The sequence below is a fragment of the Phreatobacter sp. genome (assembly GCF_022843985.1).
Lineage (GTDB): Bacteria > Pseudomonadota > Alphaproteobacteria > Rhizobiales > Phreatobacteraceae > Phreatobacter.
Genome location: NZ_JALHMP010000003.1, coordinates 1 through 111,549 on the forward strand (window position 1 = coordinate 1; position 111,549 = coordinate 111,549).

A 111,549-nucleotide genomic window follows, 5' to 3' on the forward strand; every position below is an offset into this window, starting at 1 on the left:
GAAGATCAAACGAAAGCGAAGCTGCCATGCCTGCTGGCCTCCGCCCAGCAGGAAGCTTGAATCACTTCGCGGCCGATTTGGAAATCCCTCTCGATTCAACCAGGACGATTCCGGCTCTAGAGAGCAGCAAAACCCCTTGAGCAGGGTATGTGGTCCAATGATTTTGGTCTCGGCTCGTAACCCTTGATCCCCATACTGCACGCATTCGTTAACGCGGTCTTTCCACTAACGGAACGCTAACGAGTTCCTTCGTATTGTCGGCAACCGTCCCTCCGCCCCTCCGGTCGCCCTCCGCGCATGTCGTCCCAGCGTCTTCCCAGCGTCCAGCGATTGATTGGCCTCGCGCGGTCGAACGGCATCGACGTCCGGCCGACCCTGCTGCGCATCATCGTCGACCAGTTCGTCGCCGAGACGCGCCACAGCGCCGCCGAAGTGACGCGGTTCGGCGAGCTGGTGGTGAACCTGCTGCCCAAGGCGAGCGAGGCCGACCGTCTTCTGGTCGCCGAGAAGCTCGCCCGCCACCGCCAGACCCCCGCTGTCGTGGCGCGGCGCCTGGCCGCGGATACCGGCGCGGTGGCGCGCCCGCTCCTGACGCATGGCCGGGCCCTGTCGGATGACGATCTTTTCCTCGCGGTCCGGTCGGGCGATCCGCTCAAGGCGCTGGCCGTGGCGGAGCGCGAGGATATCGGGCTCGCCGCGCTGGTGGCGCTGGAGGACATGGACGACCCCGCCGTCAAGGCGGCGCTCGCCGCCCGTATCGGGCGCTCCCCCGTGTCCAGCACCGAGCCGCTGATGGCACCCCCCGCCAATATCGGTCGCCGCTTCCTTGCCGCCACGCCGGCCCAGCGCGAGACGATGCTGGCCGAACTCGCCCTGTCGCAGCCGGCGCTGCCGCCGGGCCTCGGCCCCCGTGGATCGACGCAGGGCCAGGGCCAGGAGATCGAGGTCGCGGCCCTGTCCCGCCGCGCGGGCGCCCTCGCCGAGGCGATCGGCCGGAGCTTCGGCCTCGACCGTATCATGGCCGGTCGCATCGCCGAGGATGCCGGCGGCGAACCCCTGGTGGTGGCGGCGCGGGCCCTTGATCTCGGCCGCGAGGCAACGGCCCGTATCCTGCTTTTCGCCCACGAGGCCATCGGCACGTCGGTCGACCGGATCGCCGCGCTGTCGACCCTCTACGATGCCGTCCCGCGCGGCGTCGCGGTCACGCTGGTGCGCGCCTGGCAGGAGGCCTCACCCCTCGCCCCGCCGGTCCGGACGATCCGGCACCAGCCGGTTTTCGCGTCCGACGCCACCGACCGGCCGGGCGCGCGCCAGGCCGCGAGCCCCGCGCCCCGTCAGGCAGCACGATCGCCGGCGGCGCGTCCGGCGGCATCACGGCTGCCGAAAGGCTCCTGAGAACCGTCAGGGCCGGGCCAGTTCGACGAAGGCGCGCCCGTCGCGGTCCTCGATATCGATGATCCACAGGTCGGGGTCGAACTTCGTCTCGCGCGCCAGTTTCTCGCTGACCCTGGACTCCTCGACGAAGGTGTCCGGCCAGGCCGGGACGAAGAGGCGGTCGACTGGCCGGCCGTCATCGAAGGCCGATTGCGGCGCCTGCAGATAGAGCGCGACGAGGCGGTCGGCAGCCCGCGAGACGGTGACGGCGATGGCGCCCGCCTCGGCATTGCCCCGGCGGCGGAGCGTGGCGAAGCCGCCTTCCAGGCCGACGCGCCGCATGAAGGCGGAGACCCAGAAGTCGGAGGTGACCCGCATCAGCGGCGGACGCCGGAACTCTCGGCGGCGATGAGGTCGCCGATGGAGCGCTCGCGGGGCGCGGGAGCGGGCCGGGGCGCCGGCACGGCGCGCGGATCACGCGACAGGAGATCGGCTATGTTCTGCGGACCCTGGGGCGCGGCCGGCGCCGGCCGGACCGCGGAGGCTGCCGGTGCAGATGCCGGCGCGCCACGGCGCAGGCGGGCCAGCAGCGCTTCCGAGGCCTCGCCGGTGACGGCGAGGCGCGCCTCGGTCTCGTAGCGGCGGATGGCCGCCTCGGTCTTGGGGCCGGAACGGCCGTCGACCGTGCCGTCATAGAGACGGCGGCGCTGCAACTCGCGCTGCACGTCGGCGATGATGTCGGCGCGGGTGCGCGGCGCAGCGGCGACGGGACCAGGGGCCGGCGCGGCCCCCTCGCTCGGCCGCGGCGTGATGCTCGCGGTCTGCTGCACGTCGGTCGTCCGGGCCGCGACAGGCGGCGGCGCCGGCTGGATCACCGCGGCGGCGAAGAGCGGGGCCGGATGGGGGCCGGACTGGCGGACGAGGGCATTGGCGACGATGCCCACGGCGACGATGCCGAGCAACGCCAGCGCGAGCCGGTCGCCGGGGCTGCGGCCGATGATCTGCCGCCAGACCGAGGGGCGCGGCGCCGCATCGTCCAGATCGTCGGCGGCGCGTCCGCGGCGGGGACGCAGATCCTCGTCGTCATAGGTCGCGTCACGCAATTTTCCGTCCCTCCTGGGGCTTGTCGATCGCCGGCACCGGGGCGGCCAGCGGCAGGGGCGCCACCTGTCCATGCGCCTCGCAGTCCATCGGCATCCGCAAGGTGACGCGGGTTCCACGGCCGACCTGCGAGGTGATCTCGAGGCGACCCCCGTGCAGTTCGGCCAGGCCCTTCACGACGGACAGGCCGAGGCCGGTGCCGTCATAGGGCCGGTCGTAGCTCGAGCGCGCCTGGAAGAAGGGGCTGCCGAGCCGCGGCAAATCCTTGGCGGCAATGCCGATGCCGGTGTCGGTGACCGAGAGCGACAGCCAGCCGCCGTCGCGGCGCAGGCCGATGGTCACCGAGCCGCCCGGCTTGGTGAACTTGATGGCGTTGGACACGAGGTTGAGCAGGATCTGCCGGTAGGCGCGCTTGTCGCCCACCACCTCCTCGACGGCCTCGGGAAGGTCGGCGGTGAGCGCCACGCCGGCCCCGCTGGCCTTGAGGTCCATCATCTGGACGCATTGCTTCACCAGCGGCGGCAGGGCGAAGGGCTCGGGCGTGATCTCGAAATGGCCGCTCTCGATCTTCGACATGTCGAGGATCGAATTGACGAGATTGAGAAGGTGCTCGCCTGAATCGCGGATCAATGTTGCATATTCGTGACGGCGCGCCTGGTCGAGGCGCATGGCCTCCTCGTGCATCAGCATCTCGGAAAAGCCGTTGATGGCATTGAGCGGCGTGCGCAGTTCGTGGCTGACATTGGCGAGGAAAAGGCCGCGGGCCTCGTTGGCGCGGTCGGCTTCTTCGCGGGCGGCATCGACGGCGCTCTCGTGCTGCTTGCGCTCGGAGACGTCACGCAGGACCGAGACGACCTGCTGGCCATCGCCGGATCCGGAGAGCGGGCGGCTGCGCATCTCCATCCAGATGAAGGCGGGCTGGCCGTCGATCGTGTCCTCGCGGCGGAGCCGGAACTCGGCAGCGGCCTCGATATGGCGCGAGGCGGCAATCGACAGGGCGTTGAGATAGGCCGGGCGGTCGGCGACATGGACGCGGTCGAACAGGCTCTGGCCATGCAGGGCATAGGACGGCACCCCGACGACGCGCTCGGCGGCGGGCGAGGCGAAAACGACGGCGCCATTGCGGCTGTGGCAGGTGATCAGATCGGTCATGTTCTCGGCGAGAAGCCGGTAACGCTGTTCGCCGACCGAGTGGACCTCCTCGCCGGCCCGGCTGACCATGACGGCCGACAGGGCGAGGCTCAAAGCATAGATCACGGCGGCAGCGACCGAGGCGAAGCCGGCCACGGCGAGATGGGTGCTGCCGAGGGTCGTCGGCATCAGCGCGCCGGTCAGTTGCAGGGCACCGATGACGCCGACGGCGGCAACCACCATGGCGGCGGCGCTGGTGACGACGCGGCGGGAGCCCGACAGCACGGCCTCGGCCGGGACCAGTGCGAACCAGATGACGATGAAGGAGGCGAGACCGCCGGACAGCACGGCAATGACCGAGACGATGCCGGTCAGGGCAGCGGCGGAGAAAAGGTGCGCCTGCTGATACGCACCCGTGCGGGACAGGAAAGTGGCGATGGCGATGGGCAGGACCAGCCAGCCGAAGGCAATGGTCTCGACCAGGCCCGGCACGCCCTGGAAGGCGAGGAAGAGCGGCAGCGCCGAAAGAGCGATGAGGCCCGGAATCAGGCGCGTCGCAATAAAGGCCCGGTGGCGGGCGAAGACGACGGGATCCACCGTCGCGGCCGGATGTACCAGACCGTCGAGATAGGATCTCACCGAACCGATCAACGCGCTTTCACGCAACGCACTCACCCCGACCCGCGGCGTCCGCCGTTCTCAGTGACCGGAGGATCGCAGCCCGGCGTGAAGGAAAAGCTAAGTCGGCGCGGCGGACGGCAAGGCGGTTGCGCCCCCCGGCCGTTTCGTCGGCCATGGTGAAGAAAGGCTTGCGGTGGCGCGGCCGGCACGGTCCCGACAATTTGCGTCAACCTTAACCCGGATTCAGCCCGGTTTCCGACGGATTCACCCTCTCCGCCAAGGCCCTGTTCACAGGTCGACCCCATGATCGTCAGGACCGGAGCGGTGCCCTCGAGGCGACAACGACCGCCCGGATACAGGGCTCCAACGACCGGAAACGGCGTCATGTCATTCCTCTTCAAGGCCGCCTTCTGGCTCGGCCTCGTCTTCTTTGTCCTGCCGCCGTCGGCGCCGCTGCCGCCGTCGGCCGGCGGCGACCTGCCGACGGGAGGCCAGGTGGCCAGCGCGGTGATCCGCGGCGCCGTCCAACTGTGCCGCGACCATGCCGACAGCTGCGCCCGCGGCGTCGGCGCCGTCACCGAGACGGTGCAGCGCGAGGTGGTCGGCGCGGCCGTGCCCGCCGCGCGCGACACGCTGGTGCCGGCGGACCTGCAGGTGCCGTTCGGCGGTCTTGCGATCCCCCCGGGTTCGGCACCGAGACAGGCGCCCCTGCCGCCGCGGCGGCCCGCCTGACGAGGCGGCGCTTTGTTTCGGCGCCGCATCGCCCTATATCCCCGGCATGAGCCAGCTTGCCGCGCCTGCCATCGACGAGATCAAAGAAGCCTTCGCCCTGATCGACGACTGGGAGGAGCGCTACCGCTACCTGATCGAGATCGGCAAGGCCTTGCCGCCGCTTGCCGCCGACGAGCGCAATGAAGCCAACAGGGTCAAGGGCTGCGCCAGCAATGTCTGGCTGGTCACCCATGTCGCCGATCGCGGCCCCGACGCCGTGATGACCTTCGCCGGCGAGAGCGACGCCCATATCGTCAAGGGGCTGGTGGCCCTGACGCTCGCCTTCTATTCCGGCCGCCCGGCCCGCGCAGTCGCCACCGACGACGCCTTCGACCTGTTCCGCTCCTTCGGCCTCGAACAGCACCTGACGCCGCAGCGCTCCAACGGCGTGCGGGCGATGATCGACCGCATCCGCCGCGACGCTGCCGAAGCGCTTGTGGCCTGATCAGAGAGCGAAGGCCGGGCCGAGCCCCGCCAGATCGCTGAGGGTCGCGACCGGATCGGCACCGGGATATTCGTTCGGCATGGCGGTGCGGTTGACCCAGACGGGCACGAAACCGAAGCGGGCGGCGCCCGCCACGTCCCAGCGGTTGGACGAGACGAAGACGACATCGCCGGGATCGCCAAGGCCGAGCACGCCCTGCGCATGGGCATAGACGGCGGGGACCGGCTTGTAGGCGCCGACCGGCGCCACAGTCACCACGGCATCGATCAGCGGTCCGATCCCCGCCGCGGCGATGGCCTTTTCGACCATGGCCTGGGTGCCATTGGTGAAGATGGCGGTGGTCTTGCCGGCCGCTTTCAGCCGTTCGAGCGCCGGGGCGACATCCGGATAGGCGGCCAGGGTCTCGTAGGCGGCGAGCAGCGCCTGCCGGAGGGCGGGATCGGCAACGCCGTGGCGGGCGAGCGCGAAGTCGAGGCCGCGGGTGGTCAGGGTCCAGAAGTCCTCGAAGCCCCCCATCAGCGTGGTGATCCAGGAATATTCGAGCTGCTTGGCCCGCCACAGCTGGGAAACGGGTTCGGCGAGAGGTCCCAGCGGTGCCCCGGCGCGCTGGACGGCGGCATGGACGTCGAACAGCGTGCCATAGGCATCGAACATGAACGTGTCGGCGGGCATGGCGGTCTCTCCCCGGGTTCCTAGCCCAACCCTCGCATCGCCGCGCGGCTGGGATCACCACAATTCATGATGACGCGGCGCGCCGCCACGCTAAATTCCGCCTCCCCGCGGAAGGAGATGCGCGATGACCAGCTGGTCGAAAACCTGGACCTATGTCGACGGCGACTGGCTGGAGGGCAATCCGCCGCTGACCGGTCCGCGCAGCCACGCCTTCTGGCTCGGCTCCTCGGTGTTCGACGGCGCCCGCATCTTCGACGGCCAGATGCCGGACATGGACCTGCACGCGGCCCGGCTCAACCGCTCGGCGGTGGCGCTCGGCCTGAACGCGACCATGACGGTGGAGAGCATCGTCGGTCTGACGCGCGACGGCGCGAAGAAGTTCGACGGATCGGTGCCGCTCTATGTCAAGCCGATGTACTGGGCCGAGGGCGAGGGCGGCAACGCCATCCTCCCTGACGCGGAGACGACGCGGTTCTGCCTGTGCATCTTCGAGGCGCCCATGGGGGTGCCGACCGGCATGGCCATCACCCTGTCGAAATTCCGCCGGCCGACCATCGAGAACGCCCCGACCGATGCGAAGGCGGGGTGCCTCTATCCGAATAACGGGCGGGCGCTGCGCGAGGCCAAGTCCCGTGGCTTCGACAATTGCCTGGTCATGGACATGGTCGGCAATGTCGCGGAAACGGCGACGTCCAACATCTTCATGGCGAAGGACGGGGTGGTCTACACGCCCATCCCGAACGGCACGTTCCTGAACGGCATCACCCGGCAGCGGACCATCGCGCTCCTGCGCGAGGCCGGCGTCACCGTGGTGGAACAGAGCCTGCGCTATGCCGATTTCGAGACCGCGGATGAGATCTTCTCGTCAGGCAATTATTCCAAGGTGGTGCCGGTGACGAAGATCGACGACCGGGCGCTGCAGCCTGGCCCGCTCGGCCGCAAGGCGCGCGACCTCTATTTCGCCTATGCGGCCGCCGGCCCGCGCCTGTGAAGGCGGGCCACCGGGGGCCGCTGCTGCCGGCCAGAGACCCCCGCGCAGGGGTCACCCCCCGACATGGGCGCGGAAATCCTTGAGCGAGGCGAAGCGGGTCGTGCCCTCGGCGAGATCCGCCTCGATGCTGCCGTCGCCGTAGAGCCGGAAGGCAATGCCGGCGATCACCCCTTCGCGCAGCAGGGGCGGCATGGGCGGCAACGGCGCCGCGAGCACCGGCTCCTGGCGCGGCGCGGGCTTGGCCTGCGGCTCGAAAATGTCCTTCAGGTCATCCATCAGCGAGGTCGCGGGATCGACCGCCGGTGCCTTCGGTGCCAGGAGGTCGTTGAGCTCGGGGAAGTCGCGCGCAAGGGCTGCCATGGCGTCGTCACCGGGGGCGGCGGTGGCGGCGGGATCCGGGCGGATGGGCTCCAGCCGCGGGGGCTCGGACCGTCGGGACGGTTCGACGACCGGCGGTGGCACCGGTACCACGGGCGGCGGCGCGACGACCGGCGGCGGCGCGGTCCCCAGAGCCGCTTCGGCGAGCGAGGCCTGCAGGGCCCGCTCGAGTTCCTCCTCGATGGACAGCGGCGCCGGTTCCGGCCTTGCCGGCTCGGGCTCGGACTCGGCGGGAGGCGGCGGGGCAAGGTCGGGGGCCGCGACGGGACGGGAAATGGTCTCGCGCAGCCGGGCCATGAAATCATCGGCATCGGGGATGGTGACGAGGTCCGGCGCGGCCGGAACCGGCTCGCGGGGCGGGTCGAGATCGCGCAGCGTCTCGAAGGCCTTTTCGAGCGCGACGGGCTCGGGCTCGGCCCGGTGCAGGGCCGAAGCAATGGGCTCGGGCTCGGCGGGGGCGCGCGCATCGCCGGCCGAGGCGCCGAGAAGAAGGCGTTCGAGCGAGACCATCGGGTCGGCCGGCCCATCGCCGGGAACCGGCGTCGGCGGAGCAAGATCGGCCTCCGCGGCCTTCACCTCGGCCAGCATGTCCTCGACCGCATGGACGAGATCGGGATCGGGCTCGGCGGGTGCAAAGGCCTTTTCATCGCCCTCCCAGGGCCGGTCATCGCCGGGAAAAGCCTTGTCGTCGTCACTGGCGAAAGCCTTGTCGTCACCGGCCAACCGCTTGTCGTCGCCGCTCTCTTCGGCGGCGGGTGGCGCGATGGCAGGTTCAGGAGCCTTTTCCGCACTGCGTGCCTCGGCGGGGGCGGAGGCTGCGAGGCCGGCGGCGAGACCCGCCGCGGCCAGAGGCGCCTTTGCGGCCAGGGGCGGCAGGCCGAAGCTCTGCCGCGACGGCGGCGGCGCGATCGCCGGAGAGGCGGCTGGAGCGGCGGGCGGAGGGGGCGGCGGCGGCGCCATGAGCGCCTCCTCCAGGCGGCCGAGGACAACGGGCGCCATGGCGGGGGCGGGAGCCTCGGCCGTTGTCGGTGCCGGCATGGCCACCTCCGGCGGCCCGGAGGACGGCGCCGGCACGGCCGGCGCCGCGATCGCGTCATTCACGGCGGTACCGACGGGAAGACCGATGCGCAGGGCATCGAGCTTGCCGGCGAGGATCGCGAGTTGCCCCAAGACGGCAGCCAGGCCGAACAGGATGATTCCCGCGGCGGCGATGACCGCGCCGACGATCATCACGGTATTGCCGAGGCTGAGCAGGGCCGGATTGGTGCCCCAGTAGAGCGTCGCCGCCCCGATCAGCGCCAGCGCCGCGGCCGCCACCTTCAGCACGAGGGCCATGGATCGTCCTTTCACCCACGCGGGACTTGCCGCCCGCTCCCGGCTACCGTTGAGCCGTCAAAAAACGACCTATCCAAGGCAAGTCGTCAGATTCTCGCAACTACATCAAGCGATGACCGCGCGGCAATTGCCGGGGCGGGCCCCACGGCTTATGTGAAGGGGGTTGTTTCGTGTGCGATCGCCCGCCGCACCGCCTGACCGTGGGCGCCCCCTTCTGGAGACGTGATCATGGCTTTCACCCTCGACGATCTTCCCTACGCCTACGATGCCCTGCAGCCCTACATGTCGAAGGAGACGCTTGAGTATCACCACGACAAGCACCATCAGGCCTATGTCACCAACGGCAACAACCTGATCAAGGGCACCGAGTTCGAGGGCAAGAGCCTTGAGGAGATCGTCAAGGGCTCCTTCGGCAAGCATGCCGGCATTTTCAACAATGCCGGCCAGCACTACAACCATATTCATTTCTGGAAGTGGATGAAGCCGAATGGCGGCGGCAAGATTCCGGGCGGCCTGGAAAAGGCGCTGATCGATTCGTTCGGTTCGGTCGAGAAGGCCAAGGAGGACTTCATCCAGGGCGGCATCACGCAGTTCGGCTCGGGCTGGTCCTGGCTGACCGTCCAGGGCGGCAAGATCGTCGTCACCAAGACGCCGAACGGCGAGAGCCCGCTGGTCCATGGCGGCCTGCCGATCCTCGGCGTCGACGTCTGGGAGCATTCCTACTACATCGACTACCGCAACCGCCGTCCCGACTATCTCAAGGCCTTCGTCGAGCACATGGTCAACTGGGACTATGTGGACGAGATGTTCCAGAAGGCCACCGCCTGAGACAGTCGGACCTGCTGATTTTCGGAGAACCCCGGCCTTTGCGCCGGGGTTTTTCGTCGGGGACAGTGGCGCACCAGACCGGCGCGGAAACCTCCACCGTCATGGCCGGGCTTGTCCCGGCCATCCACGAATTCTCCAAGGACGGTGGTCAAGTCGTGGATGCCCGGCACAAGGCCGGGCATGACGCGGCGAGGGCGGCTCACGTTTTGACGTCCCCTCACCCTCACGCGATTTCCGTCACGATCTTGCGCCTCACCGCATCGGCGAAGGAGCGGTTCTCGTCCGCCACCTCGACAAAGGCGCCGGGGCCGCCGATCACCGCCTCGCGGTAATAGTCCGGCAGCGGCTGGCCGATGCGCGCCGGCACCGATCCGCCCGGCCTGAGGATCGCCAGCGCATTGACCGTGATGCCCTTGGCCACTGCGTCGTCGCGCGCCGCCTCCACCGCCCGGCCACCGATATTCGGCCCGTCGCCGGAGACGTCGATGACGCGCTTCAGCCCGCGATAGGGGCCGGTCGCGATAAGGTTGACCGAAAAGTCGATGGCCGCCGAGATCGAATTGTAGCCACGCGCCGCACGCGGGCGGGCGACAAGCTCGGCGGCGAAGGCCCTGGCGCTGGCCTCGTCGCGGATCAGGGTCCAGTCGACGATGACATGCTGCGAGCTGGGTCCGCCCCATTCGGCGTAGATCACGGCGATGGCGCCGTGAATGCCCCGGCCGATGACCGAGAGGACCTCGGGAGAGGCGAGCGCCTGGCCGTAGCCCTCGCGCTGCAGCCGGAGTTCGTCATTGTCGATGGAACCGGAGCCGTCTGCGGCGAGCACCAGCAGGACGTCGACCGAAACCGGGCGCTGGGCGTGGGCGAAGCGGGCGGCGGCCGCCGCGGCCGCCAGACCGAGCGCCAGGCGCCGGGACAATCGGTGTGTTCGCGAATAGGCCATGCGTCTTCCCCGTCCCCATGCCTGACGGTGCCATGTTCCAGCGCGCCGTCGGCTATGACCATCCACATCATCGTGACCGGCAGAGGCTTCGTATAGGGTGCGGCTCCGCCAACGCGGCGCAGCGCCTGCGCCCAGAGCCCCGGGACCCCATGGCCCTTCTCGTCCTCCTGTCCGTCGGCATGCTGGTCGTCGGCTTCGGCGCCTTCGGGGTGATCGGGGTCATCACGCCGATCAGCCGCGACCTCGCCCTGACGCCGGTGGGCGCCGGCTGGATCGTCAGTGCCTATGCCCTGGCCTATGCGATCGGCTCGCCGCTCGGCGCCTCGATCACCGGGCGGCTCGACCGGCGTGCGGTGCTGGTCATCGGCATGGGCCTGATCGCGGCCGGTGCCCTGCTGACGGCGGTGGCGGCCAGCCCGGCGGTTCTCTATGCCGGGCGCATCCTGCTCGCCTTCGGGGCCGGGCTCTATTCCCCCGCCGCCGCCGGGGTCGCCATGATGGCGGTGCCGACGGCCCAGCGCGGCCGGGCGCTCGCCGCCGTCTATACCGGGCTCACCGTTTCGCAGGTGATCGGCGTCCCCACGGCGGGCATGATCGGTTTCACCATCGGCTGGCCCTGGCTCTTCATCGGAATCGCCCTGGTGGCGGTGATCATGGCCGCGGCGCTGTGGCTGCGGGTGCCGGCGCGGATCGCCATCGCGCCGGCCACCCTCGGCGATCTCGCCCGCGCCATGACCGATCCCAGGCTGGCAATCGCCGTGCTGGTGACGGTGACGGTGATGGGCGCGGCCTGGATCCCCTACACGTTCCTGTCGCCGATCATCGAGGAGAAGACCGGCGGTGGTGCCGGCATCGTCGCCACGCTGCTGGTGGTCTACGGCGTCGGCTCCGTCGCCGGCAACGCGCTCGGCGGCTTTCTGGTCGACCGCATCGGCGCCAACCGCACCCTGCTGATCGCGGCAACGGGACCGCTCCCCTTCATGGCGGCGCTGACCTTCATCGCCTGGGAGCCCTGGCTCGGCGGCATCATCCTGTTCCTGTGGGGCATGCTCGGCTGGACCATCGGCGTGTCGCAGCAGGCGCGGCTGGTGGCCCTCGACCCGGCGCGCATGCAGGTGCTGCTTTCACTTAACGCCGCCTGCATCTATGGCGGCGCGGCCCTGGGCGCGAGCCTCGCCGGGCTCGCCAAGAGCCTCGGCGGGATCCCGGGGCTCGGCATGGCGGCGGTCGGGCTCGGCCTTGTCGGCGTCGCCCATCTCGCCCTGTCGCTGAAGCTCGGCGGACGGCGCGACTACTGACGGGGCGCCGCGGGAGCGCCGGTCACCGCCACCGCGAAGGCGTAGGACCGCGCCACTTCCGCCAGCCGGTCGAATCGGCCGGCAGCGCCGCCGTGCCCCGCATCCATGTTGGTGACAAGGAGCACCGGATGGGCGTCGGTCTTGGTGGCGCGCAGCCGCGCCACCCATTTCGCCGGTTCCCAATAGGTGACGCGCGGGTCGGAGACACCGGCCAGCGCCAGGATCGGCGGATAGGCCTGCGCCGCGACATTGTCATAGGGCGAATAGGCCAGCATGCGCCGGAAAGCCTCCGGGTCGGCGATCGGATTGCCCCATTCGCGCCATTCCGGCGGCGTGAGCGGCAGGGTGTCGTCGAGCATGGTGGCGACGACGTCGACAAACGGCACTTCGGCGAGGATCCCGGCAAAGAGGTCGGGGCGCATATTGGCCACCGCCCCCATCAGCATGCCGCCGGCCGACCCACCCTGGGCGACGATGCGGCCCTTGGCGGTGAAACCCGCGGCGATGAGGTGCTCGGCGCAGGCGATGAAGTCGGTGAAGGTGTTGGTCTTGAACTCGCGCTTGCCGGTCCGGTACCAGCGATAGCCCTTCTCCATGCCGCCGCGCACATGGGCGATGGCATAGACGAAGCCGCGATCGACCAGCGACAGCCGGGCCGTCGAGAAGGAGGCCGGCATGGAGGCGCCGTAGGAGCCGTAGCCGTAGAGCAGGACCGGGGCGCTGCCGTCGAGCGGCGTGTCCTTGCGGTAGACCAGCGAGACGGGAACGGTCTCGCCATCGGCGGCGGGCGCCAGCAGGCGGCGGGTGACGTAATCCGCGGCGTCATGGCCGGAGGGCACCTCCTGGCGCTTGCGCAGCACACGGCTGCGGGTGCGCATGTCGTAGTCCCAGGTCTCGTTCGGCGTCGTCATCGAGGAATAGACGAAGCGCAAGGTGTCGGTGTCGAATTCGTAGCCGGGCATGACGCCGAGGGAATAGGCCTCCTCGTCGAAGGCGATGGCATGTTCCTCTGATGTCATCAGGTTGCGGATGACGATCCGCGGCAGGGCATTCTCGCGCTCCAGCCGGATCAGCCAGTCCCGCAGCACATGGGCCGAGAGGACGAGGATGCCCGGCCGGTGCGGTACCACTTCCGTCCAGTTCTCCCGCGCCGGGGCCGCCAGCGGCACGGCGACGATGCGATAATCCTCGGCGGAATCGTTGGTGCGGATGAACAGGGTCTTCTCGCCGCGCCAGGACGGGTGGTAGTCCGGATAGGACTTCACCTCGTCGATGCGCGGCAGGATGCGCCAGGGCGCGGCGTCGGGCCGGGTGAGGTCGAGGGCGAAGGTCTCGGTCGAATCGCTCTGGGCGCAGGAGATCAGCGCGAGGCCGCCGGCGGTCGCCTCGCCCATGCCGACGAAAACGGTGGTGTCCGTCTCCTCGAAGACGAGACGGTCGGCGGCCTGGTCCTCGCCGAGGCCATGCCGGAAGATTCGCAGCGGCCGGTGGTTGTCATCGAGGCGGATGTAATAGAGGGCGGAGGCGTCGGCGCTCCAGACGGCATCGCCGCCGGTCTCCTCAAGATGGTCGGCCTGATCGGCGCCGGTGGCGAGATCGCGGACCTTGAGGTTGAAGAATTCGGAGCCCTTGTCGTCGTAACTCCAGGCGAGGAGACGGTGGTCGGGGCTGTGGGTGGCACCGCCAAGGTCGAAGAAGGCGCGGCCCTCCGCGAGGGCGTCACCGTCGAGCATGATCTCCTCGCCCGCCTCGCTGCCCCGCGGCCGGCGGCAGACGATCGGATGCTGCCCGCCCTCGCGATAGCGGTCGTAATAGTCGAAGGGTCCGTCGGGCGATGGAACACCGGAATCGTCCTCCTTGATCCGCCCGCGCATCTCCCGGACCATGGCTTCGATCAGCGGCTGGACCGGGGCGAGCACCGCCTCGGCATAACCGTTCTCGGCGATCAGATGCGCCGTGATGGGCGCCGGAAGCACAGAGGGATCACGCAGGGCCTCCTGCCAGTTGGCGGCGCGCAGCCAGCCGTAATCATCGTGCAGCGTGACACCGTGGACAGTGCGCAGGCTCGCCTGGCGGACGGCAGAGGGGGCGGGGGCGGCTTGGGCGTCGAGGGTCATCAGGTCACCGGTGCAGGGCGGAATGGCGGGCAGCGCGGCAGAACCCGCCACGCTCGGGCAGTATTAACAACATGTTCACTTGTATGGCAGAGCTGACCTATCGGCACCATGATGTATCGAAGGCCGGAACACCCTCCACCACACAGCGTGATTCGAACAGGCTGACGGGTTGCATACGCGTCAAGATTGCGTGCTTTGCGACCAGAATTGGTCAGGCTCTGCGATTCTGTTCAGCGCCGCTGCGCACTACATGCACTTTTTTACTTGAATCGCACCCGCAGGGCCTTGCAACCCAAGCTCAGCGGCAGTATCTGCCAATGATAGACATGCGCTCGGGACGACAGGGTTTTGCGCCACCGCCTCCGGACCGTGTCTAACAAGCAAATGAGCGCAACGCTCCGGGCCGCGACGATGATCTTCAACGTCGCCAGTCAGAGGAATTCGTGACCATGGCCGACTCGTCGAGTGCCAACAACTACATCGAGCTCGCCGCCGATATCGTCTCGGCCTATGTGAGCAACAATTCGGTGTCCGCCGCCGATCTTCCGAACCTGATCAACAGCGTCCACAACGCCCTGGTGAACGTGACGACTGGCAAGGTCGAGGTTCCGGCCGAGCCGCTGAAGCCGGTGATCCCGATCAAGAAGTCGATCACGCCGGACTACATCATCTGCCTCGAGGACGGGAAGAAATTCAAGTCACTGAAGCGCCACCTGCGCACCCAGTACAACCTGTCGCCCGAGGATTATCGCGAGAAGTGGGGCCTGCCGGCCGACTACCCGATGGTGGCTCCGAACTATGCCGCCGCGCGCTCGCAGCTCGCCAAGCAGATGGGTCTGGGTCAGCAGCGCCGCCGCAAGGGCCGCTGAACCGCGTTCCGGCTTTGACAACCGCGCCGTCCGGCCCCCCGGGCGGCGCTTTTTTGTGTCCGATGCCATGCCGGAGCAGCGCGATGGCCCGCAGCAGCGCGGCGTGACGGCGCAGGTCGTAGCCCGCACCGGCCGCCCTGCCTCGCGCCCGCTCGCGGCGCAACTGCCCTTCAAGCCGCCGCAGCCGCACGAGATCCTGCCCTTCCGCCGGGACCAGGCCGGCGAGCGTCCCGGTCTGGCCCAAGGCCATGGCCGCGATGCGGTCGGGCTCCGCATGCCAGCTGCGGATGCGTCCGCGTTTCCTGATCGTTCCGGCCATCGCCACCTCCCCTTGCGCGATGGGAGAATGACCGGGAGCCAAAAGATGGGGACAACTTTTCCGCGTATTTACTATATCTTGGGTTGCACCGACTGCGCAAGTCGCTGATCGCGCTACACTTTCATCAAGGCCGTCAGCCTGCTGACATGTGAAGGAATAAAAACTTATTACCCTGAGCATCGTGGCATTTAAGGATTCCAGTCCTTTTCAAGGAGGCCCGTCCATGATGCTGTCCCCTCACCCGTTGCGGCCTCAGGGGCTTGCCAGACCCCGCGACGCCGGGATCGACGTCGCTGCCGCCCTCGCGGCCTGGGTCGCCGGTGTCGACCGCGGCGCGCTGTTCGGCGCGAGCCGCGGCGGCGCCCAGGTCGCGGCGGCGCGCCAGCTCGCGATTTATCTCGCCCATGTCGTTCTCGGCCATGATCTGACGCGGTTGTCGGCCGCTTTCGGCCGCGACCGCGCCACGCTCCGCCATGCGCTGAGGCGGATCGAGGACGAGCGCGACGATCCCATATTCGACCGACAGCTAATCGGCCTCGAGACGATCCTGCTGCCGCTCAGGCACGAGGGCGGGCCGTGCGGGAGCGGGCCGCGATGAGCCGGGAGCCACCGATAACCGCCATGGACGACGACCGCTTCCGCCGGGCTCGTCAGGTGCGCCGGATCATCGAGACGCCCGCGGGCCCGGTCGAGATCGACCTCGCCGAGAGCCCGCTGCGCTGGCTCGCCAGCCGCCGGGATGCCAGCGGCCAGCCCTTCCTGTCACCGGCCGAGATCGAGGCGGGCGAGCGCTTCCGCCTCGACTTCACGCTCGCCGGCCTGTCGCCGAAGCTCGGCATCACCTGGGCCGCCCCGGTCAGCGGCGGGGCGGCGGCGGGCGCCGGCCGCGACTATGCCGACATCGTCATCGCGGCAAAGCAGCGCCTCGACCGGGCCCGCGAAGCCGTCGGCCCTGATTTCGCGGCGCTGCTGATGGATGTCTGCGGCTTCCTCAAGGGCGTCGAGGCGGTCGAGCACGACCGCGGATGGCCACAGCGGACCGGCAAGATCGTGCTCAAACTGGCCCTCGGCGCGCTGGCGCGTGCCTATGGCCTCGACGACATGGCCCGGGGGCCGGTCCGGTCCCGCGGCATCCGCGCGTGGAGACCGCCGGCCGAACAGGCGGGGTGACGGCTCAGGCGGCGAGCGCGTCGAGAATGCGGACCCAGGACCGGATGCCCTTGTGGAACGAGGTCAGGTCGTATTTCTCGTTCGGCGAATGGACCCGGTCATCTTCCAGGCCGAAGCCGACGAGCAGCGAATCGAGGCCGAGATCGTCCTTGAAGGCGCCGACGATGGGGATAGACCCCCCGGAGCCGATGGTGACCGCCTTGCGGCCCCATTCGGCGGTCAGCGCGGCGCGGGCCTTGCCGAGCACCGGCATGTCCCAGGGCAGCGCCAGGGCCGGGCTGCCGCGGGAGCCGAAGAACTCGGCGCGGCAATCGGCGGGGAGCTGGGCGCGGACATGGGCGCGGAAGGCCTCGCGGACCTTGACCGGGTCCTGCTTGCCGACGAGACGCATCGTCACCTTGGCCCAGGCTTCCGACGGGATGACGGTCTTGGAGCCCTCGCCGGTATAGCCGCCCCAGATGCCGTTGACGTCGCAGGTCGGGCGCGACGAGATCATCTCGATGAGCAGGCGGTCCCGCTCGCCGATCGGCTGCTTCAGGCCGATGGGGCCGAGAAAATCCTCCGCCGTCAGGCCGAGGCCCTTCCAGTCGGCGAGAATGTCGGCGGGAAGGTCCTCGACGCCGTCATAGAAGCCGGGGATGGCGATGCGGCCGTCGGCACCGTGGATGGCGGCGATGACCTTCGACAGCATGTGGATCGGATTGGCGGCGGCGCCGCCATAGACACCCGAATGCAGGTCGCGATTGGCGGCGACGACCTTGAACTCCTCCGACACGATGCCGCGCAGCGAGGTGGTGATGGCCGGGGTGCTCCGGTCCCACATGCCGGTGTCGCAGACAAGGGCGACATCGGCGGCGAGTTCCGCCTTGTTGGCCCTGACAAAGTCGAAGAGATGCTTCGAGCCGCATTCCTCCTCGCCCTCGATCAGCATGGTGACGCCGACGGGCAAGGTGCCGGTGACCGCCTTCCAGGCGCGGCAGGCCTCGACGAAGGTCATGACCTGGCCCTTGTCGTCGCTGGCCCCGCGGGCGACGATCCGCTTCGAGCCGTCGGGCGCGGTGGCGATGCGCGGCTCGAAGGGCGGCGTCTCCCACAGGTCGAGCGGATCGACCGGCTGGACATCGTAATGGCCGTAGAAAAGGGCATGCGGCCCGGCGCCGCCGGGGCTCTTTGCCACCACCGCCGGATGGCCTCCGGTCGCCCGCGCCGAAGCCGCGAAGCCGAGGCTGCTGAGATCCTGCACGAGCCAGTCAGCGGCAGCGGCGCAGTTCCCGGCAAAGGCGCTGTCGGTGGAGATCGACGGAATGCGCAACAGGGCGAACAGCCGCTCAAGGCTCTGGTCGAGGCCGGAATCGACGGCGGCGAGGACCTGATCGACGGGGCGGGATGTCATGGCGTGGCGTCCGGTGTTCGAGCGAGGGGCCGGACGCTAGCAATCCCGCCGGTGATTGCAAACGCAGCAGGCTGCGGGCCTGCCATCCGTGGCGCGAGAGGTGGTCAGGCGTGTTCGCGGGCAGCGCTCCGCGCCCGCCCGCTGCGGCGAACGCGCTGCATCAGGGCTCCGACCCGGCGATAGACCAGCCGGGGAGCGACGTCTGCCGACATGGCGGCCGCATAGCCCAGTGCCATCGCCGCCCTTCCGACGGCGCGGGTAAAGGACGGGATCAGCAGCAGGCAGGGGATTCCGGCCTTCAACGCCGCGTCCGGCGGACGCAGGAGGCCAGAGCCCGGGGCGGCCTGCGGATCCCGGACCGGGACCGGAACCGGCGCCGCCACCGAGACGACGACGACATCGACCCTGCCGGCTGCGATATGGTCAGACAGGTCGCGCGGATCGGTGAGCGCGACGGCATGGACCATGCCGAGACGCTTCAGATTGTCCGCCGCCATCGCGGGGTCGACACCGTCGAGGCGCAGCACGACGACCCTGGCGTCGTGAATCTGTTTCGTTCCAGCCATCACACCATTCCCGATGCCGGCCGGACCGAGCGTGCCACGGCACCTTGCCCGATCGTCAGGCAAAGGCCGCGGGGGCTCGGTCAGCAGCCCCGGGGAATGGGATAATGTTACCGCCTTGCGGAGCCTCTACGAATTTAGCTGCAATTGAGGCGATCTTGATCTTTGCGCGATCAGCGGCGCCCGAAGCCGCCGAGAACGCCGCGCATGATGGCCCGGCCGATCTGCGTGCCGACGGTGCGGGCAAGCGAACTCGAGGCATTCTTGATGATCACCTCGGTGGTCGACATGGGGGCGCGGCCGCGGCCCTTGCCGGCCGGCGCGCTGCCGCCGCCGAGGATCGACCCGAGGATGCCCCCGAGCCCGCCGCTGTCGGCCTGCTGGGACTGCTCGGCTTCATCGAGTTTCTGACGGGCGCGCTTCTGCAGGATCTCGTAGGCCGACTCGCTGTCGATCGTTTCGTCGTACTTCCCGCGGAACGGGCTCTTGGCGATGATCTGCCGGCGCTCCTGCTCGGAGACCGGGCCGATCCGCGCCACCGGTGGCGAGACCAGCGTGCGCTCGACGATGGAGGGCACGCCGTTGCCCTCGAGGGTCGAGACCAGGGCCTCGCCCTTGCCGAGCTGGGTGATGACCTCTTCGGTGTCGAGCTTCGGATTCTGCCGGAAGGTGGTGGCGGCGGCCTTGACCGCCCGCTGGTCGCGCGGCGTGAAGGCGCGCAGCGCATGCTGGACGCGGTTGCCGAGCTGGGCGAGGACCGTTTCCGGCACGTCGAGCGGGTTCTGGGTGACGAAATAGACCCCGACGCCCTTGGACCGGATGAGGCGGACCACCTGTTCGATCTTCTCGACCAGGGCCTTGGGCGCGTCCTTGAACAGGAGATGCGCCTCGTCGAAGAAGAAGACGAGTTTCGGCTTGTCGACATCGCCGACCTCGGGCAGTTCCTCGAACAGTTCCGACAGCAGCCACAACAGGAAGGTGGCGTAGAGCTGGGGGCTGGCCATCAGCTTGTCGGCGGCGAGGAGATTGATGGTGCCGCGCCCGTCGCGGTCGGTACGCATCAGGTCCTTCAGCGCCAGCGCCGGCTCGCCGAAGAATTTCGACCCGCCCTGGTTCTCCAGCGTCAGCAACTGGCGCTGGATGGCGCCGACGGAGGCGGCCGAGACATTGCCATAGGCGGCGCGCAGCTCGTTCTGCAGTTCCTTGTTCGAGCCCAGTTCCTGCAGCAGCGCGCGCAGGTCCTTCAGATCGAGGAGGGCGAGGCCGTTATTGTCGGCATAGTGGAAGAGGATGTTGATGACGCCTTCCTGGGTCTCGTTGAGATCCATCAGGCGGGAGAGCAGCAACGGACCCATCTCGGCGACGGTGGCACGGATCGGGTGGCCCTGCTCGCCGAACAGGTCCCAGAAGACCACGGGGAACTGATCGGCCTGCCAGTCCATGCCGACCTGCTTGGCACGCTCAAGGATGAAAGGCTTCTCCTCGCCCATCGCCGCGACACCGGACAGATCGCCCTTGATGTCGGCAGCGAAGACCGGCACGCCGGCATTGGAGAATCCTTCGGCCAGCACCTGCAGCGACACCGTCTTGCCGGTGCCCGTGGCGCCGGTGATGAGGCCGTGGCGGTTTCCGAACCTCAGCGCCAGCCATTCCTGTTTGGTGCTCTTGCCGAGGAGAAGGGCGTCGTCGGCCATGACCTGATCCTGAATCTGTAACCCTGCGTTAGCCCCGTTCTAGCAATGCCGCCCGGTCGTCGCCAAGCGCGATCAGGAGTCGCGGCCACCGCCACCGATCTTGACCTGGATCAAGGCCCGGATCGCGCCGGCCACGCAATCTTCCATCCACGACGTGATCGGGAGGTTTCGATGACTGCAACCCTGTATCTCGGCCTGGTTCTGGCCGTCTTCGGCGGCTTCGGTGCCACGCTCGCCTGGCTGGACTATAGCGGCAGGGCCGCGAGCGCGCCGCTTCCGGGCCCCGGCGAGTAAGCGCCGGCCCGTGACCGCAAGCAGGAGAACGGGACGCCGCCCCGGCGGCGCCCCTCGATCCCGCAGCGGTCAGCCGCGCGCCCAGAGTTGCGACACAAAGGTTCCCGCCTTCTTCTCGATGGCAGCGGCGGCGTCGAGGCAGACGTCCTCGCGGTAGCGCGACGTGATGAGCTGGACGCCGATCGGCTTGCCGTCGATGAGGCCGACCGGAACGACGGCGGCTGGCAGGCCGAGCACGTTGATCGCCGACATGAAGCGCAGATCGTTCCAGAACATCTTGCGCGCGCGTTCCGTGCCCTCCAGATCGGCGTTGTGGGCCGGCGTCTGCCGCACCGACAGCGGCGACAGGATCACCGGGTAGTCTTCGAGGAAGAGCATCCAGTTGCGCAACACGCGCGAGCGGCGGGCGATGGCCTTCATGTATCCCTCGCGGTCCAGAACGGTGCTGGTGGTCTTCATGGCCTCGATGGCAGTGATGAAATCGGGGCTGCCATGCTGGCGCATGGTCGCCTCCTGCAGCACCGTCAGTTCGGTGAAGATCAGGTCGGACCAGAGTTTCCAGGTGCCGTCGAGGTCGGGAAGCGCGACCTCGTTCACGTCATAGCCTGAATCGGCGAGGTGATCGGCGGCCCGGCGCACCAGAGTGACAACCTCGGTGTCGGCGTTCATGTCATGTGGGATCTTGGCGAAGGCGACCTTGATCGGCCCCTTGAGTTTCGGTCCCTCGAGCGGCGCCGGCACCCACCAGGGGTCGCGGGGGTCGCGCTGGGCCATCACCGCGAGGCCAAGGCGCACGTCGGCGACCGACCGGGCGATCGGCCCCTGGGACGACATGAACTGCGCCATGAGCGGGCGCTCGTCGCCGTTCATCTGGGTCGGGTTGAAGGCGGGGATGCGGCCCTGCGTCGGCTTGATGGTGGCGACGCCGTTGCAGAAGGCCGGCCAGCGCAGCGAACCGCCAATATCATTGCCATGGGCGATGGCGCCGATGCCGGCGGCGACCGCCGATCCCGCGCCGCCCGAGGAGCCGCCGCAGGTGATGGCCGGATCCCAGGGATTGCGGGTGAGGCCGTGCAGCGGGTTGTCGGTGAAGCCGCGCATGGAGAATTCGGGCGTGTTGGTGAGGCCGACGATCACGGCGCCGGCCTTGCGCAGATTGGCGGTGACGGCGGAATCGTCGGGGGCGATATTGTCCTTGAAGGCCACCACGCCGTTGGAATTGGCCTGTCCCTTGACGTCGAGGTTGATCTTGATGGTGATCGGCACGCCGTGGAGCGGGCCGACGGCCTCGCCCCTGGCCAGGGCCTTGTCGGCGGCCCTGGCGGCCTTGAGCGCGTCCTTGGACAGGTCGACGACGACGGCGTTGAGCGCGGGGTTGACCGCGTTCATGCGGGCGATGGACGCCTTGACGGCCTCCTCCGACGACACCTTGCGGGATTTGATCGCCCGGGCGGTCTCGACCGCCCCCCACTGCCAGATCGGTGCCTTGGCCACTGTCGCTGTCCCCCTCGTGATGAGGGGGCGATGGTGCGCAAGGTTTTGCCCGGGGGGAAGCCCCCGCAAACGGGAGCGGGTCATGCGCCGTCTGCCCCCTCATGCAGTCCGCGGGGGAGAGGTGAAGGAGCGCCCATCTGCCGATCTCGCGCAAAGGCCGCGGCCTCAAATCCCCAGCACGCCGGCGATCTCCTCCACCGCCACCATGGGCGCGAGGCGGCCGCTCGCGACGTCCGCCTCGAGCGCCGGGAGACGGGCCTTCAGGATGGGATCGCGCTTCAGCCGCTCGGCGAGGCGCTCGTGCAGCATGGTCCACATCCACTTGACGCCCTGGGCGCGGCGTTTGGCGGCGAAGTCGCCGGACGCCTCGGTCTTCGTGCGGAATGCGAGAATCTGCTCCCACAGCGCGTCGAGCCCCTGATTGGCGAGGCCGGAGATCATCAGGACGGGCGGCGACCAGACGCGCGACTTCGGCGCCATGATGTGCAGGGCCGCCCGGTATTCCGCCGCCGCCGCCTTGGCGCGCAGCGCCCCGTCGCCGTCGGCCTTGTTGACGGCGATGATGTCGGCGAGTTCGAGGATGCCCTTCTTGATGCCCTGCAATTCGTCGCCGGCGCCGGGCAGCATCAGCACGAGGAACAGGTCGGTCATGTCGGCGACCGCCGTCTCCGACTGGCCGACACCGACCGTCTCGACGAGGATCACGTCGAAGCCGGCAGCCTCGCAGAGCAGCATGGTCTCGCGCGTCTTGGCGGCGACACCGCCGAGCGTGCCTGACGACGGCGAAGGCCTCACATAGGCGTTCTCGTCGTTGACGAGGCGGGCCATGCGCGTCTTGTCGCCGAGGATCGAGCCGCCGGTGCGCGAGGACGAGGGGTCCACCGCGAGCACGGCCACCCGGTGGCCCGCGGCGGTGAGATTGGCGCCGAACGTGTCGATCGTGGTGGACTTGCCGGCGCCGGGCACGCCGGTGATGCCGATGCGGATCGCCCGCCCCGTCTCGGGCAGCAATATCTGGACGAGCCGGCGTGCCACCGCCTGATGCTCGGCCTTTGTGGACTCCACCAGCGTGATGGCGCGGGCGAGCACGGCGCGGTCGCCGGCACGGATGGCCGTGGCAAGCTCGGCGGGATCGGGAAGGGCACGCATGGCGGCGTGGTATCAAAGCCACGCCCGGGAGGCGAGCGATTCGACGGTGGCCGGTGCCTTCCTCCCGCCCCATTGCGGCCATCTGCGCTTTCTAAGCGTCTCGGATCGCGTGGCTCCGCTCCCGCTTGTCACCCTTTTCGTCCTTTGCGGCACCGCCCGCCCCCACCGCCGAGCCTCATCCCGCATGCCCGAGCCGTCGACCACCCCCGTCGCCGCCCCGTTCCCCGCCTTTCGCCTCGCAGGCGTCGTTGTCGTGGCGCTGGCCCTCGGCGGCTGCGTCGGCACGGGGCTGACCGGTGTCACCGGCTCCCTCGGCGGGCTGACGGCGCCGGCCGCGCCGCCGACCAGTACCTCCGTCTTTGTCGCATCAACCCGCCCCGCCTTTGCCGGCGACACGCTTGGTGCCCCCTCCGCCGAGCGCGCGCGGTTCTACCGGCAGGCGGTGAGCATGCCGCCGGGCCGGGCCACCGGCACCATTCCGCGACCCCAGATCACACCCGAGAGCCCGCGGCGCCATGCGGTCCTCACCGATCGCGAGGCGCTGACGCCGGAGGCCTTCCGCCGGCAGGTGGCGGCGTCGGTGAACGGCAAGGCTCAGGACCAGCGCGATGTCCTGGTCTATGTCCACGGTTTCAACACCGATTATGACGAGGCGGCCTTCCGGATCGTGCAGGTCGCGGCCGATGGCGGCTTCCGCGGCACGCAAGTCCTGTTCACCTGGCCGAGCTATCGCCGTGTCCTCGCCTATGGCGGCGACCGGGAGGTGGCGACCGCCTCACGCGATGCGCTCGACCGGCTGCTGACCGATCTCGGCCGCACGCCCGGCGTCGCCCGCATCCACATTCTCGCCCATTCCATGGGCGCCTTCCTGACCATGGAGGCGTTGCGGCAGGCCTCCATCGCCGGCAATGGCGACCTGAGCGGAAGGCTCGGCGAGGTGATCCTGGCGGCACCCGACCTCGACGTCGAGGTCTTCCGCCAGCAGATGGCCCGCATCTCGCGTCCCTCGCGCGTCTCGCTTTTCGTGCAGTCGGACGACCGGGCCCTGGCGGTGTCGTCGACGGTCGCCTGGGACCGCCAGCGCGTCGGCGCGCTGGACGTGCGCAATGCCGAGCATCGCCGCGTCATATCGGGGCTCGGCGTCCGGGTCTTCACCATGAGCGCGACGGGCTGGACCGACCTCGTCCGCCACGGCACCTTCGCCGAGGCGCCGGAGATCGTCCGATTGATCGGCGGCAAGATCAGCCAGCAGCCGGTGATCGAGGATTTGCTGCCGCAGGTCGCCGAGGCCCCGCCCCTCCCCGCCGAACTCAGGCCGCCGCAGGAGCAGAGGCCGATGGCCGACCAGCCCGAGGCGGCGCGGGCCGTGACCGCGGAGCCCCTGCCGGCCGCAGGCGGCACCGGCGGCGCTGCGCCGGCTCTTATCGACTGAAGCCAGGCGCCGCTCCGGGCCGCGTCAGGCCCGCGTCCCCCTCAGGAAGGGTCGGGCGGCCTGCAGCGCGGTGTCGCAGCTGGGCGCGACCCTGATCAACACCGTTTCGGCGTTCTCGCTGCCCATCCACAGGCCAAAGGCGGTCGACACCGCCCAGACCGGATCCGAGGTGACGCGATCGACGGCGGCGGGCGCGGCCTCGCGCGTGCAGGTGACGACCTGCTGGACGATGGCCGGGGGCGCCTGGGCGCTGGCCAACTGGGCGGTGATCGCCTGCTCGACAGGCTGGAGGAGGAAGAACGAGACGAGGGACATCAGGAAACTGGTCATGGCAATGGGCTCCGGGTGCCGGGACGGCCGGCGTGGCAAAGGGAATCAGTCGGTGCAATGGGTCTGGACGAGCGCCTGGCGGTGGAAGGCGGCGAGCGTCTGGCGCACCGTGCCTTCGGTCATCACCAGCCCGGCCCCGTCGAAGTCGCGCAGCAGTGCCGCAACGATGTCGGCATCGCCCGGAACCTCGAAATCCGCGCGGTGCATGCTGGCGGCATAGCGCGCGAGATCCGCACCGGTCAGGCCGAGAAGGTGGCCCGCCCAGAGCCCGGTCAGGACGTTGCGGCGGGCGATGACATGGTCACGGGTATCTGCGTCCAGGCACCAGTCCAGCAGCGGCCCGGTCTCGCCACGCCTCTGCCGGCTCGGGCTGGTCGCCATGGCCGTCCGGGCGGCATCCGCCGTGATCCCCGCGGGACGGATGGCGGGCCGTCCCGCGCCCGCCGGGGCGGCGTCGACGGGCGTGCCCGGGTGGTTGGCTGCAGAGCCATGCAGGTGGGACGCGGCTTGGCCACGCATCGGGCAGTCCTCCGGGCCGGCAAACGATGTCGATGAACGGTCCGACATCGCGAGAGCGCCGGCCAGGCGCTCGCCAGAGGGGCCCGGACCACGGGACGAGCCGGGATTTGGGGTTTCGCCATGCCGGGGAAAAGGGCGCGCGACAAGCTGGCGCAGGCAGCCGCTGGCGCCGGTCGTGGCTAGAAGAGCACGCCGATGATGATCCGGAGCGCGGCGATCAGGGCGGCGAGCGCGGTGAACAGCGCTGCGCGGGAATTGAGGATCTGCGTGCGGTTCAGCGTCGTGACGATGCGGTTCATGTCGGCCGCATCGAGCTCCTCGTTGCGGCTGATGCGGCGGACGCGCTGGCGGCTGGCGATCCACCAGAACCAGGCCGACAGGCAGGCAGCCGATGCGATGAGGAGGTCGAGTACGACGTTGAGCGTGGTCAGCATGGCGATGACGGTGGCAATCGGGCGACAGGTTGTCGCCGATCACCGACCGCCGCACCAGCCGCTTTTCGCCGCAGCGGCGGGCGTCACACCGCCGCGGGCCTGGCCTTGGACCAGGGTCCCATGCGCCAGAGCATGATCAGCCAGATGGCGATGGTCGCGACGCCAAGGATGCCGGCGATGGGCCGGGCGAAGAAGGCGAGGAACGACCCGTCGGACTTGATCATCGAGGTGATGAAGTTCTGCTCGAACATCTCGCCCAGAACCAGGCCAAGGATGACCGGCGCGATGGGAAAGCCATTCTCCTCCAGCATGAAGGCGAAGATGCCGAGGACCAGCATGATGATGATGCCGTAGACCGAATTGGTCATGGCATAGGAACCGACGACGCAGAAGATCAGGATCATCGGCAGCAGGATGTTCTTCGGCACCCGCAGCACCTGTTTGGCCGATTTGATGATCGCCCAGCCGAGCGGCAGCATCAGGAGGTTGGCGAGGACGAAAATCATGAACACCGCATAGATGAGCTGCGGGTTCTGCAGGAACACGGTGGGGCCCGGATTCATGCCCTTCATATAGAGGACGCCGATAACGATGGCGGTGATGGAATCGCCGGGAATGCCGAAGACGAGGGCGGGGATCCAGGCTGCGGCAATGGCGGAATTGTTGGCTGCGCCGGCATCGACGATGCCCTCGACATGGCCGGTACCAAATTTCTGCGGCTCCTTCGAGAAGCGCTTGGAGACGGCGTAGGAGACCCAGGCGGCGATGTCGGCGCCCGCGCCCGGCAGGGCGCCGATGACGACGCCGATGCCCGATCCACGCAGGAAATTGACCCAGTAGCGGCGCAGCACGCCGCCGACACCCTTGAAGACGTTGCCGACCTGCTGGAGCACCACCTCGCCGGAGCCCTGCATGCTGGTGACGCCGCGCAGCAGTTCGGAAATGGCGAACATGCCGATCATCGCCGGGATGAAGCTGACCCCCTGCATCAGTTCCACCGTGCCGAAGGTGAAGCGGGGAAAGCCCGCCGCCGGATCGATGCCGATGGTGCCGAGGCCGAGGCCGAGGAAGAGCGAGGCGAAGCCTTTCAGCGGATCGTTGGTGGCGAGGAACACCGCGCAGGTGAGCCCGAGGGCGGCGAGCCAGAAATATTCGAAGCTCGAGAAGGCCAGGGCGAATTCGGCGAGGGCGGGCGCGGCAAGCACCAGGATGGCGACGCCGATGAGACCGCCGAGAACCGAGGTGACGAGATTGGTGCCGAGGTTGAGGTCGAGCTGCCCCTTCCGGCCCATCAGGTAGCTCTCGTCCGTATAGGCAGCAGAGGCGGGCGTGCCGGGCATCCGCAGCATCGCGGCGGGAATGTCGCCGGCGAAGATCGCCATGGCGGTGGCGGTGACGATGGCACCCAGCGCCGGCACCGGGTCCATGAAGAAAGTCACCGGGATGAGCAGCGCCGTCGCCATGGTGGCGGTGAGCCCGGGCATGGCGCCGACGAACATGCCGAACAGGCCGGAGGCGATGATGATGAGGATGACGTCCCAGCGGAACACCAGAGCGAAGGCCTGGAGGAGGATGTCGACGGTCATCGGGGGCTCCTCACAGGATCCAGTCCATCAGGCCGCGCGGCAGGGGCACGCGCATCATGCTGGCAAAGAACCAGTTGATGCCGAAGGCCGCCACCAGCGCGGTGACGACGGCGACCGGCACGCGGACCTTGAACCAGAGAAAGAGGACGAGAAGGACGACGAGGGTCAGCGGGACGAAACCGACCGTGTCGAGCAGGAAGATGTAGGCGAGGGCCGCGAGGATGACGAGCAGGGCGGAGACGATGTTGGCGGGATCACGCGCCCAGGACGGCACTACGGCCAGGGGCTCGCCCGCCCGCCAGGCCGTGAAGCCGCGGATGACCATCACCAGGCCGCAGAGGATCAGGAGACCCGCGAGCAGGCGCGGAAAGACGGCCGGACCATAGTTCTGGCCGGGAAACTCCGGAAAGCGCAGCGTCAGGATGATGACGATGACGGCGACGACGATGAGGATCGCCCCGCTGACGAGATCGTTGAACCGCACGGGGGATGCCCTCGCCTCCGAGATGGACGGAGCGGCCCCGGCGGGGGCCGCTCCGCAGGAAGGATCAGGCCGAGCGGGCGAGACCGGCGGCCTTCATGGCGACGCCCATGGAGGCGTTGCCGTCGGCCATGAACTTGGCGAAGCCGGCCGCATCAGCCCATTTCACGCCGAAGCCGCGGGCCGCCATGAAGTCGCGGAACTCCTTGGACTCGTTGATCTTCTTCAGCACGCTCGTATAGCGCTCGGCGATCGGGGCCGGCAGGTTCTTCGGCGCGGCAATGCCGCGCCAGGCGCCGACCGTATAGTCGACACCGATCGCCTCCTTCAGCGTCGGCACATCGGCGAACTGCGGGTTCCGCGCCGCCGCCATGATGGCGAGCGACTTGGCGCGGCCGGCATCCAGCATGGCCTTGGCCTCGGGGACCGAGCAGGTGACGATGTCGATGCCGCCGGCGGCGAGATCCTGCATCGCGGGAGCGGCGCCGTTCGAGGGCACCCACGGCACGGCGCTGGCCGGCAGGCCCATGGCGCCAAGCCAGCCGACGAGGGCGAGGTGCCAGATGCCGCCCTGGCCGGTGCCGGAGGCCTTCAGCCTGCCCGGATTGGCCTTGATGGCATCGGCGAGGGCCTTGAGATCCTTGTAGGGGCTGGAGGCTGAGACCTGCACGCCCGGCGGGTCCTCGTTCATCAGGGCGAGGGGCGTGTAGCTGTCGGGGTTGAGCTGGGTCAGGCCCTGCCAGTGCATCATGGTGATTTCCACCGTGATCATGCCGATCGTGTAGCCGTCGGCAGCACCGGTCGCGATGGCCGAATGGCCGACGACGCCAGAGCCGCCGGTGCGGTTGACGACGTTCACCGGCTGGCCGAATTCCTTCTCCATCAGCGAGCCGACGATGCGGGCCGTGGCGTCCGTACCGCCGCCGGCGCCCCAGGGCACGACGAGCGTGATGGGACGGACGGGGAACGTCTGGGCGATTGCCGGTGCGGCAAGCTGCGAGGCGAGGCCAACGCCGGCGGCGGTGACCATGAGGTGGCGGCGCGTGAAATCAGTCATGGTGATCCTCCCTTGATCGATGAGGCCGGTTGATCCGGCTCGTATCTGGTATGGCAGGCTGCACCGGAATGGCGAGCAGTTCAACCGTTTCGGTCGGTCGATATGGCCGCGGCAGGGGAGGGTTGCGGTCCGCCGTGCACCGGCGGTCGTCCCTACTCCGCCGCCTGCACGTAGCCGAGCTTGGCGTTGAGCTTGTCCATCAGGTCGATGGCGGCGTCCGCAATGGGCGTTCCCGGCGGGAAGATGGAGGAGGCGCCGGCGGCATAGAGCGCATCGAAGTCCTGCGGCGGGATGACGCCGCCCACCACGATCATGATGTCGTCGCGGCCCTGCTTTTCCAGCTCCGCCCTGAGCTCCGGCACCAGCGTCAGGTGGCCGGCGGCGAGCGAGGAGACGCCGACGCAGTGGACGTCGTTCTCGATCGCCTGCTTGGCGGCCTCGGCGGGCGTGGCGAAGAGCGGTCCGATATCGACGTCGAAGCCGAGATCGGCAAAGGCGGAGGCGATGACCTTCTGGCCGCGGTCATGGCCGTCCTGGCCGACCTTGGCGACGAGGATGCGGGGGCGGCGGCCCTCATTCTCGGCAAAGGCCTCGACCAGCGCCTGAACCTTCGAGACATTCTCGTTCATGGCGCCGACCTCGCGCTTGTAGACGCCGGAAATGGCCTTGATCTCGGCCTTGTGGCGGCCGAACACCTTCTCCATCGCATCCGACATCTCGCCGACCGTGGCCTTGGCGCGGGCGGCATTGATGGCGAGGGCGAGGAGGTTGCCGTTGCCGGCGGCGCCGGCGGTGAGCGCATCCAGCGCCGCCTGCACCTCGGCCGGATTGCGCTCGGCCCGCAGGCGCTTGAGCTTGTCGATCTGCGAGGCCCGCACAGCGGAATTGTCGACCTTCAGCACGTCGATGGGCTTCTCGCCGTCGGGGCGGAACTTGTTGACGCCGATCACCGACTGGACGCCGGAATCGATGCGCGCCTGGGTCTTGGCGGCGGCCTCCTCGATGCGCAGCTTGGGGATGCCGGCATCGATGGCCTTGGCCATGCCGCCGAGGGCCTCGACCTCCTGGATATGCTCGAAGGCTTTCGCGGCGAGATCGGCGGTCAGGCGCTCGACATAGAGCGAGCCGCCCCAGGGATCGATGATGCGGGTCGTGCCGCTCTCCTGCTGCAGGAAGAGCTGGGTGTTGCGGGCGATACGTGCGGAGAAGTCGGTGGGCAGGGCCAAGGCCTCGTCGAGGGCGTTGGTGTGCAGCGACTGGGTATGGCCCTGCGTCGCGGCCATGGCCTCGATCTGGGTACGCACGACATTGTTGAAGACGTCCTGCGCGGTCAGCGACCAGCCGGAGGTCTGGCTGTGGGTGCGCAGGGCCAGCGACTTGTCGCTCTGCGGGTCGAACGGCTTGACGAGTTTGGCCCAGAGCAGGCGGGCGGCGCGCAGCTTCGCCACCTCCATGAAGAAATTCATGCCGATGGCCCAGAAGAAGGACAGGCGCGGCGCGAACTGATCCACCGTCATGCCGGCGGCGATGCCGGCGCGGATATATTCGACACCGTCGGCGAGGGTGTAGGCGAGCTCGAGGTCCTGCGTCGCCCCGGCTTCCTGCATGTGATAGCCGGAGATCGAGATGGAATTGTATTTCGGCATCTCCTTCGCCGTGTGGGCGAAGATGTCGGAGATGATCCGCATCGAGGGCTTGGGCGGATAGATATAGGTGTTGCGGACCATGAACTCCTTGAGGATGTCGTTCTGGATGGTCCCGGAAAGCTTGGCCTGCGGCACGCCCTGCTCTTCCGCCGCGGCGATGTAGAGCGCGAGGATCGGCAGCACCGCACCGTTCATGGTCATCGACACGCTCATCTGGTCCAGCGGAATGCCGGAGAACAGGGTGCGCATGTCGTAGATGGAATCGATGGCGACACCCGCCATGCCGACATCGCCGGACACCCGCGGATGGTCGCTGTCGTAGCCGCGGTGGGTGGCAAGGTCGAAGGCGACCGACAGGCCCTTCTGGCCGGCGGCGAGATTGCGCCGGTAGAAGGCGTTGGAATCCTCGGCCGTGGAGAAGCCGGCATATTGCCGGATCGTCCAGGGCTGGTTGACGTACATGGTCGGATAGGGCCCGCGCAGGAACGGCTTGATGCCCGGAAAGGTATCGAGGAAATCGATGCCGGCGAGGTCGGCCTCGGAATGGACCGGGCGCACCGCGATCTCCTCCGGCGTCAGCCAGCTGGCGCCGCCGGTGGCCGGGGCCGCGGCGTCGGCGAAGGCGATGGTCGTGAAGTCGGGGATGCGGGTCATGGCATTATCCTCACGCATCCAGCGCCGCGCGCGCGGCCTTCAGGACGGCCAGCACGTCGCCGCCAGTATAGACGAAACCGTCGACGCCCGCAGCCTTGAGGCGGTCCTCCATGTCGCCGGGACGGCCGGCGAGCCAGAGCTGGCGGGCACCGGCCGCCTTGAGCGCCGATGCGACCTCCACCGCTTCAGTGGCATAGAGGTCATCAGAGGAACACAGGCAGGCGATGGCTGCGCCGCTCTCTGCGAAGGCGGCGAGCAGGGCGCCGGCATCGGCAAAAGGTTCGGGGATCGGCGCGTCGAAACCGCCGGCCTCGAAGAGGTTGCGGGCGAAGGCGGCGCGCGCCGTGAAGGCGGCGACGGGTCCGATGACGGCGAGGAAGACTTTCGGCCGCGTGCCGGTTTCTGCGGCGATGGCATCGAGGTCGGCGCGCAGGACCTCGAAGGGGGCGGCGAGGCGGATGGGCGCCAGCCGGTCGACGAAGACCGTGTCGCTCTTCGCCCGCGACAGCGCCGCGCGGATGACCCCGCCGGCGAAGGCCTCGACCTGCGCCGCGAAGCGCTCGCCCCGGCCGGCCTCGGGCAGGTCGACGAGGGCGGCACCGCGCCGCGTCTCGCGCGCCGGTGGGGTCAGCACCTCCGGCACGGCCTCGTGGACATTCGGGAACTCGGACGCGCCGGTCAGCGGCTCGCGCCGTTTCGCGACCGCAATGGCCCGTTCGGCACGGATCCCGGCGACGGCGGCCTGCACGGTCCCGGCGGAGAGAGCAGCGACGATCCCCCCTTCCCTCTCCCACGCCTGGAACAGCGCCCAGGCGCGCTGGCAGAGTTCGTCGGTCAGTGCCTCGATCCCGCCGGCGCCGGCCGCGGCATCGGCGACGCGGTGCAGATTGGATTCCTCGATCAGGATCAGCTGGGTGTTGCGGGCGATCCGGCGGGCGAAACCGTCCGGCAGGCCGATAGCGGCCGTCCAGGGTTCGACCACGACATGATCGGCGCCGCCGATGCCCGCGGCGAAGACGGCCGTCGTCGTGCGCAGCCAGTTCACGGCCGGATCGACCTTGGTCACCATGCGCCAGGCCGTTTCGGCATGGAGGTCGAGATGGGTAGGGATCAGGCCGGCAGCCGTCTGCAGCCGCGCCCAGAGCTTGCGCATGGCGCGCAGCTTGGCGGTGGTGAGGAACTGGTCGGCATCGGCGGACAGAACGACGGAGATGGCCTGAAGGGCCTCGGCGAGCGGCAGGCCGGCGGCCTCCAGCATGCGCCAGTACTGGACGGCGGTGCCGAGAACATAGGCGAGTTCCTGGGCCTCCGACCCACCGGCGTCGTGGATGACGCGGCCATCGGCCGCTAGCTGCGTTCCGGCAAAGCCGCGCGCGCGCAGGCCAAGCACGGCATCGCTCGCCTTGGCGGCGGCGCCCTCCCAGCTCTCCAGCGTGCCGCGGCGGGCGAAGGCGCCGATCGGATCGATGCCGAAGGCGATGGCGAGGCTCTTCGGGTCGCGCCCGTCACGCTCCACCATGGCCGCCAGCATGGCCGCGACATGACCGGCCGAGGTGCCTGCGTCGATCCGGACGGGAATGAGGTCGAGCATCACGCCGGCGAGCAGCGCGTCGAGGTCGGCGAGGCCGTCGATCACCATGGCGTCGCCGCGGCGGTCGCCGATGGCGCCGCGCGTGACCACGACGAGGCCGGAGGCGCCGCCCGCGAGGTCTTCCAGCGCCTGCACATTAGCGACCGCGGGATCGGGGTGGTCGGCACGCTGGGTAATGGTCCAGGGGAGGCCGGGCGCGCGGCCGGCGAGCGGCGCCGCGCCGGCCTTGCGCGGATAGAGCGGCTGGATCGCGATCCCGTCGGCGGTACGGCCGACCAGGACCTTGTCGAAGGGCTTGCCCTTGAGCACCGCGTCGACGGCGGCGCGCCACTGCGCCTCGGTGGCGGGCCGAAACTCGGCGGCGAGCGCGAGCGGGGTGGCGGGCGGGGTCGGTGCTGTCGTCATGGCGCTTCGATGCCACGAAGGCGCGCCGGCTGGAAGGCGTCCTTTGGGCGGAGCGATGCCACGGATAGGTCCCAAACCCGTTCCGGCGCGCCGCCTTTACCCAGCCTTAACCATGATCGCCGCAGAACTGCAGGCGAACCAACAGGCGCGAGCGGGGTTTGCATGAAGGTCGTGATCCTGGCCGGTGGCGGCGGCACGCGCATGTCGGCCGACGGGGACCTGGCGCCGAAGCCGATGCTCGACATCGGCGGCCGTCCCATCCTCTGGCACATCATGCGGTCGTTCTGCCTGCAGGGCTTCGACGATTTCGTCGTCGCGGCGGGACAGCAGGGGGAGAAGATCAAGCGCTTCTTCCTCGACGAGGTGGACACGGCCGGCGACATCGCCATCGATGCCGGTCGGCGCGAGATCGCCCGCACCGGCGGCGCGGACGACCACTGGCGGGTGCGCATCGTCGATACCGGACTGCATACGGAAACGGGCGAGCGGGTGATGCGTCTGCGCGAACTCATCGGCCGCGAGCCGTTCATCGTGACCTATGGCGACAGCGTCTCGGACGTCGACGTCCATGCCGTGATGGCGCAGCATCGCCGCCGCGGCCATCTGGTCACCGTCACGGCCGTGCGGCCGCCCTCACGCTTCGGCGGCATCCGCTTCGACGGCGACAAGGTGGCGGGTTTCGTCGAGAAGCCGCAGATCGGCGAGGGCTGGATCAATGGCGGCTTCGCCGTCTTCGATCCCGCCGCCTTCGACCACCCGGCCCTCGCCGCCCGCGGCGCGACGCTCAACGGCCTGTTCGAGACCCTCGCCAACGAGCGCCGCCTTGGCGCCTACCGGCACGAGGGCTTCTGGCTCGCCGCCGACACGCTGCGGGCGCTGAAGCTGCTCGAGGGCCTGTGGGACAGCGGCGAGGCGCCCTGGATCCGTCCGGCCACGGCCCATGCCGCCGCGGCGCAGGGGAGCGCGTGATGAAGGTCGTCGACTGCCCCCGCGCCCGCCTCTACGACGTCGTCGCCGGAGCCTTCGCGACGCTCGGCCGCCAGCCGGCCATGATCGAGCTCGGCGTCCACAAGGGCGACAATGCCACCCGGCTGATGGAGGTCCTGGGCACCCGCCATGCCGTGCTGGTCGATGCCTGGAGCGCCGAAGCGCTCGCGACCTATTCGCACTTCGACAAGCTCCCGCCCTGGATTCTGCCGCTGACCGCCTTCGAGCGCTATTTCGGCGGCAGCCTCTCGGACCAGGCGACCTTCGACCGCACCTATGAGGTCGCCCGCCAGCGCTTCGAAGGACGCGGGGACGTCGAGATCATCCGCGACGACACGGTCCCGGCCTTCGCCCGCATCCGCGACCGCCATGGCGACGGCGCCTTCGACTTCATCTATGTCGACGCCAACCACCAGTACGAATACGTGCTGCGCGACCTGCTCTACTACCAGCACCTGCTCGCCGCCGACGGCGTCATGATGCTGAATGACTGCTGCCACAGCCAGAAGGGCATGAACCAGAATCTCGGCGTGCTCGAAGCGGTGGGCAACTTCATGAAACGCGCCGACTTCGTCCCCGTCGCCCTGACCAGCACCGACATGAGCGACCTCCTCATCGCCCGCCGCGGATCGGCCATGGTGGGGGCTCTCGATGCAGCGCTCGACGCCACCGATATCTCCTTCGTCGAGGTCATGCCGCAGATGCTGGCGGCGGCGCATATCCGGGTCAGCCCGCAGGGGCGCGCGCGCGTCAGCTTCGCCTAGGCGCGGTCAGGCAGGCGGGTGACGCCCGCCGTGTCGATGCGGGCTGCAAGATCGGCGACGCCAAGACCGCCGACCACCCAGTCCGGCGCGATTTCAGCCAGCGGCACCAGGACGAAGGCGCGGTCCGTCATGCGCGGATGCGGCAGATGCAGGTCCGGTTCGTCGAGGACCACGTCATCATAGGCGAGGATGTCGATATCGACCGGGCGCGGGCCCCAGCGCCGTCCGGAGGCGCGATCGCGGCCGAGGGAGGCCTCCACCGCCAGCGCCCGCTTCAGCAGCGCGCGCGGCGACAAATCCGTCGCGACCTTGAGGCAGAGATTGACGAAGGCCGGCTGGTCGGTGACGCCCCAGGGCGGTGTCCGGTAATCGGCCGAACGGGCGAGGAGCCGCACGTCGGCGCCGTCGCAGAAGGCCGCGACCGCACGATCGAGCGTGGCGCGGACATCGCCGACATTGCCGCCGAGGCCGATCAGCGCCTGCGACATCAGGCGGGGCGCCGGCGCGTCATCACCACGCCGACATCGTCGAAGATGGCGGCGATCGGCGCATGCGGCTTGTGCACGGTGACGGTCACCGCCGTGATCGGCGGGAAAGCGGACAGAATCGCATCGGCGACCGCCCCGGCGGCGGCTTCGAGCAGCTTGAAGTTGCGCGCCTTGAAGGTGCGGACGGTGACGGCGGCGACATCGGCATAGGAGACGGTGTCGGCGAGATGGTCGCTCGCCGCCGCGGCCGACAGATCGAGCGCCAGATCGAGGTCGATGACGAAGCGCTGGCCGACCTCGCTCTCATGCGACAGAAGGCCGTGATGAGCATGGACCAGCAGGCCCGTGAGAAAGATGCGGTCGCTCATGCGGCCTTCCTGATGGCGGCCGCCACCTTCAGCGCCTGGACGGTCTCGCGGACGTCATGGGCGCGGATGATGGCGGCTCCCGCCTGCATGGCGAGAAGATGGGCGGCGAGCGATCCGCCGATGCGCTCGTCGACGCTGGAGGGGTCGATGAGGTCGATGAAGCGCTTGCGCGAGGCGCCGACCAGCATGGGCAGGCCGAGGGCCCCCAGCCGGTCGAGCCTGGCCAGGGTCTCGATGCTCTGCTGCGGCGTCTTGCCGAAACCGATGCCGGGATCGATGGCGATGCGGTCGCGACCGATGCCGGCGGCCTCGGCGATGGCGACGGAGCGGGCGAGGAAGGCGAGGACATCCGCGATGATGTCGAGGTCGGGATCGGCCGCGTCGCGGTTGTGCATGACGATGACGGGGACGCCGCGCGCGGCCACCAGCGGCGCCATGGCGGGGTCGCGCTGCAGGCCCCAGACGTCATTGACGATGACAGCGCCCTGATCGAGGGCCCAGCGGGCGACATCGGCCTTGATCGTGTCGATGGAGACCGGCAGGCCGAGCCTGACGACCTCGGGCAGGACCGGGGCGAGCCGGGCGATCTCCGCGTCGCGGTCCACTGGTTGCGCGCCGCCATAAGGCCGGGTGGATTCGGCGCCGATGTCGAGGATGTCGGCGCCGGCGGCCGCCATGCGCTCGGCATGGCGGATCGCGACGAGGGGGTCGAAGAACCGCCCCGCGTCGGAGAAGGAATCCGGCGTGACGTTGAGGACGCCCATCACCGCCGGGCGGTCTTCCTTGAGGAAACGGCCGAGCGGCCCGCCGTGCGGGAGGGGATCTGGATGATGCGATGGCGCCATGGCGCCTGCCTTGGACGCCAAGCCCCCCGCCCTGTCAATACCGGGCCGGCGCTTCGCTGCCCCTCCTGCCCGTTGGCATAGGGCCTGACGCGGAGCGTGATGCGATGACCGACGGGCGAGGCCGGCCGCGCCCATACCCCTCCCCGCCGGGGAGAGGTGAAACGGCGGGCGGCGAGCGACCCAAAGCTCAGACGAACTGCGACAGGCCCGGCGTGCCGGCGACGATCTGGCCCATCACGTCCTCGCCGGCCTTCTCGCGGCCGAAGGCCATCAGTTCCTTGCCGACGGTCGAGATCTGGCCCATGTCGAGGCCGGCGCCCATCAGATTGGCGCCGAGGCCCATGATGCCGCCGCCCATCAGGCCGCCGACCATGCCCATCAGGCCCCCGCCCCCCTCGCCCTCGCCCTGGGCGATCAGCGCCTCGGCACCCGGTAGCGCGGCCAGCATCTGCTGGACCTGGGCCTGCGGTCCTTCCTTCTGGAGGAAGCCGAGGATCATGCCGACGGCCTTGGTGGCGAGCCCTTCGTCGATGCCGGCAGCGGCCGCGACGCGGTTGATGAGCTCCTGAATCATGATGGTCTCCCGGCTTCGACGGCTTCGGCTGGCATGCCCCGTCGATCGCGGCGCACTATGGCCAAGCGGCAGGCGGGGGGCAAGCGCCGGTCATGGTTTCGCCGGCCCGCCGCCTGTGCTTTGCTGCGGCGAGACTCAAGCCCGAGGAGATGCCCCATGACCGCGGTTCAAGCCCTGAAGCCGGCCGCCGCCTATGACCGTTCCAGCGTCGAGGCGGTGATCCAGCTCTATTTCGACGGGCTCTACGAGAGCGACGTCGGCAAGCTCAGTGCCGCTTTCCATCCGACTGCCGACCTGCGCTGGCAGGACAAGGGCGAGTTGCAGGTGCTGACCGTGCCAGACTGGATGGAGCGGGTCGCCAAGCGCGCTTCGGCGCAATCGCAGGGCCAGGCGCGCCACGACTTCATCGTGACGATGGACCGCGCCGACGAGGCCACCGCCTTCGTCAAGGTTCATTGCGCCCTGCCGCCGCGCTTCTTCACCGATTATCTGGTGCTGCTGAAGCTCACCGACGGCTGGCGGATCGTGTCGAAGGCCTATCGCTACGACGTGCGGGAGTGACGGGCGGCCGTTCCCTGCCCATCCGGACCTGAACGGCGAAGGGGACCTTGCGGGTCCCCTTTTTCGTGATCGGGTCTGACGGGGGCCCTGCATCTGGCAGCTGCGAGCTTCAAGGCGCGCGGCCGACCATCGCGGGCGCCCCATCCGCCTCAGCACATATTGGGCTGGGCGGCGCAGGCGACGCGCGCCCGCGCGAGATTCTCGCGCAGCTTTTCCAGGCCGACGGCGCCGACGACGACCTCGTCGCCCACCACATAGGTCGGCGTGCCGTTGATGCGCAGCGTTTCGGCGAGGCGCATGTTCTCGGCCAGCGTGTCGCGCACCTGCGGAGACTGCATGTCACGCTGCAGGCGGGCCATATCGGCGCCGACCTCGCGGGCGACCTCGAGGGCGCGGGCGCCATTGGCCTGGCCACGGCCACCGAGCAGCTTCTGGTGGAATTCGAGATATTTCGGCGGGGTGATCTGCATCTTCAGGGCGACGGCGACCTGGGCGGCCTCCATCGAGCCCTGGCCGAGAACGGGGAAGTCCTTCAGGACGATGCGCAGGCGGGGATCCGAGCGCAGCAGTTCCAGGGTCTCCGCCAGCGCCCTTTTGCAGAAGCCGCAATTGTAGTCGAAGAACTCGACCAGGGTGACGTCGCCCTGGGGATTGCCGAGCACGACCTGGTTCGGCGCGCGATAAAGCGCCTGGCGGTTGGCGGAGAAGGCGGCGGCGCGGGCGCGGTCCTCGGCCTGGGCCTGGCGCTTCTCCAGTTCCACCAGCGCTTCCTGCAGGACCTCGGGGTTCTTCAAGAGGTAGTCGCGGATGATCGATTCGATGCGGGCGCGCTCGTCGGCGGTCGGTGGCGCGGACTGGGCGAGGACCGGACCGACCACCGCAAGAAGGGCCACGAAGGCCGGCGCGATCAGGCGCTTGAACATGACAGGGATCCTCAGTTGCGCACGGGGCGCTGATTATAGATGTCCTCGGCGATCAGCCAGCCGGGCGAACCGGTCGGGAGCGAGCCCTGGGCGCGGCGGGCGAGGCCGCGCGCCGTCTGGAGATCACCGGAATAGTAGGAGGCCTGCGCCGCCGCCAGGTCGGCCTGGCCGCGATCGTTCTTGCGGCCATAGGCGATGGCGAGCTGGCGGTAGCCGTCGCCGGCCTCCGGCTCGCGCTGGAGGGCAAGCCGCAGCTCGCGGATGGCCTCGTCGAGCACGGCATTGTTGCCGGAGGCGACGAGGGCGTGGCCGAGCATGATGCGGATGAGGCCGGCATTGGGAGCCAGCGAGACGGCGCGGCGCAGCGGCCCCATGGCGGCGGCGGGCTGTCCGGTCTCCAGCAGGATCTGCCCCTTGATCTCGTGGAAATGGGGGTTGTTGGGCTGGGCACGGATCAGTTCGTCCGCCATGGCGACGGCGCGGGCACGGTCGCCGAAGCGGAACATCTGGATGGTGCGGGCATAGCGGGCCGGCAGCGACGTGTCGGAGGGCGGATAGCGCCGGGTGATGGCATCGGACCGGTCGAGGAAGCCGGCGAGCTTGGCCCGCGCCAGCTGGTGGCGGGCGTTCAGCGCCGGCGGATCGGGCTTGTCGTAATGGGGGCTCGCCCGCGCCAGCGGCTCGATGATGGCGATGCGGTCGGCCGGCATGGGATGGCTGATCGTATAGGGATCGACATGCCGGGCGATGAACATCGTGTCGTTGTGCAGGCGGCGGAACGTCTCAACCATGCCCTTGGCCGATTGTCCGGTGGCGTTGAGATAGGTGATGGCGGCGCGGTCGGCGGCCGCTTCCTCGCCGCGCTGGTAGGACAGCAGCGAGCGCATGCCGATCTGCGTCCCGGCGGTGAGAACACCCGGCGCCGCCTCGCCGACGCCGGAGCGACCGCTGGCGGCTCCGGCCGCGGCGCCCGCCACACCGACGATCATGCCAAGGGCGGCGATGATCTGGGCGCGCTCCACCGCCTCGCGCAGCCGGGCAAGATGGCCGCCGGCAATATGGCCGGTCTCGTGGGCGATGACGCCGATCAGTTCGTTCGGGGTGCGCGAATCGAGGATGGCGCCGGCATTGATGAAGATGCGCCGGCCATTGGCGACGAAGGCGTTGAAGCTACGGTTGTTGACGATGATGACATTGGTCTGGCTGCCGCCGACGCCGGCGGCACGGAACAGCGGCCGGGCATAGTCACGCAGCAGGTTCTCGATCTCCGTGTCGCGGATGATCGGCAGGCCGCCGGGCATCTGGGCATGGGCCGCGGGCATGGCCGCCATCAGGCCGGCGAGGGCGACAGCCACGGCACGGATCGGAAACTTGAACGACATCATCGCTCGGAACCCTAAGGAGCAGGCCGTTGGGGGTCAATTCGGGGGCCGGTCACAACAGGGAGAGAGCGGTGACCCGGCCCGCCCCGTGTGATAGGCGCTTGGCGGTCCTCTTGCATGGCCAAGGGGGCGAAACCATGACGCAGAAGCCGGCCGGGATGACATGACCATGACGCGCGAGGGCCTTGCCCGCCAGATCCTCACCCCCACCCGGCGTGGCTCCGTCGCGCCCTTCCTGGTCATGGATGTCATGACGGCGGCGGCGAAGGCCGAGGCGGCGGGCCAGAACGTCATCCATATGGAGGTCGGCCAGCCGGCAGCACCGACGCCGGTGAGCATTCGCAAGGCGGCGGCCGACGCGCTGACGGGCGGCCAGATCGGCTACACTCTGGCGCTCGGCATTCCCGAGCTCCGGCAGCGCATCGCCCGCCATTATGCCGAAGCGCACGGCGTCGAGGTGCCGATCGGCCGGATCGCCGTGACGATGGGCTCCTCCTCGGCCTTCATCCTGAGCTTCCTCGCGCTGTTCGAGGCCGGCGCGCGGGTGGCCATCGCCAGCCCCGGCTACCCCGCCTACAAGAACATTCTGGAGGCGCTCGGCTGCGAGGTGGTGTTCATCGAAACGACGGCGGCGACGCGCTATGCGGTGACACCGGACATGCTGGCCGCCGAACATGCGAAGAAGAGGCTCGACGGCATCCTCATCGCCAGCCCGGCCAATCCCACCGGCACGATGATGACGCCGGAGGCCCTGAAGGCGCTGGTGGAGGCCGCGCAGGCGATGGGCATCCGCTTCATCTCCGACGAGATCTACCACGGGCTGTCCTACGAGATGCCCTGCCACACGGCGCTGGAGACGAGCGAGGACGTCATCGTCATCAACTCCTTCTCGAAATATTACTGCATGACCGGCTGGCGCATCGGCTGGATGATCGTGCCGGAGAGCCTCGCCCGCTCGGTCGAATGCCTGGCGCAGAACCTGTTCATCTCGGCGCCGCAGCTCAGTCAGGTGGCCGCCCTCGCGGCATTCGAGGCGACGGCGGAACTGGAGGTGATCAAGGCCGGCTATGCCGCCAACCGGCGGGTGCTGCTGGACGGCCTGCCGAAGGCCGGGCTTGACCGGCTGCTGCCGGTGGACGGCGCCTTCTACGTCTATGCGGACGTCTCGCGCTACACCAATGACAGCCTCGATTTCGCCCGGCGGATGCTGGCCGAGACGGGGATCGCCGCGACGCCGGGGCCGGATTTCGACCCCTATGGCGGGCTGCAGGCCATCCGTTTCTCCTTCGCCGGCTCGACGGCGGACATGGAGGAGGCGGTGAAGCGGCTGGGGGCTTGGTTGCGGTAGTGCGACCGCATCGACGCTGCGAACTGAGCGCGCATCACCACGCCGTCATGCCCGGGCTCGTCCCGGGCATCCACGACTTGACCACCGCCCTTCGAGGAATTCGTGGATGCCCGGGACGAGCCCGGGCATGACGGAACCTGTAACGCTATCGACCGGAACGGTCTGGCAGTCCGAAGACCCTTGCCCGATGCAGGGCAGATGAGGTCGAGTGAGGCGCTGCAGTGAGACCCGCCACTATGACCACGCTCCTCGTCACCGGCTTCGGCCCCTTCCCCGGCTGGGAGCGCAACCCGACGCCCGCCATGGTGGCGGCCGTGACCACGCAGCACCTTGCGGGCGTGAAGATCGTCGGCCACGTCTTCAACACGGTCTATGCCGAGGTCGCCCGCGACCTGCCGGCGCTCATCGCCAGGCACCGTCCCGACGCCGTGCTGCTCTTCGGCCTTGCCGGCCGCACCGGCCATGTCCGCATCGAGAAGCATGCCCACAATGTCACGACACGACGGGTGCCGGACGCCTCCGGCGCCTTCCATCCCACCTCCGACATTCGGGCCGACGCGCCGTGGCGCTTGCCGACCACCTTCGCCACCGGCCCGCTGGCGACACGGCTGAAGCGCGCCGGCCTCGATGCCCGCCCCTCGCCCTCGGCCGGCGAATATCTCTGCAACTTCTCCTACTGGCTGGCGCTGGAGGCCGTCGCGCAGGGCCGGACGCAGCGCGCGCTCTTCGTCCATGTGCCGCTGCCGCTCAAGGCCGGCCGCTCGGCCAGAGGTGCCTTCTCCCGTCGAATGACGGCCGACGACCTTGCCGCTGTGGCGCGGACGGCGGCGCTGGCGATCACCGGCCGTCCCGCCTGTTTGGCGAAGCCAGTGCGCAGGCTGCGGGCCCAGCCGGAGCGGCCTTAGGGCCATCCCGTTCCGGCACAGGTCGCTCCGGCACGGTGCTTGCGCTGATCTCCGCAACACCCGGAGTGCCCCATGCTCGCCCGCCGTTCATTCCTCTTCGCTGCCGCTGCCACCCTCGCCCTGCCGGCTTCTGTCCACGCAGCGACGCTCGACGCGGCGTCCCTCGGCCTCAAGCCCGGCGCAGCGGAAGACCAGACCCGCATCCTGCAGCGCGCCGTGGAAATGGCCGCCGGCTCGCGGATGCCGCTGCGCCTCGCCCCCGGCGCCTACAAGGTCGGCGAGATCCGGCTTCCCGCCAACACCCAGATCCTCGGCGTGCGCGGTGCCACCCGCCTGGTGTTCCAGGGCGGGACGGCCTGTCTCTCGGCCCAGCGGGCCGACATGGTGACGCTGTCCGGCCTCGTCATCGAGGGCAACGGCAAGCCCCTGCCGGAGAAGCGCGGCCTGATCGTGCTCGAGCACGGCCGCGGTGTCCGCGTCGAGGATTGCGAGATCGCCGGTTCGAGCCACCACGGCATCGTCCTCGAGGGGATCGACGGACTGGTGCGCGGCAACACCGTCTCCGGCGTCGCCAAGGCTGCCATCGTGGCGCTCGACAGCCGCGGCCTGACCCTGGCGCAGAACACCATCCGCTCGGCCGCCAATAACGGCATCCTCGTCTGGCGCACCATCGCCGGCGACGACGGCACCATCGTCGAGGGCAACCGCATTGAGGAGATCGGTGCGCGCGACGGCGGATCGGGCCAGAACGGCAATGCCATCAACGTCTTCCGCGCCGGCAACGTCACCGTCACCGGCAACCGCATCCGCGGCGCGGCGTTCTCGGCCGTGCGGGCCAACGGCGCGGCGAATGTCGCTGTCACCGGCAACAACTGCGCCGCCCTCGGCGAGGTCGCCGTCTATATCGAATTCGGCTTCGAGGGCGCGGTGGTCGCCAACAACATCATCGACGGTGCCGCTCTCGGCATCGTCGCCACCAATTTCAACCATGGCGGCCGGCTCGCCAACATCCATGGCAACATCATCCGCAACCTCGTCAACCGGCGCCCCGCCGGAACCGATCCGCATGACCCCGCAGGCATCGGCATCTCGGCCGAGGCCGATGCCGCCATCTCCGCCAATGTCATCGAGGGGGCCCCCACCGCCGGCATCCAGCTCGGCTGGGGCCAGTACATGCGCGACCTGTCGGTCACTGCCAATGTCATCAAGGGTGCGCCGGTGGGCATTGCCGTCTCGGTCGTGCCCGGCGCGGGACAGGCGCTGATCGCCGACAATCTCGTGCAGGGCGCCCGGATCGGCGCCGTGGTCGGCATGGAATGGAAGCGGCCGGTGACCGGCGACATGGCCCGCGAGGGCGTCGGCCGCTTCGCCCAGCTCAGCGTCTCCGGCAACCGGGTGCGCTAAGCCGCGTCATCTGCGCCGCCATTCCGCGTGAACCGTGACCGGTCCGGAGAGGTCCTCGCGGTTGATGCGGTAGCTGAGGTCGTAGAGACCGCCGTCGCCGATCTCCAGGACGGCCGCGCACCGGACCTCCAGCAGGTCGGCGGAGAGCTCGCGCCGGTCGGTAATGCGCACGTTCTGGATGTTCTTCTCCCGCAGGATGCGGTGGAGGGCCTCACTGGTCCCGGTTGTGGTGCATCCGGGCAACCGCGTGTCGAAGAGGGTGATAACGCCGGCAATAGCGGCGACCAGCGCCAGCAGCGCGGCGACATAGGCGAGAAGCTTCCCGCCCCGGCCTGCTGTCACCGTCCCGGCGGCGGGCCCATCGGTCATTCGCTTGTGACCTTCGCTCAAGTGCGCTCCCGTCTGTCCCGCGCGCCAGCTCCCGGCGGCGGGCGCGCCGGACCGCTTGGGCCGGACAGCACGTTAACACCACGTTAACCGGATCAGTCCACGGTCTCTGACCAAGCTTGTCCTGTCCGGAGGCGTCGATGCGCGCGCTGGCCCGTTTCATCGCGGTTCCCACCCTCCTCGGCCTCCTCGCGTTTCCCGCCGGAGCCGCCGAAGCCTGTCCGCCGTCCGACCTCGAGCGCTTCACGGCGGAGGCGATGGTCGCCGATGCCGATCTTCGCCAAAGCGCGGGCGAAGCCCTCCAGGCCTGCGCCAGCTTCGCGCTCGACCAGTATCGCAATGTCGGCGAGATCGAGGAGCGCATCCTCGTCCATATCGCTGCGCTCGCCGGCCGCACCTCCTATGCGACCTATGCCGCCGACGAGATCCCCCATGCATCACCGGCCCTGATCGCCCTGCTCGGCGTGGCGTTCCGTCCGCTCTATCCGCACCTGCGCTCGCTCTCCGAGGAGGAGAATACGGCGGCCCTGAGGACCATCGTCTTTCATCTGCTGTCACAGACGGGCCCGCTTGCGACCGGATCGGTCGCCAGGCCCGCGCCAGCGACCGGAGCACGGCCATGACGCCCGAGGAGACCGCGCTGCCCCGTCTGGTCGCACCGCCCCTGTCGCCGGCCGGCAGTTTCGACGCCGATGTGGCCGATCTGCACGAGGTCGAGTGGCTCCGGCCCGAGCCGATCGTCCGCAAGGACTGATCCTCCCGGGCTGGACCGCGGGAATCCGGCGCCGGCACGGTCCGGCCGCGACCGCCGTGACGGCGAAGAGGGATGGAGGCTGATGATCAGGGGTTCCGCCGTCCCGCGCACCGGAGCGCTCGTCGCCATCGACCCCTCCGCCCATGTCCATGCGTCGGCCCAGATCTACGGAAGGGTGACCCTCGCCGCCGGGACCTCCGTCTGGCCCAACGCGGTCATCCGCGCCGAAATGTACGAGGTGGTGATCGGCGAGCGCTCGAACATCCAGGATTTCGCGATGGTCCATGTCGGCAGCGTCAGCGGCACCTTCATCGGGCGCGACTGCTCGATCACCCACCATGTCACGCTGCACGGCTGCACGATCGGCGACAATGTGCTGGTCGGGATCGGTGCCACCATCATGGACGGCTGCGTGATCGGCGCCAATTCGATCATTGCCGGTGGCTCCTTCCTGAAGGAAAACACGGTGATCCCGCCCAACTCCGTCGTTGCCGGCGTGCCGGCGGTGCTGAAAGCGAACCGCGACTGCGGTGACGCCAACCGCTTCAACGCCTGGCTCTACACGCAGAACGCCGAGGCCTATGCCCGCGGCGAGCATCGCTGCTGGGACGCGATCGATCTCGACGCCGCCGCCGCGCGTTTCGGCATCACCCGCAGGGCCTAGCGCACGATCCGCCGCTCGATGCGGAACCGCATCTCGATGCCCGGACTCGTGCCCTGGCGGCGGTCCGGCGTCAGCCAGTGGCTGTAGCGGGCGGTGGCGGGCGGGTCACCGGGCAGGTCGAGGCTGAAGCGGGCGATCTCCCGGCCGCCGCGCGCGAGGATGATGGCGCGCATGCCGGAGGGCTCCACAAGCGGCAGGACGGCGTCGGCGGTCGTGACGTCGTAGGCGTCGACCCGCCATTCAAGCCCCTCGGCGGGTACATGGCTCCGGCCAGCCTCGCCGGTGAGGGCGAGGTCGCGCCAGCCGAGGCCGTCGAGGCGCAACTGGACGATCAGAAAGGGCTGGACCGGCGGCGGCGGGGTGGTCACGGCGAAGGCGACATAGCCGAGGGCGACGGAAAAGAAGGCGACAGCCGCGACAGCCGCCGCGGCGAGGCGGAGCATGGCGCCCGACCGCGCGAGGCGCGACAGCATCAGCCAGAGCCCGAGGGCGCCGCCGGCGGCACCGCCGATCCCGCCCATGGCCACGGCGAAGGCCGAACGGTCCGCCGACCGGCCGAGATCGAGCCAGTCGGCGAAGGCGAGTGCGCCCGTCCGGCTGGCGAAACCCGACAGCAGGGCACCCGCCAGGGCGGCGCCGACGACGGCGGCGAGGCCCAGGGCAAGGCCATGCCCGGCGGTAACCGAGGACGTTGCAGGAGGGGGAAGCGGACTGTGCTCGGACATGGCTCGACTGACGCGCCGCGAAGGCGGCTTGCGTGTCAGTCGTGCCGGACAGCCAGAAGGTTCAAACGGCCAAGCGCCGGCCGCCCCGCCTCACTTCTCGACGAAGGCCTTCTCGATGACGAAATGGCCGGGACCGGAAATGGCGCCCTCGTCGAAGCCGCGGGCGACCAGCATGTCGACCATGTCCTTGAGGAAGGCCGGCGAGCCGCAGATCATGACCCGGTCATTGGCCTTGTCGAGCGGCGGCAGCCCGAACTCCGCCTGCAACTTGCCGCTGTCGAGGAGCTCGGTGATGCGGCCGTTGTGGATATAGGGCTCGCGCGTCACCGTGGGATAGTATTTCAGCTTCTCGCGCACCAGTTCGCCGATCAGCTCGTCGTCCGGCAGTTCCTTCGACACGTAGTCGCCATAGGCCTGTTCGGCGATGAAGCGGGTGCCGTGGATCAGCACGACATTCTCGAACCGGTCGTAGACCTCGGGGTCCTTGACGACGCTGATGAAGGGGGCGAGGCCGGTGCCGGTGCCACAGAGATAGAGGTTCTTGCCGGGCAGCAGGGCATCCTGCACCAGGGTGCCGACCGGCTTGCGCCCGACCAGGATCTGGTCGCCGACCTTGATGTTCTGCAGGTGCGAGGTCAGCGGACCGTCGGGGACCTTGATGGAGAAGAATTCCAGATTGTCCTCATAGTTGGAGGACACGATGGAATAGGCGCGCAGCAGGGGTCGGCCGTTGATTTCCAGGCCGATCATGGTGAACTGGCCGTTGACGAACCGAAAAGCCGGGTCGCGCGTCGTCTTGAAGGAAAACAGGCGATCCGTGTAGTGGCGCACGTCGATGACGCGCTCGGAGTTCAGGTTCGACATGGCAGAGCCCGGGGTGACTGGCGCCAGAGACAGTTTCGTTCGTACACGAATGATACCGCATTGCACCAACTAGACAAGAGCATGCACCGGGGCAAAAACGAAATCGCGGGGCTGGATCAAACGGCCGCTGCGCCGTCTGGCCACCGGACCGATGGACGGGGCCTTGCCCGCCGACCGGCGATGCCTATGCTGACCGCCCCTGACATCCGGACCCGTCATGCCCCCCGATATCCTCTGTTTCGGCGAAGCCCTTGGTGAGTTCAATCAGACCATCCCGCGCGAGCCAAACTATCTGTTCGGCTTCGGCGGCGACACGTCGAACTGCGCCATCGCGGCGGCGCGGTCGGGGGCGAGCGTCGGCGTGATCGGCGCCGTCGGTGACGACACGTTCGGCCAGGCCTTCCTCGACCTGTGGCGGGCCGAGGGCATCGACATCAGCGCGATGCGCATGCCGCCGCAGAGCGAGACCGGCCTCTATTTCATCACCCACGGGCCGGATGGCCATGAATTCGCCTATCGCCGCGCCGGCTCGGCGGCCGCGCGCTTCACCTCAGCCGACCTGCCGGTCCCGGCGGTCCGTGCCGCGAAGATCCTGCATGTCTCCGGCATCTCGCAGGCGATCTCCCCCTCGGCCAGCGCCGCCGTGCGGATGGCCATCGCCGAGGCACGTGCGGCCGGTGTGACGGTGTCCTATGACACCAATCTGCGGCTGCGGCTCTGGCCGCTGGAGCGGGCGCGTGAGGTGACCAACGAGGCCATGCGGCTCGCCGACATCGCCCTGCCCGGCCTCGACGACGCGCGCCAGCTCACCGGCCGCGACACGCCCGACGCCATCGCCGATTTCTATCTCGAAGGGGGCTCAAAGATCGTGGCGCTGACCCTCGGGCGGGACGGTGCGCTGATCGCCACGGCTGGTGAGCGCCGGGTCATCCCCTCGATCCGGGTTGGAGCCGTCGATGCGACCGGGGCGGGCGACTGTTTCGACGGCGCCTTCCTCGCCGAATGGCTGGCGACCGGCGACCCCTTCCAGGCCGGCCGCTATGCCTGCGCGGCGGCGGCGCTGTCCACCACCGGCTATGGCGCGGTGGCGCCCCTGCCGCGCCGTGCGGCGGTGCTGGCGGCGCTGGCGTCGGCGGGCTGAAACGACAACACCCGGCGGAAGGCCCCGCCGGGTGTAGCTGCAGGCCGAAGCGGCAAGAACGACTACTGGCTGACGCCGCTGGCGCGGATCGGGCCCGCCCACTTCTCGATCTCGCTCCGCACGAGCTGGCCGAGATAGGCCGGGCCGCGGCGCTCCGGCGTCGCCAGGATGGCGCCGAGGCCCTCGAGGCGCTGCCTCACCGCCGGCGTGTCCATCGCCTCGACGGTGACGGCGCGCAGGCGCTCGACGATGGCGGGCGGCGTGTCCTTGTGGAAGAAGAATGCGTTCCACGTATAGGCCTCGAAACCCTGGAGGCCCTGCTGCTGGGCCGTCGGCAGGTCGGGGAAGACTGTCGCGCGGTTGGCGGTGAGGGTCGCCAGCGCCTTCACCGAGCCGCCCTGGATATGCGGCATGGCGGTGGAGGAGATCTCGCACATGTAGTCGACGCGGCCGCCGACCAGATCCTGGATGGCAGGAGCAGAGCCGCGATAGGGCACGTGGGTGACGTCGTTGGCGCCGATGACGGAGTTCAGGTAGAGGCAGCCCAAATGCACGGCCGAACCGGCGCCGGCGGAGGCAAACTGCAGCTTGGCCTGGTTGGCCTTAACGTGGGCGATGAACTCCTGGAGGTTGTTGGCCGGGAAATCCTTGCGCGTGATGAGGATCAGCGGCACCTCGGCGATCAGGGTGACCGGCGCGAAATCGGTGGCGGCGTTGTAGAGCGGCTGCTTGTAGAGCGTCTGGTTCACCGCATGGGTGCCGACCGTGCCGAGCACGAAGCTGTAGCCGTCGGGCGAGCCGCGCGAGACGCGTGCCGTCCCGGTCATACCGCCGGCGCCGCCGACATTCTCCACCACCACCTGCTGGCCGAGGATCTGCGACATGCGCTCGGCCATGATGCGGCCGAGCACGTCGGTCGGGCCACCGGCGGCAAAGGGGATGATCATCGTCACCGGGCGCGCCGGCCAGGTCTGGGCGTGGACCGCGGGCGCGGCACCGAGCAGCGAGGCGGCGGCGACAAGGGCAAGCAGGGCTCGTCGGGAGGTCGGTTTCATGCATGGACTCCTCTGGAAGCGGCGGATCATGGCCAAAAGGTGCGGGTTGTCCAGCCCCGAATGCAGGCAGCGGCACACCGCCGCAATCAGCGCGGGCCCTTCCGGATCACCGGAGCCGGAACATGGGCGCCATGACGGCAGGGACTGGCAATTGCCCGCCCAGGCTCTATGGTCCGCCACCTTTTCGACCGGAGAGACCCATGACCACCACCCGCATCGCCATTGCCGGCCTCGGCGCCATCGGACGCACGCTCGCTGCACGGATCGCGGGCGGAACGATCCCGGGCACCAGCCTCGCCTGCGTCGCCGCCCGGGATGAGGCCAAGGCCAAGGCCTGGCTCGCCGAGCAGGGCATCAAGGTGCCCGTCGTGCCGCTAGCCGATTTTCCGACCCATGCGGACCTCGCGGTCGAATGCGCCCCTGCCTCGGTGATCGAGGAGATCTGCGCGCCGATGCTGAAAGCGGGCAAGAAGGTGATGGTGCTGTCCTGCGGCGCGCTGCTGCCGCGGCCCCACCTGATGGACATGGCGAAGACCCATGGCGGCCAGATCATCGTGCCGACCGGCGCCCTGCTCGGCCTCGACGCCGTCACCGCCGCGGCCGAGGGCACGATCCATTCGGTGCGGATGATCACGCGCAAGCCGCCGAAGGGCCTGGTCGGCGCCCCCTATCTTGTCGAGAAAGGCCTCGACATGGACGCGGTCAAGGAGCCGACGCTGATCTTCTCGGGGTCCGCCCGCGACGCCGCCAGGGGCTTCCCGGCCAATGTCAATGTCGCCGTGGCGCTGTCGCTGGCCGGTATCGGACCGGACCGCACGACGATCGACATCTGGGCCGACCCGACGGTGACCCGCAACTGCCACGCCATAGAGGTCGATTCGGATTCGGCGAAGCTGACCCTTGCCATCGAGAACATCCCGTCCGACAACCCGAAGACCGGCCGGATCACCGCGCTGTCGGTCATCGCAGCCCTGCGCAAGCTGAACGCGCCGGTCCGCGTCGGCACATGACGGCGGCATTCGGCCGCCCCCCACGGGACGGCGGCCGAGCCCGCTTGCAACCCTCCGATCAGGCGCTAGTCTCTGACATAACCGGCAGACAAAGCCGGACGAGCGGACCCGTTAGCAAGGGCCGCCACAGGAAACCGTCTCGAGGGAACCCCATGCGCAAAACCATACTCGCCGGCCTGGCCGTGCTCTCTGTCATAGGCTTCGGCGCGCCGGCCGAAGCCCAGACCTGGCCGACCAGACCGATCACCTTCATGGTGCCCTTCCCCGCCGGTGGCGGCACCGACGCCTTCGCCCGTCCGCTCGCCGCCCAGCTTGAGAGGCAGCTCGGCCAGGGTGTCATCATCGAGAACCGCGCCGGGGCCGGCGGTACGGCCGGCGCGCTGGTCGCCTCGCGGGCCGCGCCCGACGGCTATTCGTTCTTCGTCGGTGCCGCCCACCACTCCATCGCGCCGTCGCTCTATCCCCGGCTCGAGTACAATATCGAGACCGATTTCATTCCGATCGCGGTCATCGCCCAGCCGCCGCAGATCATCGTGGTCAATCCGCGGCGCGTGCAGGCGACGACGCTGGCCGAGCTGATCGCCCTGGCGCGGTCGAAGCCGGACGACCTCATCTATGGCTCGGCCGGCATCGGCACGACGCACCATCTGGCGGGCGAGCTTTTCAAGATCCTGACCCAGACCAAGATCCGCCACGTGCCCTATCGTGGTGCGGGACCGGCCATGGCCGATCTCGTCGCCGGCCAGATCGACATGATCTTCGACGGTCTCGGCACCTCGGCGCCGCAGGTCCTTGGCGGCGCCATCCGCGGCATCGCGGTGGCGGCCCCGACGCGCAACCCGGCGATCCCGAATGTTCCGACGGCCGGCGAAAGCGGCCTGCAGAATTTCGACGTGTCGACCTGGTATGCGATCTTCGCACCGAAGAACACGCCGGCCCCGATCGTCGAGCGCATGCGCACGGAGATCCGTGCGGCTCTGCAGGTCCAGTCCATCAAGGACGCCTGGGCGCGCAACGGCTCGGACATCCCGACGCTTGAGGGAGAGGCCTTCGGCCGGTTCGTCTCCTCCGAGGTGCAGCGCTGGCGCAAGGTCGTCACTGACGCCGGCGTGAAGCTGGAGTGATCGGACGCGGGTTCCGCGACCAAGAAGGCACACATGAAGGCCCGCTCCGGCGGGCCTTTTCATTTGAGATCTTGCCCCCTTACCCGGCCTGCGGCCGACCTCTCCCCGCCGGGGAGAGGTTGAAAGGAGGCTCACCGGACGGCGTCCTCAGTCACTCGTCGATGCCTGGTCCAACCTTCCGCTCCAGGCTCATCGCCAGGACCCGCGCGACATGCACCGCTTCACGACCGGCCCCGTCGGCGATCTGGTGACGGCAGGAGGTGCCGTCGGCAACGATGATGGCATCGTCCGGCGCCTTGCGGATGGCTGGCAGCAGCGACAGCTCCGCCATGGCGAGCGAGGCATCGATGGTCTCGGCATGGTAGCCGAAGGCGCCGGCCATGCCGCAGCAGGAGCTCTCCACCGTCTCGACCTCAAGCCCGGGAATGAGCCTGAGCGCGCCCTCCACGGCGCCCATGGCGCCGAAGGCCTTCTGGTGGCAATGGCCGTGCAGCACGGCCTTGACCTTGAGCTCGCCGAGGGGCAGCGACAGGCGGCCGGCCTTGGCCTCGGCGGCGAGAAACTCTTCGAACAGGACCGCGACCTTCGCCACGCCAGCCGCGGCCTCCGATTTCAGGAGCGCCGGGAGCTCGTCGCGCAGGGAGAACAGGCAGGATGGCTCAAGGCCGATGACCGGCACGCCGCGGGCGGCGAAGGGGGCGAGCGCCGCCACCAGGCGGTCGGCCTCGGCGCGGGCGCGGTCGATCATCCCGGTGGCGAGATAGGTGCGCCCGCAGCACAGCGCGCGACCACCACCGAGGGGCCTCGCGTGGTGGACGCGATAGCCGGCACGGGTCAGGACGGCGACGGCAGCATCGAGGTTCTCGCGCTCGAAGGCACGGTTGAACGTGTCGGCGAAGAGCACCACCTCGCCGCCAGCCTCCGGCCCTTCCGCGACCGCCCTGGGCGCGAAGATATCAGCGCGCCAGCGCGGCAGGGAACGGCGCACCGAGAACTGCGCCAGCTTCTCCGACAGGGCCTTCAGAGCCGGCACGCGGTCGCGAAGGTTGAAGAGCCAGGGCGCCCTGGCCGCGATGGGCGCGAGGCGCGGCAGGTGGGCGACAAGCCGCTCGTGCAGCTTCGCGCCATAGAGGGCGTAGCGCTGGGCCTTCACCTCGATCTTCATGCGCGTCATATCGACCCCGGTCGGGCATTCGCGCTTGCAAGCCTTGCAGGAGACGCAGAGAGAGAGGCTGGCCTCCATCTCCGGGGCCAGCAGCGCGTCGGGGCCGAGCTGGCCGGTCATGGCGAGACGCAGCGTATTGGCGCGCCCGCGCGTCACGTGCTGCTCGTCGCGGGTGACGCGGTAGCTCGGGCACATGGCGCCGCCGTCCAGCTTCCGGCAGGTGCCGTTGTTGTTGCACATCTCGATGGCGCCGAGGAAACCCTGCGACGCACCGGGAAAATCGGACCAGTCGAGGGCCGGATTGATCTCGATGCCCTCATAGCCCGGCGGGTAGCGGAACAGGGTCCGGTCATCCATCCGCGGAGCGCGGGTGATCTTGCCGGGATTGAAGAGACCCCCGGGATCGAAGCGGTCCTTCACCTCCTCGAAGGCACGGACGAGGCGGGTGCCAAACATCTGCTCGTGGAACTCGGAGCGGACGATGCCGTCACCGTGCTCGCCGGAATGCGAGCCCTTGTATCGGCGCACCAGTTCGAAGGCCTGTTCGGCCATGGAGCGCATGCGCTTGGCGTCCACATCCAGCTTCATGTTGAGCACGGGGCGCACGTGCAGGCAGCCGACGGAGGCGTGGGCATACCAGGTGCCCTCGGTGCCGTGGGCACGGAAGATATCCGTGAGGCCTGCCGTGTAGGCGGCGAGGTCCTTCAGCGGCACGGCGCAGTCCTCGACGAAGGAGACCGGCTTTCCCGCCTCCTTCATCGACATCATGATGTTGAGGCCCGACGAACGCATCTCTGTGACCGCCGCCTGCCAGGCGGGTTCGGTGACCGGCACGACACCGCCGAAACGGGCGCCCTCGCCCTGCCAGGAAAAGCCGAGATCGCCCATCATCGCCTCGAGATCCCTGAGCTTCTGCAGGTTCTGGGCCTCCGTCTCCTCGGCGAACTCGACGACCAGCAGGGCGTCGGGATCGCCGCGGACGACGCGCTCCACCGTCGGGCGGAACATGGCGATGTCGCGGGCGAGCCCGATCATCGTACGGTCGACCAGTTCCACCGCGATGGGCTTCAGCGTGACGAGATGCTGGGCCGCATCCATCGCCTGGTGAAACGAGCCGAAATGGCAGATGCCGAAGACCTTAGGCCCCAGCAGCGGCCAGAGTTTCAGGTCGACGGCGGTGCTGAAGGCGAGGGTGCCCTCGGAGCCGACGAGGAGATGGGCCATGTTGTTGGTGGCGCCGTTCGGCACGAGGGCGTCGAGATTGTAGCCGCCGACGCGGCGCTGCACCTTCGGATAGCGGGCCTCGACCTCAGCCGCCTCGCGCGTGCCGAGGCTCAGCAGGTCGCGGGTGAGGAGGTCGGCATCGTTGCGCAGGGCCTCGTCACGGGAGACCTCGCCGAACCAGCGGCGGGTGCCGTCGGCAAGCGCCGCCTCCACCTGGATGACATTGTCGCGCATGGTGCCGTAGCGCAGCGAGCGGCCGCCGCAGGAATTGTTGGCGGTCATGCCGCCAATCGTCGCGCGCGAGGCGGTGGAGACGTCGACGGGATACCAGAGCCCGTGCTTCTTCAGCTGGCGGTTGAGATCATCGAGGACGATGCCCGGCTCGACGCGGACGGTGCGCCCGGCAAGGTCGAGGTCGAGGATCCTGTTGAGGCGCTTGGAACAGTCGACGACGAGCGAGGCATTGACCGTCTGGCCGCACTGGGAGGTACCGCCACCGCGCGGCAGGACCGTGACGCCCGCCTCGCGCGCCAGCGCCACCGCGCGGATGGCATCGTCCACCGTCTCCGGCACGACGGCCCCGACCGGCATGATCTGGTAGATCGAGGCGTCGGTGGCGTAGCGCCCGCGCGAAAAGACGTCGAAGAGCACATCGCCCTTCACCTGGGATGCGAGGCGGCGCTGCAGCGGCGTATCGGGCATGTTGCTCATGTCGTTCATCGGTGACGTCTCTGTGTCGCGCAAAAGCATGCAGCGGCCGGCTTCCGCCCGGTGTCGGGTCTGGCTCCGGCTTCACCTCTCCCCGGCGGGGAGAGGTCGACCGGAGCGACAGCGATGGTCGGGTGAGGGGGAAACGCCGCGGACGAGCCCTGGGGGGGGGCGCGCCCCGCGGGCCGCCCCCCCGCCGCCCCCCCCCCCCGCCCCCCCCCCCCCCCCCCCCCACGCCGCGGACGAGCCCTGCCCCCTCACCCGGCCTTCGGCCGACCTCTCCCCGGCGGGGAGAGGTGGGCCCAACGCTCGGCGCCCGAAAGGGTCACCAGCGGCTAAGGCCCTTGACTTGAATTTTGCATTCATTATTCATTCTGGCAAGAGACCGCGACGGAGCGGCGCCCCATTCACGCCGAGGAGAGCCCGATGGCCACCAATGCACCGCGCGTCGCCGGGCGCCATTTCCTGCAGATCCCCGGCCCCTCGCCGGTGCCCGAGCGTATCCTCAGCGCCATCGCGCGGCAGACGATCGACCATCGCGGCCCGGATTTCGGCAAGCTCGGCCTGCGCGTCCTTGACGGCATGCGCTCCATCTTCAAGACCCGCGGCGCCGTGGTGATCTATCCGGCCTCGGGCACCGGCGCCTGGGAGGCGGCCCTCGCCAACACGCTGTCGCCCGGCGACAAGGTCCTGATGGTCGAGACCGGCCATTTCGCCACGCTGTGGAAGACCATGGCCGGCAAGCTCGGCGTCGAGGCGGTGTTCATCCCTTCCGACTGGCGCGCCGGCGCCGATGTCGCGGCGATCGAACAGGCGCTGCGCGAGGACAAGGGCCATGCATTCAGGGCGGTCTGCGTCGTCCACAACGAGACCTCCACCGGGGCGACGTCGCGCATCGACGAGGTCCGCAAGGCCATCGATGCGGCCGGCCATCCGGCGCTGCTGATGGTCGACACGATCTCCTCTCTGGCCTCGGTCGACTACCGCCATGACGAATGGGGCGTCGACGTCACGGTCGCCGGCTCGCAGAAGGGCCTGATGCTGCCGCCGGGCCTGTCCTTCAACGCCGTGTCCGAGAAGGCGCTGGCGGCCTCGAAAGCCTCGCGCCTGCCGAAGAGCTTCTGGGGGTGGGAGGAGATGATCGCCGCCGGCAAGTCCGGATACTTCCCCTATACGCCGGCGACGAACCTGCTCTATGGCCTCGACGAGGCCATCCAGATGCTGCACGAGGAAGGCCTCGACGCCGTCTTCGCCCGCCACATCCGCCACGGCGAGGCGACCCGCCGGGCGGTCGCCGCCTGGGGCCTCGAAAATCTCTGCACCAATCCCAAGCACTTCTCGCCGGTGCTGACCGCTGTCGTCATGCCGGAGGGCCATGATGCCGACCGGCTGCGCTCGGTGATCCTCGATGCCTTCGACATGTCGCTGGGCACCGGCCTGTCGAAGGTCGCGAAGAAGGTTTTCCGCATCGGCCATCTCGGCGACATCAACGACCTGACGCTGATCGGCACCCTCGGCGGGGTCGAGATGGGCCTCGGCCTCGCCGGCGTGCCGCACAAGGCCGGTGGCGTGACGGCCGCCATGGCCTATCTGGCCGATACCAAGCGCGAGGGCAGTGCCAGGGCAGCGTGAGGGCGCGACAGGCGAGAGGAGGATCGGCATGAACGAGCATCCGCTGATCGCCCGCCGCTCGCTGGCGGCCGAACTCGTCGGCCGCCTGCGCGACATGATCATCGAAGGCACGCTCAAGGCCGGCGACAAGATCTCCGAGCCCGACCTCTGCGACCTCTTCGGCGTCTCGCGCACGCCGCTGCGCGAAGCGCTGAAGGTGCTGGCGGCGGAGGGCCTCGTCGATCTCACCCCGAACCGCGGCAGCCGGGTCGCCCGCATTGCGCCGGAGGCGGTGGAAGAGCTCTTCCCCATCATGGGGATGCTGGAGGCGCTGGCCGGCGAACTCGCCTGCGCCCGCCTGACCGCCATTGACCTCGCCCGGCTGGAGGCGATGCATGCCGCGATGGTCGGCCACTGGCAACGTGGCGAATGGGTGCCCTATTCCGCGCTCAACCGGAGGATCCACGAGGAGATCTTCCGCATCGCCGGCAATGCCACACTGGCGAGCCTCTATCAGAACCTGATGGTGCGTATCCATGCGGTGCGCTTCGTCGCCCGCAAGACGCCCGGGCGCTGGGCCGAGGCGATCGAGGACCACGAGCGGATGATGGCGGCGCTGCGCGCCCGCGACGGGGCAGCGCTGTCGGGCCTGATGCGGGAGCATCTCCGCCACAAGGCCGACGTGGTCCACGAGGCGCTGCGCCAGCTCGGGGCACCGGAGCAGGGCTGATCCGCTGCCCCTCCCCTCGCCTTCCGGCGGGGATTGTCTATTTTGGGGAGCCTGACCCCGGCCCTTGAACCCGGATGATCCGATGACGCTGTTCTCCATCCTCGACCTCGCGCCCGTCCCGGAAGGCTCCACCCCGGGCGACGCGCTGCGCAACACGATCGATCTTGCCGGCCATGCCGACCGCCTCGGCTACAACCGCTACTGGCTTGCCGAGCATCACAACATGACCGGCATCGCCAGCGCCGCGACGGCCGTCGTGATCGGCCAGGTCGCGGCGGCGACGCGCCGGATCCGGGTGGGTGCCGGCGGCATCATGCTGCCGAACCACGCGCCCATGGTGATCGCCGAACAGTTCGGCACGCTGGAGAGCCTGTTTCCCGGCCGCATCGATCTCGGCCTCGGCCGAGCCCCCGGAACCGACCAGCGCACCATGCGGGCGCTGCGTGTCGACCCGATGGAATCGGACAATTTCCCGCAGGACGTGCTGGAACTGCAGGCCTTCCTCGCCCCTGCCCAGCCGGGCCAGGCGATCCAGGCGGTGCCAGGCGCCGGCACCGAAGTGCCGCTGTGGATCCTGGGGTCGTCGACCTTCGGCGCGCAGCTCGCGGCCATGCTGGGTCTGCCCTATGCCTTCGCCTCGCATTTCGCCCCCGATGCGCTGATGCAGGCGATGGCCCTCTACCGGGCGAAGTTCACGCCCTCGGCGCAGCAGGCGAGCGCCTATGCCATGGCGGGCTGCAACGTCTTCCTGGCGCCCAGCGATGCGGAGGCGCGCCACCTCTTCACCTCGGCCCAGCAGCGCGCCGCCGGCATCTTCCGGGGCGTGCGCGGCCTCTTGCCACCACCGATCGACGATATCGAGAGCTTCTGGAGCCCGATGGAAAAGGCGCAGGCCTCGCGCATGCTGCATTTCTCCTTCGTCGGCGCGCCGGAGACCGTACGGCGAGGGCTGGAGCGCTTCATTGCCGAGACGGGAGTGGACGAGGTGATGGTGGCGTCGGCCATTCACGACCACGCCAAGCGCGTGCGCTCCTATGAGATGCTGGCGGATGTCGTGAAGGACCTTCAGGCGCGACCGGCGGCGGCGTGAGCTGAAGGCCTGCCCCATTGGACCTTTCATCGCCCCCGTGGGCTATATGTCCACCATGAACTACCGTCCCTCCACCGCCCATGCCGATCTCGGCCCCGCCTTCTTCGATGTCGTGGCGGCCGCCAAGTTTCCTTGCCATGTGCTGCGCTTCCGCAACCAGCGCTGGGCGGAGGCGGTCGGCCTCGGCGGGCTGACCGACGACCAGTGGATTGCCCATTTCGGCCGGTTCGAGGCCCTGCCGGACAACCTCCCGGCGCCGCTGGCCCTGCGCTATCACGGCCACCAGTTCCGCTCCTACAACCCCGATATCGGCGACGGGCGCGGCTTCCTCGCCGCACAGCTCATCGACGGTGACGGCCGTCTCCTCGACCTCGGCACCAAGGGCTCGGGACGGACGCCCTATTCGCGCTCCGGCGACGGCCGCCTGACCCTCAAGGGCGGCGTCAGGGAGGTGCTGGCCTCCTCGCTGCTGGAGGCCTTTGGCGTCTACACGTCGAAGACCTTCTCGCTGATCGAGACCGGCGAGGAACTGATGCGCGGCGACGAGCCCTCGCCGACCCGGTCCGCGGTCATGGTGCGGCTGTCGCACAGCCATGTCCGCTTCGGCACCTTCCAGCGCTGCCTCGCCTATAACGACGCCGCCGGCATCGCCGCGCTGGTCGGCCATTCGATCCGGCACTACCACCCGCAGGCGGCCCGTGGCGGCGTCATGGCCGAGGAGGCCCCGGCCCTGCTCGCCGCCGTCGCCGCGGCATCCGGTGCCCTCGTCGGCGAATGGATGGCGGCGGGCTTCGTCCACGGCGTGCTCAACACCGACAACATGGTCGTCACCGGGGAAAGCTTCGACTACGGCCCCTGGCGGTTCCTGCCGCGCTACGAGCCGGGATTCACCGCCGCCTATTTCGACCAGACCGGCCTCTATGCCTTCGGCCGCCAGCCCGGGGCCGTCGCCTGGAACCTCGAGCGCTTCGCCGAGTGCCTGACGCTGGTGGCGCCGGTGGCGGCGCTGGAGGATGCGCTGCGCGGCTATGCCGGGGCCTTCCATGCCGGCCTCCGGCGGGCGCTCTGCGCGCGGCTCGGCCTCAAGGCGGTCGACGCCGAGACCGACGACGAACTCGCCGCCGCCTTCTTCCAGTTCCTGCTGAAGTCGCAGGCGCCGTTCGAACGCACGGTGTTCGACTGGCATGGCGGCCTCGCGCGGCGCGCCTTCGCCATGGCCGGGCCGCAGGCCGCGTTCTATGCGGGCACGGACTTCGCGCGGCTGGAGGCGGCGCTGGGAGCCCACGAACCCGTCGCCGCCCCGCCGGCGGCCCGCGCCTATTTCGAGGGCGAGGGGCCGGCGACGCTGCTGATCGAGGAGGTCGAGGCCCTCTGGGCGCCGATCGCCGAGCGCGACGACTGGAGCCTCTTCACCGCCAAGCTTGACCAGATCGACCGGGCACGCGAGGCTCACGCCATCGCGCCACGGCGCTAGCCACCGACGCCGCCATCACAGGGAGACGGCCTTGAGCGACCAGGACGCAGGGGCCTTCCTCTCCTATGCCCAGAACCGCGAGGACTACCACCTCTCGCTGCTGCTCGCCGACGTGGAAGCGGGCTTCTATGTGGATATCGGCGGCGGCCATGCCATCGCCGACAATGTCTCCTTCTGGTTCTACGAGCGCGGCTGGCGCGGCATCGTGGTGGAGCCGCAGGCGGAGATCGCCCGTGCCTATGGACGCGTCCGCCCGCGCGACACCGTCGTCGAGGCGCTCTGCGGCCGGACCGAAGGCGAGGCCGACTTCTTCCAGGCCGACCGCTTCCACGGGCTGTCGACGACGCTCGCCCAGCACGCCGAGACCGCCGCGGCGGCCGGCGTCTCGTCGTCGCGCCTGCGCCGCCCGATGACGACGCTGGCGGCGCTCTGCGCGGCCCATGCGCCGGAGCGCATCGATTTCCTCAAGGTCGATGTCGAGGGTGCGGAGGCCGAGGTGCTCGCGGGCAACAACTGGCAGCGCTTTCGGCCCCGCGTCGTGGTGATGGAGGCCGTGGCGCCCTGGACCATGGCCGACCGCTCGGAGGACTTCGCGCCAATCCTCGCCGCGGCCGGCTACCGCGATGTCTTTTTCGACGGCCTCAACCGCTTCTACCTGCGCGAGGAGGATGCCGGCCTCGCCGCGCGCCTGCCGTGCGAACCGGCGCCCTGGGACGCGATGCGCCACCTCGGCGAATATGGGCCGGCCCATCGCGACCCGGCCCATCCCGACCACGGGCTGGCGATCCACCTCGACCCCGCGGTCTTCGCCCGGCTCAACGCCCTCGAGCCGGAGGCGCTCACTGCACTGCTGCCGGCGGGCGTGCCGCACGACTGCCCGACGACGCAGTTCGCGCTCGGCCGCATCGCCACCCTGTTCGACGGCGGCTATGTCGTCGAGGAGGTCAGCCCCTAAGGCGCGACACCAGGGACCAGGCCAGCGGCATGAGGGCGGCGGCGAGCGCCGTCTTGACGACCGTGCCGAGGGCGAAGGGCCAGAGGCCGGCGGCCAGCAGCTTCTCGCCATAGCCGGTGAAGGTGCCGAGCCAGAGCAGGCCGGGCACGAAGACGATCACATTGGCGAGCGCCATGGCTGCGAGGATCTTCGGCCAGGCCTTGTCCCAGCCGCGGTCGGCGGCGGCGCCGATGATCGCAGCCATGACCAGGAAGCCGACGAGGAAGCCGCCGGTCGGCCCGAGGAAGGGCGCGACGCCGGTGGTCATGCCGGCGAAGACCGGGGCACCGAGCAGGCCGGCGGCGAGATAGGCGCCGACTGTCGCGACGCCGAGGCGGAGGCCGTAGGCGGCGGCGACGACGGAGATGGCCAGGGTCTGCAGGGTCAGGGGCACCGGCCAGAAGGGAACACTCGCCTTGGCGCCGAGGGTGATCATGCAGACGCCCGCGGCGACGAGAAGGGCGGGCCGCAGCAGGGCGGCGGCGCCGGTCGGACGGGAGGGCCAGAGGGTCGCGGCAATGGTCGCGTGATACATGTGAACGATGTCCTGATGGGAGCTATACCGTTGGGTCAACTTGTCATTTGGTCGCCGACGTGATGGCCTTCCGGACTTACCCCGCCATGCGGGACATCCGCAAGAGACACCCCGCTCCCCGATTTGGCAGAGGCATGATGGCCGAGGACATTCCCTTCGAACGCGAGGACGCAGCGGTGCCCGGCCGGTCGGAACAGCTCTCGCCGCTGATCCGCCGGATCCTCTGCGACAATCCCGGCCCCTTCACCTTCAAGGGCACCGTGACCTATGTGGTCGGCACCGGCCGCGTCGCCATCATCGATCCCGGCCCGGACGATCCGCGCCACGTCGCCGCGCTGCTCGAGGCGGTGAAGGGCGAGACCGTGGAGGCGATCCTCGTCACCCACACCCACCGCGACCATTCGCCCGCCACCGCCGCGATCAAGGCGGCGACCGGCGCCCCGGTCTATGCGGAGGGGCCCCACCGTGCCGCCCGGGAGCTCAATCTTGGCGAGATCAGTGTGCTCGACGCGTCCGGCGACAAGGATTTCCGGCCGGATACGGCGCTGAAGGACGGCGACGTCGTCTCCGGCACCGGCTGGACGCTGGAGGCGGTTTTCACCCCCGGCCATACCGCCAACCACATGGCCTTCGCGCTGCGCGAGGAAGAGACGCTGTTCTCCGGCGATCACGTCATGGCCTGGTCGACGTCGATCGTCGCGCCCCCCGACGGCTCGATGGGCGACTTCATGGCCTCGCTCGACCGTCTCCGGGCGCGCGAGGAGCGGCTGTTCTGGCCCGGCCATGGCGGCGCGGTGAAGGAACCGGCCAAATTCATGCGGGCGCTGTCCCACCATCGCCGGCTGCGCGAAGCCGCGATCCTCAAGCGGCTGGCGAACGGCGACCGGTCGATCCCCGACATCGTCGCGGCCATCTACGAGGGCCTCGACCCGCGGCTGAAGAGCGCGGCGGGGCTCTCGGTCTTCGCCCATCTCGAGGACCTGGTGGACAAGGGTCTGGCGACCAGCGACGGCGCGCCGGTGCTGACTGGCGAGTTCCGCCCGGCGTGAAGGGTGGCGGTGGGGTCCGAGGCTCGGAAAGCCCCACCCCCACCCTCCCCTTGTCGCTCCGCTCCAAGGAGAGGGGGACTACGGCGTCGCACTCCGTCCGGCTTCGGCGGCGCCAGCCACGACGGTGGAAGACGAGCGGGACGCGGTGGTCCCCTTCTCTGCGCGCAGCGCGGGGAGGGTGCGGGGGGTCTCTTGCTCCCATCGACACATCACCATGGAAGCAGAAGCCGGCATCCATTCCCTCACACGAAGTCGAGCGGCAGGGCGGTGACCTCCTTGATCTCCTCCATGACGAAGCTCGCCGAGACGTCCTGCATCTCGATCCTGGCGGTCAGCTTCTTGTAGAGGCGATCATAGGCGGCGACGTTCGGCACGCGGGCATGGAGGATGTAGTCGATCTCCCCCGCCGTCCGGTAGACGCCGAGCAGTTCCGGAATGTCCTGGACGGCGGCATGGAACCGGGCAGCCCAGTCGCCGTCGTGCCGGCTGGTGCGCACGGCGATGAAGACGGTGAGCTCGAGATTGAGCTTCGCCGCGTCGGCCAGCACGACGCGGGCGCGGATGATGCCCTCGTCCTCCAGCCGCTTCAGCCGCCGCCAGCAGGCATTGCGCGACAGGTTCACCTTCTCGGCGAGTTGTTCCATGGACAGGCCGGCATCGTGCTGGACGAGCCGGAGCAGGGCCTTGTCGATGGAATCGAGCGTTGCAACGAGGGATATCATCCCACCAAAATAGCCTTATGTGCAACAATGTCCACTTCAATTGCCATAAACATCAAACGATTGGGACATCATCTCAGGGTAAACAGGTTAACCTGCGCATCATTGTCGCCATCCCGCCCGCCACGCTGGAGCTCCCCCGATGATCGAACGTGCCAAGACCGCCTTCCTCGCCCATCCCCGCGCGGTCAACGAGAGCTATTTCGAACATATGGGCGCGGCGCTGCGCTATTCCGGCACCTTCGCCTTCTGCGCCTTCTGCGCCCTGGTCCATGCCTTCCTGCCGTTCCTGTTCGAGAAGACGGCCTCGACCATCGTCAAGAAGATGGTCGCCGACATGAACGCCCGCATGGCGCCGCAGGGCCAGATCGCCCCGGGGCGGCAAGCGGCCGAATAACAGAGCTTTTCCCATCGCCGGTTCTGGCTTATCGCGGCAGCCTTGCTGCCGGAGCTTGCCATGTCCCTGACCGATCCCGTCCTCGTCGAAGTCCTGCGCGGCATCAGCGTTGAATGCGTCCACCGCGGCGCGGCGGTCGTCTGTGACGCGACGGGCCGGGTCGTGTTCGCCATCGGCGACGTCGAGCGCGCCATCTATCCGCGCTCCGCCATCAAGGTCCTCCAGGCATTGCCGCTGGTCGAGAGCGGCGCCGCCGACCGCTACGGCTTCGGCGCGGCCGAACTGGCGCTGGCCTGCTCGTCGCATGGCGGTGAGGAGCGGCATGTGGCGACGGCCGCCGGCATGCTGGCCAAGGCCGGCCTCGGCGAGCCCGACCTGGAATGCGGCAGCCACTGGCCCTCGGGAGCGGCGGCGACCCATGCCCTCGCCCGCTCGGGCGGCAAGCCCTCGGCCCTGCACAACAACTGCTCCGGCAAACATGCCGGCTTCGTCTGTTTCGCCTGCGCACAGGACATCGATGTGCGCGGCTATGTCGGCATCGACCACAAGGTCCAGCGCTTCGTCGCCGAGGCGGTGGGCGAGGTCACCGGCCACCGCCTCGATGCCGAGACCGCGGTCGGCACCGATGGCTGCTCCATCCCGACCTTCGCTATTCCCCTGACGAAGCTCGCCCATGGCTTCGCCAAGGTCGCCACCGGCGCAGGCGTCGGGGTGGAACGCGCCAAGGCCTTTGCGCGGCTCAGGGCGGCCTGCGCCGCCGAGCCCTTCATGGTCGCGGGGTCGGGCCGCTTCTGCACCGACGTGATGGGGCTCCTCGGAACTCGGGCCTTCGTCAAGACAGGGGCCGAGGGCGTGTTCTGCGCCGCGCTGCCCGAACAGGGACTCGGAATCGCGCTGAAATGTGCCGATGGAGCCTCGCGCGCGAGCGAGGTGATGATGGCCACGCTGCTGCGGAAACTGCTGCCCATGGACGAGGCAACGGCTGCCAAATTCGGGCGCTTCGTCACGCCGGTCATGAAGAACTGGAACGGCATCACTGTCGGCGGCCTGCGTCCGACCTTTTCATAACCTCCTGATTAGAAGTCTTTTTTCCGCCATTCTCGGGCGTCGTCGTGACGGCTGCGCGCAGTTCGAAGAAATTCCAAAAAAGCCTCTTGCCAGTCCGACGGGACGCGGTATCGTTCGCTTACGAATGATCTTCCGAAGAACAAAAAACGGAAGTCTCGGTCAGAGGTGGAACGGGCGGTCCCCGCCGCCCGCATCTGAGGGGAGATTGTCATGACGAAGCTTGATCTGTCGCGTCGCACCGTCGTCGGGGGCCTTGCCGCCACCGGTGTGGCCATGACCGCCGGCACCGGTGCCGCCCAGGGCGCACCGGTCAAGGTGGGTGAACTGAATTCCTACAGCCGCATGGCCGCGTTCGCGGTGCCCTACCGAAACGGCATGCAACTCGCCGTCGAGCAGGTCAACGCCGCCGGCGGTCTCGCAGGCCTCGGCGGCCGTCCGCTGGAGATCATCTACCGCGACGACGGGGCCACGCCGGGCGATGCCGTCCGTGTCGCCGAGGAACTCGTGACCCGCGAGAACGTCACGTTCATCGCCGGCGCCTTCCTGTCGAATGTCGGTCTCGCGCTCGCCGACTTCGCCAACCAGAAGAAGGTGCTCTATCTCGCCACCGAGCCCCTGACCGACGCCCTGACCATGGGCAGCGGCAATCCCTTCACGTTCCGCGTCCGGCCCGGCACCTATATGCAGACCAAGATGCTGGTCGATGCCGCCAAGTCGAAGGGCGTGAAGCGCTGGGCGTTGGTGGCACCGAACTACGAATATGGCCAGTCGGCAGTCGCCGCCTTCAAGCGCCTGATGGGCGCCGCGGTGCCGGGCTTCGAGGTCGTCGCCGAGCAGTTCCCGGCCCTCGGCCGTGTCGATGCCGGCGCCACCGTGGGGGCGCTGGCCCAGAGCCGCCCGGACGGCATCTTCAACGTGCTGTTCGGTGCCGACCTGACCGCCTTCGTGCGCGAGGGCAACACGCGCGGCCTGTTTGAGCGCCGCACCGTCGTCAGCCTCCTCACCGGCGAGCCGGAATATCTCCTGCCGCTCGGCGACGAGACGCCGGAAGGCTGGATCGTCACCGGCTACCCGCCGGAGCAGGTCGACACGCATGGCCACCAGGCCTTCGTCACCGCCTACAAGGCGAAGTTCAACGACACGCCGCGCCTCGGCTCGGTGCTCGGTTATGTCGTGCCCTTCATGATCCGCGACATGTTCAACAAGTCGCGGTCCACCGAGACGGCGGCGATGATGGAGGCCTTCAAGGGCCTGACGACGCAGACCGTCTGCGGCCCCGTCACCATGCGCGCCATCGACCAGCAGTCGACGCTCGGCGCCTGGGTCGGCGAGACCACGCTGAAGGGCAAGCTGCCGACCATGAAGAACTTCCGCTATGTCGACGGCGCCGACGTGATGTTCCCCGAGGCCGAGGTCCGCGCCGCCCGCCGGATCTGAGGGCGGGACCTGTTCCGCATGACATGAACGTCCCGGGCCGCTGCGCCCGGGATCGTTTCCCCCGATGGGCCGCGGCGACGCCGCGACCCTGCTCCTATCGCTCGCGCCGAGAGCCCCCCACCGATGGATCTCTCCTTCTTCGTCATCCAGACCCTGTCGGGATTGGCCAGCGCCTCGTCGCTGTTCGTCATCGCCTCCGGCCTCACCATCGTCTTCGGCGTGACGCGGATCGTGAATTTCGCCCACGGCTCCTTCTACATGCTCGGGGCCTATATGGCGGTGACCATCGTGCCCTGGCTGCTGGAGTTCGACCGTTCGCCGACGCTGTTCTTCGTCGGCGTCCTGGCCTCGGCACTGGTGGTCGGCGTCCTCGGCGTCATCATGGAGGTGGTGCTGCTGCGCCGCATCTACCGGGTGCCGGAACTGTTCCAGCTGCTCGCCACCTTCGGCGTCGTGCTGATCGTCCAGGACGTGGTGCTGAAAATCTGGGGGCCAGTGGACATTACCGGGCCGCGCGCGCCCGGCATGCGCCACGGCATCGAGATCCTCGGCCAGCGCTTTCCGGCCTATGAACTGTTCCTGATCTTCGTCGGCCCGGCGGTGCTCGGCGCCCTCCTCCTCATCATGCACAAGACACGCTTCGGTGTGCTGATCCGCGCCGCGACCCAGGACCGCGAGATGGTCGGGGCGCTCGGCGTCAATCAGGCCATGCTGTTCACTGGGACGCTGTTCCTCGGCGCCTTCCTCGCCGGTCTCGGCGGGGCCCTGCAGATCCCGCGCCTGCCGGCCAATACCGGCATGGACCTCTCGATCATCACCGAGGCCTTCGTCGTCACGGTGATCGGTGGCATGGGGTCGGTCCCCGGCGCCTTCATCGCCGCGCTGATCATCAAGATGCTGGAGGCTTTCGGCATCCTCATCTTCCCGAAAATCACGCTGGTCCTGGTCTTCCTGCTCATGGCGGTCGTGCTGGTGGTCAAGCCCTGGGGCCTGATGGGCAAGCCGGAGGTCGCCTCGGGCCGCGCCGTGCTCCCCGAGGGCATCCTCAACCTCAAGGGCTTCTCCAGGAAAGAGACCATGGTCTGGGTGGTGCTGACCCTCGCGCTGCTGCTCGTGCCCATCCTCGGCGATACCTACAAGGTGAAAGTCGGCATCGAGATCATGGTGTTCGCGCTCGCCGCCTTCTCGCTGAACCTGCTGATCGGCAATGGCGGCATCGTCTCCTTCGGCCATGCCGCCTATTTCGGGGTCGGCGCCTATGCGGCGGGCCTGCTCGTCACCGGGCCGCTCAAGGCGCCGATGGAACTGGCGCTGGTGGCGGCACCGCTGGCCGGGGGCCTGGCAGCCGCGCTGTTCGGCTATTTCATCGTCCGCCTCTCCGGCATCTATCTCGCCATGCTGACGCTCGCCTTCGCCCAGATCACCTATGCCATCTTCTTCCAGTGGGTTGAGGTCACGGGGGGTGACAACGGTGTCGTCGGCGTCTGGCCGTCGCGCTGGGCGGCGACGCGCGAGGTCTATTTCTACGTCGTCGCGGTGCTCGCCCTGACCAGTATCGTGGCGCTGCGGCACCTGTTCTACACGCCCTTCGGCTACACGCTGCGCGCCGCCCGCGACAGCGCCAACCGGGCCGATGCCATCGGCATCGACGTGAAGACCCATCGCTGGCTCGCCTTCATCGTCGCAGGTGCTGCGGCGGGCCTGGCCGGTGGGCTCTACTCCTTCTCCAAGGGCTCGATCGACCCGACGATGATCTCCATCGCCATGTCCATCGACTTCCTGATGATGATCCTCACTGGCGGCATTCAGACGGTGATGGGCCCGCTTGTCGGCACCGCGGTTTTCCACTCGGTGAAGGACTTCTTCATGCCGCTCACCGATTTCTGGCGCTTCTTCCTCGGTGTCTCGATCATCGCCATCGTGCTGATCTTCCCGAAGGGCGTGGTCGGCGCGCTGGACGGATTGCGCGAACGGCTGGGACGCCGCGCGCCCACTCCCGCCACCCCGGCGGCTGTTGCCAGGGAGACCGCGTGATGCAGCCGCTCCTGAGCGTCACCGGCCTCGAAAAGCGCTTCGGCGGCGTCACCGCCGGCAAGGATGTCACCTTCAGCCTCGCAGCGGGTGAGATGCTTGCCATCATCGGTCCGAACGGGGCCGGCAAGTCGACGACCTTCAATATGGTCGGCGGCCAGTTGACGCCCGATGCCGGGTCCATCGTTCTGGCGGGCCAGGACATCACCGGCAAGCCGCCGCGCGAGATCTGGCGCCTCGGGGTCGGCCGCACCTTCCAGATCGCCCAGACCTTCATCTCGATGAGCGTGGTCGAGAACGTGCAGATGGCGCTGATCTCTCATCACGGCCAGACGCGCTCGGTCAAGGAGGCCGCCACCCGGCTGCACCGCGATGCCGCCATCGGCTTTCTCGCCCGTGTCGGCATGGCCGACATGGCCGACCGCCCGGTCAACGAACTGGCCTATGGCGACGTCAAGCGGGTCGAGCTCGCCATCGCGCTCGCCTCGGAGCCCAAGCTCCTGCTCATGGACGAGCCCACCGCCGGCATGGCGCCGAAGGAGCGCACGGCCCTGATGCAGCTGACCTCCGACATTGCCCGCGCCCATGGCATCGGCGTGCTCTTCACCGAGCACGACATGGATTCGGTCTTCGGCCATGCCGACCGCATCCTCGTGCTGGTCCGCGGCGAGATCATCGCCACCGGCACGCCCGACGAGGTGCGCTCCAACCAGCGCGTCAAGCAGGTCTATCTCGGCGAGGCGGGGTCGCAGGCCGCCCTCAAGGCCCGCCGACAGGCCGCGGAGGCCCATTGATGACCGCAGCACCCACCGCCACCATCCTGGAGACCCGCGGCATTGCCGCCGCCTATGGCCATGCCCAGGTGCTGTTCGGCGTCGACATCACGCTGCGCGCCGGCGAGGTCGTGGCGCTGATGGGCCGCAACGGCGCCGGCAAGTCGACGACGCTGAAGGCGATCATGGGCGTCGTGTCGCCGCATGCCGGCACGGTCAGTTTCGAGGGCCAGGATGTGACGGGCTGGCAGCCCTACCGGATCGCCCGCCTCGGCATCGGCTATGTGCCGGAGGACCGGCGGATCTTCACCGACCTGACCGTCTTCGAGAACCTCGAGGTCGGCCGGAAGGCGGCAGCGGGGGCACCGGGCAAGGAGCCCTGGTCGCTCGACCGGCTCTTCGCCATCTTCCCGAACCTCGCGGAAATGAAGGGCCGCCGCGCCTCGGCCATGTCGGGCGGCGAGCAGCAGATGCTCACCATCGCCCGCACGCTGATGGGCAATCCGCATGCCGTGCTGCTGGACGAGCCCTCCGAGGGCCTCGCGCCCGTCATCGTCGAGCAGATGGCCGATGCCGTTCTCGCCATGAAGGCGCAGGGCATCGCCGTGCTGCTGTCGGAACAGAACCTCTATTTCGCTTCCGCCGTCTCCGACCGCGCCTATGTCATCGAGAAGGGCGCCATCCGATACGAGGGGACAACGGAGGACCTCGAGGCGAACGACGAGGTCAGGGAAGCCTATCTCAGCGTGTGAAACCGACGCCGGACGGCGTGGCTCCGACCGCACCGTTCGTAGACGAACGAAAAGGACGACATCGTGAGGCGCGTTGCCGGCATCGACGTTGGAGGCACTTTCACCGACCTGCTCCTGACCGAGCAGGACGGGGCAAGCGTGACCGTAAAGCTCGCCAAGGTGCCGACCAGCATCGCCAACCAGGCGGTGGGAGTGGTCAAGGCCATCGAGGCAGCCGGCGTCAGCCCGGCCGATCTCGACCTCATCATCCACGGCACGACGGCGACCACCAATGCGGTGCTTGAGCGCAAGGTGGCCAAGGTCGGCCTCATCACCACCGCGGGCTTCCGCGACACCCTCGAACTCGGACGGCGCACCCGGCCGCGCGCCTATGGCATGACCGGCACGTTCGAGCCACTGATCGAGCGGCCCTTCCGCCGCGAGGTGGCCGAGCGCATGAACGCGCAAGGAGAGGTGGTCACGCCGCTCGACGAGGCCGCCGTGAAGCGCGAAGCCGAGGCCCTGGCCGCGGCCGGCTGCGAGGCCATCGTCGTGCATTTCCTGCATTCCTACGCCAATGCCGCCCATGAATTGCGCGCCGGCGAGATCGTCCGCAGCGTCTGGCCGAACAGCTACGTGACGCTGGGCCATGAACTCCTCTCCGAATATCGCGAATACGAGCGCGGCACGACGGCGAGCGTCAATGCCGCGGTGCAGCCGATCCTCGACCGCTATGTACAGCGGCTGCAGGCCGATCTCTCCGCCAAGGGGTTTTCCCGCGACCTCCTGGTGATGAACGGCAATGGCGGCACTGTGCCGGCAACGCTTGTGGCACGAGAGGCGGCCAAGACGGTGATGTCAGGCCCCGCCTCCGGCGTCATGGCGGCGGCGGCGACGCTGGCCCAGTCCGGCCTCACCAATGCCATCACCTATGACATGGGCGGCACCTCCACCGACGTGGCGCTCATCCATGGCGGCATCCCCGAGGTGTCGGCGGAGCTGACCATCGACTACGGCCTGCCGATCCACCTGCCCATGGTCGACGTCCGCACCGTCGGCGCCGGCGGCGGCTCCATCGCCTCGGTCAACGCGGCGGGGATGCTGCAGGTCGGGCCGCATTCGGCCGGGTCCGAGCCGGGCCCGATCTGTTATGGGCGGGGTGGAGCCCGTCCGACGATCACTGACGCCAACCTGATCCTCGGCCGGCTCGACCCCGACCGGCTCACCGCCGTGCAGGGGAAGGTTTCCCGCGACGACATCCGCGCCATCTTCGCGCGCGACCTGGCGCAGCCGCTGGGCATGAGCGTCGAGGAGGCCGCGGCGGCTGTCATCCGCCTCGGCAATGTCCACATGTCCGGCGCCATCCGCATGGTGTCGCTGTCGCGCGGCTACGACCCCCGCGACTTCGTGCTTTTCGCCTTCGGCGGCGCGGGGCCGCTCCACGCCGTGGCGCTGGCGCGCGAACTCGGGATCCCCGAGGTTCTCGTGCCGGCGCGTCCGGGCCTGACCAATGCTCTGGGCTGCCTCGTCGCGGACCTGCGCCAGGACCGGGTGAACACGGTCAACAAACCGCTCGACCAGACCGACATGGACGAGGTGAAGCGGCTGATGACGGCGCAGCGCGACAGCGCCCTCGCCGTGGTCGAGGAGGAGAAGGCCGAGATCGAGGAGACCCTGGTCATCCACGGCGCCGACATGCAGTTCCGCGGCCAGACCCATCTCATCCGCGTGCCGCTCGCCTCGCCCGATGTGACGCGGGCGGAGATCCAGGCGGCCTTCGAGGCGGCCTATTTCCACCGCTTCCAGGTACGGCTGCCGGAAATCCGGGCCGTTCTGGTCAATCTCGTGACCTCTGTCATCGGTCGGCGTCGCCCCTTCCCGCTCTCCGCCCTGCTCGACGCCTCGGCGCGGGCGGGAACCGTGGAAGGCGCCATCATCGGCGAGCGGCAGGTCCATGCGGACGGGCGCTGGTGGGATGCCAAGGTCTATTCGCGCGATGCCCTGCCGGTCGGTGCCTCTGTGATCGGCCCGGCCGTCATCCAGCAGATCGACGCCACCACGGTCATCGAGCCGGGCGCGGTGGCGACCGTCGATGCCATCGGCAATCTCCGGGTGAAGGCATGACCCTCCACACATCTCCCACTCCCATCGACGCCCTGACCCTCGCCGTCATCCAGGCGGGCCTGCAGCAGGTCTGCAACGAGATGGACATCGCCTTCTCGCGCTCGGCTTTCTCGCCCGTCATCGCCGAGGCGGACGACCGCGCCGACGGAATCTATGACCGCGACACCGGTGCGCTGATCAGCCAGGGGGAGTTCGGCCTGCCGGTCTTCGTCGGCACGATGCAGCATTCGACCGGCCACATCATCCGCCTCATCGCCGAGGGCAAGGTGGGCCGCCCGGAGCCGGGCGACATCTACATCGTCAACGACCCCTATCTCGGCGGCACACACCTCATGGACGTGCGCTTCGCCAAGCCGGTCTTCGTCGATGGCGCGCTGTTCTGCTGGCTGCAGAATACCGGCCACTGGCCCGATATCGGCGGCATGGTGCCCGGCGGCTTCTCGGCCCATGCCACGGAGGTCGAGCAGGAGGGCCTGCGGCTGCCGCCGGTGAAGCTGTTCAAGCGCGGCGCGATGGACCCCGAGATCTTCGCCATCATCTCCTCCAACATCCGCATCGCCGACCAGCGCATCGGGGACATCAAGGCCCAGGCGGCGGCGCTGCTGGTGGGCGAAAACAGGCTGATGGATCTCGTCGCGAGATATGGCACGGCGACGCTGGACGAGGCGATCCGCCAGATCCGCGCCCGATCGGCCGAGCGCATGCGGGCGGAGATCCGCGCCATTCCCGACGGCGTCTACGAGGCCGAGAGCTTCGTCGATTCCGACGGCGTCGTGAACGAGCCGCTGCGCATCGCCCTGACCCTGACCAAGGCCGGCGAGACGATGACCTTCGACTTCTCGCGCTCCTCGCCGCCCTGCCAGGGGCCGATGAACTCGGTCTTCGCCACCACCTGCTCGTCGGTCTATCTGGGCGTGAAGCACATCTTCCCGGACGTGCCGATCAATTCGGGGGCCTTCGAGCCGCTGACGATCCTCAAGCCCGAGGGCACCTTCCTCGACGCGCAATATCCGCGCCCCGTCTCGGGCTGCGCGGCGGAGGTCTCGCAACGCATCGCCGAGGCGGTGTTCCTCGCCCTCGTCCAGGCCATTCCCGACAAGGTGACGGCGGCCCCCGCCGGCACCTCCGGCAACTTTGCCCTCGGCGGCTTCGACCCGGCGAGACAAGCCGGCTATGTGATGTACCAGATCACCGGTGGCGGCTATGGCGGCAATGCCGGCCATGACGGCCTGACCAATGGCTGCTCGACCATCGGCATTTCCAAGACGGCGCCGGTGGAGGTGATGGAGCAGTACTATCCCGTGCTGTTCCGCCGCTTCGCCCTGCGCGAGGGCTCGGGCGGTGCCGGCAAGGCCCGCGGCGGCTTCGGCGTGCATTACGAGGTGGAGCTGCTGCGCGGCGAGGCGCGCGCCTCCTTCGTCATGGATCACGGCCGCTTCGGCCCGCCCGGCGTGCTGGGCGGCCAGGACGGCGCGCCGAATGTCGTGAAGATCCACCGCGGGACCGAGACGACCATCCCCGAACACCTGTCCAAGGACCAGGGGCTGGCCATCCGCGCCGGGGACCGGGTCGAGGTGATGACGCCCGGCGGCGGCGGCTATGGCGATCCGCGCCAGCGCGACCCCGCCGCGATCGCCCGCGACGTCGCCCGCGGCTACTACACCGCGGCCGAGGCCGAGGCTCTGTGGGGATGGAGGGGTTGATGCAGTATTTCCGCCCGACCAGCCTGGCCGATGCCCTCGCCATCAAGGCCGATCACGACGTGACCATCCTCGCAGGGGGCACCGACGTCTATCCGGTGCGCACCGCCCGCCGGGCCTGGGGCGACCCCGCCCACAGACCTGTGCTCGACATCACCGCCATACCCGGCCTCAGGGGCATCACCGAGGAGCCGGGCGGCTGGCGCTTTGGGGCGCTGACGACATGGAGCGATCTCGCTGCGGCCGGGCTGCCGCCCCTCTTCGACGGCTACCGCCGCGCGGCGCGGGAGGTCGGCGGCCTGCAAGTGCAGAATCTCGGAACGCTCGCGGGTAATCTCGTCACGGCATCGCCGGCCGGCGACGGCATCCCCAATCTCATGGCGCTCGACGCCGTGGTGGAAGTCGCCGGAAAGGGCGGCACGCGCACCCTTCCGGTCCAGGCCTTCTCCACCGGCTATCGCAGCACGGCGCTGGCGGCGGACGAGATCGTCACCGCCCTGATCGTACCGAAGCTGCATGGTGCCCGCTCGACGTTCCTGAAGCTCGGCGCCCGCAAATATCTTGTCATCTCCATCGCCATGGTCGCGGCAATCGTCGTCACCAACGAGGCCGGCACCATCACCGCCGTGCGGATCGCCGTCGGCGCCTGTTCGGCCGTCGCCCAGCGGCTCACCGCCCTCGAAGCCGCCCTCCTCGGCCAGCCCCTCGGGCAGGCCGCTGGACTGGTCACGGCGGGCCATCTCGCCGACCTCGCCCCCATTGACGACGTACGCGCCTCCGCCGCCTACCGTCTCGCCGCGGCGGAGTCGCTGGTGCGCGACGCGCTCACCGATCTTGCCGCCACCGCCGCCCGGAGGGCTGCCTGATGCTCGACCGTCCCGTCCTTCCGACCGTCACGCTCACCGTCAACGGCACCGACCGGATGGTGGCGGCCGACCCCTTCGCCAGCCTCGCCGATACGCTGCGCGAAGGGCTCGGCCTCACCGGCACCAAGATCGGCTGCGATGCGGGTGACTGTGGCGCCTGCACGGTGCTGATGGACGGCGCGCAGGTCTGCGCCTGCCTCGTCGCCACGGCGCAGGCCGAGGGCCGGGCGATCACCACGATCGAGGCCGAGGACCCGCTCGTCGACAGGCTGCGCGCCGCCTTTCTCGCGGCCGGCGCCGCCCAGTGTGGCATCTGCACGCCGGGCATGATCATGGCGGCGGCCGACTTGCTGGCGCACAAAGCGGCGCCGACCCGTCGCGAGATCGAGGACGGCATCGGCGGCGTGCTCTGCCGCTGCACCGGCTATATCAAGATCGTCGAGGCCATCGAGGCGGTGGCGCGCGGCGCCAATGCCTTCGCCCCCGTGGCCGAGGCGGGGGCCGCCGTCGGCGCCCGCATCGCCCGTGCCGACGGGCTCCCCAAGGTCCAGGGCACCGACCGCTTCGGCGCCGACTTCGCTCCCGAAGGTGCGCTGTGGATGCGCGCGGTGCGCTCGCCCCATGCCCGCGCCCGCTTCACCCTCGGCGATCTTTCGGCGGTGAAGGCGGCCCATCCGGGGCTGGAAGCGATCCTGACAGCCGCAGATATTCCCGGCGCCAATTCCTTCGGCATCTTCCCGACCATCAAGGACCAGCCGGTGCTGGCGCCGGGCCTCGTGCGCTACCGCGGCGAGGCCATCCTCGCCCTCGTCGGCACGCGCGAGGCCGTGGAGGGACTCGCCGACGCCGCGCTGCCGATCACCTGGGAGGTGGAGCCGGCGCTGATCGGCGTCGATGCGGCCCTCGCTGAGGGCGTGACGCCGCTCCATGCCAATATACCCGACAATGTCCTGACCCGCGGCTATCTAGAGACCGGCGACATCGCCGAGGGGCACCGGCTGGGCACTGCCACCGCCGAAGGCCGCTTCCGCACCGGCTTCGTCGAACATGCCTACATCGAGCCGGAAGCCGGTTATGCGGTCAGGACAAAAGCGATTTCAAGCGAAGCGGGAACCGGTTCGCGTGAAGAAATCGCGTGGGATGACTCCTCCGACCGGATCGAAGTCACCGCCTGCACCCAGGCCGCGGTCATGGACCAGGAGGAGGTCGCCCGCGTCGTCGGCGTCTCCATGGCGCAGGTCCGCATCATCCCGACCGCCTGTGGCGGTGGTTTCGGCGGCAAGCTCGACGTCTCCATCCAGCCGCTCATCGCGGTGGCCGCCTGGCTGACGAGGAAGCCCGTCCGCATCGTCTATTCGCGCACCGAGAGCATGGCCTCGACCACCAAGCGCCATCCCTCGCAGATCCAGGCGCGGATGTCGGCCGATGCGGCGGGCCGCTTCACCGCCTATGAGATGACCGGCGACTTCAACACCGGCGCCTATGCCTCCTGGGGGCCGACGGTGGCGAACCGCGTGCCGGTCCACGCCACCGGCCCCTACAAGGTGCCGCATGTGAGGAACGCCACCCGCGCCGTCCATACCAACGAGGTCCCGGCCGGCGCCTTCCGCGGCTTCGGCGTGCCGCAGGCGGCCCTGGCCGGCGAGACGCTGATCGACGATCTCGCCGAGAGGCTCGGCATCGACCGCTGGGCCATCCGCCGGATCAATGCCATCGACCACGGCGACCGGACCCCGACGGGGCAGATCCTCTACGCCTCGGCCGGCCTGCCGCAATGCCTCGATTCGGTGAAAGCGGACTACGACCGGCTCATGGCCGGGGCCGCTGCCCACAACGCCATGGGCGGGCGCACCGCCCGCGGCGTCGGTGTCGCCTGCATGTGGTATGGCTGCGGCAACACCTCCATGTCCAATCCGTCGAAGATGCGGATCACGCTCGCCCGCGACGGCCGGCTGACCTTCCTCAACGGCGCCGTCGACATCGGCCAGGGGTCCTCGACCGTGCTCCTGCAGATCGCCGCGGATGCGCTGGGGCTGCCGACGGCCGCCTTCGATTTCATCGTCGGGGATACCGACCGGACTCCCGATGCCGGGAAGACCTCGGCGTCGCGCCAGACCTTCGTCTCGGGCAATGCGGCGAAGCTCGCCGGCAGGGATCTCCGGGCGAAGATCCTGGCGCTGGCCAATGCCGGTCCCTCGGCCCGGCTCGCCCTCGACGGTCATAGGCTGACGGTGGAGGACGGCGAGGCGAGCCGGGTCATCGACCTGTCGGTCCTGGCATCGGAGGCGGACATCGTCCTCGCCGGCGAGGGCGAATATGATCCGCCGACCACGGCGCTGGACGCCAAGGGCCAGGGCATTCCCTACGCCACCTACGGCTTCGCCGCGCAGGTGGCCGAGGTGGAAGTCGATCGCCTGCTCGGCACGGTGAAGGTGACGCGGATCCTCGCTGCCCACGATGTCGGGCGGGCCATCAACCCGACCCTGACCGAGGGGCAGATCCACGGTGGCATCGCGCAGGGGCTGGGTCTGGCGCTGATGGAGGAATATCTCCCCGGCCGCACCGAGAACCTGCACGACTATCTGATCCCGACGGCCGGCGACATGCCGGAAATCACCATCCATCTGATCGAGGATACCGAGCCGGAGGGTCCGTTCGGGGCCAAGGGCGTCGGCGAGCCGGCGCTGGTGGCCACCGCCCCGGCCATCCTCGGGGCGATCCGCCACGCCGTCGGCGTGCGCATGACCGAGGTGCCGGTCCTGCCGCACCGGCTGTGGGCCGCGATGCAGGGACGGGAGGCGGCGGAATGAGGACGTCTTTCTCGGCGCTCTTGATCCATGCCCCATCCGCACCCTCACCGCTGCGCGGGGAGGGAGACTATGACGCCCTGGACTGGTCTCGAGCGTCGGGCCAGGCGCGACCGTTTCCAATAGGCCGCGACGCCGTGGTCCCCCTCCCCGCGCGAGCGGGGAGGGTACGGGTGGGGCAGTCCTTGCAGCCTCCCGCACAAGCTCGCGCCCGATACCCCATCCCAGGAGGTCGTCATGACCGCCACTGACCACCTGTCGCTCGAAGCGCGCTCGAGGAAGTTCGGCGCCGACGAGGGCGGCGGCATCCTGCGTTGCGACGCCTGTCCGGTCCTGTGCCGCATCCGCCCAGGGCGTGCGGGCGCCTGTTCGCGCTATGCCAACGAGAACGGCCAGCTGGTGCGCACCGACCCGGTCGTGCTGCTGGCGAAGACTGTCGAGGACGGTGGCAAGATGGTCCCCTTCGGCACGAATGACTGGGATGGCCAGGCGCTGGATCCCCAGCGCACCTTCGTCACCGCCATCGGCGCCGGCACCACCTATCCCGACTACAAGCCGGCCCCCTTCATCGTCTCGGCGATTCATGAGGGCGTCGACACGGTCACCGTCGTGACCGAGGGCATCTTCAGCTATTGCGGCGTCAAGGTGAAGATCGACACCGACCGCCATCTCGGCCCCGAGGCGGCGCCGATCCGCGTCGGCGGCGAGCAGGTCGGCCATGTCACGACGGCCGAATATGGCAGCCAGATGCTCTCCATCGGCGGGGTGCGCCATCTCACCGGCGGCTCGAAGAAGGAGGGCAACGTCACCTGCGACACGATGCTCAAGCTCTGCGCCGGAGAGGCCGTCACCATGGTGATCGACGGCGGCCATGAGGTGGTGGTCGCGGCGAACCAGGCCCCCATCGTCGACGGCAAGCCCGAGCAGCGCATGCGGGTGGGCTGCGGCTCGGCGACCGTCGGCATCTTCGCCAAGCAGTGGCTCGGCCATGTCGACGAGGTCATCGTCGTCGACGATCACATCACCGGCGTGCTGACCGAGCATCAGGCCGGCAAGGTGCTGGACATGCGCCAGGCCGGCATCCGCGTGCGCGGGCGCAAGTCGACGCCCGGCCGCTATTTCCAGGTCGCCAATCCCGGCATCGGCTGGGGCGGCACGGATATCGAGGACCCGCTGTCGATCATCCAGAAGATCGATCCGGAGACGGCCTGGCCGGGCCTGCGCCTGCTGATGACCTCCACCACCGGCGAGCATTTCCTCTATTGCGTGCTGGACGAGAACCTTGTGCCGGTGCCCGCCCCGATCCCGGAGGCGGTGATGAAAGTGGTCGATCGCATCGGCGAGAATTGCGAGCCCTCGCTCTGCACGGTCCTGTTCATGGCCGGCGCCGGCGGAAGCCTCAGGGCCGGCGTCACCGAAAATCCGGTTCTGCTCACCCGGTCCGTCGCCTCCGGCGAGACGAAGGTCACCATGGGCGGCGCGCCGGTCTATCTGTGGCCGGGCGGCGGCATCACCGTCATGGCCGATGTGACAAAACTGCCGAAGAACGCCTTCGGCTACGTGCCCACCCCTGCCATCGTCGCGCCGATCGAGTTCACCCTGCCGCGGGCGCTCTACGAGCGGCTCGGCGGGCATATGGACGATGTCGTCTCCATCGATGACATCCTGCGCGACGTCGCACCGCAGGCACGGATCGACGGCTGGATCGACGGCAATCCCTGGCCCTTCCCGGAGAAGCGCCCATGACGGTCAAGCGAGCCAAGCGCGTCGGCGAGATGGCGCCGGACAAACCCTATGTCCTCGAAGACCAGATCGGCTTCCTCATCCGGCGCGCCCACCAGCGCGCCAGCTCCATTTTCGAGCAGGTGATGGACGGGCTGGACGTGACGCCGGTGCAATATGCCGCGCTCGCCAAGCTGCACGATCTCGGTCCAACCTCGCAGAACCAGCTGGGCCGCCTGGTCGGCATCGATCCGGCGACGATGTTCGGGGTGGCGGGGCGGCTTGCCAAGCGCGGCCTCGTCTCGCCCTCGGTCGACCCGAACGATGCGCGCCTCGTCCTTCTCGAACTCACCGCCACCGGCCGCGATACGGTCGAGGCCATGAAGGCGCGGGGGCCGGAGGTCTCGGCGCGCACGCTCGAGCCCTTGTCGGCCGAGGAAGCCGCGACGCTGCTCGCCCTGCTCGGGCGGATCGGCTGACCATGTGGGAGGCCCCGACGGTCCAGCGCCTCGACGGCGACCGGCTGCATCTGCAGCATGGGCCGATCGACGTCGTGCTGCGGGCCTGGGGCGCGGCGGGCGCGGTGCGCGAGGCCTATGAGGCGGTGGTCGCACGGTTCGGCGCCATCCTGCCCGAACTCGCCGGGGAACTCACCGAACTGCGCAAGCCGATGGCCGAGCGCCCGGGCGTGGACGGCCCGGTGGCCCGCCGCATGGTGGCGGCCTGCCGGCCCCATGCCGGCCTCTTCGTCACGCCGATGGCAGCGGTGGCCGGCGCGGTGGCGGATGAACTGATGGAGACCCTGGTGACGGCGGCGCCGCTCGACCGCGCCTTCGTCAATGATGGCGGCGACATCGCCATCCACCTGACCGAGGGCGAAATAATGGATGTGGCGGTTGCCGCCGATTTCGCGCGCGGGGCCGTTCCCGCCCTCAATGGCCGCATTACCCTGTCGGAGCGGGACGGGATCGGCGGCATCGCCACCTCCGGTGCGCAGGGGCGGTCGTTCTCGCTCGGCATCGCCGATTCCGTCACGGTCCTCGCCCGCGACGCCGCCTCGGCCGATGTCGCCGCGACGCTGATCGCCAATGCCGTCGATGTTGACGACCCGGCCATCCGCCGCAGCCCGGCCTGCGCACTCGACCCGGACAGCGATCTCGGCAGTCTCCTGGTGACCACCGCCGTCGGCCGGCTCGCCAAACCGCAGATCCTCGCCGCTCTGGAGGCCGGCCATGCGCGCGCCGAGCAGTTCCGACGGCGCGGCCTCATCTTCGATGCGGCGCTGATGCTCCAGGGCGAGACCCGCATCCTCGGACCAACACGCAGCCTCAGGGAGTTGAAACCATGACCATCGACGTCAGGAAGATCGTCGTCGGCGTCGAGGAGGTCCGCCACGACGGCGGGCCGAAGCTCGACAGGCCGATCCTCAAGGGATGGATCGCCGCCGTGCTGAAGAACCCCTATGCCGGCCGCTATGTCGAGGACATCCAGCCGATGATGGAGGCGCTCAAACCCCTCGGCCTGGAATGCGCGACGAAGCTTCTGAACGCGCTGGGCGGCGACACGGCCGCCATCGAGGCCTATGGTAAGGGCTCGCTGATCGGCTCGGCCGGCGAACTGGAGCACGGTGCCCTCTGGCACGTGCCCGGCGGCTATGCCATGCGCGAATTGCTCGGCGAGGCCCTGGCCATCGTGCCGTCGATGACCAAGGTGGGACCGCTCGGCGCCATCCTCGACGTGCCCATCCATCACCGCAACGCGGCCTATGTGCGCTCGCATTTCGACGGCGTGACGCTGATGGTTCAGGACTCACCGCGCCCCGACGAGATCCTCTTCGCCCTGGCCATGACCACCGGCGGCCGGCCGCATCCGCGCATGGGCGGTCTCACGCAGGACCAGATTGCGAAGCGTGACGGACAGAGGTGAACCAGCCGATCACGCACGCCATGATCATGTATCATACGGATTTTCCGTATGATAACCTATGACGTTGTCGCTCGACTTCGACTGGCATGATGGGAAGGCAGCTTCGAACCTGAAGAAGCATGGCGTGTCGTTCGCGGATGCGCGCCGGGTCTTCTTCGACCCACTGCGCGTCGACAGGGACACGACGAGGGTGGCGGACGGCGAGGAGCGGCGCAAGGTCACCGGGCGGATCGGAACCAAGCTCTACACCGTCGTCTACACAGAGCGCGGTCGTCTGTTCTGGATCATTTCGGCCCGTCGCGCCAATCGCACCGAGGAGAAGAGCTATGGGCAGGTTCCCGCTTGATCCGAACAGTCTGCCGCCGCTCGACCCAGATTTCGAGCGGCGCATGGACGCCATGACACTGGAGGAGATCGAGCAGAACGCGCTCGACGATCCGGACAATCCGCCCTCCACCGAGGAGGAACTCGACCGCGGCGTCGCGGGCCGGCGCGTCCGCCTGCTGCGTCAGTCGCTGAATCTCAGCCAGCCGCAATTCGCCGAGCGCTACCGCATCAATCTCAGCCGTCTCCGTGACATCGAGCAGGGCCGCACTATGCCGGACAGCGCCTTCCTCGCCTACATCACCGTCATCGAGCAGGAGCGCGAGGCGGTGGACCGGGCGCTGGCCTCCTGACGGCGTCAGGCCTGCCCCTCGGCGGCGAGGCTGGACCTCATGTGCGGCCTATCTCTATGAGGGCGGACCATCTCCTTGAATGAGCCCTGCGCCCATGTCCTCCCAGACCGATCTCGCCGGCCTCCTCGTCGTCTCCGTCGAACAGGCGGTGGCCGCGCCCTATGCCGCCTCGCGCCTTGCCGATGCGGGTGCCCGCGTCATCAAGATCGAGCGTGACGAGGGCGACTTCGCGCGCCGCTACGACAAGGCGGTGGACGGCGAGAGCGCCTATTTCGTCTGGCTCAACCGGGGCAAGGAATCCGTCGTCCTCGACCTCAAGGATGGTGGCGACCAGGGGGTGCTGGCGGCCATGGTCGCCAAGGCCGACGTCTTCATCCAGAATCTCGCCCCCGGCGCGCTGAAGCGTATCGGCTTCGACATGGAGACGCTGCGCCGGCGCCATCCGCGCCTCATCACCTGTTCCATCTCCGGCTATGGCGAGGAAGGCCCCTGGCAGCACCTCAAGGCCTATGACCTGCTGGTCCAGGCCGAATCGGGCCTCTCCGAGATCACCGGCGAGGGCGACGCCCGCGCGCGCGTCGGCGTCTCGGTCTGCGACATCGCCGCCGGCATGACCGCCTACCAGGCCATCCTGCAGGCGGTGATCGGCCGGTCCGTCACCGGCGAGGGCCGCCACATCGCCGTGTCGCTCTACCATGCGCTCGCCGACTGGATGAACGTGCCCTATCTCCAGTACGCCTATGGCGGCATCTATCCGCCGCGCTCGGGGCTCAACCATCCAACCATCGCACCCTACGGGGCCTATCCCTGCGCCGACGGCAAGGCGATCCTCTTCTCCATCCAGAACGAGCGCGAATGGGTCTCGCTCTGCGAGAATGTCCTGGGCGATGCGGCCATCGCCACCGACCCGCGCTTCGACGCCAACGTCAAGCGCGTCGCCAACCGGGCTGATCTCGACGCGATCATCCTCGCCGCCTTCGCGCAGCATCCGCGCGAGACGGTTGTCGAGCGGCTGGAAGCGGCCAAGGTCGCCTATGGCCGGGTATCCTCTCTCGATGACCTCAAGGTCCACCCGCAGAACCGCTACATGGACGTGGACACGCCCGCCGGCCGCAAGCGGATGCTGGCCCCGGGCGCCCTCCACGACGGGGCGATCCCGCAATTCGGGCCGGTTCCCGCGCTTGGCGAACATACGGCCAGGGTGAAGGCTGAATTCGGCGGCTGATCAGCCCGCCGCGGTGGCCTCCCAGCCGCCGGTGGTGCGCGAGAAGAGGATCGGCGTGGCGTTGCGGCGCAGTTCGGTGTGGACGTCGACGCCGGTCAGGGCGGCGAGGACCAGCAGCACGCCGCCATGGGCGACGATCAGCAGGTCGCCCTCCGGATCGTCCTCCAGCGCCGTCCAGCGCGACAGGGCATGGCCGGTACGGTGGACGAAGGTCGCCAGGCTCTCGCAGGCCGGCGGATCGACACGCCAGTCGAGCGTGCCGACCGGGGTGCCGAACAGGCCCATATAGAGGCGCTCCTGCAGGGCGGCGTCCGGTTCGGGCGTGATGTCGCGGCCGTCGGTGACGATGGCGGCGGTCCGCCAGGCCCGCATCATCGGGCTGGCGGCGACGCGGGTGATCGAGGCCAGCGCCAGGATCGAGGCGGCCTCGGCGGCCTGTGCCTCGCCCGCAGCGTTGAGCGGCGTATCGGGGAACTGGTAGATGCCCTTGCGGTTGCCCTCGGTCTCGCCATGCCGCAGGAAGATCAGCCGCGACAGGCGCGGCCGGAACGGAACGGCCCGCGAAAGGTCCTGGATCGCGTCGTAACCGAGGGTCGGCGCGACCTGTGTCGGGGTTCCGCTGGCCAAGGGGTATCTCCTCAAAAATCGGGCGTTGGCATGGACCAGCCCGGAGCCGATGTCAAAGGGGCGCGGCGCGCCATCCCCGGTTCTCCCCCTCGCCTTCCGCGAGGCCTTGGGCTAGCAAAGGGCCATGACGACCGAGACGCAGCGCCCCTCCATCCGTGACCGCATCCGCCCGATCGATGCCGGCGAGACGGTGCTCGCCGCCCATTTTCTCGGGGCCGATGCGGCCCTGGCCCTGGCTTCCGGCGAGATCATCCTCGCCGGCGAGACCGACCGGCGGCTGTCCCTCCACGCGGGCGGCATTCTGGACTCCGCCTGCGACGGCTCGGTGCTGCTGACGGGCGGCGATGACGGCCGCGTGCTGGCCATGGATCGCAGGGGAGACCTGCGCCGAATCCACGACAGCGGCGGCACGTGGATCGACCGGGTGGCCCTCGGTCCGAGCGGCGCCATGGCCTGGAGCGCCGGCCGCAAGGTCTTCGTCGCCCAGGCCAAGGGCGAGCCGCTGAGCCTGTCCCTGCCCTCGGCGGCCGGCGGCATCGCCTTTTTTCCCAAGGGGCTGCGGCTCGCCATCGCCCATTACAACGGCGCGACGCTCTGGTATCCCAACGTTCAGGGCGACCCGGTGAAGCTCGAATGGAAGGGCTCGCATCTCGGCATCACGGTCAGCGCCGACCAGCGCTTCGTCGTCACCACCATGCAGGACGCGCAACTGCATGGCTGGCGCCTCGAGGACGGCCAGCACATGCGCATGTCCGGCTATCCCGGCAAGGTGCGCTCATTCTCCTGGACGCAGGGCGGCAAGTTCCTCGCGACATCCGGCGCCGCCGAGGCGATCCTCTGGCCCTTTTCCAGCAAGAACGGCCCGATGGGCGCCACCCCAACCATGATCGCGCCCGCCGCCAAGGCGGGCATCAAGGTGACGCAGGTGGCCGGCCATCCCGCCTCCCCGGTGATCGCGGCGGGGTTCGCCGACGGCCTGATCCTGCTCTGCCGCATCGAGGACGGCGCCGAGATCCTGATGCGGGAGCCGGACGGCGACGCCGTCACGGCGCTCGCCTGGCGCGCCGACGGCAAGGCGGTCGCTTTCGGCACCGAGAGCGGCAAGGCCGGCCTCGCCAGCCTCTAGGCTGTCACCCGGCGGGCGGCGGCGTGGTCGCGCCGCGCGCCTGGGCGATGCCGAGCACCCGCTGGTAGACACGCCCGACGACCAGCAGAACCAGTCCGAGGCCGATGAAGGACAGCGCACGCCACAGGCCGGTCAGCCCGGCCATGTCGACGAGGAAGACCTTCAGCACGGCGAGAGCCACCATGGCGGCCGAGGCGAGGCGGAATGTGCGGCTGCCGAAGGCGGCACCGGCGGCGAGCAGGGCGATGCCGACGACCAGCCAGACGGCGGAATAGGCATAGAGTTCGCCATCGCCGATGTTCCAGAACGAGACCTCGTTCCGGGCGAGCATCGCCACGGTGATGTTGAGATAGGTGACCAGCATGGCGAGACCGAACAGGCCCATGACGCGGCATTCGACAGTGCGGCCGGCGCGCCGTTCCATGACCGCCGCGAGGACGGCCAGCGCGGCGCCGAGGCCATAGCCAAGCAGGGCCCAGTTGACGATCGGGTGCGGGCCGACATAGCCGCCGGTGATCCAGGGATTGAAGGCGAAACCCATGACCACAGCGATCCAGGCCCAGGAGGCGAAGCGGAGGACGAGGACCGCATTGTCCCAGAAGGCGCCGGTGCGGAGGGCCCCGAGGCGCGACAGGCCCAGGCCGAAGGCGAGCATGGTCACGGTATGGGTCGCCGCCTCCGGGAACTGCATGGGCGCGGCGAAGAGCGTGAAGCCGTAGGCGCCGAAGGCGTGGCGGACCTGGACGATCACCAGCAGCGCCGCGAAGACCATGGCAAGGGCCTCGAGGATGCGGACCGGGGCGTCCTCGCCGCGCCGCTGGCGCAGCAACAGGGCCGCCGCCGCGGCGCTGAGCGCGGGCAGGCCATATCCCGGGAGCAGCCAGTTGAGGATGACCATGTCGCCGACATTGATGCCATTGATCGCCGGATCCCACAGCACGCGCAGGAGGACGGCACAGGCGGCCAGCGCCGTCGCCCAGCGCAGGTGCGGCAGCGGACGGAACGTATAGACCCAGGCAATGCCGGCGATCATCGCGGCGAGGGCGAGGGTGAGCCAGGCGCGCTCGAGCAGCAAGGTCAGGGCGAAGGCGAGAGCGGCCAGGGCGCCGATGGCATAGATCGCGGAGGCCGAGGCGAGGCCGGGCCGGCGGCCCGATCGCAGCCGGTGCGCCGCCTCGGTCGCCGCACCGAACGTGGCGGCGAGCACCATGGCGAGCGCGGCGAAGCGCGGCGAGATGACGAAGCCCTCGACCTTGCCGTAGACGATGGCGAGGACGGCCAGCGGCATGGCGACGGAGGTCATGGCGAGGGTCAGCACCACCCAGGCCTCGCGCTGGCGACGCCAGACGGCGAGGAATGCCGGGCCGATGCCGAAGACGAGGGCGACGGCGAGACCGGTCCCAACGATGCGCGAGAGCACGTCGGGGAAGTCGGGGGGTACACCGAGCGGGTCGAGGAGGGTCGTGGGCCTGACGCCCACCGCCCAGCCGAGCAGCAGGAGAAGCGCGAAGAGGCCGGTGAGCGGGGCTGCCGGGGCGACCGACGGCGCGCGCCAGACGAGGACCAGCACCGCAAGTCCGAAGGCCAGGAACAGCGCGACGGCCGCCATGTCCTGGCGCCCCTCCATGACGGCGAGAAGGCCGAGGAAGGCGAAGGCGCCGAGAATGGCGACGGCGCCGACATCGACGCCCCTGTCGCGTGCCGGCGCGAAGCGGATGCCGGGGACGACGAACAATGCCGCGGTGGCGAGGCCCGCCAGCGCCTGGACGAGGCTCGGATAGGCCCCGCCGGAGGTGACGACGAGGGTCAGGGCACCGAGCGACACGGCGACCGAGGTCGCGGCATAGCGCAGCCAGGGCCAGTCGCGGATCCAGGCGAGCGCGAAACAGGCGGCGGTGATGACCGCCGCATAGATCGGGAAGACGAAGGGGTTGGGGTCGCTGGCGGCGACGAGAAAAGGCGCCGCGAAGGAAGCGACCAGGCCAATGCCGCCGAGCAGCGGGCCGTGGACGCCGGCCAGGACGAGGGTGCAGAGACCGACCGCGCCGAGGGCGATGAAGGTCGGGGCCGGCCCGATGAAATCGTAGAGCGCATGGGCGGCATAGATGGTGGCAAAGGCGGCCACGGCGCCAACCCCGGTCAGCGCCGAGGGGATGTCGGCGACCGGCAGGGCCGGCAGGCCCTTGTCGTTGCGGCGCAGCCATTCGCCGCCCGCCAGCAATGCCAGCGAGAAGAGAAAGCCGAGGGCGATGCGCAGGCCCGGGCCGACGAGCTCCTGCTCGATGGAGTAACGGACGAGGAAGATGCCGCCGAGGCCGAGTGCGATGGCGCCGACCCAGACCGCCCAGCGCGAGCCGATGGTCTCCTCGAAACCGCCGAGGCCGGCGGGCTGCGGGGGTACCGGCGCTGCGGCAGGCGCCTCCACCGGATCGATGGCCTCGAGCGGGCGCGAACTGGCGACAGCGGGCACCGACCGCCGTGACGGCGGGACTTCCTCGGTGAGGGGTGCCGGCAGCGGCTCGGCGAAGTCCTCCGGCCGGAGCGACGGGGAGGGCTGAGGTTCGGCCGGTGCCTCCGGAGCCAAGTCATCCGCCGGCTGCGCGATGGGCGTCCCGGCGGCCAGCCCCGCGCGCAGGAGGCCGAGCTCGGTCTCCGCCTGGCGCAGCCGCATCTCGACCGCGACGAGCCGCCGCCTGGCGTCGCCGGCCCGGATGAAGGCGGCGATGGCGAGGATGGGCAGGCCGAGGACGAGGGCCAGGACGAGGACGATGCCGACGACGTATTCCATGCGCTGCGGCCCCCTGATGGCCGAAAGTGGTGCTGCGCCGATGCGGCATGCACCAGCGACGTTCAGCCCAATGCGGCCTCAAGGTTTCGGCCCGATGGCGCCCGCGAACGCCATTGTCACCGCAGGATGTTGCGATCGGGTTTCTGCAACCGCAGCAAAGCGGTCAGCGCCCCAGGCGCAACGCGAAAGGCTCGCCCTCGAAGGCGTCGCGGCCGCGGCCGATCCGCTCGATGGCGGAGACCATGCGGCCATCGCGGCCGAGCATGCGGTCGGCGATGGTGACAAGGCGCAGGTTCGGCGTGGCGCTGGGACTGAGACGCCTGAGTTCGCTGGCGAGCGCCTGCTCGTCCTCGGCGGGATTGATGGCGCAGGCGGTGATGAAGGCGGCCGCCGTGGAACGGCTGATGCCCGCCCAGCAATGGACGACGAGGGGGCTCTGTTCGCCATGGCTGCGCCACCAGCCGCCGACAAAGCCGAGCAGCCGTTCGACATGGGCATCGGCCGGGGCCACATAGCCCTCCATCGGCGTGACGATGTCGTTCATGCCGAGGAAGAGGTGATCGTCCTCAGCCACCGAGATCGGCCGCTGCACCGCCGTGCCCTCGTTGATCAGCGTCACCACGTGGCGCGCGCCGGAGGTTTCGACGGTGGCGGCGAGCCGGGACAGCGAACAGACGTGAACCTGCATGGACCTTCCCTCCTGGCGCCCGCAACGGCTTCTGGCCTGATAGCGCGGGATCGATGACGAGACGATGCGGCAGATCGGAGCGGCAGACAACGAAGCGCCCGCGCCCTGGCGTCCGCTCTCAGGCGGCGAGCGCCGCGAACCGGGCGAGATAGGCGGCCTTGGCGCTGTCGGAATCCATCGGCACCAGCACCGGCGGCACGCCCTTGGCACCGCCGAAGACGCCGTTCGGGGCGCCGAAGATCGCCGTCGCCTCGTCGTGCCCGAAGCCGGCGAGCTGGGTCGCCTCGAGGAAGGCGGCGACATGGTCGGCCCGCTTGGTCAGGGCGGCGATGGCGGCCGGCGCCGTCGCCGGCAGCCCGAAGCGGATGTGGATGGCCCCCATCAGCCGCGCCTCGACCGTCTTGTAGTCGCCGCCGATCACCGCCTTGAACGGCGAGATCATGTCGCCGATGACATATTCGGGCGCGTCGTGCAGCAGCACCGCGAGACGCCAGCACGTCTCCAGGCCGGGCTGCAGCCGCACCGCGATCTCCTCCACGAGCAGGCAGTGCTGGGCGACGGAAAAGACGTGCGGGCCGGTGGTCTGGCCGTTCCAGCGGGCGACGCGCGCCAGGCCATGGGCAATGTCCTCGATCTCGACATCGAGCGGCGAGGGATCGAGCAGGTCGAGCCTGCGGCCGGAGAGCATGCGTTGCCAGGCGCGCGGCGGGCGCTGGCGCGGGGACGGTGAGCGGGTGACCATGGCCTTTCCTGCCTGCTTCGCCCGCTGCCGACAAGCCGGGTTTTGGCAGCAGCATGGCGCGAGCGGGGAGAGCGTGCCGGTGGACGGGGGACCACCGAGGGGATAACGGGGTTGATCCTGCCTGCGCCCGGCGCGGGCCCTGGCCGAAGGATGCCGCATGATCAGCGCCGCCATGGCACGCCTGCCGCAGCCCCCCGAGGCCGTCTCCCGCCCGCCGCGCATCGCGCTGGTCGACGCCGCCCGCGGCGCGGCGCTGGTGGCAATGTTCGTCTATCACTTCGCCTGGGATCTCTCCTTTTTCCGGCTGATCACGACGGACATCGTCGCCCATCAGGGATGGCGCTGGTTCGCCCATGGCATTGCCGGCTCGTTCCTGGCGCTGGTCGGGGCGAGCCTGGTTCTGGCGACCCGCGGCGGTTTCGACCGCGACGGCTATCTGCGCCGTCTCGCCCTGGTGGCCGGGGCCGCGGCGCTGGTGACGGCGGGCACCTATCTCTTCATGCCGGACGCCTATGTCTTCTTCGGCATCCTGCACCACATCGCCGTGGCGAGTGTCCTCGCCCTGCCCTTCCTCATGCTGCCGACGCTGGCGGTGGCCGGCGGCGCCATCACCGCCTTCGCCCTGCCCGCGCTCATCGCCCATCCGCTGCTCGACGCCGATCTCCTGCTCTGGCTCGGCCTCAGCGACCGGCCAATCCGCTCCGGCGATTTCGTGCCGCTGTTCCCCTGGTTCGGCTGTGTGCTCGGCGGGATCGTGGCGGCACGGGCGGCGCGCGCCCTCATCGGCGAGGACAGGCTCGCCGGTCTCCGCGCCGACGGGCAGCCGGCCCGTCTCCTTGCGACGATGGGCCGGCATTCGCTGCCGATCTACCTCATCCACCAGCCGCTGTTCATCGCGCTACTTACGGCCTGGGTCTGGGTCTTCCCCGCCTCGATCCATCACGGGCCTTCGATGGGCGACGCGCAGACACGGCCCTTCGTCGAGGCCTGTGTCAGAACCTGCATCAGCAACGGCCAGGAGCCGGATCTCTGCCGCGAGGCCTGCGCATGCACGGCGGACCGGCTCAAGCGCGACAGTCTCTGGAGCCAGGCGCTGTCCGGCCAGTTGAGCGCGACGGAGCGCGCCCGCGTCGGCGAGATCGCACGCATCTGCACGCGGGGTGAGTGACGCGTGGTGGAGGCGCGGAGCAGGCAGAAGCGCCGCCTCACCCCAGCGCCTTGACCTCCTCGTGGCGGAAACAGCCGACCAGGTGGTCGTTGGTCATGCCGACCGCCTGCATGAAGGCATAGACGATGGTCGGGCCGACGAAGGAAAAACCGCGCGCCTTCAGGTCCTTCGACAGTTTCTGCGCGACCGCGGTCTCGGTTGGAACCTGCGCCCGGTCGCGGTGGTCCGGCTGGAGCGGACGGCCATCGACATATTTCCACAGACAATCGGAGAAACCTTCACCGCGGGCCATCATGTCGCAGTAGATGCCGGCCGCCTTCACCGTCCCGACGATCTTGGCGCGGTTGCGGATGATGCCGGAGTCTTCCATCAGGGCCGCGACCTTGTCAGGCCCGTAGCCGGCGACGACCTCCGGCTTGAAGCCGTCGAAGACCTTTCGGAAATGGTCGCGCTTGCGCAGGATGGTGATCCAGGACAGGCCAGCCTGGAATCCGTCGAGGATCAGCTTCTCGAACAGGGCGCGATCGTCGCGCTCAGGGACCCCCCAGTCGGTGTCGTGATAGGCGACATAGAGCGGATCGTGGCCGGGCCACCAGCAGCGCGGCTTGCCGTCTGCATGATCGGTGAGCAGCATCAGGGTCTCCTGCCGAATTATTTTACACTTAAAATATTTTTGGCGGGTGGGGTTGTTCGCGAAAATTCCGCGTTGATAATGCCTTCGCATTGGCCGCGACCACGGACAAGCCCGGGAGCGGTCTTCGACCCGAGTCAGACTCGGGGTGGGAGGTTTTCGATGAAGCGCATCCTTCTCTCTCTGGCGCTGGGAGCGGCCACGCTCGCCGCGCCGGCCCAGGCCCAGGAGCCGATCCGCATCGGCGTGATCCAGACCCTATCCGGTCCTGCTGCCGTCCTCGGTCAGCAGGCGCGTGACGGACTTCAGCTCGCCGTCCGCCAGCTCGGCGGCAAGATGGGCGGCCGCGATGTCCAGGTCATCGTCGTCGACGACGAGCTGAAGCCGGATGTGGCTGTGCAGCGCGTCCAGGCGCTGATCGACCGCGACCGTGTCGACTTCGTCGTCGGCCCGATCTTCTCCAACATCCTGCAGGCGATCCACGCTCCGGTGGTCAATTCGCCGCGCGCCTTCCTGATCAGCGCCAATGCCGGTCCGTCGAGCTATGCCGGCCGCGGCTGCCATGAGAATTTCTTCGTCACCTCCTACCAGAACGACCAGGTGCACGAGGTCCTCGGCGCCTATGCGCAGCGGCGGGGCATGCAGAAGGTGTTCCTGCTGACCCCGAACTACCAGGCCGGGCGCGACGCCATGGCCGGTTTCAAGCGGCATTTCCGCGGCCAGATCGTCGACGAGGTCTATACCCCCCTCGGCCATCTCGACTTCTCGGCCGAGCTCGCCCGCATCGGCGCCTCGGGCGCCGACGCCCTGTTCACCTTCATGCCCGGCGGCATGGGCGTGAACCTGGTGCGCCAGTACGGCCAGGCCGGCCTCACCCAGCGCGTGCCCTTCCTCTCGGCCTTCACCGTCGACGAATCGACGCTTCCGGCCCAGCAGGACGCCGCCCTCGGCATGCTCGCCGGCATGACCTGGGCGCCGAACATGGACAATCCGCAGAACAGGAAGTTCGTCGCCGACTACGAGGCGGCCTTCGGTTCGGTGCCGGGCTCCTACGCCATGCAGGCCTATGACGCGGCCATGCTGATCAACAGCGCGGTGGTCGCCACCGGTGGCAACCTGACGGACCGTGCCGCGGTCCGCACGGCGCTGCGCAAGGCCGACTTCACCTCGCTACGCGGCCGCTTCCGCTTCGCCAACAACCACTATCCGATCCAGGACTTCTACACGGTGCGCGCCGCCAAGCGGCCGGACGGCAAGTTCCAGACCGAGATCGTGGAGCGCATCTTCGAGAACTACACCGACGTCTACGCCGCCCAGTGCCCGATGCGCTGGTAAGCCGCACGCCGCAGCACCCTCTCCTCTCGCGGGAGAGGGTGGCTGTACCGGGCCGGAGTTCCTGTCCGTCATCCCCGGCCAAGGGAAGCGAGGGGAAGGGGATCCCGGAGCCGAAAGGCGCCGACCTCCATTTCGGTGCAGCCGCCCCTGGCCCCCCTTCCCTCGGCCTTTGGTCTCGCATGGGGTGACGGGCGACGCGGTTCGGCGTCTGCCCGCTCAACCGACACGCCGCCAGCCCCGAGCGCCTGACCTAGAGGCCCCATGTCCTCCACGCTCCTCATCATCCAGACGCTGAATGGGCTGCAGCTCGGCGTGCTGCTGTTCCTCATCGCCGCCGGCCTGACGCTGGTCTTCGGTGTGATGGACTTCATCAACCTCGCCCATGGCGTCCAGTACATGCTGGGGGCCTATCTCGCCGCCATGTTCGTCGCCTGGACCGGCAATTTCTTCATCGGCATCGCCCTCGCGCTGATCAGCGCCCTCGCCTTCGGCCTGCTGCTGGAGGTCGTGGTGATGCGCCATCTCTACGACCGCGACCATCTCGAACAGGTTCTGGCGACCTTCGGGCTGATCCTGTTCCTCAACGAGGGCGTGAAGATCGTCTGGGGCGCGGCGCCGCTGCAGGTGCCGATCCCCGACTCGCTGTCGGGCACGATCCGCATCGCCGATGGCGTGCTCTATCCGGTCTGGCGCCTCGCCATCATCGGCTCGGGGCTCGCCGTGGCGCTCGGACTCTATCTGATCGTCGCCAAGACGCGGGTCGGCATGCTGATCCGGGCGGGCGCCACCAATGCGCCGATGGTCTCGGCGCTGGGCGTCGACATCCGCCGCCTGTTCATGATCGTCTTCGGCTTTGGCGCCATGCTCGCCGGCTTCGCCGGTTCGATGGCCGCGCCGGTCTTCTCGGTCGAGCCGGGCATGGGCGACAACCTGCTCATTCTCGCCTTCGTCGTCATCGTCATCGGCGGCATCGGCTCGATCCGCGGTGCCTTCGTCGGCGCCCTGCTGGTCGGCCTGGTCGACACGCTGCTGCGCTCCTTCTCGGTCGATCTGCTGCGCCTCGCCGGCCTGTCGCCCTCGGATGCGCGGACCATCGGCCCGGCGATCGCCTCCATGTCGATCTATATCCTGATGGCGGCGGTGCTGTTCTTCCGGCCCACCGGCCTGTTCCCGGCCAAGGGCTGAACCATGGCCGAACCCCCCGCCCCCACCCCCGCCCTGCCTGCGACGCCGCCGCTCTGGCGACGGATCTGGCTGCCCGTCCTCGTCTTCGCGCTGCTGGCACTGGTGCCCTTCGTCTGGGGCGAGCGCTTCATTCTCGGTCTCGTCACCCGCGCCATGATCATGGCGATCGCCGCCCTGTCGCTCGACCTCATCCTCGGCTATGGCGCGCTCGTCTCGTTCGGCCATGCGGCCTTTCTCGGCCTCGGCGCCTATGCGGTGGCGATCCTGTTCTCCCACGACATCGTCGATGCGGCGATCGCCTTTCCCGTGGCCATCCTGGTCGGCGCCGGCTTCGCCTTCGTCACCGGCGCCATCTCGCTGAAGACCCGCGGCGTCTATTTCATCATGATCACCCTGGCCTTCGGGCAGATGGCCTTCTTCACCGCGACGAGCCTGTCGGCCTATGGCGGTGATGACGGCCTGCGCATGTTCCACCGCTCGGAAGTCTTCGGCACCCGCGTCCTGGCCAACGACACCACCTTCTACTTCGTCGTGCTCGGCACGCTTGCCGGCTGTTTCGTGCTGCTGAAGATGATCGTCGGCTCGCGCTTCGGGCGCGTGCTGCGCGGCGCCAAGGAGAACGAGCGGCGCATGCGGGCCCTTGGCTTCGACCCGTTCCGCTACCGGCTCGCCGCCTATGTCATTGCCGGCGCCATCTGCGCCCTGGCGGGCGCGCTCTTCGCCAATCTCGGCATGTTCGTCGCCCCCGCCTACATGACCTGGCAGCGCTCCGGCGAATTCATCGCCATGGTGGTGCTCGGCGGCATGGGCACGCTGATCGGCCCGATCATCGGCGCCATCGGCGTGACGCTGGTGGAGGAATGGCTGGCGGCCCTGACGCAGCACTGGAAGGTGATCTTCGGGCCGATGGTGGTGCTGGTCGCCATCTTCGCGCGCGGCGGCATCGTCAAGCTGCTGGAGCGAGTCGCCGGCAAATGACAGCGCCCATCCTTTCCCTGAACAACCTGCACAAGGCCTATGGCGCGCTGAAGGTGACGGACGGCGTCAGCCTCGACGTCGGCGCCGGCGAGTTGCACGCCATCATCGGCCCGAACGGCGCCGGCAAGACGACGCTCATCTCGGAGATCACCGGCGAGGTGGCGCTCGATGCCGGGACGGTGACCTTCGACGGCACCGATGTCACCGCCCTGCCTGTCCATGCCCGGGCCCTGAAGGGCCTGACGCGCTCGTTCCAGATCACCCAGGTCCTGCCCGGCTTCACGGTGCTGGAAAATGTCGCGACCGCCGCCCAGGCGCATGACGGATCATCGTTCCACTTCTTCCGGTCGGCAGGCGCCGACCGGCGGCTCAACGACACCGCCATGGCGGCCCTTGGAGAGGTCGGCCTCGCCGCGCGGGCGATCCTGCCGGCGGCCAGCCTGTCGCATGGCGAGAAGCGCCAGCTCGAGATCGCCATGGCGCTGGTGTCGCAGCCCAAGCTCCTCCTCCTCGACGAGCCCATGGCCGGCATGGGGCGGGAGGAGACCGAGCGCATGGTCGCGGTGCTGATGGCGCTGAAAGGGCGCTATCCCATGGTGCTGGTGGAACACGACATGCACGCCGTCTTCCGCCTCGCCGACCGCATCTCCGTGCTGGTCTATGGACAGGTCATCGCCTCCGGCAGCCCCGAGGCGGTGCGCGCCGATCCGGCGGTCCGCGAGGCCTATCTCGGCGAGGAGGAGTTCGGATGAGCGAGCCCAACCTCGCCATCGATGCCGAGACGCGCCTGGCGCACCAGAGCGGTGATACCCGGCCAGAGCTCAGGCTCTGGCTGCGGCTGCTCACCTGCACGACGATGATCGAGCGCGAGATCCGCCGCCGCCTCGCCGAGCGGTTCCAGATCACCCTGCCGCGCTTCGACCTGCTGGCCCAGCTCGACAAGTCGCCGGAGGGCATGACGCTGGGCGACATCTCCCGCCGCATGATGGTCACCAACGGCAACGTCACCGGCCTCGTCGCCCGCATCGCCGAGCAGGGCTATGTCGAGAAGCGCCGCGATGCCTTCGACGGCCGGGCCCAGCGCATCGTCATGACTGCCAAGGGCCATCACGATTTCGCCCGCATGGCGCGGGAGCACGGCGCCTGGGTGCGCGAGTTGCTCGCCGACGTCGACCCGACCGAGCGCGAGGTGCTGATGGGCCTGCTTGCCAAGACGAAGGGCTCGGTCGCCCGCGCCACGGCGGCCAGGATGGAGGGCGGGGCATGAGTTTGTTCGCGGCTCCGATCGGGGCAGAAGCAACAAGGCCCCACCCGCACCCTCCCCTCGCTCCGCGAGGAGAGGGGGGCTACCGCGTCGCGCTTCACTGTCGACCGCCGCGCCAGGCACCGCCGCCTGCGATGACACGCGCGGTCGAAGTCTCCCTCTCCTCGCGCCAGCGAGGGGAGGGTGCGGGTGGGGCCTGCCACGCACAACCCGGGGCCACCCCATGCTGAGCGTCTCCAACCTCGAATCCGGCTATGGCGACGTGCAGGTGCTGTTCGGCGTCTCGCTCTCGGTCGGCACGGGCGAGGTGGTCACGCTGCTCGGCCGCAACGGCATGGGCAAGACCACGACGATCAAGTCGATCTTCGGCCTGTTGAAACCCGCCGCCGGGACGATCGACGTCGACGGCGTGGCGCTCGCCGGCCATCCGCCCTTCAGGATCGCCCAGGCCGGGCTCGGCCTGGTCCCGGAGGGCCGGCAGATCTTCCCCAATCTCGACGTCGAGGAGAACCTCGTCGCCACCGCCGCCAACCGCGACCGCCGCGCCGCGGCCTGGACGCTGGAGCGCGTCTATGAATTCTTCCCGCGGCTGAAGGAGCGCCGCCGCAACATGGGCAACCAGCTCTCGGGCGGCGAGCAGCAGATGCTGGCGATCGGCCGGGCACTGATGACCAATCCGAAGCTCCTGGTGCTGGACGAGGCGACGGAAGGACTCGCCCCGGTGATCCGGGCGGAGATCTGGGCTTGTCTCGCGCGCCTCAAGCAGGACGGCCAATCGATCCTGGTCATCGACAAGAACGTCGATGCTCTGGTCAAACTGGCGGACCGGCACCTGATCCTGGAGAAGGGCCGGATCGTCTGGGGAGGGACGAGCGGCGATTTCCTCGCCAGTCCCGACCTGAAGGATCGCTACCTGCACGTTTGATCGGACCTGCCCATGGCCACCCCGCTCGCCGAAACCATCGCCCGCGAATACGGGACGCCGGCCGTCGTCATCGACATGGACCGCGTTGCGGCAAACATCGCCCGCGTCCAGGCCCAGTGCGATGCCGCCGGCATCGCCAACCGGCCGCATATCAAGACCCACAAGAGCCCCGAGCTCGCCAAGATGCAGGTCGCGGCAGGCGCCAGGGGCATCACCTGCCAGAAGATCGGCGAGGCCGAGGTCATGGCCGCGGCCGGCCTCGACGACATCCTGATCAGCTACAACCTCCTCGGCGAGGAGAAGATGAACCGGCTGGGACGGCTCCTCGAGACCACCACCGTCACGGTGGCCGCCGACAACGCCACCGTCATCGGCGACCTGCCGAAGGCGGCGGCCTTCGCTGGCCGACCGCTCGGCGTCGTCATCGAATGCGACACGGGCCGCAAGCGCGCCGGTGTCGAGACGCCGGGCGAGGCCATCGAACTCGCCAAGCTGATCGCTGCCTCGCCCGGCCTCGCCTTCAAGGGCTTCATGTTGTACCCGACCGAGGACGGCTGGCCGGAGGCGCAGAAATTCCTCGACACGGCGCTGGCCGGGATCGGGCTCGAGGGTCTGGAAGCGGAGATCATCTCCACCGGCGGCTCGCCCAACATGAAGAATATCGGCAAGCTCACGGGCGCCACCGAACACCGTCCCGGCACCTATATCTATAACGACCGCATGCAGATCGAGGTCGGCGTCGCCACCCTCGATGACTGCGCGCTGACCGTCTATTCCACCGTGGTGAGCCGCGCCGGGGCCGATCGCGGCATTCTCGATGCCGGCTCGAAGACGCTGACCGCCGATCCCGGCGGCGGGCTCGACGGCTACGGGCTCATCCTCGAACATCCGGAAGCGCGCGTCGCCAAGTTCGCCGAGGAGCATGGCTTCCTCGACCTTTCGAAGTGCAACGAACGGCCGAAGGTCGGCGACATCGTGCGCATCGTGCCGAACCATGTCTGCGTGGTGGTCAACATGGTCGACGAGGTGGTGATGGTGCGCGGCGAGGAGATCGTCGGTATCCTTCCCGTCGCCGCCCGCGGCAAGCTGAGGTGAGGAGACGGACATGACCCCGGAAGAGAAGCTTGCCCAGCTGGGCCTGACGCTGCCCGCGACGCCGACGCCGGCCGGCAATTACGTGCCCTTCAAGCGTGACGGCCATATCGCCTATCTGGCGGGCCAGGGCCCGCGGAAGGCCGATGGTTCGCTGCATACCGGCAAGGTCGGCGGCGATGTGACGGTGGAGGCCGCCTATGAGCACGCCAAGCTCGTGGGCCTGCAGATCCTTGCCTCGGCCAAGGCGGCAGCTGGCGGCGACCTGTCCAAGGTCGAGTTCCTGAAGGTGCTCGGCATGGTCAACGGCACGCCGGATTTCGGCGACCATCCCCGCGTCATCAACGGCTTCTCCGACCTGATGGTCGCCGTGCTCGGCGACCGCGGCCGCCATGCCCGCTCGGCCGTCGGCATGGGCTCGCTGCCGATGGGCATCACCGTGGAGATCGAGGCGGTGATCCGGATTCACGACTGAGGAGCCCCGTCATGGCCCGCGCCCCCGTCTATTACGGCGACTACCTGAAGCTCGACAGGCTGCTCTCCGCGCAGGAACCGGAGAGTGTCAAGGAGGGCGTCGACGCCCATGACGAGATGCTCTTCATCATCGTCCACCAGGCCTATGAGCTGTGGTTCAAGCAGGTGCTGCACGAGCTCGACCGGATCGAACGCGACTTCGGCACCGTGCCGGTGGACGACGACGCGCTCGCCCGCATCGTCCACGGCCTGAACCGCATCCACGAGATCCTCAAGCTCACCCTCGGCCAGCTCGACGTGCTGGAGACGATGACGCCCTTTGATTTCCTCGATTTCCGCGACCTCTTGATGCCGGCCTCCGGCTTCCAGTCGCTGCAGTTCCGGCTGATCGAGACGCGGCTCGGCCTCGCCTCCGACATCCGCGTGCCCTTCGACGACAAGGCGGTGGACGAGCGGTTGTCGCTGGGCGACCGGCAGGCGCTGGCGGCGGCGCGGGCAAGGCCCTCGCTCTTCGATCTCCTCGACCGCTGGCTCGCGCGCACGCCCTTCCTCGAATGGGGCGGCGGATCCTTCCGCGAGGCCTATCGCGAGGCCGTCAAGGCCCACCTGACCCGCGACAAGGCCATCGTCGAGGCCGACACCGCCATGCCGGCCGAACGGCGTGAGCGCGAGCTCAAGGCCATGGACCGGGCGCTTGCCGCTTTCGCGGCGGTGTTCTCGCCGGAGGAAGACCGCGGCGGCTGGCGCCTCGGCCCGTCCTCCGTCCAGGCGGCGCTGTTCATCACGCTCTACCGCGACAAGCCGGCGGTGCATCAGGCCTTCCGCTTGCTCGCCGCCCTGATGGACATCGACGAGACCATGACGCTCTGGCGCTATCGCCACGCCCTCATGGTCGAGCGGATGATCGGCGTGAAGATCGGAACGGGCGGGTCCTCGGGCGGCGCCTATCTCAAGACCACCGCCGAGCGCCATCGGATCTTCGGCGACCTCTTCCGCCTCTCCACCTTCCTCATCCCGCGCTCGGCCCTGCCGCCGCTGCCGGCTGAGGTGCAGGCCCGCATGGGCCTCGTCTACGCGGCATGACAGCGCTCGACCTCACCGGGCATTTCGCGCGCTTTCGCGCAGCGGCGCCCGCCCGCATCAACCTCGCGGCCCATTCGCATCACGACTGGCCGGACGTGACCCTGGCCGCGCAGGAGGCCTGCTGGCAGGACGCGGCGCTGCTCGCGGGCGACAAATGGGGCAAGGTGTTCGGCGAGGTGATCCCGGCGGTGCAGCGCGGTATCGCGGCCCGCCTCGCCCTGCCCGACCCGTCGACCATCGCGGTTGCGCCGAACACCCACGAGTTCCTGCGCCGGATCCTCTCCTGCCTGCCCTCAGGGCGGCCGGCGCGCATCCTCACCAGCGACGCGGAATTCCACACCGCGCGTCGGCAGATGGCGCGGCTCGAGGAGGACGGGCTCGTCACGGTGACGCGCGTTCCGGCCGAACCCTTCGAGACCTTCTCCTTCCGCTGCGCCGCGGCGGCGGCAAAGGGCGGCCATGACCTCGTCTTCGTCAGCCAGGTCTTCTTCACCTCGGGCGCCACATGCGGCGATCTTGCCGCGCTCGTGGCCGCGGTGCCCTCGGCGGACACGCTGATTGTGATCGACGGCTATCACGGCTTCATGGCGCGGCCGACGGACCTGTCGGCGGTGGCGGACCGGGTCTTCTACATGTCCGGCGGCTACAAATATGCCATGGCGGGCGAGAACTGCTGCTTCCTGCACTGCCCGCCCGGCTACGGCGAGCGTCCGCGCGATACCGGCTGGTTCGCCGATTTCGGCGCGCTCGCGGCCCCCGCCGGCAAGAGCGTCGGCTATCCCGCCGATGGGGGGCGCTTCCTCGGTGCGACCTTCGACCCGGTGGGGCTTTACCGCATGGCCGCGGTCTTCGACTGGCTGGATGGGCTGGGGCTCACGGTGGCGGCAATCCATGCCCATGCCCAGAGCCTCATGGCGCGCTTCCTTGACGCGGTGGAGGCCATGGGCGTGGCCGGACTTGGTGCGGCCGACCTCATCACGCCCTTCGGCCCGCATCGCGAGCACGGCAATTTCCTCACGTTCCGAACCGAAAGGGCCGGCGAGATCGAAGCGAAGCTCGCGGCGGTGCATGTCCACAGCGACCATCGCGGCGACCGCCTGCGCTTCGGCTTCGGCCTCTGCACCAACGCAGCGGATGTGGACCGGGCGGTGGAGCGGATCGGCCGGGCGCTGCGGTAAGGTTTGGGACGGCGCGGAACGGCCCCACCCACACGGGGCCCCTGGCCCCCCCCTACTCCGCCACGACCGCCGTCGCCTCGATCTCGATCTTCGCCGCCGTCTCCACCAGCCGCACAACCTGCACCACAGCCATGGCCGGGTAGTGCGCGCCGAAGACATCGCGATAGGCCTGCCCGAGCGGGCGCAGGTTCGCCTGGTATTCCTCGACGTCGGTCACGTACCACGTGAGCCGGACGATGTGGTGCGGCAGCGCGCCGCCCTCCGCCAGGATCAACCGGATGTTGTCGAAGCATTGGCGCGCCTGCGCGGCGAAGCCCTCGGGGAAATTGCCCATGACGTCCCAGCCGACGACACCGCCGGTAACGATGATGCGGCCCCTGGCCGCCATGCCGTTGGCATAGCCGCGCGGCACCGGCCAGCCCTTGGGGTTGAGCGTCACCGGCACGACGTCTTCGTCCGGCAGGGCGAGCGGGATCACGGGCTTCATGGGATGGGACATGGGGAGGGTCTCCGGCGCGCGTCTATTCGGCGGCCTTGGCGGTCTCGGTGGCAGGTCCGGCGCCGGCCTCGCGGGCGGCCCTTTCGCGCAGGGCGAAGCGCTGCAGCTTGCCCGTCTCGGTGCGCGGCAGTTGCGGCACGAAGGCGATGTCGCGGGGATATTTGTAGGGCGCGATCTCGTCCTTGACGAAGGCCTGGAGCTCGACGACGAGGGCCGGCGTCACGGTGACGTCGGGCTTCGGCACGACATAGGCCTTGACGATCATGCCGCGCTCGGGATCCGGCTGGCCGACGACGCCGGCCTCGGCGACGGCCGGATGGGCGAGGAGCGCCGCCTCCACCTCGGGTCCCGCGATGTTGTAGCCGGCAGAGACGATCATGTCGTCGTTGCGCGCCTGGTACCAGAAATAGCCGTCGGCATCGCAGACATAGGTATCGCCGGTGACGTTCCAGCCGTCGACGACATATTTGCGCTGGCGCTCGTCGTCGAGATAGCGGCAGCCGGTGGGGCCGCGCACGGCGAGGCGGCCGGGTGTCCCGGGGGCCAGGTCCTCGCCATCGGCGCCGATCACCTTGGCCTCGTAGCCGGGCACCGGCTTCCCCGTCGCGCCGGGGCGGATCGCCTCCTCGGGCGCCGAGATGAAGATGTGCAGCATCTCGGTGGCGCCGATGCCGTCCATCAGCTTGAGCCCGGTAGCCGCCTGCCAGGCATCGAAGGTCGCCTTGGGCAGGGCCTCGCCCGCCGAGACGCATTTCCGCAGGGAGCGCCAGTCGTGGTCGCCGAGAAGCGGGATCATGGCGCGGTAGGCGGTGGGCGCGGTGAAGCAGATGGTCGGCCGGAAGGTGGCGATGGCCGGCAGCAGGTCGCCCGGCGAAGCCTTCTCCACCAACACGGTGGAGGCTCCGACCCGGAGGGGGAAGAGCACCAGGCCGCCGAGGCCGAAGGTGAAGGCCAGCGGCGGCGAGCCGATGAAGCGATCGTCGGGCGTCGGCTTCAGGACATTGCGGGCGTAGGCATCGCAGATGGCGAGGAGGTCGCGGTGGAAATGCATGGTGCATTTCGGCTCGCCGGTGGTCCCCGAGGTGAAGCCGAAGAGGCAGACGTCGTCGCGGGCGGTATCGACGGCGGCGAAGTCCGCAGATGCGTCCCTCGCAAGCGTCTTGAGCTCGGCAAAGGTCACGACCCGCGTCAGGTAACGCGATGAGGCGGCGGTCTTGGTGAGTTCGTCGGTCAGGCGGTCGTCGCAGAGGGCGAGAGCGATCTCCGCCTTGTCGACAATCTGGCCGAGTTCCCTGGCGCGCAGGAGCGGCATGGTGGCGACGACGATGCCGCCGGCCTTGATGACTGCCAGATAGGCCGCAACCATGGTCGGGTTGTTCGGCGCCCGCAGCAGCACCCGGTTCCCCGGCACCAGGCCGAGGGCGCCGGTAAAAACATTGGCGATGCGGTTGATCTCGGCCGCGAGGTCCGCATAGGTCCAGTGCAGCCCGCCCGGCGCGAGGATGGCGATGCGGTCGCCCCGGCCCTCCGCGACATGGCGGTCGACGAATTCCGTCACGCAGTTCAGCCGCTCGGGATAGGCAAGTTCCGGCCTGTCGAAGAGGAAGGCCGGCTGCAGTTCCCGCGGCGGCAGCCCGCGGGCGGCGAAGGTGTCGACATGGGCGGACACCACCCCTGACCGCAATGTCACCACCGATCCCGTCATGGGGCGCTCCTATTCGGCTGCCTTGGAATGCGCCGCGGCTTCGGCCTCGGCGAGATGGGCCCTGGCGATGACGATCTTCTGGACCTCGGTCGCCCCCTCGTAGATGCGCAGGGCACGGATCTCCCGGTACAGTTCCTCCACCTTTTCACCCTTCTTGACGCCCAGGCCGCCGAAGACCTGGATCGCCCGGTCGATGACCTTCTGGGCATTCTCGGTGGCGACCATCTTGGCGATGGCGGCCTCCTTGGTGATGCGGGGCTTGCCCTGGTCCTTGGCCCAGGCGGCGCGGAAGACGAGCAGGGCCGCGGCCTCAAGCTCGGCGACGCTGTCGGCGAGGGAGGCCTGGGTGAGCTGGAGGTCGGCGAGCGGCGCGCCGAACATGATCCGCGACTTCGCCCGGCGGGTCGCCTCATCGAGGGCGCGGTAGCCCATGCCGAGGGCGGCGGCGGCGACGGTGGGGCGGAAGATGTCGAGGTTCGCCATCGCCATGGCGAAACCGCCGCCGGGCTTGCCGACCAGCGCGTCCACGGGGAGGCGGCAATCCTCGAAGAGCAGGGTCGCGAGCGGATGCGGCGCGATCACGTCGATGCGCTCGGCGATGGACAAGCCGGCAGCGTCGGCCGGCACGATGAAGGCGGAGATGCCGCGGGCGCCCGGCGCCTCGCCGGTGCGGGCGAAGACGACATAGCGGTCGGCGATGCCGCCATTGGAGATCCAGGTCTTGACGCCGTCGAGCCGCCAGCCGTCGGCGGTGCGGGTCGCAGTGGTCGCCATGGCGGCAACGTCGGAGCCGGCATCGGGCTCGGAGAGGGCGAAGGCGGCGATGGCCTTGCCGTCGCGCACCGGCGGGCAGCACAGCGCCTTCTGCGCCTCCGTCCCGAAAAGCGAGACGACGCCGGTGCCGAGGCCCTGCATGGCAAAGGCGAAGTCGGCGAGGCCCTCGACATAGGCGAGGGTGGCCCGGGTGATGCAGAGGGTGCGCACGTCGAGGGCGGGAGTGAGGCCGCCCTGGTCGCCGGGCACGCAGGCCTTGAGCCAGCCGGCTTCGCCCATGGCGGCGACGAGCTTGCGGCAGGAGCCGTCGACGTCGTGATGGTCGACGAGCGCGGGGACGGTGCGTTGCGCCCAGTCGGCGAGGCGGGCGGCGTAGTCGCGGTGGCGGTCCTCGAAGAAGGGCAGCGACAGGAGGTCAGCGGGGAGCATCACAGGGCCTCCGACAGAATGAAAAGCCCCACCCGTACCCTCCCCGCTGCCGCGGGGAGGGAGGCTTCGGCGTCGCGTCTGCAAACCAACGGCTGGGCCTGGCTCGACCCCGAACGAACCGGGCGCGAGGTGGAAGTCTCCCTCTCCTCGCGCCAGCGAGGGGAGGGTGCGGGTGGGGCCATGCCAAGCGCCGTCGCCATGCGCTCAATCCCCCGCGAAGACAGGCTTGGTCTTCGCCGCGAAGGCCTCGAAGGCGCGGCGGAAGTCCTGTGTGTCCATGCAGATCGCCTGAGCCATGGCCTCGGCCTCGATCGCCTCGTCCACCGACATGGTCCATTCCATGTGCAGCATGCGCTTGGTGATGGAATTGGCAAAGGTCGGGCCATCGGCGATCTCACCCGCGAGCGCGGTGGCTTCCGCCAGCACCGCGTCCGGCGCCGCCAGGCGGTTGAAGAAGCCCCAGGCATGGCCCTCCTCACCGCCCATCATGCGGCCGGTATAGAGCAGTTCGGAGGCGCGGCCCTGGCCGATGAGGCGGGGGAGGATGGCGCAGGCGCCCATGTCGCAGCCGGCAAGGCCCACCTTGTTGAAGAGGAAGGCGACCTTGGTCTTCGCCGTGCCGACGCGCAGGTCCGAGGCCATGGCGATGATGGCGCCGGCGCCGACGCAGATGCCGTCGATGGCGGCAATGATCGGCTGGGGGCAGGCACGCATGGCCTTGACCAGTTCGCCGGTCATGCGGGTGAACTGCAGCAGCCCCGGCATGTCGCGGCCGGTCAGTGGCTCGATGATCTCGAAGACGTCACCGCCGGCGCAGAAATTGCCGCCGGCGCCGGTCACCACCACCGCCTTGATGGAGGTGTCGAAGGCCAGCGCCCGGAACAGGTCGCCGAGCTCGGCATAGCTCTCGAAGGTCAGCGGGTTCTTCTTCTCGGGGCGGTTGAGGGTGATGGTCGCGACCTTGCCCTTCACCTCCCAGAGGAAATGCGTCGCCTGCCACGCGGCGAGGGCCTGGCGATGCGGGATGCGGTGGGCGGGGGCTTGCATGGGGCGTGTCCTCAGATCTCTCCGCCCGCCACCGGCAGAGCGAGGCCGGTGACGGCGGCGGCGGCGTCCGAGACGAGCCAGAGGACGGCGGCTGCCACCTCCTCCGGCTTGATCAGGCGGCCGATGGGCATGGTCCTGGTGAGGTCGGCGAGCGCGGCCTCGGGGCTGCGGCCTGTCCTGGCGACGATGGTGTCGATGGAGCCGGCGACGAGGTCGGTCTCGGTGAAGCCGGGGCAGACGCAATTGACCGTGACGCCAGAGGTCGCGACCTCTCTGGCAAGCGCGCGGGTGAGGCCGACGACGCCGTGCTTCGCCGCGCAATAGGCGGAGACATAGGGGTAGCCGGTGAGGCCGGCGGTGGAAGCGACGGAGACGATGCGCCCCGTGCCCCGCGCCACCATGCCCGGGAGGACGGCGTGGATGCCGTCGAAGACGGCGGTGAGGTTCAGCGCGATCATGCGGTCGAACAGCGCGCCATCCATGCGCCTGAGCGGCGCGGTCTCGGCATGGCCGGCATTGCTGACGAAGATGTCGAGGTCGCCCACCTCGCGCAGCGCCGCGAGAAAGGCGGGGCGGTCGGTGACGTCGCAGGCGATGGCGCGGGTGGCGTGACCGGCTGCAACAGCCTCGTCGAGCGGCCCGCGGCTCCGGCCGAGCACGATGACCTCGGCGCCCTGGCCCGTCAGCGCCGCGGCGATGGCCCGGCCGATGCCGCGTCCGCCGCCGGTGACGAGGGCGCGCCTGGCCGCGAGCGGCGCCAGCGCAGAGGAAAGGGCGGCGGGGTCCGACGGCATCAAGGCCTCCTCCCGCGAATGTTTTAAGCTTCAAATATTTTGGAGCAAGAGCCTTTGCGCTCCTTGCCGGCGATTATTTTAAGCCTAAACTATTTTGCATGACGACCTGCACGAGCGGCAGTGCGTCCTTCGAGGCTCGCACCGGACGATGCTGCCGCGTCGCCGTTGCTCGCACCTCAGGATGAGGACCGGACAGACCTGCATCGGGCATGATGCGAGTCTGGAGCGCCCATTCCTGCCATGCTCGCCCCCCCTCATCCTGAGGTGCGAGCGAAGCGAGCCTCGAAGGACGCACTCGGCTGATGCCGGGCGGCAGGCCGAAAAGGGAGATGGCCATGCGCATCGCGGTGATCGGCGGCGGACCGGGCGGGCTCTATTTCGCCATCCTGATGAAGAAGTGGCAGCCGGCGGCGGACATCACCGTCTTCGAGCGCAACCGCCCGGACGACACGTTCGGCTTCGGCGTCGTCTTCTCCGACGCGACGCTCGACATTTTCGAGCGCTACGACGCCGAGAGCTACCGCGCCATCACCGAGAATTTCGCCTACTGGGACGATATCGAAGTCCGCTTCAAGGACACGGTGCACCGCATCGGCGGCAACGGCTTCTGCGGCTGCTCGCGCCAGACGCTGCTGATCCTGTTGCAGAACCGCGCCCGCCAGTTGGGCGTCGCCATGGAGTTCCAGACCGAGATCGATCCGAGCCTCGAGACCTTCGCGGCTTACGATCTCGTGGTCGCCGCCGACGGCATCAATTCGCGCATCCGCGAGGCGAGCCGCGACCATTTCCAGCCCGAGGTGGATCTGCGCCCCAACCGCTTCACCTGGCTCGGCTCCACCCGCGAGCTCGACGCCTTCACCTTCTTCTTCCGCGAGACGGACGACGGCATTTTCATCGCCCATACCTACCAATACGAGCCGGGCCGCTCGACCTGGGTGATCGAGACCGATCCGGCGACTTTCGCCCGCGCCGGCCTCGACCGCATGGACGAGGAACAATCCGCCCGCTTCCTCGAGGGCGTCTTCGCCGAGGAGCTCGCCGGCCATCCGCTCATCACCAACCGCTCGTTGTGGCGGCAATTCCCGATGATCCGCTCGAAGCGCTGGGTGAAGGACAACGTGGTCCTCATGGGCGATGCCAAGGGCACGGCGCATTTCTCCATCGGCGCCGGCACCAAGCTCGCCATGGAGGATTCCATCGCGCTCTTCGACGCCTTCCGCGCGAAGGGCACGGTGGCGGAGGCGCTCAAGGCCTACGAGACCGACCGCCGCGAGGAGGTGGAGCGCACCCAGCACGCGGCGGACGTCTCGCTCGTCTGGTTCGAGCATGTCGACCGGTTCTGGGACATGGACCCGCGGCAGTTCGCCTTCGGCCTGATGACGCGCTCCAAGGCCATCACCTACGAGAACCTCAAGCTGCGTGCCCCCGACTTCGTCGCCGAAACCGACCGGATGTTCGCGGAAGGCGTTCCCGGTGCTGACATCGAGAAGCCCCGCCCGCCGCTGTTCCAGCCGCTGACGCTCCGCGGAATGACGGTGGCGAACCGCGCCGTCGTCTCGCCCATGTGCATGTATTCGGCGGTGGAGGGCATGCCGACCGACTGGCACGTCGTGCATTACGGCGCCCGCGCCATCGGCGGCGCCGGCCTCGTCTACACCGAGATGGTCTGCGTCGCCCCCGACGCCCGCATCACGCCTGGCTGCGCGGGGCTCTGGTCCGACGAGCAGGAGGCGGCCTGGACGCGCATCGTCGCCTTCGCTCATCAGAACTCGCAGGCGAAACTCTGCCTGCAGCTCGGCCATGCCGGCCGCAAGGGCGCGACGAAGCTGATGTGGGAGGGCATGGACCGGCCATTGCCTGCCGGCGCCTGGCCGATCGTCTCCGCCTCCCCCCTGCCCTATTACCCCGACAGCCAGGTGCCGGCGGAGCTGGACGAGGCCGGCATGGCGCGCATCACCGCCGAGTTCGTCGCCGCGACGGAACGGGCGGCACGCTGCGGCTTCGACATGCTGGAGCTGCACTGCGCCCACGGTTATCTCCTCGCCTCCTTCCTGTCGCCGCTGACCAACGAGCGGACCGACGCCTATGGCGGCAGCCTCGCCAACCGCCTGCGCTTCCCGCTCCGCGTCTTCGCCGCCATGCGCGCAGCCTGGCCAGCGGACAAGCCCATGGCGGTGCGCATCTCGGCCACCGACTGGGCCGAGGGCGGCATCACGGAAGCGGACAGCATCGCCATCGCCCGCGCCTTTGCCGAGGCCGGCGTCGACCTCGTCGACGTCTCGACGGGGCAGACCTCGCCGAAGAGCCGGCCGGTCTATGGCCGCATGTTCCAGACGCCGTTCTCCGACGCCATCCGCAACGTGGCCGAGGTGAAAACCATGTGCGTCGGCAACATCACCTCGGCCGACCAAATGAACACGATCCTCGCCGCCGGCCGCGCCGATCTGGTGGCGCTGGGGCGGCCCCATCTCGCCGATCCCGCCTTCATGTTGAAGGCGGCGGCCTGGTACGGCGTCGACCTCCACCAGCCGCCGCAATATCAGCCGGGCAAGGACCAGGCGCTGCGCAATGCGGTGAAGGACCGGGCGGATTTCGAGGCGCTGAAGGTCGCGGCGAAGCCGAAGCGGCACGCGCGGGGGAGTTTCGCGCGGAAGGCCGCGGCGGAATAGGCTCAGCCGAGATCAGCGAGGCGGAAGGACAGGGCCGCGAGGTCGGGATGGGCGGGCTCAAGCGGATCCGTTGCGCCGAGGCGGCGGATGGCGCCATAGCCGTCGGCACGCGGCTCGCGATGGATGGTGACCGCGAGCGTGTGGGCGTCGACCACCCAATAGTCCGCCACGCCATGGACTGCCATCAGTTCGGCCTTGCGACCGAGATCGAAGGCAAGGCTCGTGTCGGCAACCTCGACCACGAGCAACACGTCAGCAGGTGTCAGCCGCTCGCCGCTGAAGTCGCGGTAGATGACGAGGTCGGGCGCGAGGAACGTCGTCTCGGAAAGTTGCAGCGTCGGCTCGGTGCCGACGCGGAACCCCCGGGGCAGCAGGCGGGCGAGGGCCATGATGAGATCGTCCTGAAGGCGCTGATGGATGCGGTTCTTCGCGTTCATCGGGACGAACTCTCCCTCGATCAGCTCGACCCTCTCATTGTCCTGGAGAATGCCCGTTTCCAGCATGCGGAAGGCGTCCTCGACGGTGAATGCCCGTCGCGGCAGTCCCTCGGCTCCCTGTGTGACCATCACGTTCATGGGCTGACCTCGGCATTGAGGATAGCACCGTTGGTACGGGATGTATTGACCCCGAGCCGGGCCGCAAGCTTCTACCGGCTCGCCGCCGACAGCCCGCCATCCACGGCGATCTCCGCCGCGGTGACATAGCGCGCCTCGTCGGAGACGAGGAACAGCACGGCCTGCGCCACGTCCCAGGCGTCGCCCATCCTGCCCGTCGGCACCTGGGCGTTGCGGGAGGCGATGAGCGCGGCGACGTCGCCGCCGGCGACCTGCTTCGCCAGCCGGTGCTCGACCAGCGGCGTGTGCATGAGGCCGGGGATGACCGTGTTGCAGCGGATGGCCTGCTTGGCATAGGTCACCGCGATGGAGCGCGAGAAGCCGAGGATGCCGAGCTTGGTCGTGGTGTAGGCGACGTGCGGCCGGTCGGGCAGGATGCGGACGCCGGCGATGGACGACAGGTTGACGATGGCGCCGCCGCCCTGCCGCTGCATCGCCGGGATGACGTGTTTGCAGGCGAGGAAAGCGGTCTTCAGGTTGAGGTCGAGCTGAAGGTCCCAGACCTCCTCGCTCATGGTCACCGGGTCTCCCGGCGCCGATCCCCCGACATTGTTGATCAGGATGTCGATGCGCCCGAAGCGGGCGAGGCAGTCGGCGACGGCCGCCTCGACCTCCCCGGCCTGCGTCATATCGACGGCGCGGGCGACGGCGGTGCCGCCCTCCGCCGCGATCAGCCGCTGCGTCTCTTCCGCCGCGGCGAGCGTGATGTCGGTGCCGTAGACGGTGGCGCCCTGGCGGGCGAGCAGCACGGCGGTGGCCTTGCCGTTGCCCCAGCCCTCCCCCGCCGAGCCGGCTCCGGAGATGAAGGCCACCTTGCCGGTGAGGTCATGCATGGGTTGGGCTCCGCTGGGTGGGTGTGCCGCCGTCACACGAGGACGGGATGGGCTTTCATGCCGATCGTGCCGAAGACGCGGCGATAGCGGGCGATCTCGTCTTCCGGTCCCGTCGCCTTCAGCGGGTTGTCGGAGAGCTTCACCGCCGGACGGCCATTGGCCTCGACCACCTTGCAGACGACCGAGATCGGCGCCAGCGCGTCGGGATCGCCGTTGGGCACGCAGCCCTTGAAGTCGTTGGTCAGGTTGGTGCCCCAGCCGTAGCCGATGCGCACCTCGCCGGTGAAGCGGCGGGCCGTCGCCTCGATGGAATCGATGTCCATGCCATCGGAGAGAATGACGAGCTTCTTAGCGGGGTCGCGGCCCTTGGCGCGCCACCAGGCGACGAGTTCCTCGGTGCCCTCGGTCGGGTCCTTGGAATCGGGCCGCGCACCGGTCCAGTCGGCGACCCAGTCGGGAGCATGGGCAAGGAAATGCGCCGTGCCGAAACAGTCCGGCAGGATGATGCGCATGTTCTGGTCATAGATGCGCGCCCAGTCCTCCAGCACCTTGTAGGGCGCCTTGAGCAGGTCCTCGTCGGTTTTCGCCAGGGCGCCGTAGACCATGGGCAGTTCATGGGCATTGGTGCCGATAGCCTCGAGGCCGAGATCCATGGCGAGCTTCATGTTGGAGGTGCCGGTGAAGACGTCGGGGCCGAGGGCGTCGGCCATGGCCTCCATCATCCATTGCTGCCAGAGGAAGCCGTGGCGGCGGCGGGTGCCGAAATCGGAGATCTTCAGCGTGCCGACCTCGTCCTTCAGGCGGCGCAGGCGCTTGATCTTCTCCCAGGCCTTGGCCTTGGCATTGGCGTAGAGGATGTCGAGTTCGAGCTTCGACAGGGTGCGCATGGTGGCGCGGGCGCGCAGCTCGTTGATGATGGCGAGGGCCTGGACCTCCCACATCGTCGTCTCGGCCCATTTGCCGGCGAAGGTCAGCTCATATTGCCCGTCGCGCTTCTCGAGCTGGTACTCCGGCAGGCGGAAATCCTTGAGAAAGGCGAGATAGTCAGGGCCAAAGATGCGCTCGCGCCCGTAGAACGTGTTGCCGGCGAGCCAGATCAGCTCCTTCGGCTTGAACCTGAGATCGCGGGCATGGTCGAGCTGGGCGCGCAGCTCGCGCTCGTCGATCACCTCGGCGAGGCGGATGGTCCGGGTGCGGTTGCTGAGCGCGAAGGTCGCCGTCACCTCCGGGTGGAAGCGGCGGATGAGCTGCTGCATCGAGAACTTGTAATAGTCCGAATCCAGCAGCGACCGGATGATCGGGTCCAGCTTCCACGTGTGATTGTAGACCCGGGTGGCGATATCGACCATGGACGGCCCGCTCGTGGCGCTTCAGGGCTGCGGACCTTAGGAGCCCTGACAGCCCTTGGAAAGTCACCTGCCGGATACCGGCATGCAAGGCTGCCGCGCGGGGCGCGGTCAGGCCAGCGCCGCATCCCGCGACAGGCCGAATTCGCGCCCGGGAATGGAGGCGAGGAGTGCCTGCGTATAGGCATGCTGCGGATTGCCGAAGACCTCGCCGATGGGGCCGGCCTCGACCACCTCGCCGCTCTTCATCACCGCCACGAGGTCGCAGACCTGGGCGGCGACCCTGAGGTCGTGGGTGATGAAGACGATGGACAGGCCGAGCCGCTCGCGCAGATCGGCGAGGAGCCGCAGCACCTGCGCCTGGACCGAGACGTCGAGGGCGGAGACCGCTTCGTCGGCGACGAGCACCTCGGGCTCCAGCGCCAGGGCGCGGGCAAGGCCGATGCGCTGGCGCTGGCCGCCGGAAAACTCGTGCGGATAGCGGTCGGTCGCGGCGGGATCGAGCCCGACGAGGCCGAAGAGCTCCTTGGCCTTTGCCAGCGCAGCGGCACGGTCCATGCCGTGGACGATGGGGCCCTGGGCGACGAGTTCGCCGGCCTTGCGGCGCGGGTTGAGCGAGCCGTAGGGGTCCTGGAACACCATCTGGATGTGACGGGTCTCCTGCCGCATCTGCTCGCGGCTGAGCTTGGCGAGATCCTTCCCATTGAGGACCAGCGACCCGGTATCGGGATCGATCAGGCGGATGATGCAGCGGGCGAGCGTCGACTTGCCCGAGCCGGATTCGCCGACGATGCCGAGCGTGCCGCCCCTGGGCAGGACCAGCGAGACGTCCTTGACCGCATGGGTGACGCGCACGCCGCGGCCGAGGAAGCCGCCGGTGCGGAAGGTCTTGGAGACATTCCGCATGGTGAGGATCGGTTCGGCGGAGATCGGCCGTGGCGGCGGCGCCTTCAGCGGCGGCACGGCGGCGATGAGCTGCTTGGTATAGGCATGCTGCGGGCGGTTCAGCACCTCGACCGCCGGGCCCTGCTCGACCACCAGTCCATATTGCATCACGGCGACGCGGTCGGCGATCTCGGCGACAACGCCGAAATCGTGGGTGATGAAGAGGACGGCGGTACCCTTGCGCTTCTGCAGGTCCTTGATGAGGCTGAGGATCTGCGCCTGCGTCGTCACGTCGAGGGCGGTGGTCGGCTCGTCGGCGATGAGCACCTTGGGGTCGAGGGCCAGCGCCATGGCGATCATGGCGCGCTGGCGCTGGCCGCCGGAGAGCTCGTGCGGATAGGCTCTGGCCGCCAGTTTCGGGTCGGGAATGCGGACCTCGGCGAGGAGGTCGAGCACCTTGGCGGCAATCTCCTGTTTCGACAGGCCGGTATGGATGTCGAACATCTCGCCGATCTGGTCGCCGATGGTG

Annotated in this window: 106 protein-coding genes (1 of these 106 only partly in view); 59 read left to right on the forward strand and 47 right to left on the reverse strand. The window is 69.0% G+C overall.

The annotated features are described in order from the left end of the window. Positions 1–297: 297 nt before the first annotated feature. Positions 298–1,395: a hypothetical protein gene (locus Q0C57_RS02410; RefSeq protein WP_296571570.1), complete on the forward strand. Its 1,098-nt coding sequence runs from the start codon at positions 298–300 to the stop codon at positions 1,393–1,395. Positions 1,396–1,401: 6 nt separating this feature from the next. On the opposite strand, the gene Q0C57_RS02415 is transcribed toward Q0C57_RS02410, so the two are convergent. From Q0C57_RS02415 to Q0C57_RS02425, 3 genes are read right to left on the reverse strand one after another with little or no spacing between them, the layout of a single operon-like run. Then, positions 1,402–1,752 carry a DUF1491 family protein gene (locus tag Q0C57_RS02415; RefSeq protein WP_296571572.1) on the reverse strand — a complete coding sequence of 117 codons (351 nt, stop codon included), beginning with the start codon at positions 1,750–1,752 and terminating at the stop codon, positions 1,402–1,404. After that, a complete protein-coding gene (locus Q0C57_RS02420; protein ID WP_296571574.1) occupies positions 1,752–2,477 on the reverse strand; it encodes a peptidoglycan-binding domain-containing protein in 726 nt (241 codons plus the stop codon). The genes Q0C57_RS02415 and Q0C57_RS02420 overlap by 1 nt, the downstream gene beginning before the upstream one ends. Then, on the reverse strand, positions 2,470–4,245 hold the full coding sequence (locus Q0C57_RS02425) for a PAS domain-containing sensor histidine kinase (protein ID WP_296571575.1): 1,776 nt from the start codon (positions 4,243–4,245) through the stop codon (positions 2,470–2,472). The genes Q0C57_RS02420 and Q0C57_RS02425 overlap by 8 nt, the downstream gene beginning before the upstream one ends. A gap of 366 nt (positions 4,246–4,611) precedes the next feature. Here Q0C57_RS02425 and Q0C57_RS02430 point away from each other — a divergent pair, with 366 nt between their 5' ends. Further along, on the forward strand, positions 4,612–4,959 hold the full coding sequence (locus Q0C57_RS02430; RefSeq protein WP_296571578.1) for a hypothetical protein: 348 nt from the start codon (positions 4,612–4,614) through the stop codon (positions 4,957–4,959). A gap of 46 nt (positions 4,960–5,005) precedes the next feature. Next, entirely contained in the window at positions 5,006–5,443 is a 438-nt protein-coding gene (locus Q0C57_RS02435; protein ID WP_296571581.1) for a SufE family protein, read from the forward strand. Here the strand turns inward: Q0C57_RS02435 and Q0C57_RS02440 are convergent, their stop codons facing one another. Further along, positions 5,444–6,115: a haloacid dehalogenase type II gene (locus Q0C57_RS02440; protein ID WP_296571583.1), complete on the reverse strand. Its 672-nt coding sequence runs from the start codon at positions 6,113–6,115 to the stop codon at positions 5,444–5,446. 124 nt (positions 6,116–6,239) lie between these two features. Here Q0C57_RS02440 and Q0C57_RS02445 point away from each other — a divergent pair, with 124 nt between their 5' ends. Next, positions 6,240–7,106: a branched-chain amino acid aminotransferase gene (locus Q0C57_RS02445; protein WP_296571586.1), complete on the forward strand. Its 867-nt coding sequence runs from the start codon at positions 6,240–6,242 to the stop codon at positions 7,104–7,106. 51 nt (positions 7,107–7,157) lie between these two features. Here Q0C57_RS02445 and Q0C57_RS02450 read toward each other — a convergent pair whose 3' ends face one another. Further along, a complete protein-coding gene (locus Q0C57_RS02450) occupies positions 7,158–8,819 on the reverse strand; it encodes a hypothetical protein (RefSeq protein WP_296571588.1) in 1,662 nt (553 codons plus the stop codon). A gap of 228 nt (positions 8,820–9,047) precedes the next feature. Between Q0C57_RS02450 and Q0C57_RS02455 the strand changes: the two genes are divergently transcribed. Beyond that, a complete protein-coding gene (locus Q0C57_RS02455; protein ID WP_296571591.1) occupies positions 9,048–9,647 on the forward strand; it encodes a superoxide dismutase in 600 nt (199 codons plus the stop codon). A 223-nt stretch (positions 9,648–9,870) separates the two neighbouring features. On the opposite strand, the gene Q0C57_RS02460 is transcribed toward Q0C57_RS02455, so the two are convergent. After that, the gene (locus Q0C57_RS02460) at positions 9,871–10,566 is read right to left on the reverse strand and encodes a DUF1194 domain-containing protein (protein ID WP_296571593.1); all 696 of its coding nucleotides are present in this window, start codon (positions 10,564–10,566) and stop codon (positions 9,871–9,873) included. A gap of 173 nt (positions 10,567–10,739) precedes the next feature. Between Q0C57_RS02460 and Q0C57_RS02465 the strand changes: the two genes are divergently transcribed. Continuing rightward, a complete protein-coding gene (locus Q0C57_RS02465) occupies positions 10,740–11,888 on the forward strand; it encodes an MFS transporter (protein ID WP_296571596.1) in 1,149 nt (382 codons plus the stop codon). On the opposite strand, the gene Q0C57_RS02470 is transcribed toward Q0C57_RS02465, so the two are convergent. Further along, positions 11,882–14,005: a S9 family peptidase gene (locus tag Q0C57_RS02470; protein WP_296571598.1), complete on the reverse strand. Its 2,124-nt coding sequence runs from the start codon at positions 14,003–14,005 to the stop codon at positions 11,882–11,884. The genes Q0C57_RS02465 and Q0C57_RS02470 overlap by 7 nt on opposite strands. 449 nt (positions 14,006–14,454) lie before the next feature. Between Q0C57_RS02470 and Q0C57_RS02475 the strand changes: the two genes are divergently transcribed. The 3 genes from Q0C57_RS02475 to Q0C57_RS02485 all read left to right on the forward strand — a co-directional run bounded on the left by Q0C57_RS02475 (position 14,455) and on the right by Q0C57_RS02485 (position 16,363). Continuing rightward, entirely contained in the window at positions 14,455–14,874 is a 420-nt protein-coding gene (locus tag Q0C57_RS02475) for a MucR family transcriptional regulator (RefSeq protein WP_296571600.1), read from the forward strand. 542 nt (positions 14,875–15,416) lie between these two features. Next, a complete protein-coding gene (locus Q0C57_RS02480) occupies positions 15,417–15,791 on the forward strand; it encodes a helix-turn-helix domain-containing protein (protein WP_296571602.1) in 375 nt (124 codons plus the stop codon). A 23-nt stretch (positions 15,792–15,814) separates the two neighbouring features. Then, entirely contained in the window at positions 15,815–16,363 is a 549-nt protein-coding gene (locus Q0C57_RS02485) for a DUF6456 domain-containing protein (protein WP_296571606.1), read from the forward strand. Between the two features lie 4 nt (positions 16,364–16,367). Here Q0C57_RS02485 and Q0C57_RS02490 read toward each other — a convergent pair whose 3' ends face one another. From Q0C57_RS02490 to Q0C57_RS02500, 3 genes are all read right to left on the reverse strand, one after another. Further along, a complete protein-coding gene (locus Q0C57_RS02490; RefSeq protein ID WP_296571609.1) occupies positions 16,368–17,756 on the reverse strand; it encodes a M20/M25/M40 family metallo-hydrolase in 1,389 nt (462 codons plus the stop codon). A 104-nt stretch (positions 17,757–17,860) separates the two neighbouring features. After that, positions 17,861–18,322, reverse strand: a complete 462-nt coding sequence (locus Q0C57_RS02495) for a hypothetical protein (RefSeq protein WP_296571611.1) — start codon at positions 18,320–18,322, stop codon at positions 17,861–17,863. Positions 18,323–18,492: 170 nt separating this feature from the next. Then, positions 18,493–20,013, reverse strand: a complete 1,521-nt coding sequence (locus Q0C57_RS02500) for a helicase HerA-like C-terminal domain-containing protein (protein ID WP_296571614.1) — start codon at positions 20,011–20,013, stop codon at positions 18,493–18,495. 171 nt (positions 20,014–20,184) lie between these two features. Here Q0C57_RS02500 and Q0C57_RS02505 point away from each other — a divergent pair, with 171 nt between their 5' ends. Then, complete coding sequence (locus Q0C57_RS02505; RefSeq protein ID WP_296571618.1) at positions 20,185–20,307, forward strand: hypothetical protein; 123 nt, start codon at positions 20,185–20,187, stop codon at positions 20,305–20,307. 69 nt (positions 20,308–20,376) lie between these two features. Here the strand turns inward: Q0C57_RS02505 and Q0C57_RS02510 are convergent, their stop codons facing one another. Then, entirely contained in the window at positions 20,377–21,801 is a 1,425-nt protein-coding gene (locus tag Q0C57_RS02510; RefSeq protein ID WP_296571621.1) for an amidase family protein, read from the reverse strand. Between the two features lie 165 nt (positions 21,802–21,966). After that, positions 21,967–22,950 carry a methylmalonyl Co-A mutase-associated GTPase MeaB gene (gene meaB, locus Q0C57_RS02515; RefSeq protein WP_296571623.1) on the reverse strand — a complete coding sequence of 328 codons (984 nt, stop codon included), beginning with the start codon at positions 22,948–22,950 and terminating at the stop codon, positions 21,967–21,969. Between the two features lie 184 nt (positions 22,951–23,134). On the opposite strand from meaB, the gene Q0C57_RS02520 reads away from it, so the two are divergent. Next, entirely contained in the window at positions 23,135–24,382 is a 1,248-nt protein-coding gene (locus Q0C57_RS02520) for an alpha/beta hydrolase (protein WP_296571625.1), read from the forward strand. Positions 24,383–24,406: 24 nt separating this feature from the next. On the opposite strand, the gene Q0C57_RS02525 is transcribed toward Q0C57_RS02520, so the two are convergent. From Q0C57_RS02525 to Q0C57_RS02560, 8 genes are all read right to left on the reverse strand, one after another. Further along, a complete protein-coding gene (locus Q0C57_RS02525; protein ID WP_296571628.1) occupies positions 24,407–24,712 on the reverse strand; it encodes a hypothetical protein in 306 nt (101 codons plus the stop codon). Positions 24,713–24,757: 45 nt separating this feature from the next. Continuing rightward, complete coding sequence (locus tag Q0C57_RS02530; RefSeq protein WP_296571632.1) at positions 24,758–25,231, reverse strand: ATPase inhibitor subunit zeta; 474 nt, start codon at positions 25,229–25,231, stop codon at positions 24,758–24,760. 179 nt (positions 25,232–25,410) lie between these two features. Then, positions 25,411–25,665: a hypothetical protein gene (locus Q0C57_RS02535; protein ID WP_296571636.1), complete on the reverse strand. Its 255-nt coding sequence runs from the start codon at positions 25,663–25,665 to the stop codon at positions 25,411–25,413. A gap of 83 nt (positions 25,666–25,748) precedes the next feature. Beyond that, the gene (locus Q0C57_RS02540) at positions 25,749–27,251 is read right to left on the reverse strand and encodes a tripartite tricarboxylate transporter permease (protein ID WP_296571638.1); all 1,503 of its coding nucleotides are present in this window, start codon (positions 27,249–27,251) and stop codon (positions 25,749–25,751) included. 10 nt (positions 27,252–27,261) lie between these two features. Next, complete coding sequence (locus tag Q0C57_RS02545; RefSeq protein WP_296571641.1) at positions 27,262–27,735, reverse strand: tripartite tricarboxylate transporter TctB family protein; 474 nt, start codon at positions 27,733–27,735, stop codon at positions 27,262–27,264. Between the two features lie 64 nt (positions 27,736–27,799). Beyond that, positions 27,800–28,789 carry a tripartite tricarboxylate transporter substrate binding protein gene (locus Q0C57_RS02550; protein ID WP_296571644.1) on the reverse strand — a complete coding sequence of 330 codons (990 nt, stop codon included), beginning with the start codon at positions 28,787–28,789 and terminating at the stop codon, positions 27,800–27,802. A gap of 152 nt (positions 28,790–28,941) precedes the next feature. Further along, positions 28,942–31,089: a methylmalonyl-CoA mutase gene (scpA, locus tag Q0C57_RS02555; RefSeq protein ID WP_296571647.1), complete on the reverse strand. Its 2,148-nt coding sequence runs from the start codon at positions 31,087–31,089 to the stop codon at positions 28,942–28,944. Positions 31,090–31,099: 10 nt separating this feature from the next. Next, positions 31,100–33,085 (reverse strand): methylmalonyl-CoA mutase subunit beta, encoded by a 1,986-nt coding sequence (locus Q0C57_RS02560; protein ID WP_296571650.1) that lies wholly within the window; start codon positions 33,083–33,085, stop codon positions 31,100–31,102. 162 nt (positions 33,086–33,247) lie between these two features. Between Q0C57_RS02560 and Q0C57_RS02565 the strand changes: the two genes are divergently transcribed. Then, the gene (locus Q0C57_RS02565; protein WP_296571653.1) at positions 33,248–34,054 is read left to right on the forward strand and encodes a sugar phosphate nucleotidyltransferase; all 807 of its coding nucleotides are present in this window, start codon (positions 33,248–33,250) and stop codon (positions 34,052–34,054) included. After that, positions 34,054–34,836: a class I SAM-dependent methyltransferase gene (locus Q0C57_RS02570; RefSeq protein ID WP_296571655.1), complete on the forward strand. Its 783-nt coding sequence runs from the start codon at positions 34,054–34,056 to the stop codon at positions 34,834–34,836. The genes Q0C57_RS02565 and Q0C57_RS02570 overlap by 1 nt, the downstream gene beginning before the upstream one ends. Here the strand turns inward: Q0C57_RS02570 and folK are convergent. From folK to Q0C57_RS02590, 4 genes are all read right to left on the reverse strand, one after another. Beyond that, the gene (gene folK, locus Q0C57_RS02575; RefSeq protein ID WP_296571656.1) at positions 34,833–35,324 is read right to left on the reverse strand and encodes a 2-amino-4-hydroxy-6-hydroxymethyldihydropteridine diphosphokinase; all 492 of its coding nucleotides are present in this window, start codon (positions 35,322–35,324) and stop codon (positions 34,833–34,835) included. The genes Q0C57_RS02570 and folK overlap by 4 nt on opposite strands. Further along, positions 35,324–35,692 (reverse strand): dihydroneopterin aldolase, encoded by a 369-nt coding sequence (gene folB, locus Q0C57_RS02580; RefSeq protein ID WP_296571658.1) that lies wholly within the window; start codon positions 35,690–35,692, stop codon positions 35,324–35,326. Before folB ends, folK begins: the two co-directional genes overlap by 1 nt. Further along, positions 35,689–36,456, reverse strand: coding sequence for a dihydropteroate synthase (folP, locus tag Q0C57_RS02585; protein WP_296572125.1), 768 nt, complete (start codon positions 36,454–36,456; stop codon positions 35,689–35,691). Before folP ends, folB begins: the two co-directional genes overlap by 4 nt. Positions 36,457–36,724: 268 nt before the next feature. Next, the gene (locus tag Q0C57_RS02590; RefSeq protein WP_296572128.1) at positions 36,725–37,108 is read right to left on the reverse strand and encodes a DUF2267 domain-containing protein; all 384 of its coding nucleotides are present in this window, start codon (positions 37,106–37,108) and stop codon (positions 36,725–36,727) included. Between the two features lie 159 nt (positions 37,109–37,267). Between Q0C57_RS02590 and Q0C57_RS02595 the strand changes: the two genes are divergently transcribed. Further along, the gene (locus tag Q0C57_RS02595; RefSeq protein WP_296571660.1) at positions 37,268–37,672 is read left to right on the forward strand and encodes a nuclear transport factor 2 family protein; all 405 of its coding nucleotides are present in this window, start codon (positions 37,268–37,270) and stop codon (positions 37,670–37,672) included. Positions 37,673–37,821: 149 nt separating this feature from the next. Here the strand turns inward: Q0C57_RS02595 and Q0C57_RS02600 are convergent, their stop codons facing one another. Continuing rightward, entirely contained in the window at positions 37,822–38,595 is a 774-nt protein-coding gene (locus tag Q0C57_RS02600) for a DsbA family protein (RefSeq protein WP_296571661.1), read from the reverse strand. 11 nt (positions 38,596–38,606) lie between these two features. After that, entirely contained in the window at positions 38,607–39,977 is a 1,371-nt protein-coding gene (locus Q0C57_RS02605; RefSeq protein ID WP_296571664.1) for a M48 family metalloprotease, read from the reverse strand. Between the two features lie 163 nt (positions 39,978–40,140). Between Q0C57_RS02605 and Q0C57_RS02610 the strand changes: the two genes are divergently transcribed. The 3 genes from Q0C57_RS02610 to Q0C57_RS02620 all read left to right on the forward strand — a co-directional run bounded on the left by Q0C57_RS02610 (position 40,141) and on the right by Q0C57_RS02620 (position 43,634). Then, on the forward strand, positions 40,141–41,325 hold the full coding sequence (locus tag Q0C57_RS02610) for an aminotransferase class I/II-fold pyridoxal phosphate-dependent enzyme (RefSeq protein ID WP_296571667.1): 1,185 nt from the start codon (positions 40,141–40,143) through the stop codon (positions 41,323–41,325). A gap of 236 nt (positions 41,326–41,561) precedes the next feature. Continuing rightward, positions 41,562–42,230, forward strand: coding sequence for a pyroglutamyl-peptidase I (locus Q0C57_RS02615; protein ID WP_296571670.1), 669 nt, complete (start codon positions 41,562–41,564; stop codon positions 42,228–42,230). A gap of 72 nt (positions 42,231–42,302) precedes the next feature. Continuing rightward, entirely contained in the window at positions 42,303–43,634 is a 1,332-nt protein-coding gene (locus Q0C57_RS02620) for a TIGR03808 family TAT-translocated repetitive protein (RefSeq protein ID WP_296571673.1), read from the forward strand. A 6-nt stretch (positions 43,635–43,640) separates the two neighbouring features. Here the strand turns inward: Q0C57_RS02620 and Q0C57_RS02625 are convergent, their stop codons facing one another. Further along, on the reverse strand, positions 43,641–44,003 hold the full coding sequence (locus tag Q0C57_RS02625; protein ID WP_296571676.1) for a hypothetical protein: 363 nt from the start codon (positions 44,001–44,003) through the stop codon (positions 43,641–43,643). 158 nt (positions 44,004–44,161) lie between these two features. Between Q0C57_RS02625 and Q0C57_RS02630 the strand changes: the two genes are divergently transcribed. From Q0C57_RS02630 to Q0C57_RS02640, 3 genes are all read left to right on the forward strand, one after another. Then, complete coding sequence (locus Q0C57_RS02630; RefSeq protein ID WP_296571679.1) at positions 44,162–44,644, forward strand: hypothetical protein; 483 nt, start codon at positions 44,162–44,164, stop codon at positions 44,642–44,644. Next, complete coding sequence (locus tag Q0C57_RS02635; RefSeq protein ID WP_296571682.1) at positions 44,641–44,775, forward strand: hypothetical protein; 135 nt, start codon at positions 44,641–44,643, stop codon at positions 44,773–44,775. Before Q0C57_RS02630 ends, Q0C57_RS02635 begins: the two co-directional genes overlap by 4 nt. Before the next feature lie 82 nt (positions 44,776–44,857). Next, positions 44,858–45,439 carry a gamma carbonic anhydrase family protein gene (locus tag Q0C57_RS02640; RefSeq protein ID WP_296571685.1) on the forward strand — a complete coding sequence of 194 codons (582 nt, stop codon included), beginning with the start codon at positions 44,858–44,860 and terminating at the stop codon, positions 45,437–45,439. On the opposite strand, the gene Q0C57_RS02645 is transcribed toward Q0C57_RS02640, so the two are convergent. Both Q0C57_RS02645 and Q0C57_RS02650 read right to left on the reverse strand, forming a co-directional pair. Further along, positions 45,436–46,164 carry a hypothetical protein gene (locus Q0C57_RS02645; RefSeq protein WP_296571687.1) on the reverse strand — a complete coding sequence of 243 codons (729 nt, stop codon included), beginning with the start codon at positions 46,162–46,164 and terminating at the stop codon, positions 45,436–45,438. The genes Q0C57_RS02640 and Q0C57_RS02645 overlap by 4 nt on opposite strands. A gap of 90 nt (positions 46,165–46,254) precedes the next feature. Next, complete coding sequence (locus Q0C57_RS02650; protein WP_296571690.1) at positions 46,255–47,028, reverse strand: ferredoxin--NADP reductase; 774 nt, start codon at positions 47,026–47,028, stop codon at positions 46,255–46,257. Between the two features lie 217 nt (positions 47,029–47,245). Here Q0C57_RS02650 and Q0C57_RS02655 point away from each other — a divergent pair, with 217 nt between their 5' ends. Continuing rightward, positions 47,246–48,169 carry a sugar kinase gene (locus Q0C57_RS02655; RefSeq protein ID WP_296571693.1) on the forward strand — a complete coding sequence of 308 codons (924 nt, stop codon included), beginning with the start codon at positions 47,246–47,248 and terminating at the stop codon, positions 48,167–48,169. A gap of 62 nt (positions 48,170–48,231) precedes the next feature. Here the strand turns inward: Q0C57_RS02655 and Q0C57_RS02660 are convergent, their stop codons facing one another. After that, positions 48,232–49,224, reverse strand: a complete 993-nt coding sequence (locus Q0C57_RS02660; RefSeq protein WP_296571696.1) for a tripartite tricarboxylate transporter substrate-binding protein — start codon at positions 49,222–49,224, stop codon at positions 48,232–48,234. Positions 49,225–49,424: 200 nt separating this feature from the next. Between Q0C57_RS02660 and Q0C57_RS02665 the strand changes: the two genes are divergently transcribed. Beyond that, complete coding sequence (locus Q0C57_RS02665; protein ID WP_296571698.1) at positions 49,425–50,234, forward strand: aspartate dehydrogenase; 810 nt, start codon at positions 49,425–49,427, stop codon at positions 50,232–50,234. A 152-nt stretch (positions 50,235–50,386) separates the two neighbouring features. Further along, positions 50,387–51,358 carry a tripartite tricarboxylate transporter substrate binding protein gene (locus Q0C57_RS02670; protein WP_296571703.1) on the forward strand — a complete coding sequence of 324 codons (972 nt, stop codon included), beginning with the start codon at positions 50,387–50,389 and terminating at the stop codon, positions 51,356–51,358. 151 nt (positions 51,359–51,509) lie between these two features. On the opposite strand, the gene Q0C57_RS02675 is transcribed toward Q0C57_RS02670, so the two are convergent. Next, entirely contained in the window at positions 51,510–54,458 is a 2,949-nt protein-coding gene (locus Q0C57_RS02675) for an FAD-binding and (Fe-S)-binding domain-containing protein (protein WP_296572131.1), read from the reverse strand. Between the two features lie 423 nt (positions 54,459–54,881). On the opposite strand from Q0C57_RS02675, the gene Q0C57_RS02680 reads away from it, so the two are divergent. From Q0C57_RS02680 to Q0C57_RS02700, 5 genes are all read left to right on the forward strand, one after another. Next, positions 54,882–56,087, forward strand: a complete 1,206-nt coding sequence (locus tag Q0C57_RS02680; protein ID WP_296571705.1) for an aminotransferase class V-fold PLP-dependent enzyme — start codon at positions 54,882–54,884, stop codon at positions 56,085–56,087. A 28-nt stretch (positions 56,088–56,115) separates the two neighbouring features. Beyond that, the gene (locus Q0C57_RS02685) at positions 56,116–56,796 is read left to right on the forward strand and encodes a GntR family transcriptional regulator (protein ID WP_296571708.1); all 681 of its coding nucleotides are present in this window, start codon (positions 56,116–56,118) and stop codon (positions 56,794–56,796) included. Between the two features lie 82 nt (positions 56,797–56,878). Beyond that, entirely contained in the window at positions 56,879–57,886 is a 1,008-nt protein-coding gene (locus tag Q0C57_RS02690; RefSeq protein WP_296571711.1) for an LLM class flavin-dependent oxidoreductase, read from the forward strand. A 46-nt stretch (positions 57,887–57,932) separates the two neighbouring features. Beyond that, on the forward strand, positions 57,933–59,360 hold the full coding sequence (locus tag Q0C57_RS02695; RefSeq protein ID WP_296571716.1) for a protein adenylyltransferase SelO family protein: 1,428 nt from the start codon (positions 57,933–57,935) through the stop codon (positions 59,358–59,360). A gap of 31 nt (positions 59,361–59,391) precedes the next feature. Continuing rightward, on the forward strand, positions 59,392–60,315 hold the full coding sequence (locus Q0C57_RS02700) for an FkbM family methyltransferase (RefSeq protein WP_296571718.1): 924 nt from the start codon (positions 59,392–59,394) through the stop codon (positions 60,313–60,315). On the opposite strand, the gene Q0C57_RS02705 is transcribed toward Q0C57_RS02700, so the two are convergent. After that, positions 60,305–60,889, reverse strand: coding sequence for a biotin transporter BioY (locus Q0C57_RS02705; protein WP_296571721.1), 585 nt, complete (start codon positions 60,887–60,889; stop codon positions 60,305–60,307). The two genes, Q0C57_RS02700 and Q0C57_RS02705, sit on opposite strands and share 11 nt — an antisense overlap. Positions 60,890–61,026: 137 nt before the next feature. On the opposite strand from Q0C57_RS02705, the gene Q0C57_RS02710 reads away from it, so the two are divergent. Then, complete coding sequence (locus tag Q0C57_RS02710) at positions 61,027–61,938, forward strand: MBL fold metallo-hydrolase (RefSeq protein ID WP_296571724.1); 912 nt, start codon at positions 61,027–61,029, stop codon at positions 61,936–61,938. A gap of 242 nt (positions 61,939–62,180) precedes the next feature. Here Q0C57_RS02710 and Q0C57_RS02715 read toward each other — a convergent pair whose 3' ends face one another. Then, complete coding sequence (locus Q0C57_RS02715) at positions 62,181–62,660, reverse strand: Lrp/AsnC family transcriptional regulator (protein ID WP_296571727.1); 480 nt, start codon at positions 62,658–62,660, stop codon at positions 62,181–62,183. Positions 62,661–62,799: 139 nt separating this feature from the next. Between Q0C57_RS02715 and Q0C57_RS02720 the strand changes: the two genes are divergently transcribed. The 17 genes from Q0C57_RS02720 to Q0C57_RS02800 all read left to right on the forward strand — a co-directional run bounded on the left by Q0C57_RS02720 (position 62,800) and on the right by Q0C57_RS02800 (position 82,141). Beyond that, positions 62,800–63,054: a DUF6356 family protein gene (locus Q0C57_RS02720; protein WP_296571730.1), complete on the forward strand. Its 255-nt coding sequence runs from the start codon at positions 62,800–62,802 to the stop codon at positions 63,052–63,054. 66 nt (positions 63,055–63,120) lie between these two features. Further along, entirely contained in the window at positions 63,121–64,122 is a 1,002-nt protein-coding gene (locus Q0C57_RS02725; protein ID WP_296572134.1) for an asparaginase, read from the forward strand. Positions 64,123–64,332: 210 nt separating this feature from the next. Continuing rightward, positions 64,333–65,559, forward strand: coding sequence for an ABC transporter substrate-binding protein (locus Q0C57_RS02730; protein ID WP_296571734.1), 1,227 nt, complete (start codon positions 64,333–64,335; stop codon positions 65,557–65,559). 123 nt (positions 65,560–65,682) lie between these two features. Beyond that, a complete protein-coding gene (locus Q0C57_RS02735; RefSeq protein WP_296571737.1) occupies positions 65,683–67,593 on the forward strand; it encodes an ABC transporter permease in 1,911 nt (636 codons plus the stop codon). After that, positions 67,593–68,384: an ABC transporter ATP-binding protein gene (locus Q0C57_RS02740; RefSeq protein WP_296571740.1), complete on the forward strand. Its 792-nt coding sequence runs from the start codon at positions 67,593–67,595 to the stop codon at positions 68,382–68,384. Before Q0C57_RS02735 ends, Q0C57_RS02740 begins: the two co-directional genes overlap by 1 nt. Next, positions 68,384–69,115, forward strand: a complete 732-nt coding sequence (locus tag Q0C57_RS02745) for an ABC transporter ATP-binding protein (RefSeq protein ID WP_296571743.1) — start codon at positions 68,384–68,386, stop codon at positions 69,113–69,115. Before Q0C57_RS02740 ends, Q0C57_RS02745 begins: the two co-directional genes overlap by 1 nt. A gap of 63 nt (positions 69,116–69,178) precedes the next feature. Beyond that, complete coding sequence (locus Q0C57_RS02750; protein WP_296571745.1) at positions 69,179–71,218, forward strand: hydantoinase/oxoprolinase family protein; 2,040 nt, start codon at positions 69,179–69,181, stop codon at positions 71,216–71,218. After that, positions 71,215–72,921, forward strand: a complete 1,707-nt coding sequence (locus tag Q0C57_RS02755; RefSeq protein WP_296571748.1) for a hydantoinase B/oxoprolinase family protein — start codon at positions 71,215–71,217, stop codon at positions 72,919–72,921. The genes Q0C57_RS02750 and Q0C57_RS02755 overlap by 4 nt, the downstream gene beginning before the upstream one ends. Then, positions 72,921–73,784 (forward strand): FAD binding domain-containing protein, encoded by an 864-nt coding sequence (locus tag Q0C57_RS02760; RefSeq protein WP_296571751.1) that lies wholly within the window; start codon positions 72,921–72,923, stop codon positions 73,782–73,784. The genes Q0C57_RS02755 and Q0C57_RS02760 overlap by 1 nt, the downstream gene beginning before the upstream one ends. Next, on the forward strand, positions 73,784–76,594 hold the full coding sequence (locus Q0C57_RS02765) for a molybdopterin cofactor-binding domain-containing protein (protein ID WP_296571754.1): 2,811 nt from the start codon (positions 73,784–73,786) through the stop codon (positions 76,592–76,594). Before Q0C57_RS02760 ends, Q0C57_RS02765 begins: the two co-directional genes overlap by 1 nt. Positions 76,595–76,828: 234 nt before the next feature. Next, a complete protein-coding gene (locus tag Q0C57_RS02770; protein ID WP_296571757.1) occupies positions 76,829–78,337 on the forward strand; it encodes a 6-hydroxynicotinate reductase in 1,509 nt (502 codons plus the stop codon). Next, positions 78,334–78,792, forward strand: coding sequence for a MarR family transcriptional regulator (locus Q0C57_RS02775; protein ID WP_296571760.1), 459 nt, complete (start codon positions 78,334–78,336; stop codon positions 78,790–78,792). The genes Q0C57_RS02770 and Q0C57_RS02775 overlap by 4 nt, the downstream gene beginning before the upstream one ends. Before the next feature lie 2 nt (positions 78,793–78,794). Beyond that, a complete protein-coding gene (locus Q0C57_RS02780) occupies positions 78,795–79,661 on the forward strand; it encodes a UPF0280 family protein (protein WP_296571763.1) in 867 nt (288 codons plus the stop codon). After that, entirely contained in the window at positions 79,658–80,239 is a 582-nt protein-coding gene (locus Q0C57_RS02785) for an amino acid synthesis family protein (protein WP_296571765.1), read from the forward strand. The genes Q0C57_RS02780 and Q0C57_RS02785 overlap by 4 nt, the downstream gene beginning before the upstream one ends. Before the next feature lie 58 nt (positions 80,240–80,297). Next, positions 80,298–80,585: a BrnT family toxin gene (locus Q0C57_RS02790; protein ID WP_296571768.1), complete on the forward strand. Its 288-nt coding sequence runs from the start codon at positions 80,298–80,300 to the stop codon at positions 80,583–80,585. Further along, complete coding sequence (locus Q0C57_RS02795; RefSeq protein ID WP_296571770.1) at positions 80,566–80,916, forward strand: helix-turn-helix domain-containing protein; 351 nt, start codon at positions 80,566–80,568, stop codon at positions 80,914–80,916. The genes Q0C57_RS02790 and Q0C57_RS02795 overlap by 20 nt, the downstream gene beginning before the upstream one ends. A 94-nt stretch (positions 80,917–81,010) precedes the next feature. Beyond that, a complete protein-coding gene (locus tag Q0C57_RS02800) occupies positions 81,011–82,141 on the forward strand; it encodes a CaiB/BaiF CoA-transferase family protein (RefSeq protein ID WP_296571771.1) in 1,131 nt (376 codons plus the stop codon). Here Q0C57_RS02800 and Q0C57_RS02805 read toward each other — a convergent pair whose 3' ends face one another. After that, positions 82,142–82,768: a histidine phosphatase family protein gene (locus Q0C57_RS02805; protein WP_296571774.1), complete on the reverse strand. Its 627-nt coding sequence runs from the start codon at positions 82,766–82,768 to the stop codon at positions 82,142–82,144. Between the two features lie 124 nt (positions 82,769–82,892). Between Q0C57_RS02805 and Q0C57_RS02810 the strand changes: the two genes are divergently transcribed. Continuing rightward, the gene (locus tag Q0C57_RS02810; RefSeq protein ID WP_296571776.1) at positions 82,893–83,894 is read left to right on the forward strand and encodes a WD40 repeat domain-containing protein; all 1,002 of its coding nucleotides are present in this window, start codon (positions 82,893–82,895) and stop codon (positions 83,892–83,894) included. 4 nt (positions 83,895–83,898) lie between these two features. Here Q0C57_RS02810 and Q0C57_RS02815 read toward each other — a convergent pair whose 3' ends face one another. The 3 genes from Q0C57_RS02815 to Q0C57_RS02825 all read right to left on the reverse strand — a co-directional run bounded on the left by Q0C57_RS02815 (position 83,899) and on the right by Q0C57_RS02825 (position 88,112). Next, positions 83,899–86,682 carry a DUF2339 domain-containing protein gene (locus tag Q0C57_RS02815; protein ID WP_296571779.1) on the reverse strand — a complete coding sequence of 928 codons (2,784 nt, stop codon included), beginning with the start codon at positions 86,680–86,682 and terminating at the stop codon, positions 83,899–83,901. Between the two features lie 163 nt (positions 86,683–86,845). Beyond that, entirely contained in the window at positions 86,846–87,370 is a 525-nt protein-coding gene (locus Q0C57_RS02820; protein WP_296571781.1) for a tyrosine phosphatase family protein, read from the reverse strand. A gap of 118 nt (positions 87,371–87,488) precedes the next feature. Continuing rightward, a complete protein-coding gene (locus Q0C57_RS02825; RefSeq protein WP_296571784.1) occupies positions 87,489–88,112 on the reverse strand; it encodes an HD family hydrolase in 624 nt (207 codons plus the stop codon). Between the two features lie 157 nt (positions 88,113–88,269). On the opposite strand from Q0C57_RS02825, the gene Q0C57_RS02830 reads away from it, so the two are divergent. Continuing rightward, positions 88,270–89,280, forward strand: coding sequence for a DUF1624 domain-containing protein (locus Q0C57_RS02830; RefSeq protein WP_296571785.1), 1,011 nt, complete (start codon positions 88,270–88,272; stop codon positions 89,278–89,280). Between the two features lie 37 nt (positions 89,281–89,317). On the opposite strand, the gene Q0C57_RS02835 is transcribed toward Q0C57_RS02830, so the two are convergent. Further along, positions 89,318–89,914 carry a DNA-3-methyladenine glycosylase I gene (locus tag Q0C57_RS02835; protein ID WP_296571788.1) on the reverse strand — a complete coding sequence of 199 codons (597 nt, stop codon included), beginning with the start codon at positions 89,912–89,914 and terminating at the stop codon, positions 89,318–89,320. A 159-nt stretch (positions 89,915–90,073) separates the two neighbouring features. On the opposite strand from Q0C57_RS02835, the gene Q0C57_RS02840 reads away from it, so the two are divergent. The 10 genes from Q0C57_RS02840 (at position 90,074) to Q0C57_RS02885 (ending at position 99,425) form a co-directional block, all read left to right on the forward strand. Then, a complete protein-coding gene (locus tag Q0C57_RS02840) occupies positions 90,074–91,246 on the forward strand; it encodes an ABC transporter substrate-binding protein (protein WP_296571790.1) in 1,173 nt (390 codons plus the stop codon). A 261-nt stretch (positions 91,247–91,507) separates the two neighbouring features. Then, positions 91,508–92,431: a branched-chain amino acid ABC transporter permease gene (locus Q0C57_RS02845; RefSeq protein ID WP_296571792.1), complete on the forward strand. Its 924-nt coding sequence runs from the start codon at positions 91,508–91,510 to the stop codon at positions 92,429–92,431. 3 nt (positions 92,432–92,434) lie between these two features. Continuing rightward, positions 92,435–93,409 carry a branched-chain amino acid ABC transporter permease gene (locus Q0C57_RS02850; protein WP_296571794.1) on the forward strand — a complete coding sequence of 325 codons (975 nt, stop codon included), beginning with the start codon at positions 92,435–92,437 and terminating at the stop codon, positions 93,407–93,409. After that, positions 93,406–94,161, forward strand: a complete 756-nt coding sequence (locus Q0C57_RS02855) for an ABC transporter ATP-binding protein (RefSeq protein WP_296571797.1) — start codon at positions 93,406–93,408, stop codon at positions 94,159–94,161. The genes Q0C57_RS02850 and Q0C57_RS02855 overlap by 4 nt, the downstream gene beginning before the upstream one ends. After that, positions 94,158–94,676 (forward strand): MarR family transcriptional regulator, encoded by a 519-nt coding sequence (locus Q0C57_RS02860; RefSeq protein WP_296571800.1) that lies wholly within the window; start codon positions 94,158–94,160, stop codon positions 94,674–94,676. Before Q0C57_RS02855 ends, Q0C57_RS02860 begins: the two co-directional genes overlap by 4 nt. Before the next feature lie 220 nt (positions 94,677–94,896). Further along, positions 94,897–95,598: an ABC transporter ATP-binding protein gene (locus Q0C57_RS02865; protein ID WP_296571803.1), complete on the forward strand. Its 702-nt coding sequence runs from the start codon at positions 94,897–94,899 to the stop codon at positions 95,596–95,598. A 12-nt stretch (positions 95,599–95,610) separates the two neighbouring features. Then, positions 95,611–96,693 carry a D-TA family PLP-dependent enzyme gene (locus tag Q0C57_RS02870; RefSeq protein ID WP_296571806.1) on the forward strand — a complete coding sequence of 361 codons (1,083 nt, stop codon included), beginning with the start codon at positions 95,611–95,613 and terminating at the stop codon, positions 96,691–96,693. A 10-nt stretch (positions 96,694–96,703) separates the two neighbouring features. Then, positions 96,704–97,165 carry a RidA family protein gene (locus Q0C57_RS02875; protein ID WP_296571811.1) on the forward strand — a complete coding sequence of 154 codons (462 nt, stop codon included), beginning with the start codon at positions 96,704–96,706 and terminating at the stop codon, positions 97,163–97,165. A gap of 11 nt (positions 97,166–97,176) precedes the next feature. Then, positions 97,177–98,247, forward strand: a complete 1,071-nt coding sequence (locus Q0C57_RS02880) for a tryptophan 2,3-dioxygenase family protein (protein WP_296571813.1) — start codon at positions 97,177–97,179, stop codon at positions 98,245–98,247. Beyond that, complete coding sequence (locus Q0C57_RS02885; RefSeq protein WP_296571816.1) at positions 98,244–99,425, forward strand: aminotransferase class V-fold PLP-dependent enzyme; 1,182 nt, start codon at positions 98,244–98,246, stop codon at positions 99,423–99,425. Before Q0C57_RS02880 ends, Q0C57_RS02885 begins: the two co-directional genes overlap by 4 nt. A gap of 52 nt (positions 99,426–99,477) precedes the next feature. On the opposite strand, the gene Q0C57_RS02890 is transcribed toward Q0C57_RS02885, so the two are convergent. The 5 genes from Q0C57_RS02890 to Q0C57_RS02910 form a co-directional block, all read right to left on the reverse strand. Continuing rightward, complete coding sequence (locus tag Q0C57_RS02890) at positions 99,478–99,912, reverse strand: RidA family protein (protein WP_296572136.1); 435 nt, start codon at positions 99,910–99,912, stop codon at positions 99,478–99,480. Between the two features lie 34 nt (positions 99,913–99,946). Beyond that, positions 99,947–101,629, reverse strand: coding sequence for an AMP-binding protein (locus Q0C57_RS02895; RefSeq protein WP_296571819.1), 1,683 nt, complete (start codon positions 101,627–101,629; stop codon positions 99,947–99,949). Between the two features lie 9 nt (positions 101,630–101,638). After that, a complete protein-coding gene (locus Q0C57_RS02900) occupies positions 101,639–102,832 on the reverse strand; it encodes an acyl-CoA dehydrogenase family protein (RefSeq protein ID WP_296571822.1) in 1,194 nt (397 codons plus the stop codon). A gap of 204 nt (positions 102,833–103,036) precedes the next feature. Next, positions 103,037–103,879, reverse strand: a complete 843-nt coding sequence (locus Q0C57_RS02905) for an enoyl-CoA hydratase family protein (protein WP_296571825.1) — start codon at positions 103,877–103,879, stop codon at positions 103,037–103,039. Between the two features lie 11 nt (positions 103,880–103,890). Further along, positions 103,891–104,673 (reverse strand): SDR family NAD(P)-dependent oxidoreductase, encoded by a 783-nt coding sequence (locus Q0C57_RS02910; RefSeq protein WP_296571827.1) that lies wholly within the window; start codon positions 104,671–104,673, stop codon positions 103,891–103,893. A 335-nt stretch (positions 104,674–105,008) separates the two neighbouring features. Here Q0C57_RS02910 and Q0C57_RS02915 point away from each other — a divergent pair, with 335 nt between their 5' ends. After that, positions 105,009–107,342, forward strand: a complete 2,334-nt coding sequence (locus Q0C57_RS02915) for a bifunctional salicylyl-CoA 5-hydroxylase/oxidoreductase (protein ID WP_296571830.1) — start codon at positions 105,009–105,011, stop codon at positions 107,340–107,342. Positions 107,343–107,344: 2 nt separating this feature from the next. On the opposite strand, the gene Q0C57_RS02920 is transcribed toward Q0C57_RS02915, so the two are convergent. The 4 genes from Q0C57_RS02920 to Q0C57_RS02935 form a co-directional block, all read right to left on the reverse strand. Further along, the gene (locus Q0C57_RS02920) at positions 107,345–107,917 is read right to left on the reverse strand and encodes a Uma2 family endonuclease (RefSeq protein ID WP_296571832.1); all 573 of its coding nucleotides are present in this window, start codon (positions 107,915–107,917) and stop codon (positions 107,345–107,347) included. A gap of 71 nt (positions 107,918–107,988) precedes the next feature. Beyond that, positions 107,989–108,789, reverse strand: a complete 801-nt coding sequence (locus tag Q0C57_RS02925; protein ID WP_296571836.1) for an SDR family NAD(P)-dependent oxidoreductase — start codon at positions 108,787–108,789, stop codon at positions 107,989–107,991. Positions 108,790–108,821: 32 nt separating this feature from the next. After that, complete coding sequence (locus tag Q0C57_RS02930) at positions 108,822–110,138, reverse strand: nicotinate phosphoribosyltransferase (RefSeq protein WP_296571839.1); 1,317 nt, start codon at positions 110,136–110,138, stop codon at positions 108,822–108,824. A gap of 108 nt (positions 110,139–110,246) precedes the next feature. Then, positions 110,247–111,549 carry the 3' portion of an ABC transporter ATP-binding protein gene (locus Q0C57_RS02935; protein ID WP_296571842.1) on the reverse strand. Its footprint extends 320 nt past the window's final position, so only the last 1,303 of its 1,623 coding nucleotides appear in the window; the start codon falls outside the window, past its right edge — the gene reads right to left on this strand; it ends in the stop codon at positions 110,247–110,249.

Excerpts from the sequence above, each read along its gene's own strand:
- Q0C57_RS02410 (WP_296571570.1), top strand. The coding sequence starts at position 298 with ATGTCGTCCCAGCGTCTTCCCAGCGTCCAGCGATTGATTGGCCTCGCG.
- Q0C57_RS02415 (WP_296571572.1), bottom strand. The coding sequence starts at position 1,752 with ATGCGGGTCACCTCCGACTTCTGGGTCTCCGCCTTCATGCGGCGCGTC.
- Q0C57_RS02430 (WP_296571578.1), top strand. The coding sequence starts at position 4,612 with ATGTCATTCCTCTTCAAGGCCGCCTTCTGGCTCGGCCTCGTCTTCTTT.
- Q0C57_RS02435 (WP_296571581.1), top strand. The coding sequence starts at position 5,006 with ATGAGCCAGCTTGCCGCGCCTGCCATCGACGAGATCAAAGAAGCCTTC.
- Q0C57_RS02440 (WP_296571583.1), bottom strand. The coding sequence starts at position 6,115 with ATGCCCGCCGACACGTTCATGTTCGATGCCTATGGCACGCTGTTCGAC.
- Q0C57_RS02445 (WP_296571586.1), top strand. The coding sequence starts at position 6,240 with ATGACCAGCTGGTCGAAAACCTGGACCTATGTCGACGGCGACTGGCTG.
- Q0C57_RS02450 (WP_296571588.1), bottom strand. The coding sequence starts at position 8,819 with ATGGCCCTCGTGCTGAAGGTGGCGGCCGCGGCGCTGGCGCTGATCGGG.
- Q0C57_RS02455 (WP_296571591.1), top strand. The coding sequence starts at position 9,048 with ATGGCTTTCACCCTCGACGATCTTCCCTACGCCTACGATGCCCTGCAG.
- Q0C57_RS02465 (WP_296571596.1), top strand. The coding sequence starts at position 10,740 with ATGGCCCTTCTCGTCCTCCTGTCCGTCGGCATGCTGGTCGTCGGCTTC.
- Q0C57_RS02470 (WP_296571598.1), bottom strand. The coding sequence starts at position 14,005 with ATGACCCTCGACGCCCAAGCCGCCCCCGCCCCCTCTGCCGTCCGCCAG.
- Q0C57_RS02475 (WP_296571600.1), top strand. The coding sequence starts at position 14,455 with ATGGCCGACTCGTCGAGTGCCAACAACTACATCGAGCTCGCCGCCGAT.
- Q0C57_RS02480 (WP_296571602.1), top strand. The coding sequence starts at position 15,417 with ATGATGCTGTCCCCTCACCCGTTGCGGCCTCAGGGGCTTGCCAGACCC.
- Q0C57_RS02485 (WP_296571606.1), top strand. The coding sequence starts at position 15,815 with ATGGACGACGACCGCTTCCGCCGGGCTCGTCAGGTGCGCCGGATCATC.
- Q0C57_RS02490 (WP_296571609.1), bottom strand. The coding sequence starts at position 17,756 with ATGACATCCCGCCCCGTCGATCAGGTCCTCGCCGCCGTCGATTCCGGC.
- Q0C57_RS02495 (WP_296571611.1), bottom strand. The coding sequence starts at position 18,322 with ATGGCTGGAACGAAACAGATTCACGACGCCAGGGTCGTCGTGCTGCGC.
- Q0C57_RS02500 (WP_296571614.1), bottom strand. The coding sequence starts at position 20,013 with ATGGCCGACGACGCCCTTCTCCTCGGCAAGAGCACCAAACAGGAATGG.
- Q0C57_RS02505 (WP_296571618.1), top strand. The coding sequence starts at position 20,185 with ATGACTGCAACCCTGTATCTCGGCCTGGTTCTGGCCGTCTTCGGCGGC.
- meaB (WP_296571623.1), bottom strand. The coding sequence starts at position 22,950 with ATGCGTGCCCTTCCCGATCCCGCCGAGCTTGCCACGGCCATCCGTGCC.
- Q0C57_RS02520 (WP_296571625.1), top strand. The coding sequence starts at position 23,135 with ATGCCCGAGCCGTCGACCACCCCCGTCGCCGCCCCGTTCCCCGCCTTT.
- Q0C57_RS02525 (WP_296571628.1), bottom strand. The coding sequence starts at position 24,712 with ATGACCAGTTTCCTGATGTCCCTCGTCTCGTTCTTCCTCCTCCAGCCT.
- Q0C57_RS02530 (WP_296571632.1), bottom strand. The coding sequence starts at position 25,231 with ATGCGTGGCCAAGCCGCGTCCCACCTGCATGGCTCTGCAGCCAACCAC.
- Q0C57_RS02535 (WP_296571636.1), bottom strand. The coding sequence starts at position 25,665 with ATGCTGACCACGCTCAACGTCGTACTCGACCTCCTCATCGCATCGGCT.
- Q0C57_RS02540 (WP_296571638.1), bottom strand. The coding sequence starts at position 27,251 with ATGACCGTCGACATCCTCCTCCAGGCCTTCGCTCTGGTGTTCCGCTGG.
- Q0C57_RS02550 (WP_296571644.1), bottom strand. The coding sequence starts at position 28,789 with ATGACTGATTTCACGCGCCGCCACCTCATGGTCACCGCCGCCGGCGTT.
- scpA (WP_296571647.1), bottom strand. The coding sequence starts at position 31,089 with ATGACCCGCATCCCCGACTTCACGACCATCGCCTTCGCCGACGCCGCG.
- Q0C57_RS02560 (WP_296571650.1), bottom strand. The coding sequence starts at position 33,085 with ATGACGACAGCACCGACCCCGCCCGCCACCCCGCTCGCGCTCGCCGCC.
- Q0C57_RS02565 (WP_296571653.1), top strand. The coding sequence starts at position 33,248 with ATGAAGGTCGTGATCCTGGCCGGTGGCGGCGGCACGCGCATGTCGGCC.
- Q0C57_RS02570 (WP_296571655.1), top strand. The coding sequence starts at position 34,054 with ATGAAGGTCGTCGACTGCCCCCGCGCCCGCCTCTACGACGTCGTCGCC.
- folK (WP_296571656.1), bottom strand. The coding sequence starts at position 35,324 with ATGTCGCAGGCGCTGATCGGCCTCGGCGGCAATGTCGGCGATGTCCGC.
- folB (WP_296571658.1), bottom strand. The coding sequence starts at position 35,692 with ATGAGCGACCGCATCTTTCTCACGGGCCTGCTGGTCCATGCTCATCAC.
- folP (WP_296572125.1), bottom strand. The coding sequence starts at position 36,456 with ATGGGCGTCCTCAACGTCACGCCGGATTCCTTCTCCGACGCGGGGCGG.
- Q0C57_RS02595 (WP_296571660.1), top strand. The coding sequence starts at position 37,268 with ATGACCGCGGTTCAAGCCCTGAAGCCGGCCGCCGCCTATGACCGTTCC.
- Q0C57_RS02600 (WP_296571661.1), bottom strand. The coding sequence starts at position 38,595 with ATGTTCAAGCGCCTGATCGCGCCGGCCTTCGTGGCCCTTCTTGCGGTG.
- Q0C57_RS02605 (WP_296571664.1), bottom strand. The coding sequence starts at position 39,977 with ATGTCGTTCAAGTTTCCGATCCGTGCCGTGGCTGTCGCCCTCGCCGGC.
- Q0C57_RS02610 (WP_296571667.1), top strand. The coding sequence starts at position 40,141 with ATGACCATGACGCGCGAGGGCCTTGCCCGCCAGATCCTCACCCCCACC.
- Q0C57_RS02615 (WP_296571670.1), top strand. The coding sequence starts at position 41,562 with ATGACCACGCTCCTCGTCACCGGCTTCGGCCCCTTCCCCGGCTGGGAG.
- Q0C57_RS02620 (WP_296571673.1), top strand. The coding sequence starts at position 42,303 with ATGCTCGCCCGCCGTTCATTCCTCTTCGCTGCCGCTGCCACCCTCGCC.
- Q0C57_RS02625 (WP_296571676.1), bottom strand. The coding sequence starts at position 44,003 with ATGACCGATGGGCCCGCCGCCGGGACGGTGACAGCAGGCCGGGGCGGG.
- Q0C57_RS02630 (WP_296571679.1), top strand. The coding sequence starts at position 44,162 with ATGCGCGCGCTGGCCCGTTTCATCGCGGTTCCCACCCTCCTCGGCCTC.
- Q0C57_RS02635 (WP_296571682.1), top strand. The coding sequence starts at position 44,641 with ATGACGCCCGAGGAGACCGCGCTGCCCCGTCTGGTCGCACCGCCCCTG.
- Q0C57_RS02640 (WP_296571685.1), top strand. The coding sequence starts at position 44,858 with ATGATCAGGGGTTCCGCCGTCCCGCGCACCGGAGCGCTCGTCGCCATC.
- Q0C57_RS02645 (WP_296571687.1), bottom strand. The coding sequence starts at position 46,164 with ATGTCCGAGCACAGTCCGCTTCCCCCTCCTGCAACGTCCTCGGTTACC.
- Q0C57_RS02650 (WP_296571690.1), bottom strand. The coding sequence starts at position 47,028 with ATGTCGAACCTGAACTCCGAGCGCGTCATCGACGTGCGCCACTACACG.
- Q0C57_RS02655 (WP_296571693.1), top strand. The coding sequence starts at position 47,246 with ATGCCCCCCGATATCCTCTGTTTCGGCGAAGCCCTTGGTGAGTTCAAT.
- Q0C57_RS02660 (WP_296571696.1), bottom strand. The coding sequence starts at position 49,224 with ATGAAACCGACCTCCCGACGAGCCCTGCTTGCCCTTGTCGCCGCCGCC.
- Q0C57_RS02665 (WP_296571698.1), top strand. The coding sequence starts at position 49,425 with ATGACCACCACCCGCATCGCCATTGCCGGCCTCGGCGCCATCGGACGC.
- Q0C57_RS02670 (WP_296571703.1), top strand. The coding sequence starts at position 50,387 with ATGCGCAAAACCATACTCGCCGGCCTGGCCGTGCTCTCTGTCATAGGC.
- Q0C57_RS02675 (WP_296572131.1), bottom strand. The coding sequence starts at position 54,458 with ATGAGCAACATGCCCGATACGCCGCTGCAGCGCCGCCTCGCATCCCAG.
- Q0C57_RS02680 (WP_296571705.1), top strand. The coding sequence starts at position 54,882 with ATGGCCACCAATGCACCGCGCGTCGCCGGGCGCCATTTCCTGCAGATC.
- Q0C57_RS02685 (WP_296571708.1), top strand. The coding sequence starts at position 56,116 with ATGAACGAGCATCCGCTGATCGCCCGCCGCTCGCTGGCGGCCGAACTC.
- Q0C57_RS02690 (WP_296571711.1), top strand. The coding sequence starts at position 56,879 with ATGACGCTGTTCTCCATCCTCGACCTCGCGCCCGTCCCGGAAGGCTCC.
- Q0C57_RS02695 (WP_296571716.1), top strand. The coding sequence starts at position 57,933 with ATGTCCACCATGAACTACCGTCCCTCCACCGCCCATGCCGATCTCGGC.
- Q0C57_RS02705 (WP_296571721.1), bottom strand. The coding sequence starts at position 60,889 with ATGTATCACGCGACCATTGCCGCGACCCTCTGGCCCTCCCGTCCGACC.
- Q0C57_RS02710 (WP_296571724.1), top strand. The coding sequence starts at position 61,027 with ATGGCCGAGGACATTCCCTTCGAACGCGAGGACGCAGCGGTGCCCGGC.
- Q0C57_RS02715 (WP_296571727.1), bottom strand. The coding sequence starts at position 62,660 with ATGATATCCCTCGTTGCAACGCTCGATTCCATCGACAAGGCCCTGCTC.
- Q0C57_RS02720 (WP_296571730.1), top strand. The coding sequence starts at position 62,800 with ATGATCGAACGTGCCAAGACCGCCTTCCTCGCCCATCCCCGCGCGGTC.
- Q0C57_RS02730 (WP_296571734.1), top strand. The coding sequence starts at position 64,333 with ATGACGAAGCTTGATCTGTCGCGTCGCACCGTCGTCGGGGGCCTTGCC.
- Q0C57_RS02735 (WP_296571737.1), top strand. The coding sequence starts at position 65,683 with ATGGATCTCTCCTTCTTCGTCATCCAGACCCTGTCGGGATTGGCCAGC.
- Q0C57_RS02740 (WP_296571740.1), top strand. The coding sequence starts at position 67,593 with ATGCAGCCGCTCCTGAGCGTCACCGGCCTCGAAAAGCGCTTCGGCGGC.
- Q0C57_RS02745 (WP_296571743.1), top strand. The coding sequence starts at position 68,384 with ATGACCGCAGCACCCACCGCCACCATCCTGGAGACCCGCGGCATTGCC.
- Q0C57_RS02755 (WP_296571748.1), top strand. The coding sequence starts at position 71,215 with ATGACCCTCCACACATCTCCCACTCCCATCGACGCCCTGACCCTCGCC.
- Q0C57_RS02760 (WP_296571751.1), top strand. The coding sequence starts at position 72,921 with ATGCAGTATTTCCGCCCGACCAGCCTGGCCGATGCCCTCGCCATCAAG.
- Q0C57_RS02765 (WP_296571754.1), top strand. The coding sequence starts at position 73,784 with ATGCTCGACCGTCCCGTCCTTCCGACCGTCACGCTCACCGTCAACGGC.
- Q0C57_RS02770 (WP_296571757.1), top strand. The coding sequence starts at position 76,829 with ATGACCGCCACTGACCACCTGTCGCTCGAAGCGCGCTCGAGGAAGTTC.
- Q0C57_RS02775 (WP_296571760.1), top strand. The coding sequence starts at position 78,334 with ATGACGGTCAAGCGAGCCAAGCGCGTCGGCGAGATGGCGCCGGACAAA.
- Q0C57_RS02780 (WP_296571763.1), top strand. The coding sequence starts at position 78,795 with ATGTGGGAGGCCCCGACGGTCCAGCGCCTCGACGGCGACCGGCTGCAT.
- Q0C57_RS02785 (WP_296571765.1), top strand. The coding sequence starts at position 79,658 with ATGACCATCGACGTCAGGAAGATCGTCGTCGGCGTCGAGGAGGTCCGC.
- Q0C57_RS02790 (WP_296571768.1), top strand. The coding sequence starts at position 80,298 with ATGACGTTGTCGCTCGACTTCGACTGGCATGATGGGAAGGCAGCTTCG.
- Q0C57_RS02795 (WP_296571770.1), top strand. The coding sequence starts at position 80,566 with ATGGGCAGGTTCCCGCTTGATCCGAACAGTCTGCCGCCGCTCGACCCA.
- Q0C57_RS02800 (WP_296571771.1), top strand. The coding sequence starts at position 81,011 with ATGTCCTCCCAGACCGATCTCGCCGGCCTCCTCGTCGTCTCCGTCGAA.
- Q0C57_RS02810 (WP_296571776.1), top strand. The coding sequence starts at position 82,893 with ATGACGACCGAGACGCAGCGCCCCTCCATCCGTGACCGCATCCGCCCG.
- Q0C57_RS02815 (WP_296571779.1), bottom strand. The coding sequence starts at position 86,682 with ATGGAATACGTCGTCGGCATCGTCCTCGTCCTGGCCCTCGTCCTCGGC.
- Q0C57_RS02820 (WP_296571781.1), bottom strand. The coding sequence starts at position 87,370 with ATGCAGGTTCACGTCTGTTCGCTGTCCCGGCTCGCCGCCACCGTCGAA.
- Q0C57_RS02825 (WP_296571784.1), bottom strand. The coding sequence starts at position 88,112 with ATGGTCACCCGCTCACCGTCCCCGCGCCAGCGCCCGCCGCGCGCCTGG.
- Q0C57_RS02830 (WP_296571785.1), top strand. The coding sequence starts at position 88,270 with ATGATCAGCGCCGCCATGGCACGCCTGCCGCAGCCCCCCGAGGCCGTC.
- Q0C57_RS02835 (WP_296571788.1), bottom strand. The coding sequence starts at position 89,914 with ATGCTGCTCACCGATCATGCAGACGGCAAGCCGCGCTGCTGGTGGCCC.
- Q0C57_RS02840 (WP_296571790.1), top strand. The coding sequence starts at position 90,074 with ATGAAGCGCATCCTTCTCTCTCTGGCGCTGGGAGCGGCCACGCTCGCC.
- Q0C57_RS02845 (WP_296571792.1), top strand. The coding sequence starts at position 91,508 with ATGTCCTCCACGCTCCTCATCATCCAGACGCTGAATGGGCTGCAGCTC.
- Q0C57_RS02850 (WP_296571794.1), top strand. The coding sequence starts at position 92,435 with ATGGCCGAACCCCCCGCCCCCACCCCCGCCCTGCCTGCGACGCCGCCG.
- Q0C57_RS02855 (WP_296571797.1), top strand. The coding sequence starts at position 93,406 with ATGACAGCGCCCATCCTTTCCCTGAACAACCTGCACAAGGCCTATGGC.
- Q0C57_RS02860 (WP_296571800.1), top strand. The coding sequence starts at position 94,158 with ATGAGCGAGCCCAACCTCGCCATCGATGCCGAGACGCGCCTGGCGCAC.
- Q0C57_RS02865 (WP_296571803.1), top strand. The coding sequence starts at position 94,897 with ATGCTGAGCGTCTCCAACCTCGAATCCGGCTATGGCGACGTGCAGGTG.
- Q0C57_RS02870 (WP_296571806.1), top strand. The coding sequence starts at position 95,611 with ATGGCCACCCCGCTCGCCGAAACCATCGCCCGCGAATACGGGACGCCG.
- Q0C57_RS02875 (WP_296571811.1), top strand. The coding sequence starts at position 96,704 with ATGACCCCGGAAGAGAAGCTTGCCCAGCTGGGCCTGACGCTGCCCGCG.
- Q0C57_RS02880 (WP_296571813.1), top strand. The coding sequence starts at position 97,177 with ATGGCCCGCGCCCCCGTCTATTACGGCGACTACCTGAAGCTCGACAGG.
- Q0C57_RS02885 (WP_296571816.1), top strand. The coding sequence starts at position 98,244 with ATGACAGCGCTCGACCTCACCGGGCATTTCGCGCGCTTTCGCGCAGCG.
- Q0C57_RS02890 (WP_296572136.1), bottom strand. The coding sequence starts at position 99,912 with ATGAAGCCCGTGATCCCGCTCGCCCTGCCGGACGAAGACGTCGTGCCG.
- Q0C57_RS02895 (WP_296571819.1), bottom strand. The coding sequence starts at position 101,629 with ATGACGGGATCGGTGGTGACATTGCGGTCAGGGGTGGTGTCCGCCCAT.
- Q0C57_RS02900 (WP_296571822.1), bottom strand. The coding sequence starts at position 102,832 with ATGCTCCCCGCTGACCTCCTGTCGCTGCCCTTCTTCGAGGACCGCCAC.
- Q0C57_RS02905 (WP_296571825.1), bottom strand. The coding sequence starts at position 103,879 with ATGCAAGCCCCCGCCCACCGCATCCCGCATCGCCAGGCCCTCGCCGCG.
- Q0C57_RS02910 (WP_296571827.1), bottom strand. The coding sequence starts at position 104,673 with ATGCCGTCGGACCCCGCCGCCCTTTCCTCTGCGCTGGCGCCGCTCGCG.
- Q0C57_RS02915 (WP_296571830.1), top strand. The coding sequence starts at position 105,009 with ATGCGCATCGCGGTGATCGGCGGCGGACCGGGCGGGCTCTATTTCGCC.
- Q0C57_RS02920 (WP_296571832.1), bottom strand. The coding sequence starts at position 107,917 with ATGAACGTGATGGTCACACAGGGAGCCGAGGGACTGCCGCGACGGGCA.
- Q0C57_RS02925 (WP_296571836.1), bottom strand. The coding sequence starts at position 108,789 with ATGCATGACCTCACCGGCAAGGTGGCCTTCATCTCCGGAGCCGGCTCG.
- Q0C57_RS02930 (WP_296571839.1), bottom strand. The coding sequence starts at position 110,138 with ATGGTCGATATCGCCACCCGGGTCTACAATCACACGTGGAAGCTGGAC.